This window comes from Pseudomonas sp. OV546, from assembly GCF_900116845.1.
Taxonomy (GTDB): Bacteria; Pseudomonadota; Gammaproteobacteria; order Pseudomonadales; family Pseudomonadaceae; genus Aquipseudomonas; species Aquipseudomonas petroselini.
Genome location: NZ_FPCE01000002.1, coordinates 510,246 through 592,475, shown reverse-complemented (window position 1 = coordinate 592,475; position 82,230 = coordinate 510,246). Strand labels below are relative to the sequence as shown.

The 82,230-nt window shown below is 60.0% G+C and carries 78 protein-coding genes, 2 tRNA genes, 1 rRNA gene and 2 pseudogenes (1 of these 83 cut by a window edge); 37 read left to right on the top strand and 46 right to left on the bottom strand.

From position 1 onward, the window contains the following. Positions 1-46: 46 nt before the first annotated feature. From rrf to BM403_RS07960, 4 genes are all read left to right on the top strand, one after another. Positions 47-162 (top strand): 5S ribosomal RNA (gene rrf, locus BM403_RS07975). 160 nt (positions 163-322) lie between these two features. Continuing rightward, positions 323-982 carry a paraquat-inducible protein A gene (locus BM403_RS07970; protein WP_093542356.1) on the top strand — a complete coding sequence of 220 codons (660 nt, stop codon included), beginning with the start codon at positions 323-325 and terminating at the stop codon, positions 980-982. Beyond that, complete coding sequence (locus tag BM403_RS07965; RefSeq protein WP_012722056.1) at positions 969-1,592, top strand: paraquat-inducible protein A; 624 nt, start codon at positions 969-971, stop codon at positions 1,590-1,592. Before BM403_RS07970 ends, BM403_RS07965 begins: the two co-directional genes overlap by 14 nt. Continuing rightward, the gene (locus BM403_RS07960; protein WP_093542354.1) at positions 1,585-3,888 is read left to right on the top strand and encodes a PqiB family protein; all 2,304 of its coding nucleotides are present in this window, start codon (positions 1,585-1,587) and stop codon (positions 3,886-3,888) included. Before BM403_RS07965 ends, BM403_RS07960 begins: the two co-directional genes overlap by 8 nt. Positions 3,889-4,061: 173 nt before the next feature. Here BM403_RS07960 and mksF read toward each other — a convergent pair whose 3' ends face one another. The 3 genes from mksF to mksB are packed head-to-tail and all read right to left on the bottom strand — an operon-like array spanning position 4,062 to position 8,873. Continuing rightward, complete coding sequence (mksF, locus tag BM403_RS07955; RefSeq protein WP_012722058.1) at positions 4,062-6,902, bottom strand: Mks condensin complex protein MksF; 2,841 nt, start codon at positions 6,900-6,902, stop codon at positions 4,062-4,064. After that, positions 6,899-7,606 (bottom strand): Mks condensin complex protein MksE, encoded by a 708-nt coding sequence (gene mksE, locus BM403_RS07950; RefSeq protein WP_012722059.1) that lies wholly within the window; start codon positions 7,604-7,606, stop codon positions 6,899-6,901. The genes mksF and mksE overlap by 4 nt, the downstream gene beginning before the upstream one ends. Beyond that, positions 7,596-8,873 carry an Mks condensin complex protein MksB gene (mksB, locus tag BM403_RS07945; RefSeq protein WP_012722060.1) on the bottom strand — a complete coding sequence of 426 codons (1,278 nt, stop codon included), beginning with the start codon at positions 8,871-8,873 and terminating at the stop codon, positions 7,596-7,598. The genes mksE and mksB overlap by 11 nt, the downstream gene beginning before the upstream one ends. Before the next feature lie 187 nt (positions 8,874-9,060). Here mksB and BM403_RS07940 point away from each other — a divergent pair, with 187 nt between their 5' ends. After that, the gene (locus BM403_RS07940) at positions 9,061-9,807 is read left to right on the top strand and encodes a hypothetical protein (protein WP_052308614.1); all 747 of its coding nucleotides are present in this window, start codon (positions 9,061-9,063) and stop codon (positions 9,805-9,807) included. After that, positions 9,800-10,252, top strand: a complete 453-nt coding sequence (gene rimI, locus BM403_RS07935) for a ribosomal protein S18-alanine N-acetyltransferase (protein ID WP_003188286.1) — start codon at positions 9,800-9,802, stop codon at positions 10,250-10,252. Before BM403_RS07940 ends, rimI begins: the two co-directional genes overlap by 8 nt. A 121-nt stretch (positions 10,253-10,373) precedes the next feature. On the opposite strand, the gene BM403_RS07930 is transcribed toward rimI, so the two are convergent. Beyond that, positions 10,374-10,778, bottom strand: coding sequence for a serine kinase/phosphatase (locus BM403_RS07930; protein ID WP_093542352.1), 405 nt, complete (start codon positions 10,776-10,778; stop codon positions 10,374-10,376). 139 nt (positions 10,779-10,917) lie between these two features. Here BM403_RS07930 and can point away from each other — a divergent pair, with 139 nt between their 5' ends. Further along, positions 10,918-11,562, top strand: coding sequence for a carbonate dehydratase (can, locus tag BM403_RS07925; RefSeq protein WP_003188288.1), 645 nt, complete (start codon positions 10,918-10,920; stop codon positions 11,560-11,562). Here the strand turns inward: can and BM403_RS07920 are convergent. The 5 genes from BM403_RS07920 to BM403_RS07900 form a co-directional block, all read right to left on the bottom strand. Next, a complete protein-coding gene (locus tag BM403_RS07920; protein ID WP_093542349.1) occupies positions 11,559-12,080 on the bottom strand; it encodes an SET domain-containing protein in 522 nt (173 codons plus the stop codon). The genes can and BM403_RS07920 overlap by 4 nt on opposite strands. Before the next feature lie 146 nt (positions 12,081-12,226). Then, the gene (locus tag BM403_RS07915) at positions 12,227-13,396 is read right to left on the bottom strand and encodes a hypothetical protein (RefSeq protein WP_093542344.1); all 1,170 of its coding nucleotides are present in this window, start codon (positions 13,394-13,396) and stop codon (positions 12,227-12,229) included. 122 nt (positions 13,397-13,518) lie between these two features. Further along, entirely contained in the window at positions 13,519-15,219 is a 1,701-nt protein-coding gene (gene acpA / locus BM403_RS07910; protein ID WP_093542342.1) for an acid phosphatase, read from the bottom strand. A gap of 93 nt (positions 15,220-15,312) precedes the next feature. After that, positions 15,313-15,633 (bottom strand): hypothetical protein, encoded by a 321-nt coding sequence (locus BM403_RS07905; RefSeq protein WP_012722066.1) that lies wholly within the window; start codon positions 15,631-15,633, stop codon positions 15,313-15,315. 125 nt (positions 15,634-15,758) lie between these two features. Then, positions 15,759-17,177, bottom strand: a complete 1,419-nt coding sequence (locus tag BM403_RS07900; protein ID WP_046034146.1) for a short-chain fatty acid transporter — start codon at positions 17,175-17,177, stop codon at positions 15,759-15,761. Between the two features lie 185 nt (positions 17,178-17,362). Here BM403_RS07900 and BM403_RS07895 point away from each other — a divergent pair, with 185 nt between their 5' ends. From BM403_RS07895 to BM403_RS07885, 3 genes are all read left to right on the top strand, one after another. Further along, positions 17,363-18,667, top strand: coding sequence for an MFS transporter (locus BM403_RS07895; protein WP_012722068.1), 1,305 nt, complete (start codon positions 17,363-17,365; stop codon positions 18,665-18,667). A 71-nt stretch (positions 18,668-18,738) separates the two neighbouring features. Further along, positions 18,739-19,875, top strand: coding sequence for an ImmA/IrrE family metallo-endopeptidase (locus tag BM403_RS07890; RefSeq protein WP_012722069.1), 1,137 nt, complete (start codon positions 18,739-18,741; stop codon positions 19,873-19,875). Continuing rightward, positions 19,872-20,369, top strand: coding sequence for a DUF4411 family protein (locus BM403_RS07885; RefSeq protein ID WP_093542341.1), 498 nt, complete (start codon positions 19,872-19,874; stop codon positions 20,367-20,369). The genes BM403_RS07890 and BM403_RS07885 overlap by 4 nt, the downstream gene beginning before the upstream one ends. A gap of 41 nt (positions 20,370-20,410) precedes the next feature. On the opposite strand, the gene BM403_RS07880 is transcribed toward BM403_RS07885, so the two are convergent. Further along, the gene (locus BM403_RS07880) at positions 20,411-21,781 is read right to left on the bottom strand and encodes a GntT/GntP/DsdX family permease (RefSeq protein WP_093542336.1); all 1,371 of its coding nucleotides are present in this window, start codon (positions 21,779-21,781) and stop codon (positions 20,411-20,413) included. Positions 21,782-22,041: 260 nt separating this feature from the next. Between BM403_RS07880 and BM403_RS07875 the strand changes: the two genes are divergently transcribed. The 4 genes from BM403_RS07875 to BM403_RS07860 all read left to right on the top strand — a co-directional run bounded on the left by BM403_RS07875 (position 22,042) and on the right by BM403_RS07860 (position 28,547). Further along, positions 22,042-22,947 carry a cation diffusion facilitator family transporter gene (locus BM403_RS07875; protein ID WP_012722072.1) on the top strand — a complete coding sequence of 302 codons (906 nt, stop codon included), beginning with the start codon at positions 22,042-22,044 and terminating at the stop codon, positions 22,945-22,947. A 109-nt stretch (positions 22,948-23,056) separates the two neighbouring features. Next, entirely contained in the window at positions 23,057-24,280 is a 1,224-nt protein-coding gene (locus BM403_RS07870; RefSeq protein ID WP_139237950.1) for a TolC family protein, read from the top strand. Positions 24,281-24,299: 19 nt separating this feature from the next. Beyond that, positions 24,300-25,406, top strand: coding sequence for an efflux RND transporter periplasmic adaptor subunit (locus BM403_RS07865; RefSeq protein ID WP_012722074.1), 1,107 nt, complete (start codon positions 24,300-24,302; stop codon positions 25,404-25,406). An 18-nt stretch (positions 25,407-25,424) separates the two neighbouring features. Then, entirely contained in the window at positions 25,425-28,547 is a 3,123-nt protein-coding gene (locus tag BM403_RS07860) for a CusA/CzcA family heavy metal efflux RND transporter (protein ID WP_093542331.1), read from the top strand. Here the strand turns inward: BM403_RS07860 and BM403_RS07855 are convergent. The 3 genes from BM403_RS07855 to BM403_RS07845 form a co-directional block, all read right to left on the bottom strand. After that, positions 28,486-29,922: a heavy metal sensor histidine kinase gene (locus tag BM403_RS07855; RefSeq protein ID WP_093542326.1), complete on the bottom strand. Its 1,437-nt coding sequence runs from the start codon at positions 29,920-29,922 to the stop codon at positions 28,486-28,488. The genes BM403_RS07860 and BM403_RS07855 overlap by 62 nt on opposite strands. Further along, complete coding sequence (locus BM403_RS07850; protein WP_012722077.1) at positions 29,919-30,593, bottom strand: heavy metal response regulator transcription factor; 675 nt, start codon at positions 30,591-30,593, stop codon at positions 29,919-29,921. Before BM403_RS07850 ends, BM403_RS07855 begins: the two co-directional genes overlap by 4 nt. 345 nt (positions 30,594-30,938) lie before the next feature. Further along, positions 30,939-32,258, bottom strand: a complete 1,320-nt coding sequence (locus BM403_RS07845; RefSeq protein ID WP_012722078.1) for an OprD family porin — start codon at positions 32,256-32,258, stop codon at positions 30,939-30,941. 223 nt (positions 32,259-32,481) lie between these two features. On the opposite strand from BM403_RS07845, the gene BM403_RS07840 reads away from it, so the two are divergent. From BM403_RS07840 to BM403_RS32475, 3 genes and pseudogenes are all read left to right on the top strand, one after another. Beyond that, the gene (locus BM403_RS07840; RefSeq protein ID WP_046034137.1) at positions 32,482-32,814 is read left to right on the top strand and encodes a DUF2790 domain-containing protein; all 333 of its coding nucleotides are present in this window, start codon (positions 32,482-32,484) and stop codon (positions 32,812-32,814) included. 107 nt (positions 32,815-32,921) lie between these two features. After that, a pseudogene (locus BM403_RS32480) lies at positions 32,922-33,698 on the top strand (PAS domain-containing protein); the annotation flags it as partial. 108 nt (positions 33,699-33,806) lie between these two features. After that, on the top strand, positions 33,807-34,238 hold the full coding sequence (locus tag BM403_RS32475; RefSeq protein ID WP_370636111.1) for a methyl-accepting chemotaxis protein: 432 nt from the start codon (positions 33,807-33,809) through the stop codon (positions 34,236-34,238). A gap of 115 nt (positions 34,239-34,353) precedes the next feature. On the opposite strand, the gene BM403_RS07830 is transcribed toward BM403_RS32475, so the two are convergent. Beyond that, on the bottom strand, positions 34,354-35,163 hold the full coding sequence (locus tag BM403_RS07830) for an AraC family transcriptional regulator (protein ID WP_012722081.1): 810 nt from the start codon (positions 35,161-35,163) through the stop codon (positions 34,354-34,356). A 150-nt stretch (positions 35,164-35,313) separates the two neighbouring features. Between BM403_RS07830 and BM403_RS31390 the strand changes: the two are divergent. Both BM403_RS31390 and ddlA read left to right on the top strand, forming a co-directional pair. Next, a pseudogene (locus BM403_RS31390) lies at positions 35,314-35,394 on the top strand (lysine transporter LysE); the annotation flags it as partial. A gap of 43 nt (positions 35,395-35,437) precedes the next feature. Beyond that, positions 35,438-36,532, top strand: a complete 1,095-nt coding sequence (gene ddlA / locus BM403_RS07825; RefSeq protein ID WP_046034134.1) for a D-alanine--D-alanine ligase — start codon at positions 35,438-35,440, stop codon at positions 36,530-36,532. Between the two features lie 154 nt (positions 36,533-36,686). Here the strand turns inward: ddlA and ggt are convergent, their stop codons facing one another. Then, a complete protein-coding gene (ggt, locus tag BM403_RS07820; protein ID WP_093542316.1) occupies positions 36,687-38,516 on the bottom strand; it encodes a gamma-glutamyltransferase in 1,830 nt (609 codons plus the stop codon). Positions 38,517-38,724: 208 nt separating this feature from the next. Between ggt and BM403_RS07815 the strand changes: the two genes are divergently transcribed. Then, complete coding sequence (locus BM403_RS07815) at positions 38,725-43,050, top strand: AvrE-family type 3 secretion system effector (RefSeq protein ID WP_093542314.1); 4,326 nt, start codon at positions 38,725-38,727, stop codon at positions 43,048-43,050. Between the two features lie 84 nt (positions 43,051-43,134). Here BM403_RS07815 and BM403_RS07810 read toward each other — a convergent pair. Continuing rightward, a tRNA-Met gene (locus tag BM403_RS07810) sits at positions 43,135-43,211 on the bottom strand. A 191-nt stretch (positions 43,212-43,402) separates the two neighbouring features. Then, a complete protein-coding gene (locus tag BM403_RS07805) occupies positions 43,403-43,954 on the bottom strand; it encodes an RNA polymerase sigma factor (RefSeq protein WP_012722085.1) in 552 nt (183 codons plus the stop codon). Between the two features lie 263 nt (positions 43,955-44,217). On the opposite strand from BM403_RS07805, the gene BM403_RS07800 reads away from it, so the two are divergent. The 11 genes from BM403_RS07800 to sctU are packed head-to-tail and all read left to right on the top strand — an operon-like array spanning position 44,218 to position 54,355. Then, positions 44,218-45,282: a TyeA family type III secretion system gatekeeper subunit gene (locus tag BM403_RS07800; protein WP_093542309.1), complete on the top strand. Its 1,065-nt coding sequence runs from the start codon at positions 44,218-44,220 to the stop codon at positions 45,280-45,282. Next, a complete protein-coding gene (sctV, locus tag BM403_RS07795) occupies positions 45,279-47,372 on the top strand; it encodes a type III secretion system export apparatus subunit SctV (protein WP_046034129.1) in 2,094 nt (697 codons plus the stop codon). Before BM403_RS07800 ends, sctV begins: the two co-directional genes overlap by 4 nt. A 34-nt stretch (positions 47,373-47,406) precedes the next feature. Beyond that, the gene (locus BM403_RS07790; RefSeq protein ID WP_093542373.1) at positions 47,407-48,306 is read left to right on the top strand and encodes an FHA domain-containing protein; all 900 of its coding nucleotides are present in this window, start codon (positions 47,407-47,409) and stop codon (positions 48,304-48,306) included. Continuing rightward, complete coding sequence (locus tag BM403_RS07785) at positions 48,303-49,661, top strand: FliI/YscN family ATPase (RefSeq protein ID WP_093542303.1); 1,359 nt, start codon at positions 48,303-48,305, stop codon at positions 49,659-49,661. The genes BM403_RS07790 and BM403_RS07785 overlap by 4 nt, the downstream gene beginning before the upstream one ends. Next, a complete protein-coding gene (locus BM403_RS07780; protein ID WP_093542299.1) occupies positions 49,648-50,076 on the top strand; it encodes a type III secretion system stalk subunit SctO in 429 nt (142 codons plus the stop codon). The genes BM403_RS07785 and BM403_RS07780 overlap by 14 nt, the downstream gene beginning before the upstream one ends. Further along, complete coding sequence (locus tag BM403_RS07775; protein WP_175538053.1) at positions 50,073-50,531, top strand: type III secretion system HrpP C-terminal domain-containing protein; 459 nt, start codon at positions 50,073-50,075, stop codon at positions 50,529-50,531. The genes BM403_RS07780 and BM403_RS07775 overlap by 4 nt, the downstream gene beginning before the upstream one ends. Then, positions 50,528-51,541 carry a FliM/FliN family flagellar motor switch protein gene (locus BM403_RS07770; protein ID WP_046034125.1) on the top strand — a complete coding sequence of 338 codons (1,014 nt, stop codon included), beginning with the start codon at positions 50,528-50,530 and terminating at the stop codon, positions 51,539-51,541. Before BM403_RS07775 ends, BM403_RS07770 begins: the two co-directional genes overlap by 4 nt. Next, entirely contained in the window at positions 51,538-52,191 is a 654-nt protein-coding gene (gene sctR, locus BM403_RS07765; protein ID WP_012722089.1) for a type III secretion system export apparatus subunit SctR, read from the top strand. Before BM403_RS07770 ends, sctR begins: the two co-directional genes overlap by 4 nt. 7 nt (positions 52,192-52,198) lie before the next feature. Next, positions 52,199-52,462 (top strand): type III secretion system export apparatus subunit SctS, encoded by a 264-nt coding sequence (gene sctS, locus BM403_RS07760; protein WP_012722090.1) that lies wholly within the window; start codon positions 52,199-52,201, stop codon positions 52,460-52,462. 10 nt (positions 52,463-52,472) lie between these two features. Further along, entirely contained in the window at positions 52,473-53,261 is a 789-nt protein-coding gene (gene sctT, locus BM403_RS07755) for a type III secretion system export apparatus subunit SctT (RefSeq protein WP_012722091.1), read from the top strand. Next, on the top strand, positions 53,258-54,355 hold the full coding sequence (gene sctU, locus BM403_RS07750) for a type III secretion system export apparatus subunit SctU (protein ID WP_012722092.1): 1,098 nt from the start codon (positions 53,258-53,260) through the stop codon (positions 54,353-54,355). The genes sctT and sctU overlap by 4 nt, the downstream gene beginning before the upstream one ends. Here sctU and BM403_RS07745 read toward each other — a convergent pair whose 3' ends face one another. The 19 genes from BM403_RS07745 to BM403_RS07655 all read right to left on the bottom strand — a co-directional run bounded on the left by BM403_RS07745 (position 54,356) and on the right by BM403_RS07655 (position 68,720). Next, positions 54,356-54,706, bottom strand: coding sequence for a hypothetical protein (locus tag BM403_RS07745; RefSeq protein WP_012722093.1), 351 nt, complete (start codon positions 54,704-54,706; stop codon positions 54,356-54,358). Positions 54,707-54,717: 11 nt separating this feature from the next. Beyond that, the gene (hrpT, locus tag BM403_RS07740; RefSeq protein ID WP_012722094.1) at positions 54,718-54,921 is read right to left on the bottom strand and encodes an HrpT family type III secretion system protein; all 204 of its coding nucleotides are present in this window, start codon (positions 54,919-54,921) and stop codon (positions 54,718-54,720) included. After that, entirely contained in the window at positions 54,918-56,957 is a 2,040-nt protein-coding gene (gene sctC, locus BM403_RS07735) for a type III secretion system outer membrane ring subunit SctC (RefSeq protein WP_371914007.1), read from the bottom strand. Before sctC ends, hrpT begins: the two co-directional genes overlap by 4 nt. Positions 56,958-57,073: 116 nt before the next feature. Further along, positions 57,074-57,466 carry a type III secretion protein gene (locus tag BM403_RS07730; protein WP_093542293.1) on the bottom strand — a complete coding sequence of 131 codons (393 nt, stop codon included), beginning with the start codon at positions 57,464-57,466 and terminating at the stop codon, positions 57,074-57,076. Position 57,467: 1 nt separating this feature from the next. Then, a complete protein-coding gene (locus BM403_RS07725) occupies positions 57,468-57,683 on the bottom strand; it encodes a Rho GTPase-activating protein (RefSeq protein ID WP_012722097.1) in 216 nt (71 codons plus the stop codon). A gap of 106 nt (positions 57,684-57,789) precedes the next feature. Further along, positions 57,790-58,365, bottom strand: coding sequence for a type III secretion system stator protein SctL (gene sctL, locus BM403_RS07720; RefSeq protein WP_012722098.1), 576 nt, complete (start codon positions 58,363-58,365; stop codon positions 57,790-57,792). Further along, positions 58,365-58,946, bottom strand: coding sequence for a hypothetical protein (locus BM403_RS07715; protein ID WP_012722099.1), 582 nt, complete (start codon positions 58,944-58,946; stop codon positions 58,365-58,367). Before BM403_RS07715 ends, sctL begins: the two co-directional genes overlap by 1 nt. After that, positions 58,936-59,751, bottom strand: coding sequence for a type III secretion system inner membrane ring lipoprotein SctJ (sctJ, locus tag BM403_RS07710; RefSeq protein WP_012722100.1), 816 nt, complete (start codon positions 59,749-59,751; stop codon positions 58,936-58,938). Before sctJ ends, BM403_RS07715 begins: the two co-directional genes overlap by 11 nt. Beyond that, on the bottom strand, positions 59,736-60,209 hold the full coding sequence (locus tag BM403_RS32135) for a hypothetical protein (protein ID WP_256577139.1): 474 nt from the start codon (positions 60,207-60,209) through the stop codon (positions 59,736-59,738). Before BM403_RS32135 ends, sctJ begins: the two co-directional genes overlap by 16 nt. Beyond that, positions 60,209-60,400, bottom strand: coding sequence for a hypothetical protein (locus BM403_RS07700; RefSeq protein ID WP_043204746.1), 192 nt, complete (start codon positions 60,398-60,400; stop codon positions 60,209-60,211). The genes BM403_RS32135 and BM403_RS07700 overlap by 1 nt, the downstream gene beginning before the upstream one ends. Positions 60,401-60,587: 187 nt before the next feature. Further along, positions 60,588-61,505 carry a sigma-54-dependent Fis family transcriptional regulator gene (locus BM403_RS07695; protein ID WP_012722102.1) on the bottom strand — a complete coding sequence of 306 codons (918 nt, stop codon included), beginning with the start codon at positions 61,503-61,505 and terminating at the stop codon, positions 60,588-60,590. A 301-nt stretch (positions 61,506-61,806) separates the two neighbouring features. Continuing rightward, positions 61,807-62,907, bottom strand: a complete 1,101-nt coding sequence (ychF, locus tag BM403_RS07690; protein WP_012722103.1) for a redox-regulated ATPase YchF — start codon at positions 62,905-62,907, stop codon at positions 61,807-61,809. Positions 62,908-62,928: 21 nt separating this feature from the next. Next, positions 62,929-63,513, bottom strand: coding sequence for an aminoacyl-tRNA hydrolase (pth, locus tag BM403_RS07685; RefSeq protein WP_003188350.1), 585 nt, complete (start codon positions 63,511-63,513; stop codon positions 62,929-62,931). Between the two features lie 168 nt (positions 63,514-63,681). Continuing rightward, positions 63,682-64,284: a 50S ribosomal protein L25/general stress protein Ctc gene (locus BM403_RS07680; protein WP_012722105.1), complete on the bottom strand. Its 603-nt coding sequence runs from the start codon at positions 64,282-64,284 to the stop codon at positions 63,682-63,684. A 137-nt stretch (positions 64,285-64,421) separates the two neighbouring features. Next, entirely contained in the window at positions 64,422-65,363 is a 942-nt protein-coding gene (locus BM403_RS07675) for a ribose-phosphate pyrophosphokinase (protein WP_003208392.1), read from the bottom strand. A gap of 46 nt (positions 65,364-65,409) precedes the next feature. Beyond that, a tRNA-Gln gene (locus BM403_RS07670) sits at positions 65,410-65,484 on the bottom strand. A 36-nt stretch (positions 65,485-65,520) separates the two neighbouring features. Beyond that, positions 65,521-66,372, bottom strand: coding sequence for a 4-(cytidine 5'-diphospho)-2-C-methyl-D-erythritol kinase (ispE, locus tag BM403_RS07665; protein WP_093542288.1), 852 nt, complete (start codon positions 66,370-66,372; stop codon positions 65,521-65,523). Position 66,373: 1 nt separating this feature from the next. Further along, complete coding sequence (gene lolB, locus BM403_RS07660; RefSeq protein ID WP_093542284.1) at positions 66,374-66,991, bottom strand: lipoprotein insertase outer membrane protein LolB; 618 nt, start codon at positions 66,989-66,991, stop codon at positions 66,374-66,376. 4 nt (positions 66,992-66,995) lie between these two features. After that, positions 66,996-68,720 carry a tetratricopeptide repeat protein gene (locus tag BM403_RS07655; protein ID WP_064054701.1) on the bottom strand — a complete coding sequence of 575 codons (1,725 nt, stop codon included), beginning with the start codon at positions 68,718-68,720 and terminating at the stop codon, positions 66,996-66,998. A 182-nt stretch (positions 68,721-68,902) separates the two neighbouring features. Here BM403_RS07655 and hemA point away from each other — a divergent pair, with 182 nt between their 5' ends. The 6 genes from hemA to BM403_RS07625 all read left to right on the top strand — a co-directional run bounded on the left by hemA (position 68,903) and on the right by BM403_RS07625 (position 74,269). After that, positions 68,903-70,192: a glutamyl-tRNA reductase gene (gene hemA / locus BM403_RS07650; RefSeq protein WP_046034117.1), complete on the top strand. Its 1,290-nt coding sequence runs from the start codon at positions 68,903-68,905 to the stop codon at positions 70,190-70,192. Continuing rightward, positions 70,189-71,271, top strand: coding sequence for a peptide chain release factor 1 (prfA, locus tag BM403_RS07645; RefSeq protein WP_012722110.1), 1,083 nt, complete (start codon positions 70,189-70,191; stop codon positions 71,269-71,271). Before hemA ends, prfA begins: the two co-directional genes overlap by 4 nt. Continuing rightward, complete coding sequence (gene prmC, locus BM403_RS07640; RefSeq protein ID WP_046034116.1) at positions 71,272-72,102, top strand: peptide chain release factor N(5)-glutamine methyltransferase; 831 nt, start codon at positions 71,272-71,274, stop codon at positions 72,100-72,102. Continuing rightward, positions 72,096-72,851, top strand: coding sequence for a molybdopterin-synthase adenylyltransferase MoeB (locus BM403_RS07635; RefSeq protein WP_093542279.1), 756 nt, complete (start codon positions 72,096-72,098; stop codon positions 72,849-72,851). Before prmC ends, BM403_RS07635 begins: the two co-directional genes overlap by 7 nt. Further along, positions 72,844-73,638 (top strand): glutamate racemase, encoded by a 795-nt coding sequence (gene murI / locus BM403_RS07630; RefSeq protein WP_093542276.1) that lies wholly within the window; start codon positions 72,844-72,846, stop codon positions 73,636-73,638. Before BM403_RS07635 ends, murI begins: the two co-directional genes overlap by 8 nt. Positions 73,639-73,750: 112 nt before the next feature. Continuing rightward, positions 73,751-74,269, top strand: coding sequence for an acyloxyacyl hydrolase (locus BM403_RS07625; protein ID WP_043204758.1), 519 nt, complete (start codon positions 73,751-73,753; stop codon positions 74,267-74,269). A 75-nt stretch (positions 74,270-74,344) separates the two neighbouring features. Here BM403_RS07625 and BM403_RS07620 read toward each other — a convergent pair whose 3' ends face one another. The 10 genes in view from BM403_RS07620 to BM403_RS07575 are tightly spaced (at most 54 nt apart) and all read right to left on the bottom strand, a layout consistent with a single transcriptional unit that may run on beyond the window. After that, positions 74,345-74,650: a YkgJ family cysteine cluster protein gene (locus tag BM403_RS07620; RefSeq protein ID WP_043204759.1), complete on the bottom strand. Its 306-nt coding sequence runs from the start codon at positions 74,648-74,650 to the stop codon at positions 74,345-74,347. Between the two features lie 54 nt (positions 74,651-74,704). Then, complete coding sequence (locus BM403_RS07615) at positions 74,705-75,184, bottom strand: DUF2878 domain-containing protein (RefSeq protein WP_093542271.1); 480 nt, start codon at positions 75,182-75,184, stop codon at positions 74,705-74,707. Then, on the bottom strand, positions 75,177-76,448 hold the full coding sequence (locus BM403_RS07610; RefSeq protein ID WP_012722117.1) for an SAM-dependent methyltransferase: 1,272 nt from the start codon (positions 76,446-76,448) through the stop codon (positions 75,177-75,179). The genes BM403_RS07615 and BM403_RS07610 overlap by 8 nt, the downstream gene beginning before the upstream one ends. Continuing rightward, positions 76,435-77,244 (bottom strand): DUF1365 domain-containing protein, encoded by an 810-nt coding sequence (locus BM403_RS07605; RefSeq protein ID WP_093542267.1) that lies wholly within the window; start codon positions 77,242-77,244, stop codon positions 76,435-76,437. The genes BM403_RS07610 and BM403_RS07605 overlap by 14 nt, the downstream gene beginning before the upstream one ends. Beyond that, entirely contained in the window at positions 77,241-78,488 is a 1,248-nt protein-coding gene (locus BM403_RS07600) for an NAD(P)/FAD-dependent oxidoreductase (protein ID WP_093542263.1), read from the bottom strand. Before BM403_RS07600 ends, BM403_RS07605 begins: the two co-directional genes overlap by 4 nt. Further along, positions 78,485-79,267 carry an SDR family NAD(P)-dependent oxidoreductase gene (locus BM403_RS07595; RefSeq protein ID WP_093542261.1) on the bottom strand — a complete coding sequence of 261 codons (783 nt, stop codon included), beginning with the start codon at positions 79,265-79,267 and terminating at the stop codon, positions 78,485-78,487. The genes BM403_RS07600 and BM403_RS07595 overlap by 4 nt, the downstream gene beginning before the upstream one ends. After that, the gene (locus BM403_RS07590) at positions 79,264-79,686 is read right to left on the bottom strand and encodes a nuclear transport factor 2 family protein (protein ID WP_093542259.1); all 423 of its coding nucleotides are present in this window, start codon (positions 79,684-79,686) and stop codon (positions 79,264-79,266) included. The genes BM403_RS07595 and BM403_RS07590 overlap by 4 nt, the downstream gene beginning before the upstream one ends. Beyond that, complete coding sequence (gene phrB / locus BM403_RS07585; protein ID WP_012722122.1) at positions 79,679-81,124, bottom strand: deoxyribodipyrimidine photo-lyase; 1,446 nt, start codon at positions 81,122-81,124, stop codon at positions 79,679-79,681. The genes BM403_RS07590 and phrB overlap by 8 nt, the downstream gene beginning before the upstream one ends. Then, complete coding sequence (locus BM403_RS07580; RefSeq protein ID WP_046034107.1) at positions 81,125-82,054, bottom strand: MerR family transcriptional regulator; 930 nt, start codon at positions 82,052-82,054, stop codon at positions 81,125-81,127. It abuts the gene before it with no gap. Positions 82,055-82,057: 3 nt separating this feature from the next. Continuing rightward, positions 82,058-82,230, bottom strand: partial view of a YbgA family protein gene (locus tag BM403_RS07575; protein ID WP_046034105.1) — the 3' portion only. It continues 787 nt past the right edge of the window; only the last 173 of its 960 coding nucleotides appear in the window; the start codon falls outside the window, past its right edge; its stop codon occupies positions 82,058-82,060.

Here is an 82,230-nt window from a genome sequence, read left to right as displayed (position 1 = left end):
ATTTGCTGAAGCGAGGCCAGCTGGCCACGACTCAGTACCCGAATTTCTTGACGACCATAGAGCATTGGAACCACCTGATCCCATCCCGAACTCAGTAGTGAAACGATGCATCGCCGATGGTAGTGTGGGGTTTCCCCATGTGAGAGTAGGTCATCGTCAAGATTAAATTCCGAAACCCCATCTGCGAAAGCAGATGGGGTTTTGTTTTGGGCGGTCGAAAACCCAAAACCAACACTTGATCCCCTGACAAATTTGCACAGTTATTTCTGAACTAGACCACTAGAATAGGCACCTAACCTTTTTTAGAGTCCGAGCCCTATCTATGCCCGATCCGGTTGATGCCCTTGAGGTGTCGGATTTACCACTGGACGACCTGGTGGCATGCCACGAGTGCGACTTGCTGATGCGCAAGCCAGTGCTCGCCCTCGGCGAAAAAGCCCAATGCCCCCGTTGCGGTTACGAGCTGTACGCTCACCGCCACAATGTCGTTGAACGTAGCCTTGCCGTGGTACTTGCGGCACTGTTGCTGTACATCCCCGCGAACTTTTTACCCATCATGCAGCTCAATCTACTCGGGCAGTCCTCTGAAGACACCGTCTGGAGCGGCGTTGTTGGCCTTTTCGATACAGGCATGCAAGGCGTGGCTGTGGTGGTGTTCCTGTGCAGCATGGGCATTCCGTTGCTCAAGCTGCTCTGCCAGTTGGCAGTGTTGCTCAGCATCCGTTGGAACATCGGCCGCAGCTATGGACTGCTGCTGTACCGCATCTACCATCACATGAAGGATTGGGGGATGTTGGAGGTCTATTTGATGGGCGTGCTGGTGGCGATCGTAAAGCTTGCCGACATGGCCTCCATCACAGTCGGACTGGGCCTGGTCTGTTTTGTCAGCCTACTAATGGTTCAGGTGTTGCTTGAGGTGGTGATGTCGCCCCACCAGATCTGGCAAGCGCTCTCAGGAGAGGACGATCATGCGGGCGATTGATGCAGGCATTCTGATTTGTACCGAATGTCACGAATTGAACAAACAAGACGCTGATTCGGATGAGCAGATCTGTACGCGTTGCGGTGCGCTGATCCATGCCCGCCGTCCCAACAGCCTCACACGCACCTGGGCGTTGCTGGTCACGGCAGCGATTTTGTATATCCCGGCTAACCTGCTGCCCATCATGACCATCAATTCCTTGGGGCAAGGTGATCCCAGTACCATCATGGCCGGTGTGATCCAACTGGTGCAGCACGGTATGTTCCCGATTGCGGCAGTCGTATTCATCGCCAGCATCCTGGTACCGACGTTCAAGCTGGTAGGCATAGGTCTGCTACTGTTCTCGGTGCAGCGTCGCCAACCGCTGTCCGCGCAACAACGCATTGTGATGTACCGCTTTATCGAATTCATCGGTCGCTGGTCCATGCTGGATATCTTCGTGATTGCCATCTTGGTGGCCGTTGTAAATTTTGGACGACTTGCCAGTGTCGAGGCCAATCTCGGTGCTGCAGCGTTCGCCAGTGTGGTGATCTTGACGATGCTTGCCGCAGTAACTTTTGATCCCCGACTGATTTGGGATAACACGGAGTCGGACGACGACCATGAGTGATTTGCCTAAAGCTAAAACCCGCCCGGCCTCCAATTGGTCGGCCATTTGGGTGCTGCCCCTGATTGCCCTGATCATTGGTGGCTGGCTGGGATGGCGTGCCTATTCCCAGCAGGGCATCGATATCCAAGTGCGCTTTGAAAGCGGCGAAGGTATCCAAGTCAACAAAACCGAAGTGGTCTACAAAGGTATGCCGGTGGGCAAGGTCAAGGCCCTGGCCCTGGACGACGAAGGTAATAATCGAGGGGTGATTGCCACCATCGAGATGAACAAGGACGTCGAGCAATACCTCAAGACCAATACCCGCTTCTGGTTGGTCAAACCCAGCGTCAGCCTTGCCGGCATCACCGGCCTGGAAACCCTGGTATCGGGTAACTACATCGCCGCCAGTCCAGGCGACGGTGAGCCCTCGCGCAAATTCAAGGCGCTCTCTGAAGAGCCACCCTTGTCCGACGCCAAGCCCGGTCTTCACCTGACCGTCAAGGCCGACCGTCTTGGCTCGCTCAACCGTGGCAGCCCGGTGTTCTATAAGCAGATACAGGTTGGGCAAGTCAAAAGCTACCTGCTTTCCGAGGACCAGAGCACCGTCGAAATCAAGGTCTATATCGAACCGACCTACGCCAGCCTCGTGCGCAAACACACCCGTTTCTGGAACGCCAGTGGCATCAGCATCGACGCCAACCTGTCCGGGTTGAAGGTGCGCAGCGAATCGCTCTCCAGCATCGTTGCTGGTGGCATCGCCTTCGCCACGCCCGAGAATCGCAAGGACAGCCCGCCGACCGATCCAAGCCTGCCTTTCCGGCTCTACGAAGATTTCGACGCCGCCGCCGCCGGAATCAAGGTGAAGGTCCAGCTGGCAGATTTCGAAGGTCTGCAGGCCGGGCGTACTCCGGTCATGTACAAGGGCATCCAAGTTGGCAGCCTGAAGACCCTGAAAATCAACCCGGATCTTTCCAGTGCCAATGCCGAACTGACACTCGACCCCTTGGCCGAGGATTACCTGGTTCAGGACACCCAGTTCTGGGTAGTCAAACCCTCTATCTCTCTGGCCGGCATCACAGGCCTTGAAGCCTTGGTCAAAGGCAACTACATCGCCATTCGCCCAGGTGACAAAGGCACTCCACCACAACGCGAGTACATCGCCCGCGCCAAAGCGCCACCGTTGGACCTGCGTTCACCGGGCCTGCACATGGTGCTGTTTACCGATAACCTCGGCTCCCTGGATGTAGGCAGCCCGGTTCTCTACAAACAGGTCAAGGTCGGCTCGGTGCAGAGCTACCAATTCTCGCGCAAGAACAAACAGTTGGTGATCGGCGTTCACATCGAGAAGGAATACGAAAATCTGGTCAACGGCTCGACGCGCTTCTGGAATGCCAGCGGTGTCACCCTGACCGGTGGGCTCACCGGTGGCATTCAGGTGAAAAGTGAATCCCTGGCCAGCTTGATGGCCGGCGGTATCGCGTTTGAAACCCCGCAACCGAACGTACCGCTGAAAAAACGCATTCCGCGTTTCCGTCTGTTTGCCGACCGAGACGCCGCCAACCAACATGGCACTCTGGTCACTATCAAAGTCGACCGCGCCGATGGCATGCGCCCTGGCACCCCAGTGCGCTTCAAGGGCCTGGACGTGGGCAAGATCGAAAGTATCGACCTCAGTGCGGATATGCAGTCGGTAGTGCTCAGTGCACGTATCACCCAGGTAGCGGACCGCATTGCGCGCGTCGGCAGCCAGTTCTGGGTAGTCAAGCCTGAGCTGGGCCTGATGAAAACCTCCAACCTCGAAACCCTGGTTACCGGGCAATACATCGAAGTGCAGCCGGCTGCGAAAAACGCTGGCCCGCAAAAGAGCTTTGTCGCGCTGGACCAGCCTCCTGAAGCCGCCCACCAGGAAGCTGGCTTGAGCCTGACACTCAGCGCCGCACGCCGCGGTTCGCTCAAGGAAGGCGTACCGGTCACCTATCGCGAAGTTACCGTCGGCAAAGTAACAGGTTACGAGTTGGGCCAAACGGCGGACCGTGTACTCATCCATGTCCTGATCGAGCCCAAGTACGCACCCCTGGTACGCAGTGGCAGCCGCTTCTGGAACACCAGTGGTTTTGGCCTCGATTTCGGCCTGTTCAAAGGCGCCACCGTACGCACCGAATCGCTGGAAACCCTGGTTGCCGGCGGCATCGCCTTCGCCACCCCAGACGGCGAGCGCATGGGCAACGCCGCTCGGCCACAGCAAACCTTCCCGCTGTTCGACAAGTTCGAAGATGAATGGCTCACTTGGGCGCCTAAGATTCCACTCGGTAAATAGACTGAGTCGCGGCCATCGCGGGCAAGCCCGGCTCCCACATTCGACTGCGTTCCTACAGGATAAACGCAGTTAACTGTGGGAGCGGGCTTGCCCGCGAAGACACTGGCACAAACAACACAAAAAAAGGCCCTTGGATTCTCATCCAGGGGCCTTTTGCATTTCAGCTCAGAAAGTCAGACCTCATCCAACTCCGGCTCATCCGCCTGCACATTCACCGTCGCCTTCACCGCATCATGACGACGGATATACTTCCAATCCGCCTCATCGATATAGATCCCGTTTGGCCCGCTACCGCCTTCCAGGTCGATCGCCACCTGGGCGGACACCTGCGGCTTCACACTGGCCAGGATCGGCACAAAGCCCAGCTGCAAGCTGGTTTCCAGCAACGCCGCCTGGTTCTTCTCATCGATATCCGCCGCCTCGTCGAGGTAGTACGGCAAGCGCACACGCCCGGCCTGGTCGCGGTCCATCAAGTGCAGCAACAAGTACATGTTGGTCAGCGCCTTGATGGTCATGGTGGTGCCGTTGGACGCCGCGCCATCAATGTCGGTATGGATCACGGGTTGGCCATGCACCTTGGTGATCTCGAAGGCCAGCTCGAACAGGTCCTTCAGGCCCAGCTGGTTATGGTTGGCAGCCACCAGGCGCGCGAGGTATTCCTTGGCTTCTTCGTTCTTGTTGTCCTGCTCGGCGCTCTGGCTGAGGTCGAACACCGACAGGGTCTCGCCCTCTTCGTATTGACCGGCACTGTGGATAATCTGGTCGATATGCTTAAGCGCTTCCTTGTTCGGTGCCAACACGATGCGGAAGCTCTGCAGGTTGGAGACCTGACGCTTGTTGATCTCGCGGTTGAACAACGCCAACTGGTGCTCAAGGCTGTCGTAGTCGCTGCGGATATTGCGCAGGGTACGCGCAATGTCAGTGACCGCCGCGCGACGTGCCTTGCCCAACGTCAACGCTTCATCGGTGCGGTGCGCATACGCGTTGATCAGCAGTTGCAGGCGACGCTCTACATCATCTTCACTGTCGAACTTGGCCACGCCCTTGAGGCGCACCTGCGCATACAACGCCTCGATCTGGCCATCGGCGCGCAGCAACCCTTGCCAGCTGTCCTGATAGTCATTGAGCAGCGGCAACAGGTTGTCCATGGAGTCGTCGACCGGGTCCATGAACGGTGTGCCGAACGGCAAGTCCGCCGGCAACAGCTGGCGACGGCGCAACGCGTCATCCAGCGTACGCTGTTTGGCTTCCATATCGCCGATCTGGCGGCCTACCAGTTGCAGCTTGGCCGACAGTTGCTGGACGCGCTCGGTGAACGCATCGCTGGAGCGTTTCAACTCATCCTGCGCCGCTTCCATCTGCGCCAGGTTTTCCAGCTTCTCGCCTTCTTCCGCGCTTAGAGTTTGTGCGCGGCGGAAGTCTTCGAGGGCCTTCTGTGCGTCAAGTACCTGCTGGTACAGCGCTTCGGTCTGGGTCTTGCTCGCGGCGCGGTCAGACGCGACAGCCTGCTGGGTTTTCAGCTGCTTGAGTTCTTTCTCCAGTCGCTCTTTCTGGTCGCGCAACGCAGCGCGATCCGCCAAAGCCTGTAAGGCCGGTGGTTCGATGTGCGAGATGTCGATGGACAGCCCCGGCACTTCAAAACGCTCGCCCTTGAAGCCATCCAGGATCTGCTCCAGGGATTTGACCCACTGGCCGTCCTCATCCAGCGTGATGCCATGCTCGCCCAACGGCAGGCTGAACAACGAGCTGTTGAACAGGCGCATCAGACGCTCGACATCCTGCTGTGAGAATTCTTCCCGCAGTTTGGCGTAGCTGTTGTTGTCGGCGTGGTCGAGCTGCTGCTTGACCGACTTCAAGCGCTTTTCCAGGTCGCGCAGACGCTCGTCCAAATCCTCGGCGCTGAACTGCCGCGACTGCGCGAGGGCGCCCGCCAATTCATCGTGAGCATCCTTGGCCGCCAGCAGCTGTTGCTCCAGTACTTTCACGTCATCCACGAGGGCAAAGCGATGCTTGAGCACCGACAGCTCGCCCAACCAACGCTGGATCCCGCTGATTTCGCGCTCCAGGCGCATCAGCTCCTGCGTGCCGCCACGTTGGTCGTTCTGCAGCGCGTCCTGCTCATTGCGGTAGTGCTCGGCCTGGATCGTCAGCTCTTCTTTGCGTGCACTGGCGTAGTCCGACCAGGTGCCCAGCAACGAATCCAGCAGTGGCGACAGGCGATGCAATTTGCCGCGCAACACGTCGCGCTGGCGAACGCCATTGGACAGCGCCTCGACCAGCGGGCCGGCCGCTACCAGCGAGTTGTAGTCCTGCTCCATGCGTCGCACATCGCGGAAGGCTTCTTCGCACGCCGCAATGTAATCCACGCTGCCAGAACGCAGGCTGTGTTCAAACGCATCCAGAAACAGCTGCTTGAGCTTGGCCGCCGTGATTTCGCGCATGTGCAGCAGGTTGATAAACAGCGCGCGGAAGGTCTTCAGGCTCTGCTCGCTGGTGGATCGCAGCGGGATCAGCGTCAGGTCCAGCGGGATCGACGTATGACCACCCACCAACAACCGGCGCAGTTCATCCGGCTTGAGTTCGTAGGCTTTCAGGCCTTCGCGTTCCAGGTTGGTGAACAGCTCTTTCTGACGCAGGCAGGTGTCGTTCTTCTGGTAGTGAGCCAGGTCCAGCTTACCGGCGTAGGCAAAGAACTGGTGCCCGAAACCGCCGCCAGGGCCGCGCCCGACCACGCCGATCACGTGCGGGCCGTGGGGCAGGGAGACTTCCACGAGGATGTAGCTGGTGTCGGTCGCGAAGTAGAAGCGCCGCGATTGCTCCAGGGTGTACTTGCCGAAACTCATGTCCGACATGCGCGCCAGGATCGGGAACTGCAAGGCGTTGATCGACGCGGATTTACCCAGGTTGTTCGCGCCATACACCGACAGCGGTTCTTCCAGCGGGAACAAGCCCAAGCTGTAGCCGGCGGTGTTCAATAGGGCGAAGCGGCGGATGCCGTAGCGTTCCTTGCTCATGCGTCGGTCTCCTGTTCTTCGGCAATGGCACGTGCCAGGGCGTCTTCTTCGCTTTCATCCGCGAAGTCGCTCAAGTCGAGTGGGTCATCGGTTTTCAGCAATTTCTCATCGCTGTCTTCGTCAATGATCACCGGTGCCGGCAGCGGCAACACGCTGTGCACGCTGGCTGCGAGGTCGCGGTCTTGTTGTACCGACAGGCACACATCGAGGAAGCGGTGCATGGGCGGCAGGAAGCGATAAATGCCGTTGTCTTCGCTGGCAAAACCCAGCTGGGTCATGCGGCGCATGATTTTCTCTTCGAGTTCTTCCTGGGTTTGCACCTCGGCCTGGATAAACAGGTCGCGGTACTTCTCCAGCAGCGACGGCAACTCATCACGGCCCAGGCTGCCACCATCCAGCACGGCAATCGGGTCGCGGCCCTGGTCGGCCAGATGCTCGACGATGATGAAGGTGAACAACGCCAGGCGCTGGGCGGTCTTGTTCACCTGCGCACTGGCGATGGCCGAGTCCGGCACGAAGTAGTAGAAACCACGGGTATCGCACACCAGCTCAAAGCCCAGGGCCTTGAACAGCGTGCGGTACTGGTCCTGGAAGTTCGACAGTTGTGCGTACAGCTCCGGGTCGCGGCGGCTGACGTGGTAACCCTTGAACAGCTCGCGAAAGATCGGTGCCAGCTGGGACAGTTCGGATAGATCAAGATGCATAAGGCGTGCTCGCAGAATTCTCGGCGGAGTCGGTGCTGGCCGGGAGCAGGGCGAATGAGCGCAGGCTGACCTGGTGCTCGTGTGTGTGGTAATCGCGGCGTTCCAGGCGTTCGCGCTTGAAGCGTTTTTCGCGCGAGAGGCGCGAGAACCAGTACAGCAATTCGTCGGTGGCGCCGTCCGGTTCCTGCTCCAGCAGCCAGGTCATCAGGTCCGGCATCGGCAGTGCGTCTTCGCAGCGCTCGAGCATTTCCTTGACCGTGCGCGGTGCACGCTGGGCGTCGCCCTTGTGGGATTTGTGCGCCTTGGGGAAACGCGCCGGCTTCGGCTCGAAGTTCGCGAGGGCATACACATAGGCCTCGACCTGGCTGGCACTGCCGAGGAAGGTGCTTTGCGGCCGGGTAAACATCGGCATGGCCGCCTGCGGCACCGCGTCCAGGCCTTTACGTCGGATGGCCGACAAGGCCAACGCCGCGCCACGGGTCACAGCATTATGCCGGCGCGCTTCTTCGCGCAGCGGCAGCAGCAGCTCGCGGGCATGACGCAGGGTCAGCTGGGCGCTGGTCTGCATCTCGAGGATGCGCGCGTGGGTGCGCAGCAGCATGTCGTCGTCCACCAGGTGGCCGAGGCGCTGCTGCTCGGTGAGCATGCGCAGCAGCACGTTCTCCACCTTGCGCACGCCTTGCTCGAAGGCGCCGTCGGCGTTCACCAGTTGGATCATCGGTTCGACGTATTCGTCCCAGGTCGCCAGGACTTCGGCGTAACGCTGGCGTAACGGAATCTGCCGGTCGCTGGTCTTGGCGCGGTCGGCCACGGCGGCGAGGGCCTGTTCGTCGTTGGCGAGTTTTTTCAACACGTCGCGCACGCGCATGTCGAGCAGGCGCAGCTGGCGGGCCAGGTCGTGGCCATCACGGATGTCGAAGGCGTCCTGGATATAACCGGCCAAGCGCTCGAGGTGGCGCAGGTAGGCTTCGATTTCCAGGCACAGGCCAAGCCGGTGCTCCTTGCGAAGATACGCCAGGAAGTCGTGGATCTGCGCGTTGAGCTCGAAACGGTTCGGGCTCTTGGCGACAGGCACCAGGATATCCAGGCGAATCCACACGTCCAGCAGGCTGGTGATGTCCTGGGGCGTGCTGTCCAGTTGTTGGGCCGCCAATTGCGCGCGCAGTTCGCTCAGGCTCAGGGTGCCTTGGTCGAAGTGTTCGCACAGTGGCTCAAGCAGGGCCCAGTGTTCGGCGAGGGCGCGCAAGACGCGCTTGGGTTCGATCATCGGAATGGCCGGCTGGTTGGCGATTAAAAGTCGCGATTGTACTGCATCGGGCGCGGGATTTATCCACAGCCGGTCAGTGTGCAGTGGGCGATTGTTGCCGAACAGCGGTAGAATCCCCGCTCTTTAGTTATCCACAAGTGGCCGAGCTGTGCTTATCGAGTCCCGACGTCGCGCTTACTTGACCGCCATGCAGGTGGTCAACTGGCTGCCCCGCACCGAACTGCCGTTTGCCGCGCCGTCGCGGCCCGAGCTGTTGCAGGCGCCTGAGCCCTATGAGGCGTTCGAGTCGTCGGGGGAGGAGGCGGCCGCACCGGTGGCGGTGGTCAAACCCACTCCGGAATCGCGCCCGGCCGTCGAACGGGCGAAGATCGAAGTGCCGCGCCCTTCGCCGGTGGTCAAGGCGGCCAAGGTGGTCGAGGAGGCCGCCCCGGTGGTCAAGGCCCCGGTGGTGCCGCCGCCGCGTTTCGCCTTGCAATTGCTGCGGGCCGGGCGCTGCCTGCTGCTGGTGGAGTTGCCGACCGGCGAACGCTTCCAGACCCGCGACCCCGCCTACATGCTGCTTAAGGACATGCTGCGCGCCGCCGGCCTGCCCGACAGCCCGCAAATCGTCGGCGACCCCGTACGTTGGCCGCTGCTGGTGCGTGGCACCATGGACCAGGGCCCGGAAGCCGCGCGGGACTTTGTGCAAGGCTTTGTCTCGGCACGCCTGGAAGACGAACCCTGCGTGTGCCTGTGGCTGATCGGCCTGCCCGCCGTGCGCTTTGCCGGTGAAGCCAATGCCGAAGCCTGGTACCGCGAGCTGCAGGTCGACAGCCTGGGCACGGTGTGGGCCCTGCCGGGCCTGGAATTATTAATGGAAGAGCCACAGCGTAAGGCTGATGTCTGGCAAGCCATGCGCCGGCTGATGGCGCGCTGGAAAACAACCGATGAGTGAGGCTTTATCCTTCCGCCCGATGACCGAGGCTGACCTCGACGCTGTGCTGAAAATCGAATACGCGGCGTTCAGCCACCCCTGGACCCGTGGGATCTTTCTCGACGGGCTGGGCAAGTACCAGATCTGGCTGATGTTCGAAGGTGAGCAGCAGGTGGGCCACGGCGTGGTGCAGATCATCCTGGATGAAGCGCATTTGCTGAACATTACCGTGAAGCCTGAAAACCAAGGCCGTGGCCTCGGCTTGGCGCTGCTGGAGCACCTGATGTCCCGCGCGTATGCCGCCAATGCGCGGGAATGCTTCCTGGAAGTGCGCGACAGCAATACCGGCGCGTTTCGCCTGTATGAGCGCTATGGCTTCAATGAAATCGGCCGTCGGCGCGACTACTACCCCGCCGTGGGTGGCCGCGAAGATGCGGTCGTGATGGCCTGCACCTTGGTCGACTAAGTCACAAAAACCACTGTGGGAGGGGGCTTGCTCCCGATGGCAGGCTGTCAGTCAATGCAGGTGTCGACTGATCCACCGCTATCGGGAGCAAGCCCCCTCCCACATTTGGATCGACGGTGTGTCAGCGGTTGCCGTCGACGGGGTCAATATCCGCCAGCTCCGCCTCATCCAGCCCATTCCCGCCGCCAATCTCATCCTCATCCACGATGCTCAAATCCCAGTCGGCCGGTTCACTTTCGCCAGCTTCCTGGGCATCCCGCGCACCGTCTTCATGGATCAGCGTTTCGGGGCTCATGTCATCGTCGGTCGATTCATGATCATCCGTCGAAGCGCCGGTCATCCCGGCCTCTCGCACCCGTTCGTCGGGCATCAAGTGCTCGCGCTCGCGGCGCGGGATCTCATCGCCGATCTCCGCGGTGGGTTGCTTATCGTCAAAATCCAGCTCGCGCATCGAACCCATGCGATCTTCGTTGTCATCAATGGGTTCGGGCTGGGTAGCGCCGTAGGGACGTCGTGATTCAGTCATGGCCAATCCTCATACTGTGGGGCTTATAGTGTGTGGACAGGCTCGGCTCCCCAAAGATTCAAGCTAATTTGCGTGCGGCGTGACCTGGACGAGGGGTTGTCAGTCACAAAACTGCGCATCATTCCTGAGGCTTTCCCTGATGAACGAACTACAAGACCTGCTTGATAACAACGAACGCTGGGCGGATGCGATCAAACAGGAAGATCCCGAATTCTTCGCCAAGCTCGCCCGCCAGCAAACCCCGGAATACCTGTGGATTGGCTGTTCCGATGCCCGCGTACCGGCCAACGAAATCGTCGGCATGCTGCCGGGTGATCTGTTCGTGCACCGTAACGTTGCAAACGTGGTGCTGCACACCGACCTCAACTGCCTGTCGGTGATCCAGTACGCGGTGGACGTGCTCAAGGTCAAACACATCCTCGTCACCGGCCACTACGGCTGCGGCGGCGTACGCGCCTCGATGCAAGACCGCCAGTTCGGCCTGATCGACGGCTGGCTGCGCACCATTCGTGACCTTTACTACGAAAACCGCGACGTGTTGGCCCAATTGCCTACCGAAGAAGAGCGCGTAGACCGCATGTGCGAGCTGAATGTGATCCAGCAAGTGGCTAACGTCGGCCACACCAGCATTGTGCAAAACGCCTGGCATCGCGGGCAGAGCCTGTCGATTCATGGCTGCATCTACGGCATCAAGGATGGCCGTTGGAAGAGCTTGAACACCACCATCAGTGGTTTCGAGCAGTTGCCGCCGCAGTATCGCCTGCGTCCGCTGGGCGAAGCCTAAGGGCGTTTGCGCTCGCGCCACCGGGTCATGAACGCTTGTCCCTCGGCGTTCAATGGCTCATCGCGACCGGTGACCCAGCCTCGGCAGTTCAGCTCGCGGCATTGGCAAGCGAACTGCCGGAACAGCACGTCTTCGGTGCTGGCGTAATCCATGGTCAGGAGGTCGCCGGCGAGGATGTCATGCAGGGTCCAGACCTCCAGGTAATGCAGGTCGAGAAACACGTTCGGTTCGCAGGAATGAGAGAGCAGGCCAGTGAACCAACAGTCATAGAGGTGCAGGCGGGATGACAACTGCAAAGTATGCAGGCGTCGTTCACTGAGGGCATAGCCGGAGATCTTGGCGATGCAGACGCGACTATCGAAGGCGACTTGCGCTTTGATGCCGGCGCCCATGCCATCGACTGCGTGCACCACTTCGAAGTGTTTCGTCGAAGGGTAGCCCTTTCCCAGTGTGGAGTTGAAGGGGTAAAGGCACTCGCTTGCAGTGGTTTTAGCCTTTTCCATGGCTTGAGTTTTCATAACTCTCCTGGTTCAGGCTGCATCGACCTGCGGGTGGTGGCTGACTACCAGTCTTGCAGCGGATGGGTGCGGCTCAAGGCTCGCTCAACATGGATCCGATTTCTACTGTCAATGTTGACAGTAGAAATCGGTTATTTGTGTACCGGCTACAGTGCCGGGGCTGCGATGGCTGGAGCAGGGGCGGCGCTTTTCAGCTGCTTCAACTGGGCTTTTATGGCCGGGGTGGCACATTTCGCGTTGGCTTCTTCCGGGGACAGGTTGCGCACCGAGGTATAAAACAACTCACAGGTTTGCTCCTTGCGCGTGACTTGCCAGGTATTTATGCACGCCTTGAGCAGCACGTTCGCATCACTCGCCGGTTTTTGGCCCATCCCGGCCTGCCAGCACGCGGCGCTCAGATCCTGGCCCATCACCTTCAAACCGGCTTCGTCGGCCTTCTGCTCGTTGCCGTCGTAGGTGTCGGGGCTGGCCGCATACCAGATGTAACTCGGGTGGTTGGCGCCCAACACCGAGACGGTTTTGCCGTCGGCCGGGCTGATCTGCGCCAGGCCCAGCACTGCCACGCTCTGCCCGTATTGTTGTTTGATCCAGCTGCGCACCGGCGCGCCGAACGCCACCATCGGCAAAGCGCCTTTGGCGGGCAGGCTCAGTTCTTGAACCATGCGCGTCTGGTAATCGGTGAAGTAGCTGTAGACGTTTTCCAGGTCCTTGCCCGCATTGGAAGGCGCGGCGATGGGCGCGATATCGATGATGGTCTGGTACGCCGGGGTTTCGGTCGCCGGGATGCCATTATCCGTGAGCAGGGTGGCCCAGCGGTCGGTGGTGGCCGATTCGAGGTAATCCTGGGCTTGAGTCAGCGAGTAGTCCGGCGGGAAATGCAGCAGCTCGATGCTTTTACGGTTTTCCAAGGCCATGCCCAGCGGCAGGAACAAGTACCAGTTGTAGGCCCACTTGCCGTCGCTGTTGAGGTTGCTGGCACCTTGATAGGCCAGGTCTGCGGTATTGAGCAACGTGGTCAGGGGCTGGCCATAACTGTCAGGCACACCGCTGAAGGTCGCCGATACCTGCCCGTCATGGGTCTTGACGCTCACTTTCGCCCGGCTGTAGCCATCCCGTTGCAGGCTCTGGTTCAGATAGTGCTCGGCAGTCTGTTCCAGCGTCCATGGCCGAAAGCAGATCACATTGCAGTTGTTGGGGAAGGCAAACAGTTGGGTAACCCGCTGAGTGCTCCCCAGCGGTACCTCGATGTCGGCCTGTACGACCGCACTCGCCATCAGTGCGGCCAGGGTGAAGGACAACCTGGTCGGTTTAAACATTGTTGTTTCCTTGTCAGCGAAAGCCCGTCTGCGCGGGGTGAAAGCCCACCTCCACACAGTAGCGGCTGACCAGGAAAACCGCGTGCTAAATCAGCCGCTGTGTCGCTATTGGATAAGAAAACCTACAGGTTGAACTGTAAAGCGTTGCTTAAGTCACCCATCGGTTTCTGGCCGCGGGCGATCATTGCGTCATCACGTTGCTTAAGGCCGTCCAGGGTCTCCAGCTGAAACACCCGGGTGATCAGCCGCATAATCGACGCCGTGTCGTACACCGTATGGTCCACCGTGCCTTTGCGCGCGAACGGTGACACCACGATCGCTGGCACCCGCGTACCCGGCCCCCAGCGGTCGCCCTTGGGCGGCGCGACGTGGTCCCACCAGCCACCGTTTTCATCGACGGTCACCACCACCACCATGTTTTTCCACTGCGGGCTCTCTTGCAGCACTTTCAAGGCGCGCGCGATATGACGGTCGCCCGAGGCTACATCGGCATAGCCCGCGTGCATGTTCAGGTTGCCCTGGGGTTTGTAGAAGGTCACGGCGGGCAGTTTGCCGGCCTCGGCATCGGCAAAGAACCGGTTGGTGTTCGATTCATCCCCCAAACCGCCATCGCGCAGGCGTTTGTCACGCTCGGCGCGGTTTTCCGGGCCTTGCTGCTTGAAGTAGTTGAACGGCTGATGGTGGTACTGGAAGTTCGGAATCTTCGGGATGCCGCCCGAATCCTTGAACTGGTCCAGGGTCGCTTGCCACGCACCGGCGTACCAGGCCCAATCGACATTCTTTTTCGACAGCTTGTCACCGATGTGTTCGTGGGTTTGCGGCACCAGCACGTTAGGCAGATCGGCCTTTGCGTAATCCGGGTTTTCCGGGTCGCGGATCCAGGTCGGCCAATAGGGCGGGGCCAGGGTATTCACGCCGTACCCATCCGGGGTCAGGGCGCTGGGGCCGAACTGCGGCGGACCGGTCATAGCGCTGGCCGGGGACTTGTCCAGCGGCTTGAGACGCGGGTCGGTGGGGTCATCGCTCTGCAGCGTGGCGATCTGCGCCTTGGCTACCGATTGCGCGGCATTCGGGTAAAACGGCGCGGTGGCGCTGATCAGGTATTGATGGTTGAGGAACGAGCCACCAAACGCGCCCTGGAAGAAGTTATCGCAGAGTACAAACTCCTTGGCCACGTCCCACAGGCGCAGGGAATAACGGCTCTGGGCGTAATGGCCCATTACCAGGCCGCCTGAGTCTGCCCAGGCGACAAAACCGTCGTTCTTGCCGCCGTTGATCTGCATCTGGTTCTGATAGAACACGTGCCACAGGTCACGCGTGACCAGGCTCAAAGGCAGGTCTTCGGCATTCGGGCCCTTGAGGGCAAATGGCGCGTTGGGCAGGTTTTCCTGGAATTGCACTTCGCTGGGGTAGGTCACCCCGTCCACCGTTTGCGGGCCGACCTGCAACACGCCGCCCCAGGCCGGAGGCAGGGTGGTCAGCACACTGCCGTCGCGGTCGCGTTGCTGTGTGTCGGCAGCGGAAAGCGCCGACAGTGGTTTCTCCACACCGGGGAAATCTGCAAACAGGTTGTTGAAACTGCGGTTCTCGGCGTAGATCACCACCACGGTTTTCACCTGTTCGCGCAACGCCTTGTCCAGTTCTTGTGGCGTGAGCGGTCGCGCCACCGGTTTACCCGGTGCCTCGCTGGTATTGCCGCAGGCACTCAAGGTCGCGCCGACCCCCAACACTGCCGCGCCCCCGAGGAAACGCCGACGGCTGGTGTCCACCGACGGTTGCGTTACGGAATCGGGGGAAAGGCGGTCTTCGTGATCGTCACTCATTGCGCGGGAGTCCTGGCGAGATGTTGCAAGATATTTCGCAGGACGGTAGCAACGCAATGTGACGGAACGAAGACAGTGATTTGAACCAGAGGGTCACAGCAGGCGCAGTGCCAGCTGGCTGCCCGCCCGCAAGTACTCCACCTGGGCCGTCACCGCATCTTTGACAATGGCCTCACCCGTATCGGTCAGCCTGGCCTTTTTTGCATCGATCACACTGGTCTGCAACAGCTGCATGGCCACGTCGATGGATTTCTGGAAGGCGGTCACGTTGTTATGCAGGCCGAACTCTTCGATAACCGAGGCCATGCGGCGATCGGCGTCGTCTCGCAGGGTCCTGTATTCAGTGAATGAAACGTTGTCGTCCTGATAAATATCAGTGATCAACGTTTCCAGTGATTTGGATAGGGGCGTCATCGGATCTCCTGGGTGTTAAGTGAGTAGGTGTCCGAGTCAGGTTAATCAAAGGTCTGAGTGGAGGGAGTCAGGGGTTGTCGCCGTCTGGAGTAGGACAACCCCACGCGTTACATCAGAAGGAGCTTTTAGGGCATCACAGGCGGCAAATACTTCAACGTCGTCCCCAAAGCCCACAGCAGGAACAACACCAGCGGCGTGTGCACCAGCAACTGCACGAAGGAAAACCCGATCAAATCCCGCGCCTTCAACCCCAGCACCCCCAGCAGCGGCAGCATATAGAACGGGTTGATCAGGTTCGGCAGCGCTTCGGCGGCGTTGTAGATCTGCACTGCCCAGCCCAGGTGGTATTGCAGGTCATTGGCCACTTGCATCACGTAAGGCGCTTCGATAATCCACTTGCCGCCGCCCGACGGGATAAAGAAGCCCAGTACCGCCGAGTACACGCCCATCAGCAGTGCATAAGTGTCGTGGGAGGCGATGGAGGTGAAGAAGGTCGAGATATGGTGCGCCAGGGTCTGGCCGTCGCCACCCTTGACCACGGTCATCAGCGCCGCGATGGAGCCGTACAGCGGAAACTGGATCAGCACGCCGGTGGTGGTCGGCACCGCGCGTGCCACCGCGTCGAGGAAACTGCGCGGACGCCAGTGCAGCAGGGCGCCGGTCATGATGAACAGGAAGTTATAGGTGTTCAGCCCCGAGATCGCACTGATCGCTGGCTTGGTCGAGAACTCATGGAACAGCCAGCCCGCCGCCAGCACCGCCAGCAGGATGGTCAGCAGCGGGCTGTGTTCCAGCCATTCACCTGGACGGGTGGGGGCTTGCAGCTTGGGCAGGTTGAACGCGGGGTCGACGCCGCAGGCCTTGGCATCGCGGGCGCTGTTCGGGCCGGGTGCGGTGGCGTAGGCGATGATCAGCGACACCACGATCAACGCCAGCAACAGCACGCCGGATTGCCACAGGAAGATAGTGTCCGTGAACGGGATCACCCCGGTGATCGACAGAATCGATGGCGGCAGGCTGGCCGGGTTGGCCTGCAACTGTGCGGCCGACGACGACAGCCCCAACGCCCACACCGCGCCAAGCCCCAGGTAAGCCGCAGCCCCGGCCGCGCGATAATCCATGCGCAAATCCGTACGACGCGCCAGCGCCCGCACCAACAAACCGCCAAACACCAGGGACAGGCCCCAGTTGAGCAAGGACGCGACCATCGAGATCAACGCCACCCAGGCCACGGCGGAGCGGCCGTTCTTCGGGATACGCGCCAGGCGGTCGATCAGTTTTACCGCCGGCGGCGAACTGGCCACCACATAACCACCAATCACCACAAAGGCCATCTGCATGGTGAACGGGATAAGGCTCCAGAACCCATCGCCAAAAGCCTTGGCGGCTTCGGTCGGTGCGGCGCCCATGCCCAGGGTCGCCACGGCGACGATGATCACGGCGAGCGCGGCAAATACCCAGGAGTCGGGAAACCAGCGTTCGGCGAAGTTGGAACAGCGCAGGGCAAATCGGGCATAGCGGCTTTCTTCGATAGCATCGGCCACGAGTCTTTCCTCTTGTCTTTATTATGGTGTTGGCAGTTTTACGGCATGTTCCGCTACGGCCATTGATATGGGAATGCAGTTATCTTCATCGAGCCATGAGGAAAACAAATATATCTGCCGTGATTGCCATCATCCTGCTCACCTCATAACCTGCACGCCATTTTGTTTGTCTGCCGAGCCTTCATATGACTGCCACCTTTCCCCTACAGGCGCAGCGTTTTTCCCGCTCCGACTACAAAACCCTGGGCCTGGCCGCCCTGGGCGGTGCCCTGGAAATCTACGATTTCATCATCTTCGTGTTTTTCGCGCTGACCTTGAGCCAACTGTTCTTCCCGCCGGAAATGCCCGAGTGGCTGCGCCTGCTGCAAAGTTTTGGCATCTTCGTCACCGGCTACCTGGCCCGCCCGCTGGGCGGCATCCTGATGGCGCACTTTGCCGATCACCTGGGGCGCAAGCGCGTGTTCAGCCTGAGCATCCTGATGATGGCCTTGCCCTGCCTGCTGATCGGGATCATGCCCACCTATGCACACATCGGTTATTTCGCGCCGCTGATCCTGCTGGCGCTGCGCGTGCTGCAAGGCGCAGCAGTGGGGGGTGAAGTGCCCAGCGCCTGGACCTTCGTTGCCGAACACGCTCCCGCCCCTCATCGCGGCTACGCCCTGGGCTTCCTGCAAGCCGGCCTGACCTTCGGCTACCTGCTCGGCGCGCTCACCGCGACCTTGCTGGCGCAAGTCTTCACCCCGGCCGAAATCCTCGACTACGCCTGGCGCTTCCCCTTCCTGCTCGGCGGGGTGTTCGGCGTGATCGGCGTGTGGCTGCGCCGCTGGCTCAATGAGACCCCGGTGTTCCTCGAAATGCAGGCCCGTCGCCAGGCGGCCGCAGAACTGCCTTTGCGCACCGTGCTTCGTGACCACCGCGCCGTCCTGCTACCCGCGATGATCCTCACCTGCGTGCTCACCTCGGCGGTGGTCGTCCTTGTGGTCATCACCCCCACCATGATGCAAAAAACCTTCGGCATGAGCCCCAGCCACACCTTCGCCTTGAGCGCCTTGGGCATCGTGTTCCTGAATATCGGCTGCGTACTGGCCGGCCTGCTGGTAGACCGCATCGGCGCCTGGCGCGCGGTGCTGGTCTACAGCCTGCTATTGCCGGTAGGGATTGGCATTCTGTACGCCAGCTTGATCAACGGCGGCGTCTGGCTGGGCGCGGCGTATGCCGTCGCAGGCTTGAGTTGCGGCGTGGTGGGCGCGGTGCCGTCGGTGATGGTCGGCCTGTTTCCGGCGCAGGTGCGGGTGTCGGGAATTTCCTTTACCTACAACATTGCCTACGCGCTATGGGCGAGTACGACGCCGTTGATGTTGATTGCACTGATGCCGACCAGCCCGTGGATTTGCGTGATTTACTGCGTGGTGATGGGGGCGGTGGGCGTGGTGAGTGTAGGGCTGTTTGGTAAGCGCCACCCAGTAGATGCTGTTACAAAAGGCCGCTAGGGCCATCAATTGACGAGTATTTGCTGCCGCTCCTATAGTCCTGTCCACTCCTGACGGACACGCATGAACCCATGACTCAGACCGCCTTTATCAACCCCGAAATCCTCTCCTGGTCTCGCCAGCGGGCAGGGCTGTCTGAGGCACAGATTGCCAAAGGGCTTACGGTCAAATTGGAAAGGGTGAAAGAGTGGGAGGCAGGTCAGAGTCTTCCCAGCTTTAGCCAGGCACAAAAGTGGGCTGCCATTGCGCACGTCGCGTTTGGCGTCCTTTTTCTCAAGGCTCCCCCGCCGGAGTCTCTTCCTCTGCCAGACCTGCGTACGGTGGGTGGCGTATTTCCTCACAAGCCCAGCTTGAACTTGATGGACACTGTAAGAGACGTGCTCCGTAAGCAAGACTGGTACTTGGAATATTTGCAGGACCACGAACCCTCCCCGCTGTCCTTCGTGGGAAGTTTCAGTAGCCGTTCGCCCATCAAGGACGTGGTTGCAGATATTCGTCGCGTACTCGGCATGACGGATGCTTTTGCTCGTATGAGTTATGACGATTATTTCAGGGCGTTAGTGAATGGCGCGGAGGAGGCCGGCATTCTCGTCATGCGCAGCGGGGTTGCCTTGGGAAACACCCACCGAAAACTTAATGTCAGTGAGTTTCGAGGATTTGCGATCAGCAATGCTCTAGCCCCGGTGGTCTTCATCAACAGTGCGGACGCACCCACGGCACGGCTTTTTACATTGATGCATGAGCTGGTGCATGTCTGGATCGGTAGCACGGGCGTCTCTGATGGCAACAGTCATAGTGCCCGCCAGGAGGAAGCTTTTTGTAATGCGGTGGCGGGAGAGTTCCTGGCGCCGGAGCTCGTTTTTCGCACGCAGTGGGATTCGAATACGCACTGGGAAGAAAACCTGGCGCCACTGGCTGGGCGCTTTCGCGTCAGCACCTTGGTGATTGCCCGTCGGGCCTGTGATCTTGGCTGCATCAACAGTGATCATTATGGCGCCTACTACCGTCGGATCTTGCAGGCGTATCGAGATAAGGACGGCAGTGGAGGGGACTACTACCGCACAGCGGCTATCAGAAACAGCACCCGTTTGAGCAAGGCCGTTCTGGCCGAAGCGCAGAGTGGGCGGATTCTGCTACGCGATGCGGGAAAACTGCTGGGTGTGCAGCCTGCCAGGTTGAAGGCTTATGGGATGAAACTATCGGCATGAAGCATCTATTGGATTCGAATACGCTGATCGAGGCCAAGAACCGCTATTACGCAATGACGGTTTGTCCAGGTTACTGGGCATGGATTCTTCAACAACACCAGGCTCTGGAAGTTGCCAGTATCGTCCCGGTAAGAGACGAACTAGCCAAAGGCAATGACGATTTGACCCAGTGGGTCAAAGGTAATACGCACTTGTTTGAAGACGCCAGCGATGAGCCTACTCAGGCTGCATTTGGGCAGATCGTCGCAAAGATTGCGGAGCAGGTGCCTGCGATGAAGGCCGGAGCGTTTGAGGAATTTCTTGAGGGCGCAGATCCCTGGTTGATTGCCAAGGCAATGGTCACGGGTGCAGTGGTTGTCACGCATGAGGTCTACAACCCTGACATCAAGCGCAAGTTCACGATTCCCAATGTGTGCTCACTGTTCGGTGTGCCTTACATGAATACATTTGAGTTGCTCGGCAAGCTCGATGCTCGCTTGGTGTTGCATCAGTGAAGCCATTGAGGGGAAGAGCGTTTCCCCTCAATGCGGTATTTTCAGGTCAAGAAGTGCCACATCAGCAACGTACCGATCAAGCCCACGACGGACACAATCGTCTGCAACACCGACCACACCCAGATCGTCTGCTTCAACTGCAAGCCAAAGTACTCTCGCACCATCCAGAACCCGGCATCGTTGACGTGGCAGAAGAACACCGAGCCGGCGCCAATCGCCAGGGCCACCAACGAGCTTTGCGTCGCCGCTAACCCCGCCATCATCGGCGCGAGGATGCCTGCGGTCGTGGTGGTGGCGACGGTGGCCGAGCCGGTAGCCTGGCGCAGCGCTACGGCGATCAACCAGGCCAGCAGCAGATACGGCATGTGTGCGCCTTCGGCGACCTTGCTGATGGTCTGGCTGACGCCGGCGTCCAGCAGGGTTTGCTTGAGGCCGCCGCCGGCGCCGATGGTCAACAGCAACACGGCGATGGGGGCGAGGGCTTTGCGCAGGGTGTTGCCGACCTCGGCACGCGGCATGCCGGCGGCCCAGCCCAGGCAGATCACAGCGGCGATCACGGCCAGGCCGAGGGCGATCAGCGGTTCGCCGAGGAACTTCAAGGTCAGGCCGACCGTGCTTTCGGCCGGCAACGCGACCTTGGCCAAGGTGCTGCCCAGCATCAGAATCACCGGCAACAGAATGATCAGCAACGACACACCAAAGCTCGGCTGGCGAGGCGCCTTGGGCGGTGCGCTGAACAGCGCGCCGATGTCGGCCGGCTCATCCACATGCAGGCGCTTGGACAGCCAGTTGCCGTAGAGCGGGCCAGCCAGGATCACCGCCGGGACCGCCAGGCAGAAGCCCAGCAACATGGTCAGGCCCAGGTCGGCGTGCAACGCGCTTACCGCAATCAGCGGCCCCGGATGCGGTGGCATCAAGGCGTGCAGGGTGGTCATGCCGGCCAGCGCCGGAATGGCGATTTTCAGCAGCGGCTGGTTCGAACGTTTGGCCATCACAAAGATGATTGGCACCATCATCACCAGGCCCACTTCAAAAAACAGCGGCAAGCCGATCACCATGGCCACCAGCGCCATCACCCACGGCAGTGACTTACCCTTGCCCAGTCCTAGCAGGGTGGTGGCTATGCGGTCGGCCGCGCCGGACTCCGCCATCAACGCGCCGAGCATGGAACCCAGGGCAATGATGATCCCCGCTTCACCGAGGATCGCCCCGGCGCCTTTGCTGAACGCCTTGGCCACTTCTTCCGGCGGCAAGCCGGCGCCGACACCGGCGATGAAGGTGCCGATCAGGATCGACAGGAAGGGCGGCAGTTTGGTCGCGCTGATCAGCACAATGATGCTGGCGATGGCCAGCAGTACGCAGAGCATAAGGCGGGTGTCGTGAACCATCCACGCGGCAGTCGATAACTCCAAAACGGGACTCCTTATCGAACAGGTTGGGAAAATTGTTTCTTTTTGTTTCCTGTTCGAAAAGCATACCTGATACAACTGTGCCAGAGCGTTCAAGCGCACTTTTGGTGCATTTAAAGGTAACAATGGCTTGGCGTGCAGATGACAATTTTGCAACCCATGCCGATGGGTCCGGCCTATCGCTCTATGATTCCCGTGCCCCTGCGTAAGAGCCCGCTCGCCGGCAAGGCCCACGAGAACATTTACCACCACGAGGATTTTCCATGAGCGCAGGACACAACCACGCCAAGGTACGCGCCGGTCACGAGCGTCTGTTATGGCTCGCCCTGGGCCTGACCGGCAGTTTCATGGTTGCCGAGGTCATCGGTGCATTTATCACCGGCAGCCTGGCGCTGTTGTCCGATGCCGCGCACATGATGACCGACGCCCTGGCCCTGGGCATTTCCCTGGTGGCAATCCAGGTGGCCAAGCGTGCCGCGGACCGCAAGCGCACCTTCGGCTATGCGCGTTTCGAAATTCTTGCCGCGGCGTTCAATGCGCTGCTGTTGTTCGTCGTTGCGTTCTACATCCTCTACGAGGCGTATCAGCGGCTGCAGGCGCCCGCCGAGATACAGTCCACCGGCATGCTGGTGATTGCCGTACTGGGGCTGATCGTCAACCTGATTTCCATGCGCCTGCTGAGCGCCGCCAGTGGTGAAAGCCTGAATGTGAAGGGCGCGTACCTGGAGGTCTGGAGCGATATGCTCGGTTCCATCGGCGTGATCATCGCGGCGCTGGTGATCCTGTACACAGGCTGGGGCTGGGTCGACTCGCTGGTCGCCGCGGCCATTGGTTTCTGGGTGTTGCCACGCACGTGGACGTTGCTCAAGGAAAGCATGAACGTGCTGCTGCAAGGCGTGCCGGACGGCATTGACATCGAACAGGTGGAGCAGGCTATTCGCGGTGTGCGTGGGGTCAAGGATGTACACGACCTGCATATCTGGGCGCTCACCAGTGGCAAGAACGTGCTGAGCACCCATCTGGTGGCGGATTCGGCGCTCGGCACGGAACAACAAATCCTCGTCCAGGTGACGGAACTGCTGCATGAGAAATTCGATATTTCCCATGCGACCATCCAGGTCGAAGGTGCCGGCTTTGCGCATGATGAACATGACGAGGTGCATGCCTGATCCTGGCTAACGGATTTGTAATGTTCTGCACACCGCTCTGATAAGTACCGAAAGCTACAGTGCCCCGGCTTGGATTTATCCGCCATTTCATGGGCCTGGAACTTTCGTTATGCCAATTCGCGCAAGAACATTTCTGTGGTCGATCGTCGTGTTTCTGGCGACGGCACAAGGGGTCGTTGCACAAACCCTGACCCTCGATGCGGCCCTGCAAACCGCCTTTGCCAACAACCCTGACCTGGCGGCCGCGCAATGGGAGATCGACATTGCACAGGGCGGTCGCCAGCAGGCGGGGTTGATCCCGAATCCGGTGGCCTCCTGGGATGCCGAAGACACCCGTCGCAACTCCCGCACCACCACCGTTAAACTCAGCCAGACCCTGGAACTGGGCGGCAAGCGCGGTGCGCGCATCGACGTTGCCACACGAGCCCAGGACGCCGCCGCGCTGACGTTGGAACAGCGCCGCAACACCCTGCGCGCCGAAGTCATCGACAACTACTACGGCGCGCTTCGCGCCCAGGAACGCCTCGACCTGGCGCAGCGGTCCATGGCCGTGGCCGAACGCGGACTGGCCGTCGCCAACGGTCGTGTCACCGCTGGCAAAACCTCGCCGGTGGAAGCGACCCGCGCGCAGGTGCAGTTGTCGGAAATGCGCCTGGAATTGAACCGCGCTCAGATAGGCCTCACCGATGCTTATCGCCGCCTTGCCGCGAGTACCGGCAACGCCGTGCCGGACTTCCAAGTCGTTGCCACACACACCCAGTCCACGCCTGCTTTGCCGCCCGCTACCCAATTGTTGGCGCGCCTGGAACAAACCGCCGAACTGCGCCTGGCCGAACTGAACATCCTGCAAAACGAAGCCAGCGTCGGCCTGGAAAAAGCCCAGCGTATTCCCGACCTCGACGTGTCCATCGGCAGCCAATACGACGCCAGCGTGCGTGAGCGCGTGAACCTGGTGGGGGTGTCGATGCCGATCCCGCTGTTCAACCGCAATCAGGGCAATGTGCTGGCGGCCACGCGCCGCGCCGATCAGGCCCGCGACCTGCGCAACGCCGCCGAACTGCGCCTGCGCACCGAAACCCGTCAGGCCCTCGACCTGTGGCAAACCGCGAATACCGAAGTGCGCGCCTTCAACCAGCAGATCCTGCCCGCCGCGCAAGAGGCGGTGGACAGCGCCACTCGTGGCTTTGAGATGGGCAAGTTCAGTTTCCTCGACGTGCTCGACGCCCAGCGCACCCTGATCGCGGCCCGCACCCAGTACCTCACGGCCACCGCCCAGGCCACCGACGCCTGGGTGCGTATCGAACGAATTTACGGCGACCTCGCCCGGTTTTGATTTTTCCTGGAGTCCCCCTATGAACAACACCCACGGCGTGGCGCTTGCCGTCGCCTTGAGCCTGATGCTGTGCAGCGTTGCTAAGGCCGAGGAAGAAGAAGGCGAACTTGAACTCACCGAGCAGCAGATTCAAGCCGCCGGCATTCAGGTCGCCCAGGCTCAACCGCGGTCTATCAGCACGTTGCTGGTGCTGCCGGGAGAAGTGCGTTTCGACGAAGACCGTACCTCCCACATCGTGCCGCGTGCGGCGGGCGTGGTGGAGTCGGTCAAGGTCAACCTCGGCCAGTCGGTAAAGAAGGGTGAGCTGCTGGCGGTGATCGCCAGCCAGCAGATTTCCGATCAACGCAGTGAGTTGGCCGCCAGTGAGCGGCGCGTCGAACTGGCCCGCACCACCTTCCAGCGAGAGCGGCAGTTGTGGCAGGACAAGATCTCTGCCGAGCAAGATTACCTGCTGGCGCGCCAAGCGCTGCAAGAAGCCGAAATCGCCTTGAACAACGCCCGCCAAAAGATGACCGCATTAAGTGGAAGCGCCGTACTGGTCGGCGGCAATCGCTACGAACTGCGTGCGCCCTTCGCTGGCGTCGTGGTGGAAAAACACCTGGGTGTCGGCGAAGTGGTGAGCGAGACCAGTAATGCCTTCACCCTCTCGGACCTGTCCCAGGTGTGGGTGACCTTTGGTGTATTTCCCAAGGACTTGAACAAGGTACGCGTCGGCAAGCCGGTCAACGTCAGCTCCACCGAAATGGGCACCGAGGTGCTCGGCACCGTGGCCTATGTCGGCAACCTGCTCGGCGAGCAGACACGCACCGCCACTGTGCGCGTGAGTGTGCCCAACCCCGATGACGCCTGGCGGCCTGGCCTATTTGTCAGCGTGCAACTGGCCACTGACACGTTCCAGGCCAAGGTTACCGTGCCCCAGGAGGCCATCCAGACCGTCGAGGACAAACCCTCGGTATTCGTGCGCACCGAGCACGGTTTTGTCACCCGTCACCTGGAACTCGGCGCGAGCGAAAACGGCTACGTCGAAGTGCGCCAGGGCCTCGATGCCGGGGCGCAGGTGGCCACGGTCGGCAGCTTCATCCTCAAGTCCGAACTGGGCAAAGGCTCGGCCGAGCACGCCCATTGATCCTGCGAGTGATTCCCCATGTTTGAGCGCCTTATCCAATTTGCCATCGAGCAGCGCATCATCGTGCTGCTGGCGGTGCTGTTGATGGCCGGTGTCGGCATCGCCAGCTATCAGAAGTTGCCCATCGACGCGGTGCCCGACATCACCAACGTGCAGGTGCAGATCAACTCGGCGGCGGCCGGGTTTTCACCGTTGGAAACCGAGCAGCGCATCACCTTTCCCATCGAAACCGCCATGGCCGGTTTGCCCGGCATGCAGCAGACCCGCTCGCTGTCGCGCTCCGGCTTGTCTCAGGTGACGGTAATTTTCAAGGACGGCACCGACCTTTTTTTCGCCCGGCAATTGGTCAACGAGCGTCTTCAGGTGGCGCGCGAGCAATTGCCCGCCGGCATTGAAACCGCCATGGGGCCTATTTCCACCGGCCTCGGGGAAATTTTCCTATGGACCGTGGAAGCCAAGGACGGCGCGCTCAAGGACGATGGCACGCCCTACACCCCGACCGATCTGCGGGTCATCCAGGACTGGATCATCAAGCCGCAACTGCGCAACGTGCCGGGTGTGGCCGAGATCAACACCATCGGCGGCTTTGCCAAGGAATACCAGATTGCGCCCGACCCCAAGCGCCTGGCCGCCTACAACCTGACTTTGAATGACTTGGTCACGGCGCTGGAGCGTAACAACGCCAACGTGGGCGCGGGCTACATCGAGCGCAGCGGTGAGCAATTACTGATCCGTGCGCCCGGGCAGTTGGCGTCCATCGATGACATCGCCAACATCGTCATCACCAGCTCGGACGGCACGCCGATCCGCGTGCGCAATGTGGCGCAGGTCGACATCGGCCGTGAGATGCGTACCGGCGCTGCCACGGAAAATGGCCGCGAAGTGGTGCTGGGCACGGTGTTCATGTTGATTGGCGAAAACAGCCGCAGCGTGTCCCAGGCCGTGGCGAAAAAACTTGAAGAGATCAACCGCTCGCTGCCCGAAGGCGTCGTCGCGGTCACCGTCTACGACCGCACCAACTTGGTCGAAAAAGCCATCGCCACCGTGAAGAAAAACCTCTTCGAAGGTGCGCTGCTGGTGGTGGCGGTGCTGTTCCTGTTCCTCGGTAATATCCGCGCTGCGCTGATCACCGCGATGGTGATTCCGCTGGCGATGTTGTTCACCTTTACCGGCATGTTCACCAACAAGGTCAGCGCCAACCTGATGAGCCTCGGCGCGCTGGACTTCGGCATTATCGTCGACGGCGCGGTGGTGATCGTCGAGAACGCGATTCGTCGCCTGGCGCATGCGCAACAGCGTCATGGCCGCCTGCTGACCCGCAGCGAGCGCCTGCATGAAGTCTTCGCCGCCGCCAAGGAAGCGCGGCGAGCGCTGATCTTCGGGCAACTGATCATCATGGTGGTGTACCTGCCGATCTTCGCCCTCACCGGGGTGGCCGGGAAGATGTTCCACCCGATGGCGTTTACCGTGGTGATAGCCTTGTTGGGCGCAATGATTCTGTCGGTGACCTTCGTGCCGGCGGCGATTGCGCTGTTTGTGACTGGCAAGGTCAAGGAAGACGAAAACTTCGTCATGCGCAGCGCACGCCGGGTCTATGCGCCGGTGCTCGATTGGGTGATGGCGCGCCGGCCGCTGGTGTTCGGCTTGGCCGTGTTGACCATCGTCGCCTCGGGCGTTGTCGCCAGCCGCATGGGCAGCGAATTTATTCCCAGCCTCAGCGAAGGTGATTTTGCCCAGCAAGCCTTGCGTGTGCCAGGCACCAGCCTGACGCAGTCGGTGCAGATGCAGCAGCAACTGGAAAAAACCTTGATGGCCCAGGTGCCGGAAATCGAGCGGGTATTCGCGCGTACCGGTACCGCGGAAATTGCCTCCGACCCGATGCCGCCGAACATTTCCGACAGCTACGTGATGCTCAAGCCCAAGGACCAATGGCCCGATCCGGACAAGTCCCGCGAGACCCTCATCGCCGACATCCAGCGCGCCAGTGCGATTGTGCCGGGCAGTGCGTACGAGTTGTCGCAACCGATCCAATTGCGTTTCAACGAGCTGATCTCCGGGGTGCGCAGCGATGTGGCGGTGAAGGTGTTCGGCGACGACATGGACGTGCTCAACAAGACCGCCGGTGAAATCGCCGAGACCCTGCAAAAGCTCAGCGGCGCCTCGGAAGTCAAGGTTGAACAAACCTCCGGCCTGCCGGTGCTGACCATCAATATCGACCGCGATAAGGCCGCGCGTTTTGGCCTGAATGTGGGCGATGTGCAGGACACCATTGCCGTCGCAGTCGGCGGGCGCCAGGCCGGTACGTTGTACGAAGGTGATCGCCGTTTTGACATGGTTGTGCGTTTGTCCGACGCGCTGCGCACCGATATCGATGGGCTGTCACGGCTGTTGGTTCCGGTGCCGGGTAACGCGTCTGGCCAGCTGGGTTTTATCGCCTTGTCCCAGGTCGCCAGCCTGGACCTGGTGCTCGGCCCGAACCAGATCAGCCGCGAGAACGGCAAGCGCCTGGTGATCGTCAGTGCCAACGTGCGTGGGCGGGATATCGGCTCATTTGTGGAGGAAGCTGAGGCGGCGTTGATTGCCCAGGTGAAGGTGCCGGCGGGTTACTGGACCACCTGGGGCGGCCAATTCGAACAATTGAAAGAAGCGTCCGAACGCTTGCGCATCGTGGTGCCGGTGGCGTTGCTGCTGGTGTTCGGGCTGCTGTTCATGATGTTCAACAACCTCAAGGACGGCTTGTTGGTGTTTACCGGGATTCCGTTCGCCTTGACCGGTGGGATCATGGCGCTGTGGCTGCGGGATATTCCGCTGTCGATCTCGGCGGGGGTCGGCTTTATTGCCTTGTCCGGCGTGGCGGTGCTGAACGGTCTGGTCATGATCGCCTTCATCCGCAACCTGCGCGAGGAGGGGCGATCGTTGTCGATGGCGATCAACGAAGGCGCGTTGACCCGGCTGCGTCCGGTGCTGATGACGGCGTTGGTGGCGTCCCTCGGGTTTATCCCCATGGCACTCGCCACCGGCACCGGCGCCGAGGTGCAGCGGCCGCTGGCGACGGTGGTGATCGGCGGGATTATCTCGTCTACGTTGCTGACCTTGCTGGTGTTGCCGGCGTTGTATCAGTGGGCCCATCGCAAGGAATAGGAAACACCAGGCGGAACCGCGTAAAACGGCCGGGCTGGCTGCTGACGTCGGCGTGCCCCTGATGCAGGTGCATGATCGACTGCACAATCGCCAGCCCCAGGCCGGTGCCGCCTTCGGCCCGGGTGCGGCTGCTGTCGGCGCGGTAAAAGCGCTCGAACAGGTGCGGCAGATGATGGGCTTCGATACCGCGCCCCGGATTGCCCACCGACAGCGACACACTCTGGTCGTAGCGTTCCACCAGCAGCAATACGCTGGAGGCACTCGGGGTATGGCGAATGGCATTGGACAGCAGGTTGGAAATGGCGCGCTGGATCATCAGGCGGTCCCCCGTTACCCAGGCGTCGCCGCGCAGGCTCAGGGTGACGTGCTTGTCCTCGGCGCTGAGGGCGAACAGCGCCATCACCCGCTGCGCTTCCTGTGCCAACGACACCGGGGCAAACTCGGCCCGCGCCGCCGGGTGGCTGACCTGAGCCAGGAACAACATGTCGGAGACCATCCGCGACAGGCGCTCCATTTCCTCGGTACAGGATTCCAGGCTGGCCTTGTATTCCTCCGAGGGCCGTTCACGGGACAGGGTCACCTGCGCCTTGCCCATCAGGTTGGTCAACGGTGCGCGCAGCTCGTGGGCGAGGTCGTCGGAGAACTGCGACAGTTGCTGCACGCCGGCATCGAGGCGGTGCAGCATGAAGTTGATGCCCTGGGCCAATTCGCCCAGCTCCTTGGGCAGGTTGTCCAGCTCCAGGCGATGGGTCAGGTCCTGGGTGCTGACCTTGGCCGCCACGCGGCTGAACTGCTGCAGCGGCGCGAGCCCGCGTTGCACCAGCCACCACGCGCCCATGCCGATCAGGATCAGCAGCATCGGCAGGGCGATCACCGTGGAACGCAGGTAGGCACTGAGCAACGCTTCATCGTCGGAGCGATCCAGCGACAGCAACACACGCACGTTTTCGCCACTGCTCAGCGGCATCAGGCGGGTGGCGCTGAGGATGCGATTGCCCTGGCCGTCGACCCAGTTCAAGTACGCCAGGGTGTTGCTGGCGGGCACGTCCAACAACAGCGGCTGCTGCGGTTTGGCACCGACGCTCAGCAGCACCGGCGCATCCGGTCGTGCGCCGATGATGGTCAGGTAGATGTTGTCGTGGCCCATCACCAGGTCCAGCAGCGAATGGGGGCGGTCGCTGATGTCGTGGGCGTCGAGGCCCTGGCCGAGGCTGTGCTCCAGCTGCTCCATTTTGTTTTCCAGGCCTTTGCGCGCGAGCTTGTCCAGCTCGTGGGTCAGGGCCAGGTACGCCAGGGTCGCCAACAGCACGACGAGGCCGGCGCCCATCAGGCTGACCGTCAACCCCAGGCGCATCGACAGGCTGCTGGTCCTCATGGGCGCGCCTCCAGCACGTAACCCACGCCGCGAATGGTGTGGATCAACTTCACCTCGCTCTGGTCATCGACCTTGCCCCGCAGACGGCTGATCGAGACTTCCACGACGTTGGTGTCGCAGTCGAAGTTCATGTCCCACACCAGCGAAATAATCTGCGTGCGGGTCATCACTTCACCGGCCTGGCGCATCAGCACGTGCAGCAGCGCGAATTCCTTGGTGGTCAGGTCGATCCGGCGGTCGCCGCGATAGGCGCGATGCCGGCGCGGGTCCAGTTCCAGGTCCGAGACGCGCAGGACGTCCGGCACTGGGATGTGTTCGCTGCGTCGCAACAGGGTGCGCACTCGGGCCAGCAGCTCGGGAAACTCGAAGGGCTTGACCAGGTAATCATCGGCGCCCATGTCCAGGCCCTTGATCTTGTCGGCCAGCCGGCCGCGCGCGGTCAGCATCATCACGCGCTGGTTGCCGTCGCGGCGCAGTTGTTCCAGCACTTCCCAGCCGTCGGTGTTGGGCAAGTTGACATCCAGGATCACCAATTCGTAGCGGTGTTGCCGGGCCAGGTGCAGGCCATCAATGCCGCTGGCCGCGCAATCGACGACATAACCGCTTTCGGTCAAGCCTTGCTGCAGGTAGTCGGCGGTTTTCTGCTCGTCCTCAACCACAAGGATACGCATGGGGGGTTACCTTCAAAGAAAACGGAAAGGGGGCATGGCCTCATAGCGAGGCTGGGTAGGCTGTAGGAAAACTCTGAACCGTGAAGTAGCTTTAGGGTCAAGCCACGTCAGGCGGGTGCGACGATTCGTCACTGAGTCGGCGCACAAAAAAAACGCCCCGTCCGGGGCGCAAAAATTCATCTCTGTTCCAAAGGAGCTACACAAAAGCCGCAGAGATGAGATGTGTTCGGTGTGCAGTGTAAAAAGTGCAACTTAACGAGAAGGTGAGGCCGATATTACAGTTCTGACAGACTTCAACCTGTGAACAGATGTAGGCCATCGGCAAGTGAATGTAAGCGCTGTGCCTTAGAGCACCGCCATTGGATACTCGACAATCAGCCGAACTTCTTCCAGGTCCGACTCAAATGCACTGGAGCGCACTGTGGCCTGGCGAAGTCGCAGCGATAAGTCCTTTAAGTTGCCAGCCTGTACGACATATTTGGCCTCGATATCCCGCTCCCAGCGGCGCTGATCGGTGAGTGGATCACCTGCCGCATCGCGACGCATGTACACCGCGTTGGCGTTGCTGTAGTCGGCGCCAGTGCCTTTGCCATAGCGGGTCATGAACGACAGGCCGGGGATGCCGAACGCCTGCATGTCCAGGTCGTAGCGCACCATCCACGAACGTTCCTTGGGCGAGTTGAAGTCGCTGTACTGGATCGAGTTGTTCAGGAAGATCGAGTCCGACTGGCGCAGGTAATCGAAGTCGTCATCGCCGTTGTTGCGCTGGTGTGATACGGCCAGGCTGTGGGCGCCGACCTTCACCCCAAGCCTTGCGCTCCAGATGTTGTTGTCGAATTCACCCAGGCGTTTCTTACCTTCGTCCACGGCTTTGTAGTAGTTGAAGTCGCCGAACAGCGAGACGTCTTCATTCAGCGGATAACTGGCGGCGCTGCCGACGTAGTACTGGTCCCAGGCATCCTTCAGGCGGCTGCTGTAGAGGCTGACACTGAGGTGTTTGTTGACGCTGTAATCACCGCCGAAATAGCCGACCCAGGGCGAGTCGACCTGCCCCGCGTAAAAGGTCGCAAAGCCTTTGTTCATGCCGCTTTCGGTCGGTTGGCTCATGCCGCTCAAGCGTCCACCCTGCAGGGTCAGGCCCTCAAGGCTGGTGTTTTGTGCGGTCACGCCACGAAAGCTTTCCGGCAAGACGCGCGAATCGCCGTAAGCCACCACCGGGGTCAGCGGGAATACGTCGCCGGCCTTGATCACGGTATCCAGCACACGCAATTTCGCGGCGCCGCCGAATTTGCTGTAGTTGTCCTCGGGGTGGTTTTCGCTGTCCACCGGTAGAACGCCGAACGAACCCTTGCCGCCGCTGCGACCGGTGCCCGAGTCGAGTTTTACCCCGACCATGGCGAACGCATCCAGGCCGAATCCTACGGTGCCTTGGGTAAAGCCGGATTCGAACTTGCCGATCAAGCCCTGGGCCCAGGCTTCGGAATAGCCATTGCCGGTGGGGCTGGACTGGCCCTTGCGGTCATCGCGGTTGAAGTAAAAATTACGCGCCAGCACGTTGAAGCTGCTGCCTTCGATAAAACCTTCGGGTTTGTCTTCCACGGCCACGGCGGCCAGGGGCAAGGCGGCGCACAGTGAAAGGGGAAGGCTGAAGTGACAGATACGCATGGTTTGCTCCTCGGTAATGGCAGTTATCAGCTTCTTATGAGCGGGCGTTCTTATTGATCTGGCCCGGGCTGATAGTTGCAAACCGTGGATAACGATGAAGTGGCAAGAACATTACAATTCTGGAAGCTCACGCGTATCTAACAAATAAGTAATGTTCTGGTGAAGGTGGCGTCAGGGTCCGCTAGTTAGTCTCGGCACTTAACGATCAGTCGAGGAACTAACCATGAACTTTTATACCGTTGGCCTGGGTGTGTTAACTGCAATCTTGTCGTTCGGCGCATTGGCCGAAGGTGGGGGCGACCGTACGTTTGCGCTGATGATGGAGCGCAATCAAAAAGCCATGGCCGACTACGCGGCCAAGAAAGGCAAGCCGGCACCTGAGGTACAGGCCTATCGCTATGGCATGGCGCTGGACATCGCCAAGGTGGTCAATGTCACGCCGCCGATCCGCTCGTGCAACCCGGTGCCGTCGCGCATGACCTATGAAGACTCCAGCGGCAAGCTCAATACCCTTGAGTATCAAGTGATGGGTGTGTGCCGAAATAACGGCAGTTGATGGATCCAAAAATATAGTTGGGGCCGGGGCTCAAGCCCTCTTAAGAAAATCCTGGAAGCGCCGATGCAGGTCAGATTCATCTCCCCCCATTTGGTCATCGGTGCCCCATGTTTAACACCCGTTTGAAGCAGGAGCTGTCGGCTCTTCGCGAAGAATTGTCCAGCTTGGATCAGGTCAAGGAGAGCCTGGAAAGTGAAATGCTGTGCCTGACGCTGGACGCCGAAGGCCGGGTGGAGTGGGCGAATGCCAACTTCCTGCAGGAATTGGCCTACCAGAGTGGCCAACTGCTGGGGCGCGCGATTGAAGACCTGGTGCCGACGCATGTGCGCATGGATGAATACCAGCTGCGCTTCAAGAACGCCCTGCTGCGCGGTGAGCATTTCGCCGGCACCGTGCGCCTGATGCGTGGCAATGGCCAGGAAGCCTGGCTGCGCTCGATTGTGCAACCGGTGCGCAGTTCCGATGGGCGCATCAAGCATTTTTCGATGTATTCCAGCGACCTCACCCGCACCATCGAGGCCTCCCGCGAGCATGAAAACCTCATGAACGCATTGGTGCGCTCTACGGCCGTGATCGAGTTCGACCTGAACGGCCACGTGCTGACCGCCAATGACCGTTTTCTCGGCGGCATGGGTTACAGCCTGGCGCAGATCCAGGGCAAACATCACCGGATATTCTGCGAGCCGGAGGAATACAACAGCACTGAGTACCAGGACTTCTGGAAACGCCTGAACGCCGGTGAGTTCGTCGCGGCGCGCTTCAAGCGGGTCGACAGCCATGGCCGTGTGGTGTGGCTGGAAGCGACCTACAACCCGGTGCTGGACGCCAATGACCGGCTGTACAAAGTGGTCAAGTTCGCCACGGTGATCACCGACCAGGTCAACCAGGAACAGGCGGTCGCCGAAGCGGCGAGCATTGCCTACAGCACCTCGCTGCAAACCGACAATAGCGCCCAGCGTGGTACCACTGTGGTGACCCAGGCCGTGGATGTGATGCGCGACCTGGCCAGGCACATGCAACAGGCCGGCGACGGCATCGAGGCGCTGAACGCTCAGTCCCAAGTGATCGGCAGCATCGTCAAGACCATCAGCGGCATTGCCGAGCAGACCAACCTGCTGGCGCTCAACGCTGCCATCGAAGCGGCGCGCGCCGGTGAGCAGGGCCGTGGTTTTGCCGTGGTGGCCGATGAAGTGCGGCAGCTGGCATCGCGGACCAGCAAGGCGACCGAAGAGATCGTCGGCGTGGTACGTCAGAACCAGGACATGGCCCGTGAGGCGGTGGCCCTGATGACCGACGGCCGCCTGCAGGCCGAGCAAGGCCTGGCCCTGGCCGCCGAAGCGGGCACGGTGATCGTGGAAATCCAGGACGGCGCCCAAAAGGTGGTCAGCGCAGTCGGGCAGTTTGCCAACCAACTGTCCACCTGACCCGTGGGGCGCTTGTTTGAGGTTGCGTAGGTTTTTTCCGCGCCGAAAGCCGCCTGCGCTGTTGTGCTCCTGATGCCCTGCGCAGCCCGCACTGAGCGCATTTCACGTCGGGATTTCAGCGCCCGAGCATCTTCACCCAACGCGACGGTGGCATGCCGTAGGTGCTGCGAAATTGCCGGGTCATGTGGCTTTGGTCGGTGAAGCCGGCGGTCAACGCCGCGTCCACCAGCGATTGGCCCTGGGCGAGCAGGCTGCGCACCAGGTCCAAGCGGCGCATGGTCAGGTAGCGGTAGGGGCTGGTGCCGAACAGCAAGCGAAAATCCCGTGACAAGGCCCAGCGGTCGCGGCCGGCGTGGTCGGCCATTTCATCCAGGGTGATGCTGCGGCCCAAGGCGCTGTGGATAAATTCCCTGGCGCGTTCGGCGGCGACGTAATCGAAGGCCTTGCGGCTGACGATCCCACCCGAGACGTTGCTGAGCGCGTGGGCCAGGTCGAACAGGGCGTCCTGCTCCTGCAACGGGTCGAGAGGGTTATCCAGGTTCTGCAGCAGCACTTCGCTGGCACGAAACAGCCTGGGGTCCGTGGAGAGGCCACTGGGGATAAACGGCAACGGCTTGCCGCCGAGGATCTGCTGGATCAGCGACGGCTCTACGTAAATCATCCGGTACTTGAAGCCCTCGTCACTGCCGGCGTGACCATCATGGGTTTCATCGGGGTGCAGCACCATGGTCATGCCGGGCAGGCTGTGGATCATGTCGCCGCGATAGTGAAAGCTTTGCACGCCAGTCAAGGTCCGCCCGATGGCGTAGGTGTCATGGCGATGCGGGTCGAAGGCGAAACCGGCAAAGTACGCCTCGATACGGTCCAGGCCACTGGCATGCGGGGCGCGGTGCAGCCAGTCGAGGGTGGCGGTGGGTTTGCCCATGGTGACTTGTCACAAAAAAGAGGTGGGAACACGTTAACTGAGTCTGCACCCCTTGTCTGCCGGGGTCTTGTACGATTGTGCAGGGCGGGTGCGGGGCCCATGATCGCTGTTCCTGCCTTGTGCTGATGGACCTGCCGCCCATGGAATTCCTCAACACCGCGCAATTGGCTCGACCGCTTTGCCGGCGGTTGCTACGTGCTGTTCGGTGCACATTTGGTAGCGAACCGCTGACGGCCCGTGGTAAGAAGCCTTACTTTCAACAGTGAGGCCGATCATGAGCAAGGTGCGGGTAGGTATTATTTTTGGTGGCCGTTCGGCGGAGCATGAAGTCTCGTTGCAATCGGCGCGCAATATTGTCGATGCACTCGACCGTACGCGCTTCGAGCCGGTCCTGATCGGTATCGACAAGGCCGGCCACTGGCACCTCAACGACACCTCGAACTTCCTGCTCAACCAGGAAAATCCGGCCCTGATCGCGCTCAACCAGTCCAATCGCGAACTGGCTGTAGTGCCCGGCAAGGCCAGCCAGCAACTGGTGGAAACCTCAGGCACGGGCCTGTTGGAACATGTCGATGTGATCTTCCCCATCGTCCACGGCACCCTCGGCGAAGACGGCTGCCTGCAAGGGCTGTTGCGCATGGCTGACCTGCCTTTCGTCGGCTCCGACGTACTTGGCTCGGCGGTGTGCATGGACAAGGACATCAGCAAGCGCTTGCTGCGCGATGCCGGCATCGCCGTTACCCCGTTTATCACGCTGACCCGCAGCAATGCCGCGCGCACGTCCTTCGATACGGCGGTGAACACGCTCGGCCTGCCGATGTTCGTTAAACCGGCCAACCAAGGTTCGTCTGTAGGCGTGAGTAAAGTCGGCACCGAAGCCGAGTACCACGCTGCCGTTGAACTGGCCCTGGGCTTTGATGAAAAGGTGTTGGTTGAGTCCGCCGTAAAGGGCCGTGAAATCGAATGCGCCGTGTTGGGCAATGAGCACCCCATCGCCAGCGGGTGTGGTGAGATCGTGGTGAGCAGCGGTTTCTATTCCTACGACAGCAAATATATCGACGACCAGGCCGCCCAAGTGGTGGTGCCGGCCGCTATCAGCCATGACGCCAGCGAGCGCATTCGTGGACTGGCCATTGAGGCGTTCGAGGTGCTGGGCTGTTCCGGTTTGGCGCGGGTCGACGTGTTTCTCACCGACGACGGCAACGTGCTGATCAACGAAATCAACTCACTGCCCGGCTTCACCCGTATCAGCATGTACCCCAAACTGTGGCAGGCAGCGGGCATGAGCTACAGCGAACTGGTGAGCCGCTTGATCGAGCTGGCGCTGGAACGGCATGCGGGGCGCAAGGGGTTGAAGATCAGTCGCTGACCCACCCCGGGGGCCATGTAGTGAGCGGGCTTGCCCCGCGCTGGGCTGCGACGCAGCCCTAAAACCAGGCACCTCAAATTTTCCTGACCTACTTCAGGGGTTCTATTAGGGCTGCTCCGCACCCCAGCGCGGGGCAAGCCCGCTCACTGCATGTTCAGTCGCCGACTGCTTCGCCTTCACGTCGAGGGTCGGCGCCGCCGCTCAGCGACACCTTGCCTTGGGCATCCCGCATGCGGACGATGGCCTGTATGCCACTGGTCATATCGATCTCGCTGAGCATATGGCCCTTGTCCTTGAGTGCCTGCTTCAACGCTGGGCTGAACATACCGGTTTCCAGCTCGGTCGCACCGTTGCGACTGCCGAAATTGGGCAGGCTGATCGCGGCTTGGGGGTCGAGTTTCCAGTCGAGCATTGCCACCAGGGACTTACTCACGTACTCGATGATTTGCGAGCCGCCGGGCGAGCCTACCGTGGCCAGTAATTCGCCGCTTTTGCGGTCGAACACCAGGGTCGGTGCCATGGCCGAACGCGGGCGCTTACCGGGCTCCACACGGTTGGCAACAGGTTGGCCGTCCTCTTCGGGGATGAACGAAAAGTCAGTCATCTGGTTGTTGAGCAAAAAGCCCTGGACCATGACGTGGGAGCCAAACGCTGCTTCCACCGTCGTGGTCATCGAGACGGCCCCGCCCTGGTCGTCCACCGCCACCACTTGCGACGTGGAGATGCGCAGCGGCGAACGGTCCGGCGCGTACGCCACCTGGATGCCTTCAGGCGTGCCCGGCTTGGCGATGCCCATGCTGCGCTCGCTGATCAAGGCGGCCCGTTTGGCCAGGTAGTCCGGGGCGACCAGGCCAGCGACGGGCACAGGGACAAAGTCCGAGTCCGCCATATAAAGCGCGCGATCAGCGAAGGCCAGGCGACCGGCTTCGGCGAGCAGGTGCACGGCTTCGGGTGTGGGTTCCAGGCCTGCGGGTGATGGGCTTTTCACGGGTTGCATCGCGGCGATGGCCAGGCTTGGATCCTGGGCTTGCAGTGCTTGCAAGGTACCCAGGATTTGCGCGATGGCGACCCCGCCCGAGGACGGTGGTGGCATGCCACAGACTTTCCATTGCTGGTAGTCAGCACACAGCGGCGTGCGTTCCTTGGCGGTGTAGCCCTTCAGATCCGCCACGGACAGGCTGCCCGCATTGCGATGGCGCTGCACCTTGCTGGCGATCTCCTCAGCGATCGAACCGTGGTACAGCGCGTCCGGTCCCTCCTTGGCGATGCGTTTGAACACCTCGGCCAACGCCGGGTTTTTCAACAGCGTACCGGTGGCTTTCGGCGTGCCGTCGGCATTCAAAAAGTACGCCGCCATTTCTGGCGATTGCGCGATGTAGCGGTCGGCCGCGATCAAACTGTGCAGGCGCGCAGAGATCGCGAAGCCGTTTTCCGACAGCCGGATTGCCGGTTCGAACAGCTTGGCCCATTGCAACTGGCCCGTCTTCTTGTGTGCCATCTCGAGTGCACGTAGTACCCCAGGCGTACCGACTGAGCGCCCGCCCACCTGTGCGTCGGGAAACGCCATCGGCTTGCCGTCGGCCTTCAGGAACAACCGCTCGGTCGCCCCGGCCGGTGCGGTTTCACGGCCGTCATACGCATGCACGTTTTTGCCGTCCCACAGCATGATGAACGCGCCGCCGCCGATGCCGGATGATTGCGGCTCTACCAGCGTCAGCACCGCCTGCATCGCAATCGCCGCATCAATCGCCGAACCGCCCTGGCGCAACATCTCGCGCCCCGCCTCGGCGGCCAGGGGGTTGGCCGCTGCTGCCATATGGCGCTCGGCGTGTTGGGCCGTCAGGTCGGTACGATAGCCGGAACCCAGCTCGGGTGCCGGCGGCTGTTTGTTGACGGGGGAATGGCAGGCAGTGAGCGCGAGGGCTGCGGCAATCACTGACAGTTGACGGCGGGAAATTGAAAACACGCGCTGAACTCCGTTCATTTTGAGAATGATCTGTTGTCCTTGGGGACTGCGTTTTACCGGTAAATCGTGCCGTGCGGGTTGGCTCCGTGTGGCGGGAAATCACCCGCGTACAGGTGAACGGTTTGTTCGAGTGCATGAAGCTGCCGTCGTGATTAGTCACACGTGGAACCAAATAAAGCCGGGGCCCACTAGACAGCTGTGATTGATTTCGTTCGGGAGCACTACCATGCACATAGAACTCGACCCTCTTAAGAAATTACAGCACGACCTTAGCAAGTTTTTGCCGAGGTGGAGCCAGGAGTCCCACCCGCGCAGCCCCCCGCCATTGTTGCCGAACATGTCGCTGAACCACTATCGAACGCTGCAACCGACCTCGATGCAGTTCGATGTCGGTCTCAAAGACGGGAAGGTACAGGCTGATACGACCCTGGCAGGGCGTGATATTGCCCATCACCTCAACCAACCGAATAAACATTATGTGACCGACGGTCCTTCTGCCGCTGGCAGCCAGACCTTGCGGATGAAGGATGAGCGCCAGTATCTGTTCCATATTCAGTCCACGCCGGCGGTTGCTGCGGTGTTCAAAAGCAGTCTTCCTGATGCTTCCGGCGCTGCCGTCGATAGCCCCGGTCGTGCTCATATCGGGAGTGTCAGCGCTGTTCAAACGACTGCAGAGGGCCAGCAGTTCCGTCTGGAGGGCAGGCGACTGTTTCGCTTTGAACCCCTCACGTTGTCCTGGACGCCCGACGCGGATGCCCGTGCATTCAGCCGTATTGGCCTGACGAAAGAAGGGCAGTTGCTGAAGACCCCCGAGGGGTTTGCAGACAGCAGCGCGCAAGGGCGCATGACGGCGCTGCTGAGTCAGTCCCAGCAGGGTTCGTGCGTGCATCTTCAGGGCGTTGGCGGGCAGGTCCTGCACCCCGTCGATGAGGCTGGATTAGCTGTGCAGCTCACGCGTATTGGGTTGTCGGGAAGCACGTTGTACGGCGCTACCTCGGACGGTGAGTGCGTCTTTGCAGACCTGCGCACGGCGCAAGGTCACGCGCTGCCGATGGTCCCGCAACCGCTCGACTCGCTGGAGCGGGCGTTGAAGGGGGCCGTCAGTGTGGAAGGTTTCTTTCATGATGACGCGGGGCAACTCAATGCCCAGGTTCGCGACGCACGCCAGCAATTGCACAGCGTACCCTTGAGTGATGGCAACGCGCTCAGCCCGCAATGGAATCTCAGCGATGTGTTGGTCAAGGGGATCGAGAAAGGTCTGCCGCTGCCCAGTCTGCAGGCGCTGGCGGCGGCGGTTGATCTCGGGCAACGGGGCAAGGTTGCGCTGGATGCCGGCAGTCTGCTGACGTGGGATGACGCGGCCCAACGCTGGGAAAACGCGGCCCAACCGGATCTCGAGCATCTGGAGCGGGGGCTGGATGGTCGCGCCTATGTACTGCAAGACGGGCAGTTGAAAGCGGTGGCCATCAGTAAAGTGCGCGACCCGTTGATTGAAGGGGCCAGCCATGATCTGGCGGCTCTTCCTGCGCCGCGCCCGCACGTCTCCCTGGACGAGGTACTCGCGGGGGATAGCCACGGGCGCGTGACGGGATTCGCCGTGGCGGATGGCCGTAATTTTGTCACCGTGGACCAGGATAACCAGCTTCAGGTCCATCAAGACGGGGTCTCCAGGCCGTTGCCCCTGTCCCCGCCGATTGACATAAAGACACTGGCGTTGGATCACGAGGGCAATCTTTATGCGCACACCCGGGGTGGCGAGTTGTTTAAGGCGGATCATCAAGCCTGGCAAGGCAATACCGCGATTGCGCAAAGTTGGCGCAAGGTTGAACTCCCGGATCGACAACCTTTGGAGTCGCTGCGGATGGGCGCCGATAAGCACTTGGTGGGCGGGTGGAATAAGCAGTTCCACCGACTGGATACGGCCACCGCCAGTGCGATGGAGTGGGGCCCGGTGTTATCGACCACCCCGGCACCGTCACTGGCCGATAAGTTGGCGGGCATGCCGGTGCGTGCACCGTTTTCCGGCGGTGCGCTGACGGTAAGCAGCAACGTCATGGGGCAAACGCGGGAGGGCATGCCGCTCAAGCGCGATTTTTTCCAAGGGGTCAAGGCGCACTTCCACCCTTTGCAATCGCTCAGCCAAATGGGTAGGGATATACAGCAACACTTCAAAGGCCGGCGGGGGCTGGAGCCGGTCTACGCGGACGGTAAACGCTTGCACGACCAGCTCCAGCCCCTGGCACAGAGCAAGCCGGTGGCAACTGATCTGGAAGCGCGGCTCACGGCCCTGAGCGGGCCGGGGCCGCGGCAGGCACTGGCCGGGCAGATCCGCGACGCACTGACCACGGTCGAAAAAAGCAGCCAGTCCAGCGCTCGCCGCCTGGGGAATACACACGGGGTCGCGTTTGACCCTCGGCCCACATTGAGCAGGGCGACGATTAACCCTGGTTCAACGCTGCATCAGCTGTATGAGGCGTTCAAGCGGGCCTCTCCGTCGGCGGAAAAGCCGACCGCTGTGATGTTGGCCAACTTTGAGGGACAGAACCTTGCGCTTCCCGCTTGGCAGCCAGGACGCAAGCGCGACCTGGACCATCCCTCGGCACTTATCGAGGGCGACCTGATTCATCATGCGAACACGCTCAAGCAATTGGCGGACCTGGCTCAAGCGCTTGACGGTACGTCAGGTCATAGCCCAACTGCCCTGGCGCGTATTGAAACGTCGCTGAACGACATCATGCAGGCGTTTAAAGACAGCCCTGTACACACAATGGCCAGTCAGGGTATCGCCAGTTACGGTCAAGCGGAGTCGCTGTACGGTAACTTCAAATTGTTGGCCAAGGACCTTGGAACACCAGGATCGGCTCTTCACTGGCATCTCTCGGGCCTGTTGGGGACGCCCTCCGATGCGTCCATCAAGGAGGCAATGACCCAGCAGGTACAGCAACTGGGCAGTGGCCAGGCACTTGCTCCGAGCCGTACCCAAGGTAAAAGCCTGGGGTTGATGGTGACGGGGATAAAGCCCATGGCATCCGTGGAGTTTTTTTTGGGAGCCTCCAAGGCTCACACCCACGGCGTGAGTATCAGCCGTACCGACAAAGGTGCTCGGGTTGAGATCAGTGCGGACGATATGCGGCGACTGGCCGGTTCGGTGGGCTGGGGGCAGACGCTAGGCACCAGGCCGGGGCCGGTGGGGCCTGGTTTCAGGGTCGCTGGTGAACTGACCGCGGCGGTGGCCAAGACCACCGGGGCGAGCATCGAATTTGACGTCAAGGAGGCAGATTTTGGCAAGATGATGTCGATCCTGACCGGCGAGCAGGGCACGGTCTACGACTTGCTGGCGCTGGGTGACGCGCACGCTGCCGGCACGAGTTCGAAGCTCAGTGGTGATGTAAGCCTGGACGCGCTCGCGCAATTACGCCTGATGTACAGCCCAGAGGAAAACATCGCCGAGCTGGACTCAGTGATTCGCGCCGGCATCGGTTGGGTGGGCAACCTCAATCTCGCGCATGCGGACAAGAGTCAGTCCACCACGCACACCGCAACGGGCGCCAGCCAAGCGACGTCAACCAGTGCGCAACTACTCAGGCAGGGCGGCGTGGGGGCCAATTTCGCGCCGGTCAATGTATTGGCGTTAGGCAGTCTCGAAAGCGGTGGGCCGAGCGTGGCTGGGTTTGCGTTGCCGGAGCTCTCGGTCATGGTGAAGTTTGATCGCGGGGAATCGCAGGCCTTCAGCTTTTCTTTCAAGCATCCGGAGCCGGTCACTCAGTCGCAGATTGATGACCTCAAACGCAGCGTCTCGGCCTATTCGTCGACCTTCAAGCATGACTTGGCGGGCATTGATCAGTCGGGCACTACTGTGGATCAACAGTTGGCTACAGTGCAGCGATTTCTCGCGGCCCATCCGCCCATGGCGACCAAGCCGGACGCTTACCATGCCATCAGCCAGTCGCTGGATAAGTTGATGACCCAGCAAGACCTGGTGAAAAACGGGCTGCGCCAACTGGCGTCGGTCGAGTCCTCCGTCACACGCGTGGGGCTACGCGACGATGGGCGTCATGCCTGGCTGGATGATGTGGCGCCGGCCAATAAAGCGGCCATTGAACAGTGGTTAAAGGACGACCCTCAACTTGCCTGGGTGATCAATCAATTGCAGCACGGTGAGGGCACCTCGGTGAAGCTCGGCATGGAGCTCAAGCCGCAGGTCCTGCGCACGATAGAGCGTCGCCATCTTGCCGGTGACAATACCGAGCCGCTGATCCGGCAGGCCCTGAGTGATCGTCGCAACCTGCGGGTTAAAAGCATGAGCCTGAGCTACACCGCCACCCAGTCCCATGGCATGTCCATACCCGCTGGGGCGAATCTCAGCTTTTCCAGCAGTGCCGGCTTGAGTTACACCCAGAAGCGTGTGAATGCTGACCTTGAATACGGAGTGGACCCCGATAAACCGTTGCGAATGAACCTGAACGATACGTTGGACAGCTTGCCCAGGCATGACCTGACCATTGACTTGGCAGACCAGCGCGTGAGGACACAAAAACCAGCAGCGATCTGAATCGCCTCCTCTCTACGGCGGCCCCGGCACTTTTCACGAGGCATAAAAAAACGGCTTACCTTTCGGTAAGCCGTTTTTAGTACTTGGTGGCTACACAGGGACTTGAACCCCGGACCCCAGCATTATGAATGCTATGCTCTAACCAACTGAGCTATGTAGCCAAGTGGCGCGCATTATTCGCGTAGAACGGGAATGCGTCAAGTATTTATTTTGAGTTTTTATCTGCGCTTTCAACTGTTTAAGCGAAATCACGGGTTCGGACGACGAGTGGTTCGCGATTCACCCTGTCGCGTACCAGAAAAGCCTGATCGCGTTGGGCAGATATCCCTGCCGCCCAACGCGTGGCCTGACGTTAAGGAGACTTCGGGTTTTGAGTGGCGCGTTTGAGCTGTTCGCGCGCCCTTGATAGGCGCGAGCGAACGGTGCCGATAGGAATGTCCAGTGCGTCAGCGGTGTCCTGGTAGCTGCCGTCGGTTTCCAGTGAGGCGTAGAGCGTCTTGCGCATTTCGATTGGCAGGTGGTCGATGGCACTCAGGGTTTTTTCCAGGCGCCGGTTGATTTCAAACTCCCAATCCAGGTTGTGGTTATCCTCTTGGCCATGCCAGAGCGACTCGTCAAATTCGCAATGCACCGGCTTGGCGTACAGGCGCCTGAAGTGGTTGCGTATGAGGTTTTGCGCGATGCCGCACATCCACGTGCTGAGCGTGGCATTCCCGCTGAAGCGCTCGCGGTTGCGCCAGGCTTCCAGGTAGGTCAATTGCAGAAGATCGTCTGCATCTTCGGGGTTGAGTACGCGTTTGTGAATGAAACGCCGAAGTTTTTTTTGTTGGTCGTCTGTCAGGTGATGCATGAATTGAGGCGAGCTGCCAACGAGGTGCGCTAAGGCTTCAATAGGGATATTCATGGTTTTTTCCTTGGTGTAGACGCAGTCGAAAGGGTGTCGACGGGAACCCCTTTTGCACTGGCTGTGCCAAAGAAAATTTTTTATTAACGTATTGATTTATATAAATAAATATCTTGTATTGATGCGATTTTGTGCAGCGCCTTGCATAGACCATTGAAGGCTTGTGCAAGTCTTTTCAAAATGGCCGTGCAATCGTCTATTGATGGAACCGCCTGGTCGGGTCTTGCCACACAGGGAAACACTCTTCCTGTTCGGGCCTGTCCATGAAAGTTGAATTTTCCCCCGATGTGCAACCGGTCCAACAGCTGGATCAGCCTGCTGTCATCCAGTCCTCCGTTCCTGCGCCCGTCAAGGGCATGGATGAACTCGCTTTGCTGTTCAACCAGGAAGTGGACACTAACAGTCGCACGTTGGGTGAGAGGAAGATTGGCGTGCGCGTGCTCCCATCCGAGCAGCTTGCGCATATCTATGATCAGTTGGGCCATCCAGCCCAGGCGACCCTGGCAAGTTTTTCACGTCGCATCCGCTGGCAATTGCTGCAGCAACCGAATGTCGACAAATTGCTGGAACTCGCGGGCGGGGACCCGGCACGCGCGTTTGTGGTGCTCAAGTATGTGGCGGCCCAGGCGGACACCGAGGTGCGCCCGTCGGAAGCAGCCTTGGCGCGTGATGCGATTGCCAAGTTGGAGGTCCGTTACAAAGGGGAAATCCAGGCGGGCCTGAACATTGCCGTGGCGTTGCAGGCGGCCTCTGTCGACCCTCAGGAGCGCCAGGCGCTACGTACGCTCTACTATGCCAGTGTGGTCACACGTCAATCATTGGCGACGATGATGCATGCGCTGCTGGGCGTGTACGGCTGCGACCGGTTTGCCGACGGGCTGAAGGTGATGCGAAAGGCCTTGGCGGACGATATCGCGGCCAAGGTGTCGTCAATGCCGACACCTCTGTTGCGTACTTTGCTACTGGGCCTGCAAAGCTGTGGGCAGTTGAGCGGGGTGCTGGCGGGGTGTCACGCGCTGCTTCAGCGCCTGGGCATCGATCATGACGCTGTGGGTCTGCTGCAGCGCCTGTTGGGTTTCGCCGGCAGCGGCATTTCGACTGCCGAAATCCTAAGGTTTGGGGATGATTTTGGTGGGGCGTCGGAACGCCAGAAACTGTTGTCTCTGAATGCGCTTTACCCCTTGGTCCAGCAATTGCCATTGGCGTTGTGGCTCGATAGCCGAGTACGTGAAGAAACCCTGCGTGGCTTCCTGGCAGTGATGGGAGAAATGGAGCGGATTGCGCGTGGCCCTGCACGTTTTCCCGATGAGCTGGGGCCCCTGGCGTGACTGCGCTTTCGGCCATCAACCGGTTTTTGCTCAAGGTAGCGCAGCGCGCCGAAGTGCTGGGCGCCGTGGTGGTGATGGCCATCGTATTCATCTTCATCGTGCCGCTGCCTACCTGGCTGGTGGACATTCTGATTGCGCTCAATATCTGCATTTCGTGCCTGTTGATCGTATTGGCGCTGTACCTGCCGGGCCCCCTGGCATTTTCGTCGTTCCCCTCGATTCTGCTGTTGACCACCATGTTTCGCCTGGCGCTGTCGATTGCGACAACGCGCCTGATCCTGTTGGAGCAGGACGCCGGTGACATCGTCGAGGCCTTTGGCAATTTCGTGGTCGGCGGCAACCTGGCGGTGGGGATGGTGATCTTTCTGATCCTGACCCTGGTCAACTTCCTGGTGATCACCAAAGGCTCGGAGCGGGTGGCCGAAGTGGCGGCGCGTTTCAGCCTGGATGCGATGCCCGGCAAGCAGATGTCCATCGACAGCGACTTGCGCGCCGGTTTGATTGACGGCATGCAAGCCAGGGACAAGCGGGAGCAGTTGTCCCGTGAGAGCCAGTTGTTCGGTGCCATGGACGGGGCGATGAAGTTCGTCAAGGGCGACGCTATCGCCGGCTTGATCATCGTCGTGGTCAACCTGTTGGGCGGTTTTTCCACGGGCATGTTCCAGCACGGTTTGAGCGCCGCCGACTCGATGGCGCTGTACTCGGTGCTGACCATTGGTGACGGCCTGATTGCGCAGATCCCGGCGCTGCTGATCTCCCTCACTGCCGGCATGATCATCACCCGTGTGGCGCCGGATGGGCGCAAGGGCGTCAGCAATATAGGGGCCGAAATTGCCCGGCAGATGACCAGCGAACCCAAGAGCTGGATGATCGCTTCGGTAGGGATGCTTGCCTTTGCCGCAGTACCCGGCATGCCTACCGGGGTGTTTATCCTGATAGCGCTGATCACCGGCAGCTTGGGGTATTACCTGGCGCGTCAGCGCCAGCGGCAAGAGCAGCCGGAAGCTGAAGTCGCCGACGTGGTGCGTCCCGAAGAGAACGGTCGTGAGGACTTGCGTGGGTTTGATCCATCGAGGCCCTACCTGTTGCAGTTCTCCCCGGCGCTGCGGGGGACGCCTGAGGTGGCTGATCTTGTGCACTCGATTCGCCAGGCGCGAAATGCGCTGGTCGCGAACATTGGCCTGACACTGCCACCGTTCGAGGTGGAACTTGATGACTCGCTGGCCGACGAGGAAATGCGCTTCTGTGTGCATGAGGTACCGATGGTCAAGGCGTCGGTGGTCAACCTCGTAGCGGTTGAGCGTAAGGCGCTGACGGTTGAGCCTGAACACGGCATACCGGGGCTGGCAGAGCGCGATGAACAGCATTGGGTCTGGTTACCGCTGGGCGATCCGCTGCTCGATGATCCGCAGTTGGAGCGCTTCACCGCCGCGAGCCTGATTGTTGAGCGCATGAAGCAGGCCATGATGCTCAGCGGGCCGCAGTTCCTGGGGATCCAGGAGAGCAAGTCAATCCTCAGTTGGCTGGAGCACAACCAGCCGGAATTGGTCCAGGAGCTGCAGCGGATCATGCCGCTGTCACGTTTTTCGGCGGTGTTGCAACGCCTGGCCAGCGAGGGTGTGCCGTTGCGTGCGGTGCGGCTGATTGTCGAGTCGCTGATCGAGTACGGTCAGCATGAGCGTGAACCGGACGCGTTGGCCGACTATGCGCGCATTGCGCTCAAGGCGCAGATCTACCATCAGTACAGCGAAGCCGACGGCCTGCATGCCTGGTTACTGTCGCCGCAGGCGGAAAACATCCTGCGTGAAGCTCTACGCCAGACCCAGACCGGGGTGTTCTTTGCACTCGACGACGAACACAGCGCGGCGTTGGTCAACTTGCTCAATCAAGCCTTTTCGGTGCGCCCCAAACTCAAGAGCGTGATGCTCGTCGCGCAGGACTTGCGCAGCCCTTTGCGTACGTTGTTGCTGGAAGAATTCAACCACGTACCGGTGCTGTCTTTCGCCGAGCTGGGCAGTACCTCCAAGGTCAAAGTGCTGGGGCGCTTCGACCTTGGCCAGGACGAGTTGATGCGCGGGGCGGTGGCATGAGCGCTGGACGATGTCCCGCAGGGAGGGCGCGATGATGTTTGAGTTGCGAGTGCTCGATGGGCTGCATCAGGGCGCTGCGTTGCCCTTGTTTGGGGAGCAGTGGAGCATCGGTGCCCACATCGATGCTGACCTGGTGCTGAACGATCCGGGTATCGCCGAGCACCATGCGTGGCTGAGATTCATCGACTCGAACTGGTCAGTGCAGGCCGAGGCAGGACTGTTGCATGGGGCTGATGGTCAGTTACTGGCACAGATCGCACGCTTGGCGCCGAACGTCACATTTTCGGTGGGAGGCGTGCGGCTGTGTGTCACCTCGGCCGATCAACCCTGGCCCCAGGCGCCGGCCCCTGCACCGGTAGCGTCGCCCCAGGTCAATGACCCGGCGCGGGTACTTAAGTTATCGACCATCACGCACTCGCAGCAAAAACGCCTGATTACCTTGGTATTGGTGGTGACGGTCATCTTCATCGTGGTGGGCATGGCCTCCACGGGTGAGCCTGAGGCCCAGGCTTCCTTGATGCCGCCGGTTGTTCAGAAACAGGAACTGGCCTCGCCGTTCGAAGTGCGCCAACAGTTTTTGAAGATGCTCGGCGAGCGTGAATTGAGCCAGCGCGTGAATTTGCAGGTCATCAATGGGCAGGTCGCGCTCAGTGGGGATGTCTCACAGGATGATGTCGAACTGGTCGCGCGCATGCTCAACCGTTTTGGCGAGCAATTTGACAGCGCGGTGCCGGTGATCAGCCGTGTGCGCGTACGGGATGGGGCGTTGCCGTTCAAGATTGTGCAGATCGTGGGTGGGCCCAATGGCCATGTGGTCCTGGAGGAGGGCAGTCGGCTGTTTGTCGGGGATGAAGTGGATGGCCTGCGCCTGGTGCTGATCGACAACAGCAAAGTGGTTTTTGACGGCGTACAGCGTTATGAGGTGCGCTGGTGAACGCGCAACTGCAAGCGCGTCTCGACGCCTGGCAGCAGCGCCAGGCCCAGTCGCTGGCGACCTTCGCGCCCGTGACGATGCGGGGCCGCATCCAGCGCGTAAATGGCATGTTGTTGCAGTGTCGACTCCCCCGGGCGCGTATCGGTGATTTATGCCGTGTGGAGAAAAAGCCGGGCGACTATATGCTCGCAGAGATCATTGGTTTCGATCAGCAGGATGCTGTGCTCAGTGCGCTGGGCAACCTGGAAGGGGTCCAGGTGGGCGCCGGCGTCGAGCGCCTCGGGGTCGCGCATCGGGTGCAGGTCAGCGAGGCACTGCTGGGCCAGGTGCTGGATGGTTTCGGGCGGCCGATCTCGGGCGAAGGTCCCGGTGCGTTTGTCGAGGCCGACTTGCCGGACACCAGCGCAGTGTTGTGTGAGGCACCGTTGCCCACCGAGCGGCCACGGATCCACCGCGCGCTGGCCACTGGGGTGCGTTCCATCGATGGCCTGTTGACGCTGGGCGAAGGCCAGCGCGTGGGCCTGTTTGCCGGGGCCGGTTGCGGCAAGACCACCCTGTTGGCCGAGATCGCCCGTAACGTGGAGTGTGACGTCATCGTGTTCGGCCTGATCGGCGAGCGGGGGCGCGAGCTGCGTGAGTTTCTCGACCACGAGCTGGATGAGCAACTGCGTTCCAAAGCGGTGCTGGTGTGTGCCACCTCCGATCGTTCCAGCATGGAACGAGCGCGTGCCGCGTTCACGGCGACGGCGTTGGCTGAGGGTTATCGGCGCAAGGGCCTGCGCGTGTTGCTGCTGATCGACTCCCTGACCCGTTTCGCCAGGGCCCAGCGCGAAATCGGCCTGGCCGCCGGCGAGCCCCTGGGCCGTGGGGGGCTGCCGCCGTCGGTGTACAGCCTGTTGCCGCGGTTGGTTGAACGCGCCGGGTTGACCCGTGACGGCATGATCACGGCGATCTACACCGTGCTGATCGAGCAGGACTCAATGAACGACCCGGTGGCCGATGAAGTGCGCTCGCTGCTCGACGGCCATATCGTGCTGTCCCGTAAGTTGGCCGAGCGTGGGCACTATCCCGCGGTGGATGTGCTGGCGAGCCTGTCGCGGATTTTGAGCAACGTCGCCCAGCCCGAGGATATTCAGGCGGGTACGGCGTTGCGACGCTTGTTGTCGGCCTATCAGCAGATCGAGCTGATGCTCAAGCTGGGGGAATACCAGCCAGGGAGTGATGCCTTGACCGACCTGGCTGTGGACAGTCGCCAGGCTGTCGATGGTTTCTTGCGCCAGGACTTGCGTGAGCCTGCACCGATGGCGGCGACGCTTGCGCAACTCAAGGAGCTGACCACCTATGTCCCATTCTGATGGGCTGCTCAGTGAAGTGGAGACGCTAAGGCGCCTGCGCCGGCACCGTGCGGATCGGGCCGAGCGCGCCCTGCGTGAGGCTAAGCGTGCCCAGCAGGCGCTGCTTGCGAATATCCAGCAGGCCCAGGATGCGCTTGAGCACACTCGGCAAGAGGAGGCCCTGCAAAGTGCTCGGTTGCTCAGCCAGCACCAGGGGCAGGTACTGACCTTGAAAGCCCTGAAGTCCTGGGGCGGCCAGGAGCGTTCCTTGTCTGCCAATACCCGGCGGGACATGGGGCAGTTGGAGGCATTGCAGGGGCAGCGCGAAGAGAAGCAAACCCGCGTCGGCACAGCCCAGAAACAGGTCACTGAATGCCTGCGGCAGGTGGAAAAACTTCAGGAGCTATCCCTTTTATTGGTGCAGGAGCCGACATGACCCAGGTTTCAGATAAACCCGCTGAACGTCCACGCCGACGTGATCCGCGAGAGGAGCGAGAACCTGGGGGCGCAGGAGGGGTGTCGGCGGAGCTGACGCGGTTGTTTGCCCAGTGTTGGGCCGCTGACGATGAGGGCTCAGGGGCGCAGGCGTCCCTGTTCGGAACCCGGGCGTCGGGCGATGTTGTCATGATCGGGGCGCTTGCCGAGCAACTGGCGCCGCGTCTGCAGGCCGCGTCCCAGTGGCCGCTCAAGGCGGTCTTGTACTTGCCTCGCCTGGGGCGGATCAACGCCAGTGTGCGCCGCGAACAAGGTGCCTGGAGTATCGACTTGGAGGCGGAGGAAGCTGCGACGGCGCGTTGGTTAAGCGGCGTGCGGCAACAGTGTGAGGATCGGTTTACGGCCACGCTGGGTCAGCCGGTCAGCCTGCATCTGCCCACTGTCGGCTGCGCATGATAGTGCCGCTGCTGACAGTGCCTTTGGTTAAGAGCAGCACGGTTGCCGCGCGACGTCGACTGGGCCGTGGCCTGAGCTTGGCGTTTCAGGTGGCCGGGCAGGGTGGCCAGTTGCGGCTCGAGCCTGGGCGTGCCCCCGCAAGAGGCGAAGCGGTGTGCTTCGAAACGGTGTGTGGCGTGCTGGCGCTCGCCGAAGCCGGTCCGTTGCTCAGCCTGCTGGGCGAGTGCCCTGTGACGTTGGCCCCCTCCGGCAACGATCCGGATTCCTGGTTCTGGGAGCTGTTCCAGCTTCACCTGAGTCCTCAGGTGCGAGCCTTGTTGGGCTATGTGCGATTGCTGGAGACCGACCGACCCAAGGCGTTTGGCTGCCGACTCAGTGTGACCCTGGGGCAAACCCGGGTCGAGGGGTATGTGTGGCTGAGCCCCGAGAGTTTCCTGGCGTTGTGCGATGCCGGCCCGTGGCGTGGCCGCGCCGGGCCGATGCCCGCGTCGTTTCGACTGGCTATCGCGGTGACCCTTGGGCGTTTGCAGTTACCGATCGCGCAAGCACGCAGCCTGCGGGTCGGTGATGTGCTGGTGCTTGAGCAGAGCTTTTTTCTAGCCCAGGGCAATGGCTACGTACAGGTTGGCACACACCGATTGCATGGGTGCATTGACGATGACAGTGGGCCGTTGTGCCTGACCCTTACTTCAATCGAGGAGACGTCTGTGGACGAAGAATTCATAGCCCCCCACTACGCCGGGGAAGAAGACGATGAACCCGTGACGGACGTATTCGGTCACGAGCCATTCGATGAACTGAGCATGGCGCTGAACGTACGCTGCGGCACGTTGAACCTCACCCTGGGCGAGTTGCGCAACCTCGCGCCGGGCGCGGTGCTGGGCATTGCCGGTTACGCACCGGGCATGGCGGGCCTCTATTACGGTGATCGGCCTATTGGCCAGGGACAGTTGGTGGAAGTCGACGGGCGCCTGGGTTTGCAGTTGTCGCGCGTGATGTTCGGTCGATGATACTGCAAGGGTTGGACCCCTTAGTCCTGGCGGTATTTTTGGCGGCATTGTCGTTGATGCCCATGCTATTGGTCGTCTGTACGGCGTTCTTGAAGATCGTGATTGTGCTGATGATCACCCGCAACGCCATCGGCGTGCAGCAGGTGCCGCCGAGCATGGCTATCAATGGCATTGCGCTTGCGACCACGCTATTTATCATGGCGCCGGTAGGGTATGAAATTGCCGAGAGCGTCAAAGCTTTGCCTCTTGACCTGAGTAACGTGCAAACGCTGCTGCAGACGGCAAATGAAGCCATCAAACCGTTGCGTGCCTTCATGCTGCGCAACATCGACCCGGATGTGCTGACGCACCTGCTGGAAAACACTGCACGCCTGTGGCCCGCGCAAATGGCCCAGGAGGTGCAACGCGAAGACCTTATCCTGCTGATCCCGGCGTTCGTGCTGTCGCAACTGCAGGCGGGGTTCGAGATAGGCTTCCTGATCTACATCCCCTTCATCGTCATCGATTTGATTGTCTCCAACCTGCTGCTGGCGCTGGGCATGCAAATGGTCTCGCCGATGACCATTTCCCTGCCCCTCAAACTGCTGTTGTTCGTGATGGTGTCCGGCTGGTCGCGTTTGCTCGACAGCCTGTTCCTTTCCTATCTCTGAGGGGCTTATGGAACCAATCGTACTGTTCAAGCAGGGCATGTTGCTGGTGGTGGTGCTGTCGGCACCGCCTTTGTTGGTGGCGGTGGTGGTAGGCGTGATGACGTCGCTGGTCCAGGCACTGATGCAGGTGCAGGACCAGACGCTACCCTTCGGCATCAAGCTGGTGGCGGTGGGGATCACACTGATCATGACCGGCCGCTGGATAGGCGTGGAGTTGATCCAACTGATCAACCTGACCTTTGACATGATCGGCCGCTCGGCCCTGAACTGAGGGCCTGCCCGTGCTGCTCTATCTCGAGTATTTGCCCAGCCTGGTGATCGGCATGGCGCGGATCTACCCCTGCGGCATCCTGGTGGCGGCGTTCTGTTTCCAGCATATAAGGGGCATGCCGCGCCATACCCTCGTGATGGTCTTGGCATTGATGCCTGCGCCGGGTATCTATGCGGCGTTGGCAGGCCAGGATTACTCCGCGATTCTATTGGGGGCGCTGGTGCTCAAGGAGGTGGCCTTGGGGGTTCTATTGGGCGTGCTGCTGGCGATGCCGTTCTGGATGTTCGAGTCAGTGGGGGCGCTGCTGGATAACCAACGCGGCGCTTTGGCTGGCGGCCAGCTCAACCCCTCGTTGGGGCCGGATGCGACGCCGATTGGACACTTGTTCAAGCAACTGGCGATTTTCCTGTTGATGGTGAGCCTGGGGTTGGGCACGTTGACCCAGGTGATCTGGGACAGCTACCTGATCTGGCCTCCCACCGCATGGTTCCCGCTGCCGGCGGCGAATGGCATGAGCGTGTTCATCGACCTGTTGGGTGACACCTTCACGCACATGTTGCTCTACGCCGCGCCCTTTATCGCTGTGTTGCTGTTGCTGGAGTTCGGCATCGCGCTGCTGGGCGTCTACAGTCAGCAATTGCAGGTCAGCACGCTGGCGCCACCGGTCAAAAGCCTGGCGGGTATCGGCATCCTTCTTCTCTACTTTGCGCTGCTGCAGGACCTGATCGTCGGGCGTATGAGCCTGCTGGGCGACCTGAAACACTCACTCGGGCTATTGATCAAGGTTGCAATCCCATGAGTGACTCGGGCGAAAAAAAGCACCCCGCGTCAGCCAAGAAACTGCGTGACCAGCGCAAGAAAGGCCAGGTCGCCCAAAGCCAGGACGTTGCAAAGCTGCTGGCATTGACGGCCATCAGCGAGATCGCCTTGTTCACCGCCGAGACCAGCCTGCAACGTTTCCAGCAACTGATGCTACTGCCGTTGTCACGCCTGACCCAGCCCTTTACGCGAGCGCTGGAAGAAGTGCTGTTTGAGGGGATGACAGTGTTTTTTTCGTTCGCCCTGTTGATGGTCGGGGTGGCGATTACCACGAAGCTGATCAGCAGTTGGATGCAGTTCGGGTTGCTGTTCGCTCCCGAGACGCTGAAGCTGGATTTCAATCGCCTCAACCCTATCAGCCAAGTCAAGCAGATGTTCTCTGCCCAGCAGTTGATGAACCTGCTGATGAGCATTGCGAAGGCCTGCCTGATTGCTTCGATTCTGTATGTAGTGATCTGGCCCTCATTGGGCACGCTGATCAACCTGGCCACCAGCGATCTGCAAAGTTACATCCTGGCGTTGATTGCGCTGTTTCGTCACTTGCTGCATGTCTGCCTCGGTATGCTGCTGGTGCTGGCGCTTATCGACCTGATCATGGTGAGGCACTTTTTCGCCAAGCGCATGCGCATGACCCAGGTGGAGGTGGTCAAGGAGTACAAAGACATGGAGGGTGACCCCCACGTCAAAGGGCAGCGGCGTTCGCTGGCGTATCAATTGGCCCAGGAAGAACCCAAGGTCAAGCTGCCCAAGCTGGAGGAGTCCGACATGCTGGTGGTCAACCCGACGCACTTTGCTGTCGCCCTGTATTACCGCCCCGGTAAAACGCCGCTGCCGATGCTGGTGAGCAAAGGCACCGACGATGAAGCGCGCACATTGATCCGCCGCGCCAAGGCGGCCGATGTGCCGGTGATCCAATGCGTATGGCTGGCGCGCACGCTCTACACGAAAAAGCTGGGCGCAAGCATCCCGCGCGAGACCTTGCGGGCCGTGGCGCTGATTTACCGCACCTTGCGCGAGCTTGATGATGAGGCTAAGCGCGAAACCCTGGAATTGCCGGAGCTTGAACGGCACTGATCAGCGGATCGAGCTGGTATCCAAGGCTTGCAGGCCGGCCAGTGACAGCATCCGGCTGAGGATCTTGTCGAGCGCGCTGTTGGAGGCAGGCAGTGCGTGCCAGATCACCAGGGCGTACTGGGCGTCGAGGTAAACAAAACACCCATCGAACGCCAGCGCGTGCTCACAGCGAAGCTCCAATACCCGCTGCAATTGCCCGGTCTGCAGCGCTTCGCGAGCAACTTGCAGGGCGAGTCCCGGGCGATCTCCAGCGTGCAGTGCGCTTACCTTGATACCGGGCGCGAGCGGCAGGTGAGCAGCAGTGCCGCTCACCAGGTTGTCCAGAAATACCTTGCGTTGATCGTCGGGCATTTACGAGGACCTCACCGTTCCAGCGATACCGTCTGGTAATCCGCACGTTCGCCGGCGGGGCCCGGCTCAACGCGCATTTGCGGCGGCCACCAGATCACCATCTTGTCCTTGGTCGATTGTGGGCGTGAGCACGAATCGCCCTTACAGGTGGGGGTGCAGCCGGCGACGAGCAGTGCAGCGCCGATCAGCATGACGCACAGTACAGGGTGTTTCATGGCGTGGCCTTCTGAGTGGGAGTGATCAAGGAGGGGCGGGGCACACTGAGGTGTTCATCCTTCACCACGGGGCGCATGGCAATAAACACCTCGGCTTCTTCACCCGGTTTGAGCCAGGCACGCGGCCATACGGTGACTGCCAGGGTCTGCGAGTTGCTGCATTCCTTTTCATCGATACGCACATTGCGTTTGAACTGGTTGCGCAGTACGACCACCGCCACGTTGTAGTCCGGACCGGCGTACCACTGGCTGCGCTCGGTATTCAGCGCCAGCAAGTCACGGGTGCTGCACAAGGTGTTCAGCCCCAGCGGCATCGGCGCGGCGTTGAACGCTTTGGGCACTTCCCCACTGACCAGGCGGGCCAGCGTCGTGATGATGTCACTGCGTTTGATCACCGGCTGATGCGGCGAATAGCGCCTGGCCAGTGGTGTGAGGGCCGCTTGTAACTCAGCCTGGTCGTCCTGTGGCAAGTAGCGCGACGGGTCGTCCTGGTCGCCGATGACGCGGGGGGTCAGGATAAACAAGCGTTCACGGCGATTGTTGTGGCGTTCTGTCGAAGAGAACAGCGCCTTGCCCAGCAACGGAATATCCCCCAGCAGCGGAATCTTCTTTTGCTGGTCGGAACTGTCTGTGACATGGAAGCCACCCACTACCAGCGAACGCTTCTCTTCCATTACCGCCTGGGTGCTGACCTTGCCTCGGCGTACATCAAGGCGGTTGGGGTCGGCGTCGGGGTTGCTCTCGTCGAAACTGCCATCTTCAATGTCGACGGCCAAATGGATCTGGTGGACGCCGCGGCCGGTGGTCACCCTAGGCACCACCTGAAGGCTGGTGCCCACCGTGACGGGCAAAATGGTTGCGTAATCTCTGCCGGGAGTGAGGTATTGGGTACGGTTGAAGTCGATCACCGCCGGCTGGTTTTCCAGAGTGAGCACCGAGGGGTTGGAGACCATGGTTGCCAGGCCCTTGGCCTCCAGTGCGCGGATGTCGGCGTAAAAACGATCACGGTTTTCAATCGACACCTGCGACGAGGTGCCTGGTGCCATGTTGACGCCTCCGCGGAAGCGACTGTTCTGGAAACCCCAGTTCACCCCGAATTCACGCAATTGCGTACGTTCGATATCGAGAATGATTGCGTCGATTTCGATCAACTTGCGCGCGACGTCGAGTTGAGTGATCAGGTCGCGGTACATGGCCTGGCGTTCCGGCAGGTCATAGATCAGCACAGCGTTATTGCGCACATCGGCTTCGACGCGGATCCGGCTCTTGGAGACCGGGGCGCGTGGCGTGACTGTCGGCCCCGTGTCCAATTGTCCTGCGTTGCCATTTGCACCGAGCATTTGGCCCAGTAACGGATTGCCCAGCCGAGGTACATTGGGGGTTAGAGGGGACGGCTGGGATGAATCGGGTTGGCTCATCCCCGTTAGCGTCGAGGCTGAGCGGGGTTCCAAGAGCCCCCGCAAAATGTTCGCGACGCCGGGGACAATGAGCTTTTCACCGCGGTAGTCCACTTTGCGGTCTGCGGCATTGGCGAACTTGAGTGGGAAGCTGAGCACGCTCTGTTTTTCATCCGCCGAGCGGCGTTTGCTGCTGAACTGTTTGATCTGTTCGATGTAGGTTTTGGGGCCGGAGACCAATACGACACCGTCTTCAGGCAATTCGCCCCAGCCGAAACGGCTATCAAGCAGGCCGATATCGGTCAGCGCTTGCTTGAGGTCGGAAATAGTTTCCGAGGAGACTTCCAGGCGCGCGGATTCCTGCTGGTCCAACGTGCTGATGAACAGGGTGTTGTTGTAGAGGTACCACTGAAAACGGTGCTCAACGCCGAGTCTATCCAGCATGGATTGCGGGGTATTCGCGCGGATCTTGCCGTTGACGTCGCCCTCCAGCAAGCCTTCGATTTGCAGTTGCGTGCCAAAGGTCTGGGCGAAGTCTTCGAGCACTTCACGTAGTGGTTTGTGGTCGGCCTCGTAGGCGTAGGCGGTGTTTTTCCACTCGGCGGGGATGGCTGCGAGTAGGTTGTGCGCCGGAGCCATTATGCAGCCTAATAGAACCAGCCATTGCCATTTGGCGCGCCTGGATGAAGTGTCAGGCGGATCAATATGCAAGCAGGTATGCTTAGAGATCTTGTTATGCATAGGAACTTTCCTGATTAATGCCGCAACGCACGTAGTGAAGTTGGTTTGAGCGGATGGGCTGGCTTATTCAGGCGTGCGAACATGGCGCGCCAAGTATCACGTTGGTTGAGCAGCGATTCGACGCTTGCGAGCACGCGAAGCGCATCAGGCGTCCCTTGAAGACTTTGGATAATCCAGAGCGCTCCACTGCTAGGTGCTCGCGCGAATGCGCCTTGAAAGTGGGCCAGGCTCGCGAAGCTGATCCGCATCCAACATTGCAGTTCGGTGTTATTAAAAGAAGTTGAAGACAGACTGACGTACACCAACACCCCACCACCTTGAAGGCTAATTATAATTTCGTCTTGTCCTTCAAGTAGGGTGATTTGTTCTTTGCCGCTCTTCAACCAGTCGATGATAAGGGCTTTCAAATTACTGAAAGCTTTCGAGGGTTGTTTTGATCGTTTCGTGAATGACGCGCCCTTGCTCTAGATAGGCAAAGTTGGCGAAGTCTTGCTGCATTATGAGTGAGTAGAACGCCTGAATGTCTTCCGATGTTTCAGGATCCTCTCCCGCGCGCACGACTTTCTGGTTTGCGGTGGTGCTGTTTCTCGCAAGCTGAAGCGATAAGTTGCTTAAAGAGCGCATAGTTATTCCTCGATGTTTTTTGTGTTGTGGTGTGTACTAGTCAATCAGTTCCATGCACAAGAAACTATTTGATACGAGGTGAACCATTGAGCAAGGGCTTTTGATTTTATCGACTCTGTTTAAGAAGCATCTCGAGCATTGAGTTCCAGTTGATAAGAAAATCTCCCTCGTTTGTCCTCAGTGTCAGGGTTTGAGGGAGGGCAGTGGCGTCTGGTTGCAGCTTCCAGAGTGTCGCCCCGTACGAAGCAAGGTACTTCTTTACATGCTCGAATTCGCTTGGGCAGCACAGTAGCGTCGCGTTGACCTGCGGTATTTGACTAGCCAGCAGCTGCTGTATGAGAGCTTGCAGGCGCTGAGGCTCGACAGTCTCGTCAAGGATGCGCTGGATGGCCTGGTTGATGACTAAGGTCGCGTGGTGTTCAAGGCTTGCCAGAATTCCCTCACGCTCATGTTCCCAGCACTTGAGTTGCTTGTCGGCGCGTTGCCAGAATTCTAACGAGGTTTGCTTCTGCATCGCCTCACATTTCTCACCCGCTCTTCTTATCAGCTCGTCAGCCTTCGCTTGTGCATGCGACAGGAGCTGATTGGCGTTTTCGACGTCTGCGAGTACTTCTCGGGGAACCAAGGGGTTTGGAAAACTGGCAGCGTTCTGGTGCAACTCAATTTTGTGTAGTTGAAGCATTATCGATCTCCTGGCTTGTGCATGTCAGGAAGCGTGTCGTGGCTGTTTCTTGATGTGACACGCCAGACCACGGCTTGCCAGAGCGTGATCAATCGGCTGCACGCGTTTTCGAATACGGGAGCTCTTTCTTCCACCGTGAGAACTCGCTCAACGGGAAAACGTAATCGAAGCCGCTGCCAGACAGTGGGCGCGATCCAATTGCACAGTAATTGCAAAGGGTCATCTTCGGGCAGAAGCATGTCAGGTGAGAGGGCTTTGGAAAGGCTCATGCACCATAGATCATCGCCTTCGTTCAAGGAGGGTGCAGATTGAGGCGCGACAGTAAGGTGAATCAATTTGAGCGCGAGGTTGAGTTGGTCCGTTGAGGCAAGCGCCAATCGGAGCACCGCAAACTGAGGTGGAGGAGGCAAGGAGGGAGCAGCACCTGCAAGTCCGTTCTTCATCAGGGCCTCACAGCAATGGATCAAGGCAATTTCAGGGTAAAAAGATGTCCAGCTTTCGTGAGAGGTCTTCCAGGGAAATGCCCACCATTGAGCCCAAGCAAGACGGTCACTCATGGATAGGGAATGGCTAATGATCATGTACAGGACCTGTCGTTACCTCAGGTATCGCCTGCGCCAGCCGCTGTCGCCGGTTCAACAGGAAGAGTGAGCCGGCCACCGTAAAAATCAAACCACCCAGCACACCGACCAAGCAGGTCCACCAAAAGCTGCGGTCATCTGCCGGGATTAAGAAAGGTCCGAAGTAGACCAATCGCTTTTGTTCCTGGTAAGCCACGGCGGGTACAAATATGACGGTAAGTTTTTGTGGATTATCCACAGCGGTGGTCATCCCCGGAATACTGCTTGCGACCATTCTGCGAACCCGGGCTCGGATATTATCGGGATCAAGGCGAGGATCGTGTTTGATGAAAACCGAGGCGGATGCAGGCTGCACAGGTTCTCCTGGCGCAATGCGCTCGGGAAGCACGACGTGCACTCGGGCAACGATGACACCGTCGATGTTCGACAGGGTGGCTTCGAGCTCTTGGGATAAGGCGTAGATGTAGCGCGCGCGCTCTTCCAGTGGCGTAGAGATAACGCCCTCTTTGCGAAACGTATCGCCGAGTGTGGCGCGAGCGAGTTTGGGCAGGCCCACAGCCTCCAGCGTGCGAACAGCTCGGCCTATGTCGTTTGTATCAACACTTACCGTTACACCATCCTTGGTCGGGATCTTTCGAGCTCGAATATGCTTGTCTGCCAGTTCTGCAATGACTTCATTGGCCTCTTGCTCGGAAAGTTGTCGATGCAGTTCGACACGGTCACCGCAACCACTCAACAGAAACAGAAGGGTGAGCGCCAATAGCGTTGGCTGCAGGAAGTACCTGTTCGCTACTGCAGGTTGCATATTTTGTCGATGCACTGAGTTGTTCTACCGAGGGTTTTTACGAGCAAATTCGACATGAGCAATGCGTTGGAAAGATCATTTGGATACTTACGTAATGCCTCTCTGTCGATGTGTTTGCTGAGTCTGCTAAGGTCTCTCGCTATTTTATTTTTTGTTGTATCGAGCGCCATTGCCGCGTTCGTCAGCAAACTCGTCGTTTCAAATTGTACTTCCATAGGATTTGTCGAAAGGGGACGTTCGAGTTGTGAGGTAAAAAAGTCGACATCCGTACTTAAGGGTGAACGATCAGATGATTGAACGGTGCTTTTATGGCTGCTAAGCGCGATTGAGCTATTGTCTTGTACAAGCATCGGTAATCCCAATAGGTGAGCGATGGTACTGTTACGCAGGCTTGAAGGGTCGTCTCTTTTTAATACAAGATGCACCTCCTCGGCCGGTGAGCCGAGGAGGTCTTGCATTAACGCCTTTTCTCAGCAGCGCCTTTGACGTTGGTATCTTGCGTTGCGTCGTTGCTCAGCTTCAGGCCTTGAGCCTGAATTTCCTTCGATCGCTGACTTTCTGCATCAAGGGTGGGGTTTCCAGCGGTATCGCCGGCGCCGTAGGCGGAATTATAGGGGTTGTAGGAACCGTAACCATTAATTTGAGACATGGACCTTCTCCACTTCGCTAGTTTGAAATATAGTGCACTATTCAGCCATCATCTTTTTGCATGGATTTACAATATGATGTCTGACGTTAACTGTGTGGCATTCGCTGTTTAAGTAGTTCCAAGCTGTTGCAAAAAAACTGGAAGCTTCCAGCTTTTTTGTAACGACGTTAGGGTTTAGGCTATTCGTTTAGTCAATCCCAAGTTGTTTCATCCGGTAATAGAATGTACGTTTGGCAACTCTCAAGTCAGCCGCCGCCAGGTCCACATTGCCGTTGTGCCGATGCAGTGATTCCTCAATCAGTGACTTCTCAATACGTTGTAAGCGTTCTTTGAGGCTTGCTTCAGATATCTTAGGATTCTTACCCCTCACTGAGAGTGGAGGAAGGCCTAAAACAAAGCGTTTAGCCGTGGAACTCAGCTCGCGAACGTTGCCAGGCCAGGGATGGCATAACAACTGTTGTAACAAGGAGCTCGGAGGCTGGGGATAAGGGCATTTAAACGATTCCGCTTCTTGGCGGATCATGGTCAAAAAAAGCGGGATTATACGATCTCTGCACTCTCGCAAAGACGGGAGCTGGATGTTGACGACACTCAAACGAAAATACAGGTCTCGCCGGAAAGTCCCGCGTTCAACCATTTCGTATAGCGACTGTTGAGCCGATGCGATAACGCGCATGTCTACAGGAATAAACCGGGTCGAGCCGAGCCGCTCGACACCGCGCGACTCAAGCGTGCGCAGTAGCTTGGCTTGCAAGGAAAGCGGCATGCTGTCGATTTCATCCAGGTACAAGGTGCCTAGATGTGCGGCTTCGATAAAGCCTGCCCTGGACTGTACAGCGCCTGTATAGGCTCCGCTATTGACGCCGAACAGTTGGCTTTCCGCGAGGGTTTCGGGAATGGCGGCACAGTTCACAGCGATGAAACTCCCCCGTCGTCCGGATAAACGATGGATTCGCTGCGCCAAGGTGTCCTTACCGGTTCCGGTTTCTCCCAGCAGCAAAATATCTATATTGAGCTGGGCAGTGCCGCTCAGTATTTCTTCAATGTCGGGGCCTTCAAGCAGTGAAATATCCGCTTCATTGTCCATAGTGTCAGAGGCCGACATTGAATGATTGCTCCATAATCGCTATTGCTTCACTATTGGCATGTAGGCTCGGTTCAGTAGATAGAATTTTATAAGTGTTGTCACTTGTTGTTGAGCGTGCGAATTACCAATATCGTGTAGGATAAGTTTGGTTTTAACTTGGATTTATTTTCGGGTAATAAGATATAGCAGTGTAAGTAGGAGACGTCTGAAAATTTTTGATGCTTGGCGTGCGTGTTGTTGAATGCTGATAAACAGCGCCCACAAAAAAGCCGATGCACTGCATCGGCTTTTTATTCGCGGTATAAACCGCAGTTAACGTTTACACGTTAAAACGGAAGTGCATCACATCGCCATCTTTAACAATGTATTCCTTACCTTCCAAACGCCATTTACCCGCTTCCTTGGCACCGGCTTCACCCTTGAACTGGATAAAGTCGTTATAGGCGATCACTTCGGCGCGGATAAAGCCTTTTTCGAAGTCGGTGTGGATCACACCGGCGGCCTGTGGCGCGGTAGCGCCGACCTTGACGGTCCAGGCGCGGACTTCTTCGACACCGGCGGTGAAGTAGGTTTGCAGGTGCAGCATCTCGTAACCGGCGCGGATCACGCGGTTCAGGCCAGGCTCTGTCAGACCCAGGGCCTCAAGGAACATGTCCTTTTCTTCGCCGTCATCCAGCTCGGCAATTTCCGCCTCGATCTTGTTGCACACCGGCACCACGATCGCGCCTTCCTCGTCGGCGATGGCCTTGACCACGTCGAGCAATGGGTTGTTCTCGAAGCCGTCTTCAGCGACGTTGGCGATGTACATGACTGGTTTGGTGGTCAGCAGATGGAAGCCTTTGATCACCGCTTTTTCATCGGTATTCATGCTCTTCATCAGGCTGCGTGCTGGTTTGCCCAAGGTGAAGTGAGCGATCAGCTGCTCCAGCAGGCCTTTCTGGACCACTGCGTCCTTGTCGCCGCCCTTGGCGTTACGCGCGACTTTTTGCAGTTGCTTTTCGCAGCTGTCGAGGTCGGCGAAGATCAGTTCGAGGTCGATGATCTCGATGTCGCGTTTCGGGTCGACGCTGTTGGAGACGTGAATCACGTTTTCGTCTTCAAAGCAGCGGACCACGTGGGCGATCGCATCGGTTTCACGGATGTTGGCCAGGAACTTGTTGCCTAGGCCTTCACCTTTCGACGCGCCGGCTACCAGGCCCGCGATGTCGACGAATTCCATGGTGGTCGGCAGGATACGCTTGGGATTGACGATCGCCGCCAGTTCCTGCAGGCGCGGGTCCGGCATAGCCACGATGCCGCTGTTGGGCTCGATGGTGCAGAAGGGGAAGTTCTCCGCTGCAATACCGGACTTGGTCAGGGCGTTGAACAGGGTGGATTTGCCGACGTTGGGCAGGCCGACGATGCCGCAATTGAATCCCATGGTGTTTCCCCTCGGTAAGAGTCAGGCCTTCTGGCTGTGCAGGTTTTTCATCGCGCGGTTCCATTCACCGGCGAAGATATCCGGCAGCACGCCGAGGGCAAAATCGATGCTGGCATCGAGTTTTTCCTGTTCGGCGCGTGGCGCACGACCCAGGACGAAATTTGAAACCATACTGGCAACGCCTGGGTGGCCAATGCCGAGCCGCAGACGGTAGAAATTATTCTGATTACCCAGCTGCGCGATGATGTCGCGCAGGCCATTGTGCCCGCCATGCCCGCCGCCCAGCTTGAGCTTGGCTACACCGGGTGGCAGGTCCAGTTCGTCATGGGCCACCAGGATCTCTTCGGGTTTGATCCGGAAGAAGCCCGCAAGCGCCGCGACAGCCTGGCCGCTGCGGTTCATGTAGGTGGTGGGAATCAGCAGACGAACGTCCTGACCTTGATGCGAGAAGCGTCCGGTCAGGCCAAAATACTTGCGATCGGCCACCAGGTTTATACCCTGGGCGTGGGCGATGCGCTCAACAAAAAGGGCCCCCGCGTTATGCCGGGTCTGTTCGTATTCGGCGCCTGGATTTCCCAGGCCAACGATCAGTTTAATGGCAGTCACGACAGGGGCCCTTCCTTTGGAGTTGTGGATAACATCGCCGCAACCTGCGTGCGGCGAAAGTGGACGACATTACATCATTTACTCAAGAGTAAACGCCGCGTTATCGCCCGCTTTCTCGCTACGTTCCGGTCCGCGATGTTTCCTCAAGCTCCGACGTCACAGAGAGTATTACTCTGCAGCGGTTTCGCCTTCTTCATCTTCAGCTACAACACGTGGCGCGTGGACGTTGGCAACAGCCTTGTCGTCGTTGTGAGCCAGTGCAACGAACTCAACGCCTTTAGGGGCCTTGAGGTCGGACAAGTGAATGATGGTGCCGATTTCAGCGGCCGACAGGTCGACTTCGATGAACTCAGGCAGATCTTTCGGCAGGCAGGTTACTTCCAGCTCGGTAGCAGTGTGGGAAACAACGCCGCCTTTCTTGACCGGAGCGTCTTCACCAACAAAGTGCACAGGCACGATAGCGGTCAGTTTCTGGCCAGCAACAACGCGAACGAAGTCAGCGTGCATGATGAACTGCTTGGACGGGTGACGCTGCATCGCTTTAACGATGACGTTCTGCTTGGTGCCGTCGACGTTCAGTTCGATAACGTGGCTGTAGGCAGCTTCGTTTTCGAACAGCTTGGCGATTTCCTTGGACAGGATAGTCACTGATTCAGCAGGCTTGTTACCACCGTATACAACGGCTGGGATGTTGGCGGCGTGACGCAGGCGGCGGCTCGCACCTTTCCCCAGGTCAGTACGCGCTTGGGCGTTCAGAGTAAAGTCATTCATGTTGTATCTCCAAAATAGCCATCATCGAGCGGCGTTTGCGACCAGCGCCAGACTCGACATGGGCAAAAAAGCCCCGCCCCAACAACATGTCGGGGCGGGGCGCTTTTCGTCAGTGAGATGGACCGAAGGTTTGACCCTTAACGGAACATCGCGCTGATCGATTCTTCATTGCTGATGCGGCGAACCGCCTCGGCAACAACCGGTGCGATATCCAATTGACGGATACGCGAACAGGCTTGAGCAGCAGCGGACAACGGGATGGTGTTGGTCACCACCAGTTCGTCCAGCATGGAATTTTCGATGTTCTCGATCGCTCGGCCAGACAACACAGGGTGTGTGCAGTAGGCGAAGACTTTAGCGGCACCGTGCTCTTTCAAGGCTTTCGCCGCGTGGCACAGGGTGCCGGCGGTGTCGACCATGTCATCAACCAGAATACAGGTACGCCCTTCGACATCACCGATGATATGCATCACTTCAGAGTGATTGGCTTTCTCGCGGCGTTTGTCGATGATCCCGAGGTCCACGCCCAAGGATTTGGCAACGGCCCGTGCACGCACGACGCCACCAATGTCCGGGGACACGATCATCAGGTTTTCAAAGCGCTGGTCTTCGATGTCATCCACCAATACGGGGGAGCCGTAGATGTTATCTACCGGAATATCGAAGAACCCCTGGATTTGGTCAGCGTGCAGGTCAACCGTGAGAACACGGTCGATGCCTACCACGGTCAGCATGTCAGCAACGACTTTCGCGCTGATAGCCACACGTGCGGAGCGCGGACGGCGATCCTGACGGGCATAACCAAAGTAAGGGATTACAGCTGTGATTCGAGTCGCTGAGGAGCGGCGGAAGGCATCAGCCATCACGACGAGTTCCATCAGGTTATCGTTGGTCGGAGCGCAAGTCGGCTGAATAATGAAAACGTCTTTACCGCGAACGTTTTCATTGATCTCGGCTGTAATTTCGCCGTCGGAAAATTTACCGACAGAGATGTCACCGAGAGGGATATGCAGCTGACGTACGACACGTCGAGCCAGATCGGGGTTGGCGTTCCCCGTAAAGACCATCATCTTGGACACGCGCAGTACCTAGAGGCTGAGGGTAACCTGGATGAGTATAGGAAAATGGCAGGGGCGGCTGGATTCGAACCAACGCATGGCAGGATCAAAACCTGCTGCCTTACCGCTTGGCGACGCCCCTGTATCTGTTGCAACGAGTGCCTAACACTCGGTTCCTTTAGAGCAGACTTTGCAGCTTGCGATGCAACATCGAAACGTTGCTTCCCTTTGCTACAAACCCTGTAAGGGTCTCTGTAAGAAGGGCCGAGACTTTATCAGCTTCAGCTTTGCTTGGGAAGCCCCCAAACACACAACTTCCAGTTCCGGTTAATTTTGCTTCGGTAAATTTACCTAACAAATTCAAAGCGTTACGTACCTCTGGATAACGCCTTGCTACAACCGGTAAGCAGTCATTTCGACTGTTTCCCTTGGGAACGGGGCGCACTTTAATGGGAGGAGAGTTACGTGTCAACAGCGGATCTGAAAAAATTTCTGCTGTACTTACAGATACTTGCGGAACAAGCACGACATACCACGGCTCTTCGGGGTATTCCGGGGTGAGTTTTTCGCCCACACCCTCGGCGAAAGCGGCGTGCCCACGCACGAAAACCGGGACGTCGGCGCCTAGCGTCAGGCCCAGCGCAGCCAGGCGATCATCGTCCCAGCCCAGGCGCCACAAGTGGTTCAGGCCCAGCAAAGTCGTCGCGGCATTCGAGCTGCCGCCACCGATACCGCCGCCCATGGGCAGGATTTTATCGATCCAGATATCGATGCCGAGCGGGCAACCGGATTGCGCCTGAAGTTTTTTCGCCGCCTTCACAATCAGGTTGCTGTCGTGAGGTACGCCTTCGAATTCGGTATGCAGCTGGATCACGCCATCGTCGCGCACGGCGAAGGTCAGCTCATCGCCGTAGTCGAGAAATTGAAACAGCGTCTGCAGTTCGTGATAGCCGTCTTCACGGCGACCCAGGATGTGCAGCATCAGGTTGAGTTTGGCCGGGGAGGGCAGGGTCAATGTTTGTACGGACACGTTATTGCCCCAGTTTGCGCGGTTGCCAGTCCTTGATCACCAGCGTGACATCAAGGTCGGGGCCGTGCAGCTTGATGCGCTCGGGCAGCCAATAACCGCTTTGTTCCACATAGCTCAAATACTCGACCTGCCAGCCATTCTGCTCCAGCGCCGCCAGGCGGCTATCGCCGTTCAGGCTCAGGCGACTCTTGCTGTCCGGTGCGGGCAAGCCGCGTACCCACCAGACCAGATGAGACACCGGCAGCTTCCAGCCAATCTGTTGTTCAAGCAGTTCTTCCGGCGAGGTGGCTTCATAGCGACCCTGGTTGGCCACTTCAAGGCTGACGTGTCCCGGTCGACCGGTCAGGCGCGCCGCGCCACGGCCCAGGGGACCCGACAGGCGAATATCGTAGTAGTCCTGGCGTTGCAGCCAGAACAAGGTACCGCTGCCGGAGTCCTTGGGGGCGCGGACGCCGACTTTGCCTTCAATCTGCCAGCCATCAATGCTGCTGAGCTGGTCCTTGTGTTGCTGCCATTGCGCCGGGTTGCCCTGGCCTTCGACGGATTCACGGGAACCGAAGCCTGCGCAACCGGCGAGCAGGGCAATGAAGCTGAAAACGATAACGTGGCGCAAGAACATAAGCTTAAAGGGTCTCGGATCCGGTCAGGCGCTTGATGGTGCCGCGCAGGATAGGGCTTTCGGGTTGTTCCTTGAGGAATTTTTCCCAGATTTGGCGTGCTTCGCGCTGCTTGCCATTGGCCCACAGCACTTCACCCAAGTGGGCGGCAACTTCCTGGTCGGGAAAGCGCTCCAGTGCCAGGCGCAGCAGGCGTTCAGCTTCGTCCAGGTTGCCCAGGCGGTAATTCACCCAGCCCAGGCTATCGAGTACGGCAGGGTCTTCCGGGTTGAGCTTGTGGGCTTGTTCGATCAGCACCTTGGCTTCGGCGTAGCGCGTCGTGCGGTCAGACAAGGTGTAGCCCAGGGCGTTGAGAGCCATGGCATTGTCCGGGTCGCGCTTGATGATCAGGCGCAGGTCTTTTTCCATCTGCGCCAGGTCATTGCGTTTTTCGGCCTGCATGGCGCGGGTGTACAGCAGGTTCAAATCGTCAGGGAACTGCAGCAAGGCTTGTTGCAGCAGTTTCCAGGCACGCTCGCCCTGTTTGTTGGCCGACAAGGTCTCGGCCTGGATCAGGTACAGCTGGATCGCGTAGTCAGGTTCGGCATCCCGCGCAGCGGCCAGGCGTTTTTCCGCCTCGTCGGTACGGCCGTTGCTCATCAGGATATCGGCCTGGCGCAATTGGGCCGGCAGGTAGTCGTTGCCGGGGCCGACTTGTGCGTATTCGAGCAGGGCAGCTTGTGGGTCGTTGCGTTCTTCAGCGATACGGCCGAGGTTCAGGTGGGCCGAGTCCACATGGCTTTCGCGCTGGATCAGCTCTTCCAGATACCCCTTGGCCTCGTCCCAGGCCTTGGCTTCCAGGCATACCAGTGCCAGGGAATAACGCAACTCGTCGTCGTCCGGGTATTGCTGGACCAGGTTGGCGAACTGCACTTTGGCGTCCTCCATGCGGTCCTGTTCCACCAGCATGCGGGCGTAAGTCAGGCGCAGGCGCTTGTCGTCCGGATACTTCTTGATATTTTTTTCCAGCAGAGGAATCGCTTCCTTGCCGCGATTGAGGTTCTGCAACAGGCGTGCGCGCAGCAGGATCGGGGCGATTTCGCCTTCTTCCGGCGGGTTCTGCTCGAGCAGCTTCAGGGCTGCGTCGGCTTCGTCGTCCTGTTGCAGCAGCAGTGCCTTGCCGAACACCAGTTGGCTGTTCTTCGGATGTTTTTGCAGCAGGCGGTCGAAACTCTTCATCAGGCCATTGCGCGTGTCCTGGTCGGTGTCGGCAGCCGACAGCGCGAGGAAGTCGAAATGGGTGTCGCCCTTGCCCTGCAGGACTTTCTCCATATAGACCATGGAGTCGTCATAGCGCCCGGCGCGCGCCAGCTGAATCGCTGCCGCCCGTTGTGCTTCCAGATCGTCCGGGGCGTTTTTCGCCCAGATCAGCGACGTGTCCAGCGCAGCCTGGTCGGCGCCCAGGTATTCGGCGATGCGGAAGGCCCGCTCGGAAATGCCCGGATCCTGGGTGTTGATGGCCTGGGTCACGTAGTTATCCAGCGCAATGTCGAAGCGATTGCGTTGGCCGGCCAGCTCCGCGGTCAGCAGGCTGTACACCGTTTCTTCACTGAACGAGGAATAAACCTTGGGCTTTTCAGGGGCGGGGGTGCTGTCTTCCACCGGCGGGGTACCGTCCGGCGACACGGGTGCCATGGCCTGGCAGCCGCTGAGGAAGACAAAAGCAAGGAGCAACGCGGAGGATCTATTCATATAGGAAGAGGACGACTAACCTGCGGTCGGATCATCATGACACAAGCCTTCGGCCAAACATAACCGAGTCTCAATGGGGGCCTTTATAGGCACAAGGCATTAGGACAATAGACGACGGTGGTTGTTCTGAATCTTTCGAAGTAGGACAATTGTCGGCTTCCCGACATCATCAGCGATATTGAATGGCCTTCCTCGCACTCGGTATTAACCACAAGACTGCCTCCGTAGACGTGCGCGAGCGCGTGGCGTTTACGCCAGAGCAGTTGGTTGAGGCCCTGCAGCAGCTCTGCCGGCTCACCGACAGTCGCGAAGCAGCGATCCTTTCGACCTGCAATCGCAGTGAGCTTTATATAGAACAGGAACATCTTTCAGCGGATGTGGTGCTGCGCTGGCTGGCCGATTACCACCATTTGGACCTCGATGACCTGCGCGCGAGCGCTTATGTGCACGAAGACGATGCGGCAGTTCGTCACATGATGCGCGTGGCGTCCGGTCTCGATTCGCTGGTGTTGGGCGAGCCGCAGATCCTTGGCCAGATGAAGTCCGCCTACGCCGTGGCGCGTGAGGCCGGCACCGTCGGCCCGCTGCTGGGTCGCCTGTTCCAGGCCACGTTCAACTCCGCCAAGCAGGTGCGTACCGACACCGCCATCGGCGAAAACCCGGTGTCCGTAGCGTTCGCTGCGGTCAGCCTGGCCAAACAGATTTTCAGTGACTTGCAACGTAGCCAGGCCCTGCTCATCGGCGCCGGCGAGACCATCACCCTGGTCGCCCGCCACCTGCATGACCTGGGGGTGAAGCGCATCGTGGTGGCCAACCGTACCCTGGAGCGTGCCAGCATCCTCGCCGAGCAGTTCGGCGCACATGCCGTGCTGCTGGCAGATATCCCGGCCGAATTGGTGCGCAGCGATATTGTGATCAGCTCCACCGCCAGCCAGTTGCCGATTCTTGGCAAAGGCGCGGTCGAAAGCGCGTTGAAGCTGCGCAAGCACAAACCCATCTTTATGGTGGATATTGCCGTCCCCCGCGATATCGAGCCCGAAGTCGGCGAGTTGGACGACGTTTACCTCTATAGCGTCGACGATTTGCACGAAGTGGTCGCCGAAAACCTCAAGAGCCGCCAGGGTGCAGCCCAGGCCGCTGAAGAAATGGTCAGCGCCGGCGCAGACGACTTCATGGTGCGCCTGCGTGAGTTGGCCGCAGTGGACGTGCTCAAGGCGTATCGTCAGCAAGGCGAGCGCCTGCGCGACGAGGAGTTGCTCAAGGCCCAGCGCTTGCTGGCCAACGGCAGCAGCGCTGAAGACGTGCTGATGCAACTGGCCCGAGGCCTTACCAACAAGTTGCTCCACGCGCCCAGCGTACAATTAAAAAAGCTTACCGCCGAAGGCCGCCTCGATGCGCTGGCCATGGCCCAGGAACTCTTTGCCCTCGGTGAGGGCGCGTCAGATAGCTCTTCGGATAAAAAACTGCAATGAAAGCGTCACTGCTCAATAAACTGGACGTGCTCCAGGACCGTTTCGAAGAACTGACCGCGCTGCTCGGCGATGGTGAGGTCATCTCCGATCAGGCCAAATTCCGTGCCTATTCGAAGGAATACGCCGAAGTTGAGCCGATTGTGGCGACCTACAAGCACCTGACCAAAGTGCAGGCCGACCTTGAGGGTGCCCAGGCACTGCTCAAGGACAGCGACCCGGACATGCGCGAAATGGCCGTGGAAGAAGTCCGCGAAGCCAAGGAAAAACTGGCCGAGCTGGAAGGCGACCTGCAGCGCATGCTGCTGCCCAAGGACCCGAATGACGGGCGCAACGTGTTCCTCGAAATCCGTGCCGGCACCGGCGGCGACGAGGCAGCGATTTTCTCCGGCGACCTGTTCCGCATGTATTCGCGGTATGCCGAGCGTCGCGGCTGGCGTGTCGAGATCCTGTCCGAGAATGAAGGCGAGCACGGTGGCTATAAAGAGGTTATCGCGCGGGTCGAAGGCGACAACGTCTACGGCAAGCTCAAGTTCGAGTCCGGCGCGCACCGCGTGCAGCGGGTTCCGGCGACCGAGTCCCAAGGCCGAATCCACACCTCGGCGTGCACCGTCGCGGTGTTGCCCGAGCCGGACGAACAGGAAGCGATCGAGATCAACCCGGCCGACTTGCGTGTCGACACTTACCGCTCGTCGGGCGCTGGCGGTCAGCACGTTAACAAGACCGACTCGGCGATCCGTATCACCCACTTGCCGTCGGGCATTGTGGTGGAGTGTCAGGAAGAACGTTCCCAGCACAAGAACCGTGCGCGTGCCATGTCCTGGCTGTCGGCCAAGCTCAACGACCAACAGACCAGCGCCGCCGCCAATGCAATTGCCAGCGAGCGCAAGTTGCTGGTGGGCTCGGGCGACCGCTCCGAGCGCATCCGTACCTATAACTTTGCCCAGGGCCGGGTCACCGACCACCGGGTCAACCTCACGCTTTATTCCCTGGACGAGATCCTCGCCGGTGGCGTGGACGCGGTGATCGAACCGTTGCTTGCCGAATATCAAGCGGATCAGTTGGCGGCGATAGGTGAATAAATGACCATTATTGCCAGCCTGCTGCGCGCCGCCGACCTGCCCGACTCGCCTACCGCGCGCCTGGATGCCGAGTTGTTGTTGGCGGCGGCGTTGGGTAAATCCCGCAGCTACCTGCACACCTGGCCCGAGAAAATCGTCAGCAGCGAAGACGCGCTGACGTTCGCCGGCTACCTGCAGCGCCGTCGCGGCGGCGAACCGGTCGCCTATATCCTCGGCCAGCAGGGTTTCTGGAAGCTGGACCTGGAGGTCGCGCCGCATACGCTGATCCCGCGTCCGGACACCGAACTGCTGGTGGAAGCGGCCTTGGAATTGTTGCCGGCCACGCCCGCCAAGGTCCTCGACCTGGGCACCGGCAGCGGCGCCATCGCCTTGGCCCTGGCCAGTGAACGGCCAGCCTGGCAGGTCACCGCCGTCGACCGTGTGCTGGAGGCCGTGGCCCTGGCCGAACGCAATCGCCAGCGCCTGCACCTTAATAACGCGACGGTGCTGAACAGCCATTGGTTCAGCGCGCTGCCAGGTCATACCTATGACCTGATCATCAGCAACCCGCCGTACATCGCCGCCAACGACCCGCACCTGGTGGCGGGCGACGTGCGTTTTGAGCCGGCCAGCGCATTGGTGGCCGGTCATGATGGTTTGGACGACTTGCGCCTGATCATCAAAGAAGCCCCCGCTCACCTGAATGCCGGCGGACGACTGCTGCTGGAGCATGGTTACGACCAAGCCCCGGCCGTGCGCGACCTGCTATTGAGTGAAGGCTTTGAAGAGGTACACAGCCGCATCGACCTCGGCGGTCACGAGCGCATTACCCTGGGGCGTCGCCCGTGCTGACCGACCAGGAGCTGTTGCGCTATAGCCGACAGATTCTGTTGCAGCATGTCGACATCGACGGCCAATTGCGCCTGAAAAACGCCCGTGCGTTGATCGTCGGCCTCGGTGGCCTGGGTGCACCGGTTGCGTTGTACCTGGCGGCGGCCGGTGTGGGCGAGTTGCATCTGGCGGACTTCGACACGGTCGACCTGACCAACCTGCAGCGCCAGATCATCCATGACACCGACAGCGTCGGGCAGGCCAAGGTCGACTCGGCCCTGCGTCGCCTGACCGCCATCAACCCGGAAATCACACTGGTCGCCCATCGCACCGCGCTGGATGCCGATTCCCTGACCGCCGCAGTAGAAGCGGTGGACGTGGTGCTCGATTGCAGCGACAACTTTTCCACCCGTGAAGCGGTGAATGCCGCCTGCGTCGCCGCTGGCAAGCCGTTGATCAGCGGCGCGGCGATTCGCCTTGAAGGGCAGTTGTCGGTGTTCGACCCGCGCCGCGCCGAAAGCCCGTGCTACCACTGTTTATATGGGCATGGCAGCGATACCGAACTGACCTGCAGCGAAGCCGGCGTGGTGGGCCCGCTGGTAGGGCTGGTCGGTAGCCTGCAAGCGTTGGAGGCCCTGAAACTGCTGGTCGGTTTCGGCGAACCCTTGGTCGGCCGCTTGTTGCTCATCGATGCCTTGACCACGCGGTTTCGCGAGTTGCGCGTCAAGCGTGACCCCGGTTGCAGTGTGTGCGGGACGCAACATGGTTAAGGACGCGCCAATCGGTGTGTTCGATTCCGGTGTCGGCGGGTTGACCGTGCTGGACGAAATCCAGCAGCTTTTGCCCCATGAATCGCTGCTGTACGTGGCCGATTGCGGGCACATCCCCTACGGCGAGAAAAGCCCGGCGTTTATTCTCGAGCGTTCGCGGCGGGTGGCGGCGTTTTTCCGGGAGCAAGGCGCCAAGGCCTTTGTGATTGCCTGTAATACCGCCACCGTCGCCGCTGTCGCCGACCTGCGGCTGGATTTTTCCGATTGGCCGCTGGTGGGCATGGAGCCTGCCGTCAAACCTGCCGCCGCGGCTACTCGCAGTGGTGTGGTCGGGGTGCTTGCCACCACCGGTACGCTGCAAAGCGCCAAGTTCGCCGCCTTGCTCGACCGTTTCGCTACCGACGTGAAGGTCGTCACCCAGCCGTGCCCTGGCCTGGTCGAGCTGATTGAAAGCGGAGACTTGGACAGCCCGGCCCTGCGCCAGTTGTTACAGCGGTACATCGAGCCGCTGCTCAGCGCCGGTTGCGACACCATCATCCTCGGCTGCACCCACTATCCCTTCCTCAAGCCGCTCCTCGCGCAGATGCTGCCCCCTAGCATCATCCTCATCGACACCGGCGCCGCCGTGGCCCGTCAGCTCAAGCGTCTGCTCGGCGAGCGCGACCTGCTGGCCGTTGGCAGCCCTGAACCTGCACAGTTCTGGACCAGCGGCGATGTGTATCACCTAAGAAATATCCTACCGACACTATGGAAATATCCGGGCGTTGTGCGAAGCTTTGGTGCGTGAAAATTTCGTGAAATTCCGGCGTTAATCACTGGAACTTCTGACTACACGCCAGCTTCTATAGCGAGATAGCCTGTAAAAAACCATATAACTTCGTTCGGAAAGGATGTTTCTTATGAAGCGCTTGTTCTGTTTGGCTGCGATTGCGGCCGTTGTAGTGGGGCACTCTGTTTCGGCACAGGCCGCTGGCCTGGAATTGGGGGTGGGGAGCACCAGCGATTCGACCATGACCTATCGGCTGGGGCTGACATCGGACTGGGATAAAAGCTGGTGGCAGAGCGATACCGGTCGATTGACCGGCTACTGGAGCGGCGCCTACACCTATTGGGACGGTGACAAGCGTGCCAGCGCCAGCAGCCTGTCGTTCTCGCCGGTATTTGTGTACGAATTTGCCGGCGAATCGGTGAAGCCTTATATCGAAGCCGGGATCGGGGTGGCGGTGTTCTCGCGCACCAAGCTGGAAGACAACAACATCGGCCAGGCTTTCCAGTTCGAAGACCGCCTGGGCTTCGGCCTGCGCTTTGCCGGCGGGCATGAAGTGGGCATCCGTGCCACGCATTACTCCAATGCGGGGATCAGCAGCAATAACGACGGGGTAGAGAGCTACTCGTTGCACTACACCTTGCCGTTGTAACCCTTCAGGACACTGAAAAAACCATGTGGGAGGGGGCAAGCCCCCTCCCACAGTTGATTCCCACAATCTTCAGCATCAGCGGTAGGCGGTAGCGATACCCTGTCGCTCTTCCAGGCACTCGGGCGCGCCCATCTCGAACTCCCGGCAAATCAGCGGACGTCGCTCGTAGATCGTACACATCATCGTGTCCCGATCCAGCGCCGCGCACCAGCCGTCGTCCAGGCGCAGCATCACTTCGCCGCCCCAATCATCGGTGTCGATATAGCGCTCCGGTACGCCCGTATCGGTGATCAGCATGACTTCCAGCTGACAGCAGCAGGCCGCACACGTCGAGCAAGTGACGACGGGTTCGGTGATTTGGGTATGCGGGATGTTGGTCATAGGCGCGCAGTGTAAGGCAAGCGGGTGGCACACGTGTGAAGCGACTGACGGACGTCAGCGCGCCAATCGGTGCAGCCCCACGAATACCGCGGCCCACAGCAGCGCCAGCACGGCCATCGTGGGCGCGAGGCCGAAACCAAACTGCACCCCCGCCAACTGGCTGCCGGCATAGTAAGAGAGCGGGCCGCCCAAGGCGCCCAATACCGCCGCACGCCACCAAGGGCGGGCGCTCCAGGCCAGGCAATGGCGCAGCGTGGTCGCCAGCAACGCCCACAGCAGGATCAACCAGAAAGGAATCAGCGGGCCCGGCTCGGTGAACTGAAACACCCCCAGCGTGCGCAATGCGGTATCCAGTAGCGTGCCCAAGACGGTAACGCTGAGGATCAGCCTGCCGTCTTCAGTCCACGAACTTATCCACATCAGATGAACCGCCAGCACGGCCAGTCCTACCAGTAACCAACGGCTGTCACCGCCGAGCACGCAGGCAAACCAGCCGCACTGGAAGAGTGCGGCATTGGCCAGCGTCTTAAGCACTGAAACGCCCGAGCAGCGGCGGGTTGATCGCCGACGGCTTGGCCAGCAGCAATTGCGCCGTGCCGATCGTGCGCTCCATAAAGCCGCCTTCGCAGTAGCACAGGTAAAACTCCCACAGACGCAGGAAGTATTCGTCGTAGCCTAATTCTGTGAGGCGGCCGTGGGCGCGGCGAAAATTCTCATGCCACAGGCGCAAGGTGCGCGCGTAGTGCAGGCCGAAATCCTCCATGTGCAACAGGTTCATATCGGTATCGCGGCTGACGATGTGCAGCATGTTCTGCACGCAGGGCAGGGCGCCGCCGGGAAAGATATAGCGCTGGATAAAATCCACACTGCGCTTGGCCTGTTCAAAGCGCTGCTCACGAATGGTGATGGCTTGCAGCAACATCAGCCCGTCATTCTTGAGCAAGTGCGCGCATTGCTTGAAGTAGGTTGGCAGGAAGCGATGCCCCACTGCCTCGATCATCTCGATGGACACCAGCTTGTCGTACTGGCCGGTCAGGTCGCGGTAATCCTTCAGCAGCAGCGTGACCTGGCTTTGCAGCCCCAGGGCCGCGATGCGTTGCTCGGTGTAGGCGAACTGTTCCTTGGACAGGGTCGTGGTGGTGACCTTGCAACCGTAATGTTGCGCCGCGTACAGCGCCATGCTGCCCCAGCCGGTGCCGATTTCGAGTAGATGATCGGTGGGCTTGAGCGCGAGCTTTTGGCAGATGCGTTCCAGTTTGTTCAGTTGCGCCTGCTCCAGGGTGTCCTCAGCAGTTAGAAACTGCGCCGCCGAGTACATCATGGTGGGGTCGAGAAACTCTTCGAACAGGTCATTACCCAGGTCGTAGTGGGCGGCGATGTTTTTCTGCGAGCCCTTGCGCGTGTTGCGGTTGAGCCAGTGCAAGCCCTGGGTGAACGGCCGAGCCAGGCGCGCGAGGCCACCTTCCATCGCGTCGAGCACGTCCAGGTTGCTGACCATCACGCGCACCACGGCGGTCAGGTCCGGACTGGTCCAATAACCGTGGATAAATGCTTCACCGGCACCGATGGAGCCGTTGGCCGCCACCAGGCCCCACACGGCTGAATCGAGCACTTGGATCTCTCCCAGCAAGTGCGCTTCCCGTGCGCCGAATACTTGCCGCTCGCCATCCTCGATCACCACCAACTGGCCATGGCGCAATTGGCTGAGTTGGCGCAGCACGCCTTTGCGCAATAGCGCAGTGGTCATGCCATTGACGTTCAGGCGATTGCCCTTGACCGATAAGCTAGGGGATTTCATGGCGGCGATCCTTGGTATACCCGACTGCGGTGCGTGAGGCGCCATCGGCGGCCTGATGGGAAAAAATCGGTGTGCGTTTGAGTAACAGGCGCGTGGCTTGCCAATAGATGGCCAGGCAGGTCTTGGCGGTCATCCACGGAAAGCGCCACAGGTAGCGGTGCAGGCTGGCGCGGTTGAGCGTTTCTTTTCGCAGGCTCAAGGTCGCGTCGAAGACCTTTTGCGTGCCCTGCCAATCGGCCATGTGCACGCCGAGTTTGGCGGCGGGTGGGCTGAAGCTCATGCGGTATTCCAGGTCGCGCGGCAAGAACGGCGACACATGGAAGGCCTTGGCCACGGCGAAATGCTGATGCTCATCCGCACTCAAGGCCTGGGCCGGCAGCACATAGTGATAGCGCTCGCGCCACGGGGTGTTGGTCACTTCACACAGGATCGCGGCCAGACGTCCGTCGGCCTCGAAGCAGTAGAAGAAACTCACGGGGTTAAAAGCCAGGCCCCAACTGCGAGCCTGGGTCAGTAGGCAGATAACGCCCTGGGGTGTACGCCCCAGTGCCTTGCCGACTTCCTGGCGCACGGCATCGCTCAAGCTCATGCCGGTGCGCGTGAATTCACGCAGGTAGTCCTGCTGGCGAAAACCGAAGGGCGCCAAACGGCTGCGCCCCGCCAGAGGTGAAAGCCCGAGCACTTGCTGCTCTTCGCTCAGGTCCAGGTACAGCAGGCCGATGCGGTAGCGAAAGGCATGGGCCTTGGGCGTAAACCGGCGATGGGCTATCCAGCCACTGTACAGGGCGCTGTTCACAGGGTTTCCCCAAAGGCTTCGGCCACGCGCAAGGCGCTGACCACGCCGTCTTCATGGAAACCGTTGGCCCAGTAGGCGCCACAGTAGAAGGTGTTACGCACGCCAGACACGTCCTCCCAACGACCTTGGGCCGCCACCGCTGCCAGGCTGTATTGCGGGTGGGCGTAGGTGTAGCGGGCCAGGACCTTAAGCGGGTTGATCATCGACGTCTGGTTCAGGCTCACGCAAAAGGTGGTGGCGCTGTCGATGCCTTGCAGGATGTTCATGTCGTAAGTCACCGCCGCCTGCGTGTGCGTGTTGCCGGTCAGGCGATAGTTCCAGCTGGCCCAGGCCAGCTTGCGGTCGGGCAGCAGGCGGGTATCGGTGTGCAGCACCACGTCGTTGTCGGCGTAGGGCATTGCGCCGAGGATCTCCCGTTCGGCCTGGCTGGGGTCCGCGAGCAAGGCCAATGCTTGGTCGCTGTGGCAGGCGAAGACCACACGGTCAAAGGTTTCGCTGCCGGCAGGGCTGTGGATAATCACGCCGTCGTCCGTACGCTCAACTTGATGCACGGGGCAATTGAGGCGGATGTGTTCGCGAAAGCGGCGGGTCAGCGGTTCGATGTAGCGGCTTGAGCCACCTTCGATCACGCACCACTGTGGGCGATTACTCACCGAGAGCAAGCCGTGGTTCTTGAAGAAGCGCACAAAGAACTGCAAGGGGAACCCGAGCATGTCGGCCAATGACATCGACCAGATCGCCGCGCCCATCGGCACGATGTAGTGGCGGATAAACCGCTCGCCGTAATGCCCGGCCGTGAGGTAATCGCCCAGGGTCATCTCGGCGCTGATGCGTTGTTCCTGCAGGTCCAGCGGTGCCTGGCGGTTGAAACGCAGGATATCGCGCAACATGCCCCAGAACCCCGGCGACAAGATATTGCGACGCTGGGCAAACAAGCTGTTGAGGTTATTGCCGTTGTACTCGAACCGGGTGTTCTCGTCGCACACCGAAAAGCTCATTTCGGTGGGTTTGAACGTTACCCCGATTTGCCCCAGCAGGCGCATGAAGTTGGGGTAGGTCCAGTCGTTGAACACGATGAAACCGGTGTCTACCGCATAGCTTTTACCCTCGACGGTCACGTTGACCGTGTGGGTATGCCCGCCGATGCGGTCGCCCGCTTCGAACACCGTGATGTCATGACGGCGACTGAGCAGGTAGGCACTGGTGAGGCCGGCGATGCCGCTACCGATGATGGCGATCTTCACAGGTCGTCCTTTTTCGGCGGTGGGCTGCGCAACATGCGTTTGCCGATGATCAGTTGTGCGCGGTTCGGCAGTTTCGACAGCGGCCAGAGGGTGGCGATAAACAGGGCGGGAAAGGCAATTTCCAGCGGACGTTTATCCAGCTTGGCGAAGATATGCCGTGCGGCTTTGTCCGCCGACCAACTGAGCGGCATCGGGAAATCATTGCGTTCGGTCAGTGGCGTGTCGACGAAGCCTGGGCTGATCACGGTCACGTCGATATTTTCTGGCGACAGGCTGATGCGCAAGGATTCGAACAGGTAACGCAAGCCGGCCTTCGAGGCGCCATAGGCTTCGGCGCGCGGCATTGGCAGGTAGGTCACGGCGCTGGCGACGCCCACCAGGTGCGGCGTTGATCCTGCGCGCAACAGCGGCAGGGCGGCTTCGATGCAATAGCTGCTGGCCAACAGGTTGGTGCGCACCACGTGCTCGATGATCGATGAATCAAACTGCCGTGCGTCCACATATTCACAGGTGCCGGCATTCAGGATCACGGTGTCCAGCGCGCCCCAGGCCCTGCCGATCTGTTCACCGATCTCGCGTACGGTCTGGCTGTCGGTCAGGTCGCCCGCCACCACCAATACTTGGCTGGGATAGCGTTGCGCGAGCGCCTCCAAAGGCCCTTTCGTGCGCGAGCTCAGCGCCACATGGGCGCCGCTGTTGAGCAGTTCCACGGCCAGCGAGGCACCGATGCCACTGCTGGCACCTGTCAGCCAGTAACGACGGGGGGGTACTGCGCTCATCCCACTCTCCTTTTCAGCCAACCGACGACTCTGCCCAGCACGGGTAAGTGCTCGTACAGCAGAGCGCCAGCATCGAAATAATCACGGTGGCGGTACACCTTGTCTCGCCACATCAGGTGCGAGCAGCCTTCCATCCGGATGACCTTGCCGTTGGCCAGGCGCGGGTGGCAAAAACTCATCTTCCAGCGCAGGTAACCTTCACCTTCGGCCACTTGGTCGAAACCGTGGAAGTCGAAACGCAACTGGCTGACATTCCCGTACAGCTCCGCGAAGTAGCGGTGCAGGGCAGGCAGGCCATGCACTTCGTGCAAGGGGTCGGTAAAGGCGATGTCTTGGCTGTACAGGCTGTCCAGCAGGTGCAGGTTGTGTTTGTCCAGCGTGGCAAAGGCCTGGGCGAAGCGGCGCAGGAAGTCACTCATATTCGCCCCCTGCGGCCTGGCGCGAGGGCAGGCTGCGGAAGGCGGCCAAGGCGCGTTCGCGGGATTTTTTCAGGTCGACAATCGAGCGCGGGTAGTCCGCCACGCCGAACAAACCACCGGCGGCGTCGGGGTTGTGTACGTCCTTTTTGTTCAGCGCGGCCAGTTCCGGCAGCCAGTGCTTGATGAACACGCCGTCACTGTCGAACTTTTCCGATTGGCTCAACGGGCTGAAAATCCGGAAGTACGGCGCCGAGTCGGTGCCGGTGGACGAACTCCACTGCCAGCCACCGTTATTGGCCGCCAGGTCGCCGTCGATCAGATGGCGCATAAAGAAGCGCTCGCCCTCGCGCCAGTCGATCAGCAGGTTCTTGGTCAGGAACATCGCCACCACCATGCGCAGGCGGTTGTGCATCCAGCCGGTTTCCAGCAGTTGGCGCATGGCGGCGTCGATAATCGGCAGGCCGGTGCGCGCCTCCTGCCAGGCCGCGAGGTCTTTGGGCGCATTGCGCCAGGCCACGGCTTCGGTTTCGGGGCGGAACGCGCGGTGGCGCGAGACCCGTGGGTAGCCCACCAGAATGTGCTTGTAGAACTCGCGCCAGAGCAATTCGTTGATCCAGGTAATGGCGCCCATGTCGCCGCTTTCGAACTCGCCGCCGTTGGTTTGCAGCGCGGCGTGCAGGCACTGGCGCGGCGAAACCACACCCGCCGCGAGGTACGCCGAGAGCTGACTGGTGCCGGGCTTGGCGGGGAAGTCGCGCTCGTCCTTGTAGTAGCTGATTTGCTGGTCGGCAAAGGCATCGAGACGCCGACGTGCTTCGTCCTCACCCGCCGGCCACAAGGCTCGCAGCGCTTGGCTGGGGGGCTCGAAACCTTCGACGGTTGTCGGTATCGGATCGCTTTTCAGCGTGAGCGCGGCCTGAGCCTTTGGCGCTGCGACGATGCGTGGCAGGGCGCTGTGCAAGCGGCTGTAGCAGACCTTGCGAAACTGGCTGAACACCTGGAAATAAGTACCGGTCTTGGTCAGCACGCTGCCGGGCTGGAAGAACAGTTGGTCCAGGTAGCTGTGGAAGCTGACACCTTGCGCTTCCAATGCCTTGGACACGGCCGCATCGCGACGGCTTTCGTGGATGCCGTATTCCTCGTTGACGTGCACCGACTCAACCGACAGTTCCTGGCACAGCTGGCTCAGTACGCGGGGCGCCTGGTCCCAGGTGGCTGCGGTGCGGATCAGCAGGGGAATGTTCAGCTCGCCCAGGGTGGCGCTCAGCGCGTGCAGGTTGCGCAGCCAGAAATCCACTTTGCACGGCGCATCGTCGTGGGCCAGCCACTGCTCGGGCGTGATCAGGTAAACAGCCGCGATCGGGCCCCGCTGGCTCGCGGCGGCCAGGGCGGTGTTGTCGTGTAGGCGCAGGTCGGTGCGCAGCCAGATCAGATGCATTTAAACAAGTCCACGCTGGATCAGTAGCTGGTGGGCCGCCAATGGCTCTTCGGCGACGAGCAACTCAGGGATGTCATGGGTTAATACGGCCATCTCGGCCTGGTGGATGCATACCGTTGGTCCGACGATCAACTTTGGGCAACTGATGCCGCTCAGAAGTTTTGCGAATGCCGACAAATGGAGCGCCTTGCTTGAATACAGCAGCACGGCGCGCGGTTGCAGATGTTCCACCGCCAGGGCCAGTTCACCAGGAGGCAGCGGCCAGTCGAAGACTTCTACCGGGCAGTCGGCACTGCTCGCCAGCCAGGCGCTCAGCCACAGATGCGGCTCCAGCGGCAGGTCGGATTGATTCACCAGCAGAAATGGCGCGCCGTGCAACTGGCGGTTGTTGTGGTAGATACGCGCACCGAACTTGCTGCGCAGCCAGGACAGGAAGAACACCCGCTCCATCTGCGCGCCGAATTGACCCTGCCAACGCTGTTCCAGCTCTTGCAGCAGTGGCATCAGCAGTTGCTCGCACAAGGTGCGTGGCGGGTACAGCGCCATGGCCTGGTTGAACGCATCGTCGACGCGGCGTTCGGCCAATTCGCTGATGGCGTGCACCAGTGTCTGGCGCAGGGTGTGCCATTCGTTTTCCACCGTATCGGGGACGGTCAGGGCCGAGTCGATCAGGCCTTTGACCTGGCTGACCGGTACGCCGCGATTGAGCCAGGTGAGAATGGTGTGGATACGCTGGACATGCTCGGCGCTGAACAACCTATGGCCCTTGGGCGTGCGCTGCGGCACGATCAGGCCGTAGCGGCGTTCCCAGGCGCGCAGTGTCACGGCGTTGACGCCGGTCTGGCGCGCCACTTCGCGGATCGGCAGCCAGCCGTCTTGGAGGGCTTGGGCAATGTCTTCGCCGGGTTCGTCTAGCAGGGCAGCTTTCATGGTCTAGATCGCATTTCGCAGGCTGAGGTTTTCCGGATGCGGTTGCAGGTACGCCTGCTGCGCGATGTAGCGATCCGGGTGTTGGCGAAAGTGGTGTTTGAGCAGGGTCAACGGCACCACCAATGGCACGATGCCGTGACGGTATTGGCCGATGACGGTTTGCATTTCCTGCTTGT

Coding starts and splice junctions, on each gene's coding strand:
- BM403_RS07970 (WP_093542356.1), top strand. CDS start 323: ATGCCCGATCCGGTTGATGCCCTTGAGGTGTCGGATTTACCACTGGAC.
- BM403_RS07965 (WP_012722056.1), top strand. CDS start 969: ATGCGGGCGATTGATGCAGGCATTCTGATTTGTACCGAATGTCACGAA.
- BM403_RS07960 (WP_093542354.1), top strand. CDS start 1,585: ATGAGTGATTTGCCTAAAGCTAAAACCCGCCCGGCCTCCAATTGGTCG.
- mksF (WP_012722058.1), bottom strand. CDS start 6,902: ATGAGCAAGGAACGCTACGGCATCCGCCGCTTCGCCCTATTGAACACC.
- mksE (WP_012722059.1), bottom strand. CDS start 7,606: ATGCATCTTGATCTATCCGAACTGTCCCAGCTGGCACCGATCTTTCGC.
- mksB (WP_012722060.1), bottom strand. CDS start 8,873: ATGATCGAACCCAAGCGCGTCTTGCGCGCCCTCGCCGAACACTGGGCC.
- BM403_RS07940 (WP_052308614.1), top strand. CDS start 9,061: ATGCAGGTGGTCAACTGGCTGCCCCGCACCGAACTGCCGTTTGCCGCG.
- rimI (WP_003188286.1), top strand. CDS start 9,800: ATGAGTGAGGCTTTATCCTTCCGCCCGATGACCGAGGCTGACCTCGAC.
- BM403_RS07930 (WP_093542352.1), bottom strand. CDS start 10,778: ATGACTGAATCACGACGTCCCTACGGCGCTACCCAGCCCGAACCCATT.
- can (WP_003188288.1), top strand. CDS start 10,918: ATGAACGAACTACAAGACCTGCTTGATAACAACGAACGCTGGGCGGAT.
- BM403_RS07920 (WP_093542349.1), bottom strand. CDS start 12,080: ATGAAAACTCAAGCCATGGAAAAGGCTAAAACCACTGCAAGCGAGTGC.
- BM403_RS07915 (WP_093542344.1), bottom strand. CDS start 13,396: ATGTTTAAACCGACCAGGTTGTCCTTCACCCTGGCCGCACTGATGGCG.
- acpA (WP_093542342.1), bottom strand. CDS start 15,219: ATGAGTGACGATCACGAAGACCGCCTTTCCCCCGATTCCGTAACGCAA.
- BM403_RS07905 (WP_012722066.1), bottom strand. CDS start 15,633: ATGACGCCCCTATCCAAATCACTGGAAACGTTGATCACTGATATTTAT.
- BM403_RS07895 (WP_012722068.1), top strand. CDS start 17,363: ATGACTGCCACCTTTCCCCTACAGGCGCAGCGTTTTTCCCGCTCCGAC.
- BM403_RS07890 (WP_012722069.1), top strand. CDS start 18,739: ATGACTCAGACCGCCTTTATCAACCCCGAAATCCTCTCCTGGTCTCGC.
- BM403_RS07885 (WP_093542341.1), top strand. CDS start 19,872: ATGAAGCATCTATTGGATTCGAATACGCTGATCGAGGCCAAGAACCGC.
- BM403_RS07875 (WP_012722072.1), top strand. CDS start 22,042: ATGAGCGCAGGACACAACCACGCCAAGGTACGCGCCGGTCACGAGCGT.
- BM403_RS07870 (WP_139237950.1), top strand. CDS start 23,057: ATGCCAATTCGCGCAAGAACATTTCTGTGGTCGATCGTCGTGTTTCTG.
- BM403_RS07865 (WP_012722074.1), top strand. CDS start 24,300: ATGAACAACACCCACGGCGTGGCGCTTGCCGTCGCCTTGAGCCTGATG.
- BM403_RS07860 (WP_093542331.1), top strand. CDS start 25,425: ATGTTTGAGCGCCTTATCCAATTTGCCATCGAGCAGCGCATCATCGTG.
- BM403_RS07855 (WP_093542326.1), bottom strand. CDS start 29,922: ATGAGGACCAGCAGCCTGTCGATGCGCCTGGGGTTGACGGTCAGCCTG.
- BM403_RS07850 (WP_012722077.1), bottom strand. CDS start 30,593: ATGCGTATCCTTGTGGTTGAGGACGAGCAGAAAACCGCCGACTACCTG.
- BM403_RS07845 (WP_012722078.1), bottom strand. CDS start 32,258: ATGCGTATCTGTCACTTCAGCCTTCCCCTTTCACTGTGCGCCGCCTTG.
- BM403_RS07840 (WP_046034137.1), top strand. CDS start 32,482: ATGAACTTTTATACCGTTGGCCTGGGTGTGTTAACTGCAATCTTGTCG.
- BM403_RS32475 (WP_370636111.1), top strand. CDS start 33,807: ATGCGCGACCTGGCCAGGCACATGCAACAGGCCGGCGACGGCATCGAG.
- BM403_RS07830 (WP_012722081.1), bottom strand. CDS start 35,163: ATGGGCAAACCCACCGCCACCCTCGACTGGCTGCACCGCGCCCCGCAT.
- ddlA (WP_046034134.1), top strand. CDS start 35,438: ATGAGCAAGGTGCGGGTAGGTATTATTTTTGGTGGCCGTTCGGCGGAG.
- ggt (WP_093542316.1), bottom strand. CDS start 38,516: ATGAACGGAGTTCAGCGCGTGTTTTCAATTTCCCGCCGTCAACTGTCA.
- BM403_RS07815 (WP_093542314.1), top strand. CDS start 38,725: ATGCACATAGAACTCGACCCTCTTAAGAAATTACAGCACGACCTTAGC.
- BM403_RS07805 (WP_012722085.1), bottom strand. CDS start 43,954: ATGAATATCCCTATTGAAGCCTTAGCGCACCTCGTTGGCAGCTCGCCT.
- BM403_RS07800 (WP_093542309.1), top strand. CDS start 44,218: ATGAAAGTTGAATTTTCCCCCGATGTGCAACCGGTCCAACAGCTGGAT.
- BM403_RS07790 (WP_093542373.1), top strand. CDS start 47,407: ATGTTTGAGTTGCGAGTGCTCGATGGGCTGCATCAGGGCGCTGCGTTG.
- BM403_RS07780 (WP_093542299.1), top strand. CDS start 49,648: ATGTCCCATTCTGATGGGCTGCTCAGTGAAGTGGAGACGCTAAGGCGC.
- BM403_RS07775 (WP_175538053.1), top strand. CDS start 50,073: ATGACCCAGGTTTCAGATAAACCCGCTGAACGTCCACGCCGACGTGAT.
- BM403_RS07770 (WP_046034125.1), top strand. CDS start 50,528: ATGATAGTGCCGCTGCTGACAGTGCCTTTGGTTAAGAGCAGCACGGTT.
- sctR (WP_012722089.1), top strand. CDS start 51,538: ATGATACTGCAAGGGTTGGACCCCTTAGTCCTGGCGGTATTTTTGGCG.
- sctS (WP_012722090.1), top strand. CDS start 52,199: ATGGAACCAATCGTACTGTTCAAGCAGGGCATGTTGCTGGTGGTGGTG.
- sctU (WP_012722092.1), top strand. CDS start 53,258: ATGAGTGACTCGGGCGAAAAAAAGCACCCCGCGTCAGCCAAGAAACTG.
- BM403_RS07745 (WP_012722093.1), bottom strand. CDS start 54,706: ATGCCCGACGATCAACGCAAGGTATTTCTGGACAACCTGGTGAGCGGC.
- hrpT (WP_012722094.1), bottom strand. CDS start 54,921: ATGAAACACCCTGTACTGTGCGTCATGCTGATCGGCGCTGCACTGCTC.
- sctC (WP_371914007.1), bottom strand. CDS start 56,957: ATGGCTCCGGCGCACAACCTACTCGCAGCCATCCCCGCCGAGTGGAAA.
- BM403_RS07725 (WP_012722097.1), bottom strand. CDS start 57,683: ATGCGCTCTTTAAGCAACTTATCGCTTCAGCTTGCGAGAAACAGCACC.
- sctL (WP_012722098.1), bottom strand. CDS start 58,365: ATGCTTCAACTACACAAAATTGAGTTGCACCAGAACGCTGCCAGTTTT.
- BM403_RS07715 (WP_012722099.1), bottom strand. CDS start 58,946: ATGATCATTAGCCATTCCCTATCCATGAGTGACCGTCTTGCTTGGGCT.
- sctJ (WP_012722100.1), bottom strand. CDS start 59,751: ATGCAACCTGCAGTAGCGAACAGGTACTTCCTGCAGCCAACGCTATTG.
- BM403_RS32135 (WP_256577139.1), bottom strand. CDS start 60,209: ATGCAAGACCTCCTCGGCTCACCGGCCGAGGAGGTGCATCTTGTATTA.
- BM403_RS07700 (WP_043204746.1), bottom strand. CDS start 60,400: ATGTCTCAAATTAATGGTTACGGTTCCTACAACCCCTATAATTCCGCC.
- BM403_RS07695 (WP_012722102.1), bottom strand. CDS start 61,505: ATGTCGGCCTCTGACACTATGGACAATGAAGCGGATATTTCACTGCTT.
- ychF (WP_012722103.1), bottom strand. CDS start 62,907: ATGGGATTCAATTGCGGCATCGTCGGCCTGCCCAACGTCGGCAAATCC.
- BM403_RS07680 (WP_012722105.1), bottom strand. CDS start 64,284: ATGAATGACTTTACTCTGAACGCCCAAGCGCGTACTGACCTGGGGAAA.
- lolB (WP_093542284.1), bottom strand. CDS start 66,991: ATGTTCTTGCGCCACGTTATCGTTTTCAGCTTCATTGCCCTGCTCGCC.
- BM403_RS07655 (WP_064054701.1), bottom strand. CDS start 68,720: ATGAATAGATCCTCCGCGTTGCTCCTTGCTTTTGTCTTCCTCAGCGGC.
- hemA (WP_046034117.1), top strand. CDS start 68,903: ATGGCCTTCCTCGCACTCGGTATTAACCACAAGACTGCCTCCGTAGAC.
- prfA (WP_012722110.1), top strand. CDS start 70,189: ATGAAAGCGTCACTGCTCAATAAACTGGACGTGCTCCAGGACCGTTTC.
- prmC (WP_046034116.1), top strand. CDS start 71,272: ATGACCATTATTGCCAGCCTGCTGCGCGCCGCCGACCTGCCCGACTCG.
- murI (WP_093542276.1), top strand. CDS start 72,844: ATGGTTAAGGACGCGCCAATCGGTGTGTTCGATTCCGGTGTCGGCGGG.
- BM403_RS07625 (WP_043204758.1), top strand. CDS start 73,751: ATGAAGCGCTTGTTCTGTTTGGCTGCGATTGCGGCCGTTGTAGTGGGG.
- BM403_RS07620 (WP_043204759.1), bottom strand. CDS start 74,650: ATGACCAACATCCCGCATACCCAAATCACCGAACCCGTCGTCACTTGC.
- BM403_RS07610 (WP_012722117.1), bottom strand. CDS start 76,448: ATGAAATCCCCTAGCTTATCGGTCAAGGGCAATCGCCTGAACGTCAAT.
- BM403_RS07595 (WP_093542261.1), bottom strand. CDS start 79,267: ATGAGCGCAGTACCCCCCCGTCGTTACTGGCTGACAGGTGCCAGCAGT.
- BM403_RS07590 (WP_093542259.1), bottom strand. CDS start 79,686: ATGAGTGACTTCCTGCGCCGCTTCGCCCAGGCCTTTGCCACGCTGGAC.
- phrB (WP_012722122.1), bottom strand. CDS start 81,124: ATGCATCTGATCTGGCTGCGCACCGACCTGCGCCTACACGACAACACC.
- BM403_RS07580 (WP_046034107.1), bottom strand. CDS start 82,054: ATGAAAGCTGCCCTGCTAGACGAACCCGGCGAAGACATTGCCCAAGCC.